The organism is Paraburkholderia sp. GAS41 (assembly GCF_050436545.1).
Classification (GTDB): domain Bacteria; phylum Pseudomonadota; class Gammaproteobacteria; order Burkholderiales; family Burkholderiaceae; genus Paraburkholderia.
The window spans coordinates 346,030-459,326 of sequence record NZ_JBNDMK010000001.1; the positions used below are offsets into that span (position 1 = coordinate 346,030).

Annotated in this window: 106 protein-coding genes and 2 pseudogenes (2 of these 108 only partly in view); 73 read left to right on the plus strand and 35 right to left on the minus strand. The window is 63.3% G+C overall.

The features are described 5' to 3' along the window. The 11 genes from P3T43_RS01585 to P3T43_RS01635 form a co-directional block, all read left to right on the plus strand. Nucleotides 1-484: the 3' portion of a LysR family transcriptional regulator gene (locus tag P3T43_RS01585; RefSeq protein WP_429279263.1), read on the plus strand. 479 nt of this gene lie to the left of the window's left edge; 484 of the gene's 963 nt are visible here — the last part of the coding sequence; its start codon lies off the left edge, out of view; it ends in the stop codon at nt 482-484. After that, the gene (locus P3T43_RS01590) at nt 481-1,053 is read left to right on the plus strand and encodes a DUF3280 domain-containing protein (protein WP_429279264.1); all 573 of its coding nucleotides are present in this window, start codon (nt 481-483) and stop codon (nt 1,051-1,053) included. The genes P3T43_RS01585 and P3T43_RS01590 overlap by 4 nt, the downstream gene beginning before the upstream one ends. Nucleotides 1,054-1,279: 226 nt before the next feature. Next, nucleotides 1,280-2,299 (plus strand): AAA family ATPase, encoded by a 1,020-nt coding sequence (locus P3T43_RS01595; protein ID WP_429279265.1) that lies wholly within the window; start codon nt 1,280-1,282, stop codon nt 2,297-2,299. A gap of 3 nt (nt 2,300-2,302) precedes the next feature. After that, nucleotides 2,303-3,166, plus strand: a complete 864-nt coding sequence (locus P3T43_RS01600; protein WP_429279266.1) for a DUF58 domain-containing protein — start codon at nt 2,303-2,305, stop codon at nt 3,164-3,166. Beyond that, complete coding sequence (locus P3T43_RS01605; RefSeq protein ID WP_429279267.1) at nt 3,163-4,146, plus strand: calcium incorporation protein MxaA; 984 nt, start codon at nt 3,163-3,165, stop codon at nt 4,144-4,146. Before P3T43_RS01600 ends, P3T43_RS01605 begins: the two co-directional genes overlap by 4 nt. Then, nucleotides 4,143-5,129: a vWA domain-containing protein gene (locus P3T43_RS01610; protein ID WP_429279268.1), complete on the plus strand. Its 987-nt coding sequence runs from the start codon at nt 4,143-4,145 to the stop codon at nt 5,127-5,129. The genes P3T43_RS01605 and P3T43_RS01610 overlap by 4 nt, the downstream gene beginning before the upstream one ends. After that, nucleotides 5,126-5,755, plus strand: a complete 630-nt coding sequence (locus tag P3T43_RS01615) for a tetratricopeptide repeat protein (protein ID WP_429279269.1) — start codon at nt 5,126-5,128, stop codon at nt 5,753-5,755. Before P3T43_RS01610 ends, P3T43_RS01615 begins: the two co-directional genes overlap by 4 nt. 8 nt (nt 5,756-5,763) lie before the next feature. Continuing rightward, on the plus strand, nt 5,764-6,720 hold the full coding sequence (locus P3T43_RS01620) for an MxaL protein (protein WP_429279585.1): 957 nt from the start codon (nt 5,764-5,766) through the stop codon (nt 6,718-6,720). 141 nt (nt 6,721-6,861) lie between these two features. Beyond that, nucleotides 6,862-8,595: a pyrroloquinoline quinone-dependent dehydrogenase gene (locus tag P3T43_RS01625; protein ID WP_429279270.1), complete on the plus strand. Its 1,734-nt coding sequence runs from the start codon at nt 6,862-6,864 to the stop codon at nt 8,593-8,595. A gap of 8 nt (nt 8,596-8,603) precedes the next feature. Beyond that, the gene (locus P3T43_RS01630) at nt 8,604-9,212 is read left to right on the plus strand and encodes a c-type cytochrome (RefSeq protein WP_429279271.1); all 609 of its coding nucleotides are present in this window, start codon (nt 8,604-8,606) and stop codon (nt 9,210-9,212) included. Between the two features lie 15 nt (nt 9,213-9,227). Then, nucleotides 9,228-9,905 (plus strand): ankyrin repeat domain-containing protein, encoded by a 678-nt coding sequence (locus P3T43_RS01635; protein WP_429279272.1) that lies wholly within the window; start codon nt 9,228-9,230, stop codon nt 9,903-9,905. A 36-nt stretch (nt 9,906-9,941) separates the two neighbouring features. Here the strand turns inward: P3T43_RS01635 and P3T43_RS01640 are convergent, their stop codons facing one another. Next, nucleotides 9,942-10,469: a hypothetical protein gene (locus tag P3T43_RS01640; RefSeq protein ID WP_429279273.1), complete on the minus strand. Its 528-nt coding sequence runs from the start codon at nt 10,467-10,469 to the stop codon at nt 9,942-9,944. A gap of 30 nt (nt 10,470-10,499) precedes the next feature. After that, the gene (locus P3T43_RS01645) at nt 10,500-10,985 is read right to left on the minus strand and encodes a hypothetical protein (RefSeq protein ID WP_429279274.1); all 486 of its coding nucleotides are present in this window, start codon (nt 10,983-10,985) and stop codon (nt 10,500-10,502) included. 58 nt (nt 10,986-11,043) lie between these two features. Here P3T43_RS01645 and P3T43_RS01650 point away from each other — a divergent pair, with 58 nt between their 5' ends. The 3 genes from P3T43_RS01650 (at nt 11,044) to P3T43_RS01660 (ending at nt 14,369) form a co-directional block, all read left to right on the plus strand. Next, nucleotides 11,044-11,373, plus strand: a complete 330-nt coding sequence (locus P3T43_RS01650) for an FAD-dependent oxidoreductase (RefSeq protein ID WP_429279275.1) — start codon at nt 11,044-11,046, stop codon at nt 11,371-11,373. Then, the gene (locus P3T43_RS01655) at nt 11,339-12,868 is read left to right on the plus strand and encodes an alpha/beta hydrolase fold domain-containing protein (RefSeq protein ID WP_429279276.1); all 1,530 of its coding nucleotides are present in this window, start codon (nt 11,339-11,341) and stop codon (nt 12,866-12,868) included. Before P3T43_RS01650 ends, P3T43_RS01655 begins: the two co-directional genes overlap by 35 nt. Before the next feature lie 415 nt (nt 12,869-13,283). Beyond that, nucleotides 13,284-14,369, plus strand: a complete 1,086-nt coding sequence (locus P3T43_RS01660) for a porin (RefSeq protein WP_429279586.1) — start codon at nt 13,284-13,286, stop codon at nt 14,367-14,369. A gap of 58 nt (nt 14,370-14,427) precedes the next feature. Here P3T43_RS01660 and P3T43_RS01665 read toward each other — a convergent pair whose 3' ends face one another. Further along, on the minus strand, nt 14,428-15,120 hold the full coding sequence (locus tag P3T43_RS01665; protein WP_429279277.1) for a Crp/Fnr family transcriptional regulator: 693 nt from the start codon (nt 15,118-15,120) through the stop codon (nt 14,428-14,430). A gap of 519 nt (nt 15,121-15,639) precedes the next feature. Here P3T43_RS01665 and P3T43_RS01670 point away from each other — a divergent pair. From P3T43_RS01670 to P3T43_RS01695, 6 genes are all read left to right on the plus strand, one after another. Beyond that, entirely contained in the window at nt 15,640-17,283 is a 1,644-nt protein-coding gene (locus tag P3T43_RS01670) for a fatty acid--CoA ligase (RefSeq protein WP_429279278.1), read from the plus strand. Nucleotides 17,284-17,313: 30 nt separating this feature from the next. Continuing rightward, complete coding sequence (locus P3T43_RS01675; protein WP_429279279.1) at nt 17,314-17,778, plus strand: MaoC family dehydratase; 465 nt, start codon at nt 17,314-17,316, stop codon at nt 17,776-17,778. A 167-nt stretch (nt 17,779-17,945) separates the two neighbouring features. Beyond that, the gene (locus P3T43_RS01680) at nt 17,946-19,580 is read left to right on the plus strand and encodes an alpha/beta fold hydrolase (RefSeq protein WP_429279587.1); all 1,635 of its coding nucleotides are present in this window, start codon (nt 17,946-17,948) and stop codon (nt 19,578-19,580) included. A 50-nt stretch (nt 19,581-19,630) separates the two neighbouring features. Beyond that, a complete protein-coding gene (locus P3T43_RS01685) occupies nt 19,631-20,053 on the plus strand; it encodes a phasin family protein (protein ID WP_429279280.1) in 423 nt (140 codons plus the stop codon). 113 nt (nt 20,054-20,166) lie between these two features. Continuing rightward, nucleotides 20,167-21,009, plus strand: a complete 843-nt coding sequence (gene phaZ, locus P3T43_RS01690) for a poly(3-hydroxyalkanoate) depolymerase (RefSeq protein WP_429279281.1) — start codon at nt 20,167-20,169, stop codon at nt 21,007-21,009. Nucleotides 21,010-21,062: 53 nt separating this feature from the next. Further along, nucleotides 21,063-22,295, plus strand: a complete 1,233-nt coding sequence (locus P3T43_RS01695) for a DUF445 domain-containing protein (protein ID WP_429279282.1) — start codon at nt 21,063-21,065, stop codon at nt 22,293-22,295. Nucleotides 22,296-22,341: 46 nt separating this feature from the next. On the opposite strand, the gene P3T43_RS01700 is transcribed toward P3T43_RS01695, so the two are convergent. Continuing rightward, entirely contained in the window at nt 22,342-25,077 is a 2,736-nt protein-coding gene (locus P3T43_RS01700; protein WP_429279283.1) for a LuxR C-terminal-related transcriptional regulator, read from the minus strand. 295 nt (nt 25,078-25,372) lie between these two features. Here P3T43_RS01700 and P3T43_RS01705 point away from each other — a divergent pair, with 295 nt between their 5' ends. The 5 genes from P3T43_RS01705 to P3T43_RS01725 all read left to right on the plus strand — a co-directional run bounded on the left by P3T43_RS01705 (nt 25,373) and on the right by P3T43_RS01725 (nt 32,304). Continuing rightward, nucleotides 25,373-27,163, plus strand: coding sequence for an acyl-CoA dehydrogenase C-terminal domain-containing protein (locus P3T43_RS01705; RefSeq protein ID WP_429279284.1), 1,791 nt, complete (start codon nt 25,373-25,375; stop codon nt 27,161-27,163). A gap of 78 nt (nt 27,164-27,241) precedes the next feature. Then, entirely contained in the window at nt 27,242-27,997 is a 756-nt protein-coding gene (locus tag P3T43_RS01710) for an OmpW/AlkL family protein (protein ID WP_429279285.1), read from the plus strand. A gap of 261 nt (nt 27,998-28,258) precedes the next feature. Continuing rightward, entirely contained in the window at nt 28,259-30,436 is a 2,178-nt protein-coding gene (locus tag P3T43_RS01715; RefSeq protein ID WP_429279588.1) for a TonB-dependent siderophore receptor, read from the plus strand. Between the two features lie 89 nt (nt 30,437-30,525). Next, nucleotides 30,526-31,743 (plus strand): PepSY-associated TM helix domain-containing protein, encoded by a 1,218-nt coding sequence (locus tag P3T43_RS01720; protein ID WP_429279286.1) that lies wholly within the window; start codon nt 30,526-30,528, stop codon nt 31,741-31,743. 99 nt (nt 31,744-31,842) lie between these two features. Continuing rightward, nucleotides 31,843-32,304, plus strand: a complete 462-nt coding sequence (locus P3T43_RS01725; RefSeq protein WP_429279287.1) for a hypothetical protein — start codon at nt 31,843-31,845, stop codon at nt 32,302-32,304. Nucleotides 32,305-32,320: 16 nt separating this feature from the next. On the opposite strand, the gene P3T43_RS01730 is transcribed toward P3T43_RS01725, so the two are convergent. The 3 genes from P3T43_RS01730 to P3T43_RS01740 all read right to left on the minus strand — a co-directional run bounded on the left by P3T43_RS01730 (nt 32,321) and on the right by P3T43_RS01740 (nt 34,263). Continuing rightward, a complete protein-coding gene (locus P3T43_RS01730) occupies nt 32,321-32,587 on the minus strand; it encodes a hypothetical protein (RefSeq protein WP_429279288.1) in 267 nt (88 codons plus the stop codon). Next, nucleotides 32,588-33,988 carry a hypothetical protein gene (locus P3T43_RS01735; protein ID WP_429279289.1) on the minus strand — a complete coding sequence of 467 codons (1,401 nt, stop codon included), beginning with the start codon at nt 33,986-33,988 and terminating at the stop codon, nt 32,588-32,590. Nucleotides 33,989-34,116: 128 nt separating this feature from the next. Further along, a complete protein-coding gene (locus tag P3T43_RS01740) occupies nt 34,117-34,263 on the minus strand; it encodes a hypothetical protein (protein WP_429279290.1) in 147 nt (48 codons plus the stop codon). A 347-nt stretch (nt 34,264-34,610) separates the two neighbouring features. Between P3T43_RS01740 and P3T43_RS01745 the strand changes: the two genes are divergently transcribed. The 10 genes from P3T43_RS01745 to P3T43_RS01790 all read left to right on the plus strand — a co-directional run bounded on the left by P3T43_RS01745 (nt 34,611) and on the right by P3T43_RS01790 (nt 43,663). Next, nucleotides 34,611-35,024 carry a DnaJ family domain-containing protein gene (locus P3T43_RS01745; RefSeq protein WP_429279291.1) on the plus strand — a complete coding sequence of 138 codons (414 nt, stop codon included), beginning with the start codon at nt 34,611-34,613 and terminating at the stop codon, nt 35,022-35,024. Further along, nucleotides 35,021-35,575 (plus strand): tRNA adenosine(34) deaminase TadA, encoded by a 555-nt coding sequence (gene tadA, locus P3T43_RS01750; protein ID WP_429279292.1) that lies wholly within the window; start codon nt 35,021-35,023, stop codon nt 35,573-35,575. Before P3T43_RS01745 ends, tadA begins: the two co-directional genes overlap by 4 nt. Nucleotides 35,576-35,602: 27 nt before the next feature. Then, the gene (gene ldcA, locus P3T43_RS01755) at nt 35,603-36,529 is read left to right on the plus strand and encodes a muramoyltetrapeptide carboxypeptidase (RefSeq protein WP_429279293.1); all 927 of its coding nucleotides are present in this window, start codon (nt 35,603-35,605) and stop codon (nt 36,527-36,529) included. 317 nt (nt 36,530-36,846) lie between these two features. Then, nucleotides 36,847-37,569 (plus strand): GntR family transcriptional regulator, encoded by a 723-nt coding sequence (locus P3T43_RS01760; RefSeq protein WP_429279294.1) that lies wholly within the window; start codon nt 36,847-36,849, stop codon nt 37,567-37,569. Between the two features lie 353 nt (nt 37,570-37,922). Continuing rightward, nucleotides 37,923-39,407, plus strand: coding sequence for an NCS1 family nucleobase:cation symporter-1 (locus tag P3T43_RS01765; RefSeq protein WP_429279295.1), 1,485 nt, complete (start codon nt 37,923-37,925; stop codon nt 39,405-39,407). Nucleotides 39,408-39,430: 23 nt separating this feature from the next. Beyond that, on the plus strand, nt 39,431-40,225 hold the full coding sequence (locus P3T43_RS01770; RefSeq protein WP_429279296.1) for an aspartate/glutamate racemase family protein: 795 nt from the start codon (nt 39,431-39,433) through the stop codon (nt 40,223-40,225). A 335-nt stretch (nt 40,226-40,560) separates the two neighbouring features. Next, nucleotides 40,561-41,511 carry an allantoinase PuuE gene (puuE, locus tag P3T43_RS01775; protein ID WP_429279297.1) on the plus strand — a complete coding sequence of 317 codons (951 nt, stop codon included), beginning with the start codon at nt 40,561-40,563 and terminating at the stop codon, nt 41,509-41,511. Beyond that, on the plus strand, nt 41,508-42,029 hold the full coding sequence (gene uraD, locus P3T43_RS01780; protein WP_429279298.1) for a 2-oxo-4-hydroxy-4-carboxy-5-ureidoimidazoline decarboxylase: 522 nt from the start codon (nt 41,508-41,510) through the stop codon (nt 42,027-42,029). The genes puuE and uraD overlap by 4 nt, the downstream gene beginning before the upstream one ends. A 111-nt stretch (nt 42,030-42,140) precedes the next feature. After that, nucleotides 42,141-43,154, plus strand: coding sequence for an allantoicase (alc, locus tag P3T43_RS01785; protein ID WP_429279299.1), 1,014 nt, complete (start codon nt 42,141-42,143; stop codon nt 43,152-43,154). Beyond that, complete coding sequence (locus P3T43_RS01790) at nt 43,151-43,663, plus strand: ureidoglycolate lyase (RefSeq protein WP_429279300.1); 513 nt, start codon at nt 43,151-43,153, stop codon at nt 43,661-43,663. Before alc ends, P3T43_RS01790 begins: the two co-directional genes overlap by 4 nt. 139 nt (nt 43,664-43,802) lie before the next feature. On the opposite strand, the pseudogene P3T43_RS01795 reads toward P3T43_RS01790, so the two are convergent. The 3 genes and pseudogenes from P3T43_RS01795 to uraH form a co-directional block, all read right to left on the minus strand. Further along, nucleotides 43,803-44,071, minus strand: a pseudogene (locus P3T43_RS01795) (helix-turn-helix transcriptional regulator). 208 nt (nt 44,072-44,279) lie between these two features. Beyond that, entirely contained in the window at nt 44,280-45,473 is a 1,194-nt protein-coding gene (locus P3T43_RS01800; protein ID WP_429279301.1) for a urate hydroxylase PuuD, read from the minus strand. A 357-nt stretch (nt 45,474-45,830) separates the two neighbouring features. Continuing rightward, nucleotides 45,831-46,184 carry a hydroxyisourate hydrolase gene (gene uraH / locus P3T43_RS01805; protein ID WP_429279302.1) on the minus strand — a complete coding sequence of 118 codons (354 nt, stop codon included), beginning with the start codon at nt 46,182-46,184 and terminating at the stop codon, nt 45,831-45,833. Between the two features lie 225 nt (nt 46,185-46,409). On the opposite strand from uraH, the gene P3T43_RS01810 reads away from it, so the two are divergent. Continuing rightward, on the plus strand, nt 46,410-46,700 hold the full coding sequence (locus P3T43_RS01810) for a hypothetical protein (RefSeq protein ID WP_429279303.1): 291 nt from the start codon (nt 46,410-46,412) through the stop codon (nt 46,698-46,700). 91 nt (nt 46,701-46,791) lie between these two features. After that, nucleotides 46,792-48,195, plus strand: coding sequence for an 8-oxoguanine deaminase (locus P3T43_RS01815; protein WP_429279304.1), 1,404 nt, complete (start codon nt 46,792-46,794; stop codon nt 48,193-48,195). Nucleotides 48,196-48,254: 59 nt separating this feature from the next. Here P3T43_RS01815 and P3T43_RS01820 read toward each other — a convergent pair whose 3' ends face one another. Then, nucleotides 48,255-49,187, minus strand: a complete 933-nt coding sequence (locus tag P3T43_RS01820; RefSeq protein ID WP_064269273.1) for a LysR substrate-binding domain-containing protein — start codon at nt 49,185-49,187, stop codon at nt 48,255-48,257. A 254-nt stretch (nt 49,188-49,441) separates the two neighbouring features. On the opposite strand from P3T43_RS01820, the gene P3T43_RS01825 reads away from it, so the two are divergent. From P3T43_RS01825 to P3T43_RS01840, 4 genes are all read left to right on the plus strand, one after another. After that, nucleotides 49,442-51,046: an ABC transporter ATP-binding protein gene (locus tag P3T43_RS01825; RefSeq protein WP_429279305.1), complete on the plus strand. Its 1,605-nt coding sequence runs from the start codon at nt 49,442-49,444 to the stop codon at nt 51,044-51,046. 96 nt (nt 51,047-51,142) lie between these two features. Then, a complete protein-coding gene (locus P3T43_RS01830) occupies nt 51,143-52,261 on the plus strand; it encodes an ABC transporter permease (protein WP_429279306.1) in 1,119 nt (372 codons plus the stop codon). Between the two features lie 18 nt (nt 52,262-52,279). After that, complete coding sequence (locus tag P3T43_RS01835; protein WP_429279307.1) at nt 52,280-53,209, plus strand: ABC transporter permease; 930 nt, start codon at nt 52,280-52,282, stop codon at nt 53,207-53,209. 80 nt (nt 53,210-53,289) lie between these two features. Next, on the plus strand, nt 53,290-54,384 hold the full coding sequence (locus tag P3T43_RS01840; RefSeq protein ID WP_429279308.1) for a BMP family ABC transporter substrate-binding protein: 1,095 nt from the start codon (nt 53,290-53,292) through the stop codon (nt 54,382-54,384). Nucleotides 54,385-54,596: 212 nt separating this feature from the next. Here the strand turns inward: P3T43_RS01840 and P3T43_RS01845 are convergent, their stop codons facing one another. Further along, nucleotides 54,597-54,803 carry a dodecin gene (locus tag P3T43_RS01845; RefSeq protein ID WP_429279309.1) on the minus strand — a complete coding sequence of 69 codons (207 nt, stop codon included), beginning with the start codon at nt 54,801-54,803 and terminating at the stop codon, nt 54,597-54,599. Nucleotides 54,804-54,981: 178 nt separating this feature from the next. Between P3T43_RS01845 and P3T43_RS01850 the strand changes: the two genes are divergently transcribed. Beyond that, a complete protein-coding gene (locus tag P3T43_RS01850) occupies nt 54,982-56,574 on the plus strand; it encodes an ABC-F family ATPase (protein ID WP_429279310.1) in 1,593 nt (530 codons plus the stop codon). Between the two features lie 140 nt (nt 56,575-56,714). Here P3T43_RS01850 and P3T43_RS01855 read toward each other — a convergent pair whose 3' ends face one another. Beyond that, nucleotides 56,715-56,918: a DUF1289 domain-containing protein gene (locus P3T43_RS01855; protein WP_429279311.1), complete on the minus strand. Its 204-nt coding sequence runs from the start codon at nt 56,916-56,918 to the stop codon at nt 56,715-56,717. A 612-nt stretch (nt 56,919-57,530) separates the two neighbouring features. Here P3T43_RS01855 and P3T43_RS01860 point away from each other — a divergent pair. From P3T43_RS01860 to P3T43_RS01880, 5 genes are all read left to right on the plus strand, one after another. Continuing rightward, a complete protein-coding gene (locus P3T43_RS01860) occupies nt 57,531-58,631 on the plus strand; it encodes a polyamine ABC transporter substrate-binding protein (protein WP_429279312.1) in 1,101 nt (366 codons plus the stop codon). Between the two features lie 99 nt (nt 58,632-58,730). Further along, entirely contained in the window at nt 58,731-59,897 is a 1,167-nt protein-coding gene (locus P3T43_RS01865) for an ABC transporter ATP-binding protein (protein ID WP_429279313.1), read from the plus strand. Continuing rightward, nucleotides 59,894-60,823, plus strand: a complete 930-nt coding sequence (locus tag P3T43_RS01870) for an ABC transporter permease subunit (RefSeq protein WP_429279314.1) — start codon at nt 59,894-59,896, stop codon at nt 60,821-60,823. The genes P3T43_RS01865 and P3T43_RS01870 overlap by 4 nt, the downstream gene beginning before the upstream one ends. After that, on the plus strand, nt 60,823-61,641 hold the full coding sequence (locus P3T43_RS01875; protein ID WP_429279589.1) for an ABC transporter permease subunit: 819 nt from the start codon (nt 60,823-60,825) through the stop codon (nt 61,639-61,641). Before P3T43_RS01870 ends, P3T43_RS01875 begins: the two co-directional genes overlap by 1 nt. A 26-nt stretch (nt 61,642-61,667) precedes the next feature. Then, on the plus strand, nt 61,668-61,829 hold the full coding sequence (locus P3T43_RS01880; RefSeq protein WP_429279315.1) for a hypothetical protein: 162 nt from the start codon (nt 61,668-61,670) through the stop codon (nt 61,827-61,829). 51 nt (nt 61,830-61,880) lie between these two features. Here the strand turns inward: P3T43_RS01880 and P3T43_RS01885 are convergent, their stop codons facing one another. Together P3T43_RS01885 and P3T43_RS01890 are read right to left on the minus strand one after the other, a co-directional pair. Further along, nucleotides 61,881-62,852, minus strand: coding sequence for an alpha/beta fold hydrolase (locus tag P3T43_RS01885; RefSeq protein WP_429279316.1), 972 nt, complete (start codon nt 62,850-62,852; stop codon nt 61,881-61,883). Nucleotides 62,853-62,906: 54 nt separating this feature from the next. After that, nucleotides 62,907-64,436: a flavin-containing monooxygenase gene (locus P3T43_RS01890; RefSeq protein WP_429279317.1), complete on the minus strand. Its 1,530-nt coding sequence runs from the start codon at nt 64,434-64,436 to the stop codon at nt 62,907-62,909. Nucleotides 64,437-64,612: 176 nt separating this feature from the next. On the opposite strand from P3T43_RS01890, the gene P3T43_RS01895 reads away from it, so the two are divergent. After that, nucleotides 64,613-65,260, plus strand: a complete 648-nt coding sequence (locus tag P3T43_RS01895) for a TetR family transcriptional regulator (RefSeq protein WP_429279318.1) — start codon at nt 64,613-64,615, stop codon at nt 65,258-65,260. A gap of 155 nt (nt 65,261-65,415) precedes the next feature. On the opposite strand, the gene P3T43_RS01900 is transcribed toward P3T43_RS01895, so the two are convergent. From P3T43_RS01900 to P3T43_RS01910, 3 genes are all read right to left on the minus strand, one after another. After that, nucleotides 65,416-66,591, minus strand: coding sequence for a tetratricopeptide repeat protein (locus P3T43_RS01900; RefSeq protein WP_429279319.1), 1,176 nt, complete (start codon nt 66,589-66,591; stop codon nt 65,416-65,418). 117 nt (nt 66,592-66,708) lie between these two features. Beyond that, on the minus strand, nt 66,709-67,389 hold the full coding sequence (locus tag P3T43_RS01905; RefSeq protein ID WP_429279320.1) for a PspA/IM30 family protein: 681 nt from the start codon (nt 67,387-67,389) through the stop codon (nt 66,709-66,711). Between the two features lie 367 nt (nt 67,390-67,756). Continuing rightward, entirely contained in the window at nt 67,757-68,341 is a 585-nt protein-coding gene (locus tag P3T43_RS01910; RefSeq protein WP_429279321.1) for a plasmid mobilization protein, read from the minus strand. Nucleotides 68,342-68,777: 436 nt separating this feature from the next. Here P3T43_RS01910 and P3T43_RS01915 point away from each other — a divergent pair, with 436 nt between their 5' ends. Then, on the plus strand, nt 68,778-71,255 hold the full coding sequence (locus tag P3T43_RS01915; RefSeq protein ID WP_429279322.1) for a penicillin-binding protein 1A: 2,478 nt from the start codon (nt 68,778-68,780) through the stop codon (nt 71,253-71,255). Between the two features lie 366 nt (nt 71,256-71,621). Next, a complete protein-coding gene (locus P3T43_RS01920; RefSeq protein ID WP_429279323.1) occupies nt 71,622-72,500 on the plus strand; it encodes a lipid A biosynthesis lauroyl acyltransferase in 879 nt (292 codons plus the stop codon). Here P3T43_RS01920 and P3T43_RS01925 read toward each other — a convergent pair. From P3T43_RS01925 to P3T43_RS01935, 3 genes are read right to left on the minus strand one after another with little or no spacing between them, the layout of a single operon-like run. Further along, nucleotides 72,463-73,944 carry an efflux transporter outer membrane subunit gene (locus P3T43_RS01925; RefSeq protein WP_429279590.1) on the minus strand — a complete coding sequence of 494 codons (1,482 nt, stop codon included), beginning with the start codon at nt 73,942-73,944 and terminating at the stop codon, nt 72,463-72,465. The genes P3T43_RS01920 and P3T43_RS01925 overlap by 38 nt on opposite strands. A 50-nt stretch (nt 73,945-73,994) precedes the next feature. Further along, nucleotides 73,995-77,126 carry an efflux RND transporter permease subunit gene (locus tag P3T43_RS01930; protein ID WP_429279324.1) on the minus strand — a complete coding sequence of 1,044 codons (3,132 nt, stop codon included), beginning with the start codon at nt 77,124-77,126 and terminating at the stop codon, nt 73,995-73,997. Continuing rightward, nucleotides 77,123-78,268, minus strand: a complete 1,146-nt coding sequence (locus P3T43_RS01935) for an efflux RND transporter periplasmic adaptor subunit (RefSeq protein ID WP_429279325.1) — start codon at nt 78,266-78,268, stop codon at nt 77,123-77,125. Before P3T43_RS01935 ends, P3T43_RS01930 begins: the two co-directional genes overlap by 4 nt. A gap of 214 nt (nt 78,269-78,482) precedes the next feature. On the opposite strand from P3T43_RS01935, the gene P3T43_RS01940 reads away from it, so the two are divergent. After that, nucleotides 78,483-79,106: a TetR/AcrR family transcriptional regulator gene (locus P3T43_RS01940; RefSeq protein WP_429279326.1), complete on the plus strand. Its 624-nt coding sequence runs from the start codon at nt 78,483-78,485 to the stop codon at nt 79,104-79,106. Nucleotides 79,107-79,131: 25 nt separating this feature from the next. Here P3T43_RS01940 and P3T43_RS01945 read toward each other — a convergent pair whose 3' ends face one another. Next, nucleotides 79,132-79,344 carry a hypothetical protein gene (locus P3T43_RS01945; protein WP_429279327.1) on the minus strand — a complete coding sequence of 71 codons (213 nt, stop codon included), beginning with the start codon at nt 79,342-79,344 and terminating at the stop codon, nt 79,132-79,134. Between the two features lie 429 nt (nt 79,345-79,773). Between P3T43_RS01945 and P3T43_RS01950 the strand changes: the two are divergent. Further along, nucleotides 79,774-80,748 (plus strand): annotated as a pseudogene (locus P3T43_RS01950) (LysR family transcriptional regulator); the annotation flags it as partial. A gap of 218 nt (nt 80,749-80,966) precedes the next feature. On the opposite strand, the gene P3T43_RS01955 reads toward P3T43_RS01950, so the two are convergent. From P3T43_RS01955 to P3T43_RS01965, 3 genes are all read right to left on the minus strand, one after another. Then, nucleotides 80,967-81,737, minus strand: coding sequence for an SDR family oxidoreductase (locus tag P3T43_RS01955; RefSeq protein ID WP_429279328.1), 771 nt, complete (start codon nt 81,735-81,737; stop codon nt 80,967-80,969). 82 nt (nt 81,738-81,819) lie between these two features. Next, entirely contained in the window at nt 81,820-82,674 is an 855-nt protein-coding gene (locus P3T43_RS01960) for an alpha/beta fold hydrolase (protein WP_429279329.1), read from the minus strand. Between the two features lie 126 nt (nt 82,675-82,800). Further along, nucleotides 82,801-83,520, minus strand: coding sequence for an alpha/beta fold hydrolase (locus P3T43_RS01965; protein ID WP_429279330.1), 720 nt, complete (start codon nt 83,518-83,520; stop codon nt 82,801-82,803). A 172-nt stretch (nt 83,521-83,692) separates the two neighbouring features. Between P3T43_RS01965 and P3T43_RS01970 the strand changes: the two genes are divergently transcribed. Beyond that, a complete protein-coding gene (locus P3T43_RS01970) occupies nt 83,693-84,325 on the plus strand; it encodes a CGNR zinc finger domain-containing protein (RefSeq protein ID WP_429279331.1) in 633 nt (210 codons plus the stop codon). Nucleotides 84,326-84,362: 37 nt separating this feature from the next. Here P3T43_RS01970 and P3T43_RS01975 read toward each other — a convergent pair whose 3' ends face one another. The 6 genes from P3T43_RS01975 to P3T43_RS02000 form a co-directional block, all read right to left on the minus strand. Next, nucleotides 84,363-84,593, minus strand: a complete 231-nt coding sequence (locus P3T43_RS01975) for a DUF2795 domain-containing protein (RefSeq protein ID WP_429279332.1) — start codon at nt 84,591-84,593, stop codon at nt 84,363-84,365. 70 nt (nt 84,594-84,663) lie between these two features. Next, nucleotides 84,664-84,915, minus strand: coding sequence for a hypothetical protein (locus P3T43_RS01980; protein WP_429279333.1), 252 nt, complete (start codon nt 84,913-84,915; stop codon nt 84,664-84,666). A 267-nt stretch (nt 84,916-85,182) separates the two neighbouring features. Then, a complete protein-coding gene (locus tag P3T43_RS01985) occupies nt 85,183-86,520 on the minus strand; it encodes a C45 family autoproteolytic acyltransferase/hydolase (RefSeq protein WP_429279334.1) in 1,338 nt (445 codons plus the stop codon). Between the two features lie 143 nt (nt 86,521-86,663). Next, entirely contained in the window at nt 86,664-88,397 is a 1,734-nt protein-coding gene (locus P3T43_RS01990; protein ID WP_429279335.1) for a ClcB-like voltage-gated chloride channel protein, read from the minus strand. 100 nt (nt 88,398-88,497) lie between these two features. Continuing rightward, nucleotides 88,498-89,235 (minus strand): glutathione S-transferase, encoded by a 738-nt coding sequence (locus P3T43_RS01995; RefSeq protein WP_429279336.1) that lies wholly within the window; start codon nt 89,233-89,235, stop codon nt 88,498-88,500. A gap of 156 nt (nt 89,236-89,391) precedes the next feature. After that, nucleotides 89,392-90,492 (minus strand): YeiH family protein, encoded by a 1,101-nt coding sequence (locus tag P3T43_RS02000; protein ID WP_429279337.1) that lies wholly within the window; start codon nt 90,490-90,492, stop codon nt 89,392-89,394. A 111-nt stretch (nt 90,493-90,603) separates the two neighbouring features. Between P3T43_RS02000 and P3T43_RS02005 the strand changes: the two genes are divergently transcribed. The 8 genes from P3T43_RS02005 (at nt 90,604) to P3T43_RS02040 (ending at nt 98,573) form a co-directional block, all read left to right on the plus strand. Continuing rightward, a complete protein-coding gene (locus tag P3T43_RS02005) occupies nt 90,604-91,539 on the plus strand; it encodes a LysR family transcriptional regulator (RefSeq protein ID WP_429279338.1) in 936 nt (311 codons plus the stop codon). Between the two features lie 176 nt (nt 91,540-91,715). Beyond that, nucleotides 91,716-92,489, plus strand: coding sequence for a sugar phosphate isomerase/epimerase family protein (locus P3T43_RS02010; protein ID WP_429279339.1), 774 nt, complete (start codon nt 91,716-91,718; stop codon nt 92,487-92,489). Nucleotides 92,490-92,616: 127 nt separating this feature from the next. Further along, a complete protein-coding gene (locus P3T43_RS02015; protein WP_429279340.1) occupies nt 92,617-93,615 on the plus strand; it encodes a sugar kinase in 999 nt (332 codons plus the stop codon). A gap of 72 nt (nt 93,616-93,687) precedes the next feature. After that, a complete protein-coding gene (locus tag P3T43_RS02020) occupies nt 93,688-94,971 on the plus strand; it encodes an MFS transporter (RefSeq protein WP_429279341.1) in 1,284 nt (427 codons plus the stop codon). 4 nt (nt 94,972-94,975) lie between these two features. Next, nucleotides 94,976-95,941 (plus strand): 2-hydroxyacid dehydrogenase, encoded by a 966-nt coding sequence (locus P3T43_RS02025; RefSeq protein ID WP_429279342.1) that lies wholly within the window; start codon nt 94,976-94,978, stop codon nt 95,939-95,941. Nucleotides 95,942-95,954: 13 nt separating this feature from the next. Beyond that, nucleotides 95,955-97,154 (plus strand): LacI family DNA-binding transcriptional regulator, encoded by a 1,200-nt coding sequence (locus tag P3T43_RS02030; RefSeq protein WP_429279343.1) that lies wholly within the window; start codon nt 95,955-95,957, stop codon nt 97,152-97,154. Between the two features lie 60 nt (nt 97,155-97,214). Continuing rightward, nucleotides 97,215-98,159, plus strand: coding sequence for a YhfC family intramembrane metalloprotease (locus tag P3T43_RS02035; RefSeq protein ID WP_429279344.1), 945 nt, complete (start codon nt 97,215-97,217; stop codon nt 98,157-98,159). A 48-nt stretch (nt 98,160-98,207) separates the two neighbouring features. Then, nucleotides 98,208-98,573, plus strand: a complete 366-nt coding sequence (locus P3T43_RS02040) for a DUF3022 domain-containing protein (protein WP_429279345.1) — start codon at nt 98,208-98,210, stop codon at nt 98,571-98,573. Nucleotides 98,574-98,622: 49 nt separating this feature from the next. Here P3T43_RS02040 and P3T43_RS02045 read toward each other — a convergent pair whose 3' ends face one another. Further along, entirely contained in the window at nt 98,623-99,060 is a 438-nt protein-coding gene (locus P3T43_RS02045) for a PGDYG domain-containing protein (RefSeq protein WP_429279346.1), read from the minus strand. A gap of 208 nt (nt 99,061-99,268) precedes the next feature. Next, nucleotides 99,269-99,727 carry a Spy/CpxP family protein refolding chaperone gene (locus P3T43_RS02050; RefSeq protein ID WP_429279347.1) on the minus strand — a complete coding sequence of 153 codons (459 nt, stop codon included), beginning with the start codon at nt 99,725-99,727 and terminating at the stop codon, nt 99,269-99,271. Between the two features lie 197 nt (nt 99,728-99,924). Here P3T43_RS02050 and P3T43_RS02055 point away from each other — a divergent pair, with 197 nt between their 5' ends. The 5 genes from P3T43_RS02055 to P3T43_RS02075 all read left to right on the plus strand — a co-directional run bounded on the left by P3T43_RS02055 (nt 99,925) and on the right by P3T43_RS02075 (nt 103,305). Beyond that, nucleotides 99,925-100,809: a LysR family transcriptional regulator gene (locus tag P3T43_RS02055; RefSeq protein WP_429279348.1), complete on the plus strand. Its 885-nt coding sequence runs from the start codon at nt 99,925-99,927 to the stop codon at nt 100,807-100,809. A 51-nt stretch (nt 100,810-100,860) separates the two neighbouring features. Then, nucleotides 100,861-101,325, plus strand: coding sequence for an Lrp/AsnC family transcriptional regulator (locus P3T43_RS02060; RefSeq protein ID WP_429279349.1), 465 nt, complete (start codon nt 100,861-100,863; stop codon nt 101,323-101,325). A gap of 88 nt (nt 101,326-101,413) precedes the next feature. Further along, nucleotides 101,414-101,611, plus strand: a complete 198-nt coding sequence (locus P3T43_RS02065; protein ID WP_429279350.1) for a type II toxin-antitoxin system VapB family antitoxin — start codon at nt 101,414-101,416, stop codon at nt 101,609-101,611. After that, nucleotides 101,608-101,979, plus strand: coding sequence for a type II toxin-antitoxin system VapC family toxin (locus tag P3T43_RS02070; RefSeq protein ID WP_429279351.1), 372 nt, complete (start codon nt 101,608-101,610; stop codon nt 101,977-101,979). Before P3T43_RS02065 ends, P3T43_RS02070 begins: the two co-directional genes overlap by 4 nt. Before the next feature lie 228 nt (nt 101,980-102,207). Then, nucleotides 102,208-103,305, plus strand: a complete 1,098-nt coding sequence (locus P3T43_RS02075; RefSeq protein ID WP_429279352.1) for a saccharopine dehydrogenase C-terminal domain-containing protein — start codon at nt 102,208-102,210, stop codon at nt 103,303-103,305. 19 nt (nt 103,306-103,324) lie between these two features. Here P3T43_RS02075 and P3T43_RS02080 read toward each other — a convergent pair whose 3' ends face one another. Beyond that, nucleotides 103,325-103,906: an AAA family ATPase gene (locus P3T43_RS02080; RefSeq protein WP_429279353.1), complete on the minus strand. Its 582-nt coding sequence runs from the start codon at nt 103,904-103,906 to the stop codon at nt 103,325-103,327. Then, nucleotides 103,903-104,067 carry a cytochrome bd-I oxidase subunit CydX gene (gene cydX / locus P3T43_RS02085; RefSeq protein ID WP_429279354.1) on the minus strand — a complete coding sequence of 55 codons (165 nt, stop codon included), beginning with the start codon at nt 104,065-104,067 and terminating at the stop codon, nt 103,903-103,905. Before cydX ends, P3T43_RS02080 begins: the two co-directional genes overlap by 4 nt. A 197-nt stretch (nt 104,068-104,264) precedes the next feature. Here cydX and P3T43_RS02090 point away from each other — a divergent pair, with 197 nt between their 5' ends. The 7 genes from P3T43_RS02090 to P3T43_RS02120 all read left to right on the plus strand — a co-directional run. Next, a complete protein-coding gene (locus tag P3T43_RS02090) occupies nt 104,265-104,762 on the plus strand; it encodes a hypothetical protein (protein ID WP_429279355.1) in 498 nt (165 codons plus the stop codon). 173 nt (nt 104,763-104,935) lie between these two features. Continuing rightward, entirely contained in the window at nt 104,936-105,913 is a 978-nt protein-coding gene (gene corA, locus P3T43_RS02095; RefSeq protein ID WP_429279356.1) for a magnesium/cobalt transporter CorA, read from the plus strand. 596 nt (nt 105,914-106,509) lie between these two features. Beyond that, entirely contained in the window at nt 106,510-108,105 is a 1,596-nt protein-coding gene (locus P3T43_RS02100) for a sugar ABC transporter ATP-binding protein (protein WP_429279357.1), read from the plus strand. Then, a complete protein-coding gene (locus tag P3T43_RS02105; RefSeq protein WP_429279358.1) occupies nt 108,102-109,139 on the plus strand; it encodes an ABC transporter permease in 1,038 nt (345 codons plus the stop codon). Before P3T43_RS02100 ends, P3T43_RS02105 begins: the two co-directional genes overlap by 4 nt. A 144-nt stretch (nt 109,140-109,283) precedes the next feature. Next, nucleotides 109,284-110,336, plus strand: coding sequence for a LacI family DNA-binding transcriptional regulator (locus P3T43_RS02110; RefSeq protein WP_429279359.1), 1,053 nt, complete (start codon nt 109,284-109,286; stop codon nt 110,334-110,336). Nucleotides 110,337-110,704: 368 nt separating this feature from the next. Continuing rightward, nucleotides 110,705-112,504, plus strand: a complete 1,800-nt coding sequence (locus P3T43_RS02115) for a methyl-accepting chemotaxis protein (RefSeq protein WP_429279360.1) — start codon at nt 110,705-110,707, stop codon at nt 112,502-112,504. A 259-nt stretch (nt 112,505-112,763) separates the two neighbouring features. Beyond that, nucleotides 112,764-113,297: the 5' portion of a 2-keto-4-pentenoate hydratase gene (locus P3T43_RS02120; protein ID WP_429279361.1), read on the plus strand. The gene runs 228 nt beyond the window's last position; only the first 534 of its 762 coding nucleotides appear in the window; the start codon lies at nt 112,764-112,766; its stop codon lies beyond the right edge, outside the window.

The following is a 113,297-nucleotide window of genomic DNA, read 5'->3' on the forward strand; positions in this document are numbered from 1 at the left end:
CACCACCGAGCCGCTGGCGTGGCATCCGCAAGTGGTGATCGCGCCGCTCAGCCACCCGCTGTGCGGCGCGCAGCGCTTCGATCTGCAGGAGTTGCGCGGCGACACATTCCTGTTGCGCGAGCCCGGTTCCGGCACGCGTATGGCCGCCGAGGACATGTTCCGACAGCATCTGTTCGCGCCCGCCAAGGTGGTCACGCTCGGCAGCAACGAAACCATCAAACAGGCGGTGATGGCGGGCATGGGCGTGAGCCTGATTTCGCTTCATACGTTGCTGCTGGAATTGCGCACTCAGGAAATCGCCTTGCTGGATGTGAACGGCACGCCGATCGAACGCACCTGGCAGATCGTGCATCTGCGGGCCAAGCACCTCTCACCGACCAGCACGGTGTTCAGGCAGTTTCTGCTCGAACAGGCCGCCGCGTATCTGGAGCGCGAGTACGCGCGGTTCGTCACCTTGCCCGCAAAATGGGGAGTGCTGAAATGAGCGGTGTCGCTCGGATAGGTGCGGTGCTCGCGCGCTACGTGAGGGTTGCCGGCTTGATCTGCGTGGCCGGTGCGGCTTCGCAGGCCTTCGCCGCACCGGCTTCGATAGCGCTGATGGATTGCGTGCTGATCGACGACAACGCGGCCTATAACGACGCCGAGACCAACCGCATCCAGCAGGCCCGCCTCGAGATGGTCAGTACTGCGTTGCGTGAGCAGTTGCGCGACAGCCGGCACTATGAGGTCGCCGACAACGCCCCCGCTGCCGGACTGATCGCCCGACTCGGCGCCGCGCAGGATCTGAACGAATGCGCCGACTGTGCACGGCAGGTGGGACGCACGCTGGGCGTCGAACAGGTTGCGCGCTGCTGGGTCCAGAAAGTCAGCAACCTGATCCTCAATATCAATCTGCATGTGGAAGATGTCGCCAGCGGCACGACGCTGTTCCAGCGCTCGGTCGACATTCGCGGCAATACCGACCTGTCGTGGCGGCGCGGCGCCACGGCGCTGGTGGGACTGATGGCCGACGGTGCGGCAGTGGCCACGCCTGGCAGCGGTGCTTCGCCCTGATGATGGGCGAGCCTTCGATGCGTGAGCTTTTGCATTAGCGGCACACTCTGTAATTGAAAGGCGTGACAGGGTGACAGAGTTGGTGATGCGAACGTACGTGCGGCATTCGCCGGCTTGCTGGCACAGAGTATGCATAGTTGTCCGGACTTTTCCGTGAGAAACACGCTCGTCTCGCGGCTCAGCCGAGAAGTCTGCTCCAGCACGACTGCTATAGGGGATTGCACCGATGGGTTCTGGCGAACTGCTTCAGGACTGGCGTCTGCATGCACTGCAAATCGAAGACGAGATCGCGAAAGTCGTGATCGGTCAGCCGCAGACGATCCGGCTCATCAACGTTGCCTTGTTCGCCCGGGGTCATGTGCTGCTCGAAGGCGGCGTCGGAGTTGGCAAGACCACCGTGTTGCGCGCCTTTGCGCGGGTCGTGGGCGGCGCATTCGAGCGGGTCGAGGGCACCATCGACCTGATGCCTGGCGACCTTGTCTATCACACGTACGTGGACGCCGACGGCAAGCCGCGTATCGATCCCGGTCCGCTGCTGCGGCACGGCGAGCAGTTGACCACCTTCTTCTTCAACGAAATCAACCGCGCCCGTCCGCAGGTTCAGTCACTGCTGCTGCGTGCGATGGCGGAACGCTCGGTATGGGCGTTCGACCGCGAATACCGCTTTCCGCATATGACGGTCTTCGCCGACCGCAACAAGGTCGAGAAGGAAGAGACCTTCGAGCTGGCCTCGGCCGCCCGCGATCGTTTCCTGTTCGAACTGTCCATGCCGACGCCGGCTGAGGCCGACGTGCGGCGCGCGCTGGTATTCGACGCGGCCTTTCACGATGTCGACAGGCTGCTTGCACGGCTCTCGCCCGGCATTGTTCCGTGGGAACAGTTGAACCAGGTGGGCGCGGCGATTCAGGAGAGCGTGCAGGCGAGTGCCACCATCGAACGCTACGTTCTGGACATCTGGCAGGCCACCGAAACGCCGCAGCGCTTCAGCATTGCGCTCGACGGCGTCGATATGGATCGCCTCATCCTGGCGGGCGCCAGTCCGCGTGGCATGAGCGCGCTGCTGCGGGCCGCGCGCGTGGTGGCGTGGCTCGCCAACCGTGCACATCTGGTGCCGGAGGACATCCATGCAGTGCTGATGCCCGCGCTCGGGCATCGCGTGTTTTTCACGCCCATCTACGAACTGCGCCGCCAGGAACTCGCCGAGGCGCTCACCACGCAAATCATGAACAGGCTCGCCGTCCCCTGAATCATGGATGCGACAGCGGAATTTACCTATCGTTTGCCGATGCGCGCCAGCGGCTTCCGGCCAGGCTCGCACCGTGGCTCGAGCTTCGGTGCGGGGCAGGAATTCGCCATGCACGGGCGTCTGTTCGACTACCCGGATCCGCGTCGTCTCGATCTGCGGGCCAGTTTGCGCGCGGCTCGCTCGGAATGGCTGGTGCGGGTTCATCTGCAGCGCGCTGCGGTGCCGGTGCAGGTGATCGTCGATGTATCCGCGTCGATGCAGTTCGGGAAGAATCGCACAAAGTTGCAGGTCGCCGCGGATTTCGTCGAGGCGTTGGGATACAGCGCGTTCCGTGTCGGCGATCAGTTAGGCATGCTGGCTTTCGACAGTGGCCCGCGCGACGATCTGTTCGTGCCGGCGCGTTATGGCCGGGGCGTTGGCAACGTGCTCGCGAAAAAGTTGCGCGAGAGCAGCAGCGAGGCGCTCGCCAGCACCAGTCTGGCGGGCCTCAAACGCGCGGCTGCGACGCTCGCTGGACGGCAGGCGCTGGTGTTCCTCGTTTCCGATTTTCACTGGCCGTTGGTGGAATTGCCCTCGGTACTCGATCTGCTGGTGCATGCCTGCGTGGTGCCGATGGTGGTGTGGGACAGCGCTGAAATCGCGCCCCCGCGCGGCGGCCCGCTGCTCGCGGTCAACGACGCCGAATCGGGCGCGCGGCGCACGTTGTGGCTGAGCGGCAGGGTGCGCGAGCGGTGGAGCGAGGCTGTCGTGCGGCGACGAGCGGAACTCTCGAAGACCTTCGGACTGCGCGGCATTCCGCCGTTCTATGTCGAGAACGCGTTTGATCCCGAGGCGATGTCGCGCTACTTCCTGGCGGCGATCGTATGAGACAGGGTGGCCGTGGCGTCGACCGGTTGGGTCGCTTGCAGGGCCGCGCATGGGCCGCCACGACGTGTGTCGTCGCACGGGCGCTGTCGCTTTCGTTTTCATTGACCATGGCGTGCATGCTGGTGCTCACGCTCGCACCGCAGACGAGCATGGCCGTGGTTCCGGGCAATCTCCTTCAGCCGACGGTTCAGGAGCCACGCGCGTTCGGCTATCTGCTTGGCGACGTCCTCACGCAACGCATTCTGCTGCCGGCTGGCGACAACGATGTGGGTGCCGTGACGCCGCCGTCCATCGGCCGCACCGGCGCGTGGCTCGAACGCCGGCCCGCGCGGATCGAAACCGATGCTGACGGCCGCCGCTGGCTGGCGATCGACTATCAGATCGTCAACGTCGCTCCCACGCTCACGCGGATTGCGTTGCCCGCGTTGCGCCTCGCCTCGGCGTCCGGTGCGACGTTGCAGGTTGCGGAATGGCCGTTGAGCATCGGTGCGATGACGTCCGCCGACGCCTTCGATGCCGGCGATCTGCAACTGATGCGGCCTGACCGGCCAGCCCCTGCGGTGCCGACCGCGCCGCTGCGGCGCGAGGTGTCTATCGCGCTCGCTCTGTTGCTGCTGACGGTGCTGTCGTGGCTGGCCTGGTGGCTGTGGCGCAATGGACGTGAGTCGGCCCGCTTGCCGTTTGCGCGTGCGTGGCGGCAGATGCAACGGCTCGGTGAACCCGGCGCCGATACCTCAGCGGATGCATGGCTCTGCCTGCACCACGCATTGAACGAAACGGCGGGCCATGTGGTTCACGCGGGGTCCTTGCCCAGCCTCTTTGCACGGGCGCCGTATCTGCAACCGCTGCGCACGCAACTCGAACAGTTCTATCAGCAATCCACGGAGCGATTCTTTACGCCTGCACCGGCGGTGGCGCCGTATCCGCTGCGCGGACTATGCCGCTCGCTTTACCGCGCCGAACAGCGCCATGAGCGATGAAGATGGCGTTCGATTTCGAGTATCCATGGCTGCTCGTCCTGTTGCCGCTGGCCGCGCTGCCGTGGTTGCCGAGGCGCGGCGATACGCTCGCGTTTTCGTGGCTCGCATGGCTGCCGGACGATCGCGTCGGCCAATGGATCGGAGTGATCGGACGGGGCAGTGCGGCGCTGACGATGGCGGCGATCGTGCTAGGTCTGGCCGGTCCAGGACGCTCGCATCGCGAGGTGCTGCGTACGGGCAGCGGGGCGCAGATTCTGATCCTGATGGATCGCAGCGCGAGCATGGACGAAACGATGAACAGCAAAGGCGTGGAGTCGCCCGGCGGCGAGTCGAAGAACAAGGTGGCGCGCGCTTCGTTGACGGAATTCATCGCGCAACGGCCGAACGACCGGCTCGCCTTCATGATGTTCGGCACGAGCCCGGTGCTGGCGATGCCGTTTACCTACGATCACCGGGTGATCGACGCGGCAATCGCAGCCACTGCAGTAGGACGGGGCATGCCGGACACAGAACTCGACTGTGGACTGCTGGCCGCGATCGGCGCGTTCGATGGCGCGGTGTCCTCAGGCCGCCGGGCGATCGTCCTCGTCTCGGACGGCGGCGCGAAACTCGAGGCGCCAGTACGGCGGCTCATCCAGGGTGGACTCTTGCGTCACCAGATCGTGCTGTACTTCATCTACTTGCGCAGCGGCGTCTACAGTCCCGATCTGAACGCCGCGCTGCCCGCAAGCGAGTCTTCGGCCGAGGCCGAACTGCATCGCTACTTCCTGTCGCTCAAGACGCCTTATCGGCTCTTTCAGGCGGGTAATGCGCAGGCGATGAAGGACGCCATGGCCGAGATCAACCGGCAGCAAAATGCCGTGACTTCGTTCGTCGAGCGGCTGCCGCGGCAGGATTTCAGCCCGTATTGTTTTGCGGTGGCGCTGGCAGGTTGCGCGTTGTTGCTGGCGTTGCGGCTGTTTCAGGTGCGGGCCTGGGCATGAAGCGCGCGTCGGTTCACCTCATTTTTTCAGCCGTCGCGCTGTGCTGCGCGGGGGGCGCGGCGTTTGACGGCGTGCGCTTGCTGCGCGCGCAGCGGGTCAACGAAGCGATCGCTGCGGCGGCAGGCGTTGCTGGCAAAGCAGACCTTGCTGGCAAAGCAGCGGGCAGCACAGGCAGTACGGGCAACACAGGCACGTCGGCTCCGGCAGACGCTCCGCGCGATGCACGCAACGACGGCGCAGCCCGCGAGGTCAGACTTGCACGTGCCATCGCGCTTTCAAAAGCAGGTGCCTACGATACCGCCGGCCCGCTCTTCGACGACCTGATCCGCGAAGAGCATCTCGACGAGGTAGGGCGTGCGGCGCTGTTCGATCTGGGCAACATGTACCTGCGCGAGGGCATGGGCCACAGTACGTCCGGCACGGTGCAGTCGGTCGCCATGGTCGAGGAGGCCAAGGCGCGCTACCGGACCTTGCTGCGTGCGACGCCCGACGATTGGGATGCCCGCTACAACCTGGAGCGCGCATTGTGGCTCGCGCCGGAAACGCATTCGTCGGCGGAAGCGGCAGAGATCAAGGAGCAGCACAACGTCCGTTTGCGCGGTGCGCAGAGCGAGGATCTGCCGTGAGCTTCGGCATGCCGACGCGTGGACTTTCCGGCGCACGTCACTGGCTGACGGGCGTGGCGCTGCTGTTGCTGATCGCGGCGGTCGCAATGCCGCCGGTGATACTGCGGCGCGATACGTTCAGCTACATCGTCACGTTCGATATCACGCAAAGCATGGATGTCGAGGATGTCGCGCTGAGTGGCGTACCGGTGAGCCGCCTCGTGTTCGCACGGGCGGCCATGCGCGAAGCGCTGGGGCAACTGCCGTGCGGCTCGAAAGTGGGCTGGAGTGTGTTTACGGGGCAACGTACCTTGCTGTTACTGCCTCCCGTCGAAGTCTGCAGCAACTTCGATGCATTGCTGTCGTCGCTCGAAGGGATCGATGGGCGCATGCGCTGGACCAACTGGAGCCGCATTGCCGAAGGCGGCATCTATTCCGCCACGCGTGTGGCGCAGGAGGTCGGCCAGGGCGCGGCCGTGCTGTTCGTCACCGATGGCCAGGAGGCGCCGCCCATCCTGCCGTCCGATGCCACGAGGCGCGACATCAATCCCGCCCAGGTGAAGGGCTGGCTGATCGGCGTGGGCGGCGATCAGGCCGCGCCGATTCCGCGCACCGGCGCCGATGGTCAGCGCGACGGCTACTGGCAGGCCGACGAGGTGATCCAGGTGCCACCCGTGCCGGGTTCCGCAAGCCAGGCCGAGAGCCACGAGGAGCTGTCCGAATTGCGCGGCCATTACCTCGCTGCGGTGGCAGCAGGGATCGGCTTCGGATATCGCCGCCTGTCAGGTGCGGGGTCTTTGCGCGATGTCATGACCGATGTGCGCTTCGCCCACCGCGAAGCGGTGCCGACCGATCTGCGCTGGTGTCCTGCGCTGCTCGCGTTGTTGCTGCTTACCTTGCGCTTTGCGCCGGAATTCAGCGGGGCCAGGTATCGCGCGACGGGCAAACGTGCGAACTCTTCATACGTAGGAGGTCGCGTGTCCTGAAACCTGTCGGGAGTCTGGAAAATCACGTGTGCATAGCCTACGCTTGATGGGGTCGGCGCTTTCGGGGACGGGGACATGTCGTCCATCCATCCTGCACCCCAGTGCTGAGATTCTGAACAAGAAAAAACCAAGGAGACGCTCATGCAATTCATTCGCATTCCCAATGTTCTAAGCCTTGCCCTGTTCGCCATCGCATTCGGCTTGCCAGCCGCTTACGCCGCGGACGAGGTGCAAAACACGTCGACCACGACGAGTTCACCGGTGCCGTCGACGCTGGAGTCCGTAAGCCAGGAACAGCTCGACCACGCCGCCACCACGCCGGGTAACTGGCTGCACTCGAACGGCTCGTACGCGCAGACACGCTACTACCGTGGCGCACAGATCAATAAGACGAATGTGTCGAAACTCAGGCCGGCTTTCATTTTCCAGACAGCGGTCAACGAGTCGATGGAAACGGCGCCAATCGTCTCGAACGGCGTCATGTTCATTACCACCTCGTTCAACCACGTGTATGCGCTCGACGCGGTGACGGGCAAGGAATTCTGGCATTACAAGCACAAGATGGGAGCGGTCACGACGTTTTGTTGCGGGCCGAATAATCGCGGCGTAGCGATCTCCGGCGACCGGCTCTATATGGGTACGCTCGACGCAAAACTGGTCGCGCTCGACGCCAGGACGGGCAACGTGTTGTGGCAAACGCAGATCGCCGATCCCGATGAGGGCTATTCGGAAACGATGGCGCCGGTGGTGGTCGACGGCAAGGTGCTGATTGGCACGAACGGCGGCGAATATGGCATTCGCGGCTTCCTCAAGGCGTTCGATGCCAACTCGGGTCAGTTGCTGTGGACCTTCTATACGATTCCGGAAACCGGTCAGGAAGGCGTGTGGGCCGTCAACGATGCAACCGGACGCAACGAGAAACGCGACATCGATTCGGAGAAAAAGCAGCTGGCCGATAAAGGCGGCGACTTCTACAAGACACTCGGCGGCGGGGTGTGGATGGCACCGGCCGTCGACCGGCAGACGCACACGGTGTTCTTCGTGGTCGGCAATCCGTCGCCCGACCTGTATGGCGCGATCCGGCCGGGAGACAACCTCTATACGGATTCACTGGTTGCGATCGATCTGGATACCGGCAAATACAAATGGCACTACCAGTACGTGCCGCATGACGTGTGGGACCTGGACGCCGTGAGCCCGCCGATGCTGGTCGACGTGCGCGACGAAGACGGCAAGATGATTCCGGGTGTGGTGCATGCGGGCAAGACCGGGCACGTGTACGTGCACGATCGCGCCACAGGACGGCTGATCCGTTTTTCGCAGGCGATGATTCCGCAGGAGAATATGTGGACGTTGCCGACTGCTGAAGGCGCGCGGATGCTGCCCGGCGCGAACGGCGGGGTCGAGTGGTCGCCGATGGCGTTCAATCCGAATACGCGTCTCGTGTATGCGGCCAATCTGCATCAGCCGATGACGTATCAGGTCGAGGACGCGGCTTACCCCGGCGGCAGCAAGCTCTGGCTGGGCGGCGCGTTCAAGACGATTCCGACCGAGCAGCAATGGGGCAAGCTGGTCGCGGTGAACATCGACACGGGCAAGATCGCCTGGGACTACAAGACCGAGCAGCCGTTGATTGGCGGCGTGCTGGCGACGGCCGGCGGTCTGGTATTCAACGGCGAAGGCAACGGCCTGTTCCGCGCATTCGATGCCGCCACCGGCAGGAAGCTGTGGGAGTTCCAGTGCGGCGCCGGCGTCAATGCGCCCGCGGTCTCGTACATGGTGCACGGTAAGCAGTACGTCGCAGTTGCGGCGGGTGGCAATACGCAGCTCGATTTCAAGCGCGGCAACACCGTGCTCGTCTTCGCGTTGCCATGACGGCGCGGATGCGGCGCTCAATCCCGGGTCCGGCTCGCCGCTTATGGACGGCATTGCTGTGCGGCTGGTTCGCCGTCGCATGGCTGCCGTCGGGCGCGCACGCCGACGCCGAAGCCGGCAAGGCAAAGGCGCAGGTGTGCGTGGCCTGTCATGGGCCGATGGGTAATTCGACCAGCCCGGACTATCCGATTCTTGCCGGTCAGAACGCACGCTATATCTACCTTGAGCTGAAAGACTTCAAGGAAGGACGGCGCAGCGATCCACGCATGTCGCCCATGGCGGCCAACCTGTCGAAGGAGGACATGCAGGATCTCGCCGATTACTTCGCCGCGCAAAAGCTGGTGCCGGTTCCGTACAAGTCGGACAGTGCCAGCATCGAGGCAGGGAGTAAAAAATCCGCCGAGGTGCTCTGCACGATGTGTCATCTGGGCGGATTTGCAGGGCAGAACGAGATTCCGCGCGTGGCGGGGCAGCAGTATCAGTACATCGTCAAGCAATTGCAGGATTTCCGCTCGCACACGCGGACCAACGATGCCGGCAATATGACCAGCGTGACGCGCAATCTGAGCGACGACGACATTCGCAATCTGGCGGCCTATATCAACAATCTTCAATAGCGGGGAGGGGAGAGCATGAAACAGACTGTCACGCGGTATATCGCAACGGTGGCTCTGCTGCTTGCCGGTGCGTTCGGTGGGTCTTTACCTGCGCAGGCGCAGGGCGAAGGCGCTGGCGCGGGAGAAATCAACCGGCAACTACTGGCGGCCGCGAAAGACGGCGACGAGACCTCGGTGGCCGCCGCGCTGCAGCGCGGGGCGGCCGTGGACGCCATGAATCGCATCGGCGACACCGCGTTGATCACCGCCTGCAAGAAAGGCGATATGGCGATGGCGCGCATGCTGATCGAACACGGCGCCAACGTCCAGCACGCGAATGCGCCGGGTGTCACGCCTTTGATGGCCGCAGCGTACGGCGGCTTCGATGAGATCGTTGCGCTGCTGCTGGCGCATGGCGCGGATCTCGCGGCGACGGATCGCATCGGCAAGACGGCCATGGAATATGCAGCGGGCCAGGGACAGACGAAGGTCGTGAGCCGGTTGCTCGATGCGGGCGTCGACGTGAATCGCACCTATAAGAACGACCTCACCGCGCTGATGTGGGCCGCCGGATACGATCGCGCGGATACGGCCCAATTACTGATTGCTCGCGGTGCGGACCGGGCATTGAAGGACAATCGCGGCATGACGGCAAAAGATATCGCCGTGCAGACCAAATCGGATCAGGTTGCGCGGCTGCTTTCGGCGGGATAAGGCGTACGAGGGGGCTGCCGCAATGGATGAGCCCCTTCAGCCCGGCGCATTGCGATTCGCCTGTGCGGGCACGGGTCCAAAGAATATTCTTCTGAATTTCTCGCGGCCCGTCACGCGCGCGAGTTCCTCGAGCACGCAGTAATTGGCGACGAGCGTGACCAGCAGGATCTGAATGGCCCAGAAATGCGCCCAGTTAAGCTCGCTGAACAACTGATGGTTCGCCGCAGCGAGCCCGGGCGCCTCTTTCCAGTAATCGTACAGACGCTCCAGGTAATGCAGGCATAACGCCACCAAAGCGTAAATCAGCGTCTTCCAGCCAATATTCCATATCAAGGGCTTGTCCGGAAAGCGATTGACGAACGGCAGCAGATTGGCGAGCAACACCGACTTGCCGAGTATCAGCGCGGCGATCGTCACAGAGAGCGAGTTTTGCAGAGGGATGCCGGTGCCGTGGGTCATCAGTGAACGGATGATGGCGACGATGTGAAGGATAACGAAGAAAAAGATCGTCGGCGGCAACAACTCCATGAATTCGTGCTTGATCGTGCGGGTCAGCTTGCTCATGTCCCTCTCCCGACGCGGTTGGAATCGTCATTATCCGGCGTCAGCGCCTCCTAGCAAGGACCGCGTCTCTTCTGACGGCTCTGCCGCGGGCACGCTTTCAAACGTATCCATCAGGTTGGACATGGCATAGGGCGGCGACCACAGGCTGCCCAGTTCGCCGCTATCCCGGGTGGCTTCCCACGCTGCCAGCGAGGCATTGCCGTAAATGCCGACAAGCGATAGCCGGTGATCGACGATGGCCGGCGGAATGTCCGAAAGCAGGTTGCGGAGCAGGGCATTGCAACGCTGATAACCCACGTTCCACCGGTTTTCGAGCGCCTCGCGCAAGAACGGGCGGTTGTTCAACTGCAGGTTGGCGATCATGCGGATGTAGGTCGCCTGCCCCGTGCGATCCGACAACTCGAGCATCGGAAAAAGCAGTGCGCCCAATACCGCACGCACGGTTATCCGTTCCTCCGCCTCGAGGGTGTCGAGCCGGGTCTGACGGTCTTCGTCGATCAGGCGCGCCCCGTCCACGACCAGCTCGCGTGCTAGTTCCAGTTTGTTGCCGAAGTAATAGCGCAGCGAGGCGCTGTTGCGCCACGATATCGAGCCGATTGTACTGGAGCGCGCCCCCCAGTTGACGGAGGTGGGGGCGGGTACCCAGATCGCTGCAAACGGCACGCTCGTGCTGCGGGAACTGGGGCTCGAGCCCGCCCTGGCGAGTATCGCGACCGTGCCGGCGGGCTTCGATTACCTGGAGTTGTCGACCGGACGCCAACTGTATTACGCGCCGCTCGGCAAGGAAGCGGAGGCACGTTATGGCGCGCTGCTCTACAACGTCCATCGCGCCGATCTGATCGGCCTGCTGGCGAAGGCCTTGCCGCCCGATGCGATCCGGCTGGGTGCGCAAGGACCTCTATAGCGTGCTCGCGTCGGTGCCCGCGACCGAAGTGAGCCGCGAATCGTGGACGCAGTCGGGCGACGTGGCACAACTGCGTCGCGCCTTCGAGGGGGCCGAGCCGACCGTGCAGAAGATGCTGGAAGCCGTGGACTCAACGTTCATCACGGGGATGTATCACCGTGACCCGATCGAACACTGGAGTGCCGGACGCATCGCTCTGCTGGGAGACGCCGCCCATGCGAGGGTGCCTTACCTGGCGCAAGGCGCGTGTCAGTCGATCGAAGACGCGTGGGTCCTCGCCACGTGTCTCAAGCAACACGGTCCGGCCGGCGTGCAGGATGCGCTGCTGGAATACCAGCAGCGCCGCCAGCCGCGTACCACGCGGATTCAGGCCGGCGCGCGCTTTGTCGTCGATTGGGCACACGAGCCGGATGAGGCGCGCGTCCGCCAGCGTAACGGGCGCCTGAAAGGGCTTTCACGTATCGATCCGCTGGCAGAGGCTTCGTGGTCGTTCGCCTGGGGCCACGACATCCTCGAGGCGGTCAAGCTGCCGCCGGGCGAGGTCGTGGGCCTGAGCGCGGCACGCGAGGGCAAGCGCATGGCGCGCCCCGAGAGCCAGCGCGCGTTCGATCTCTGGAAAGGCGTGTTCAAGCCCGATGACATCGCGGCCGGTGAGCGGGGGCAGCGTGCCGCGTATGAACGCTTCCTGCTGGAGCAGTTCCCGCCGCCCGCAAGCACCAAAGTGACCGAGGTCGATCTGCACGGCGTGAGTTCGCTGCGCGTGATGGCAGCAGGAGCAGGGCAGCGTGCAACGGTGTTGCACTTTCATGGCGGCGGCTACGTGCTGGGCTCGGCGAAGAGCTCGGTGGAATACGCAAGCCGCCTGTCGCGCGCCCTCGACGGTCCCTGCTACACGGTCGACTATCGCCTCGCGCCCGAGCATCCGTATCCGGCTGCCTTCGATGACGCATTCAGCACATATCGCGGCCTGCTCGCCGCGGGTGTCGATCCACGCACGGTGTTTCTGAGCGGCGAATCGTCCGGCGGCGGTCTCGCGCTTGCCGTGGCGGCTGCGTTGCGTCGCGCGGGTCTGCCGTTGCCAGCCGGTGTCATTGCGATCTGTCCGCTCACGGACCTCACGCTTGGCGGTCCATCGTTGAAGGCGAATTCGGGAGGCGATCCGGCCGCGAATCGCGAGACGCTGTCCAACCTTGTTGCGTCTTACTTCCAGGGTTACGAGCCGACCGATCCCATGGTCTCGCCGTTGTTCGCCGAGCTCGCCGAGCTTCCCCCGGTGTTCCTCTCGGCCGTCGAGGAAGAGGTCCTGGAAAGCGACACGACTCGTTTTGCGCAGCGGGCCAGGACTGCCGGCACAAACGTGATGTTGAAGATGGTGACCGATTCGGTGCACGTTTTCACGCTCTTCCCGTTCCTGCCGGAAACCGCCGCAACGCTCGTAGAAATCGCCCAGTGGAGCCGCCAGTTGCTGAATGTCGCATGTGCGGAGCCGACATGACGGCTGTCTCGACGCGGCGGCTGGTCATCCTGTTGCGTGTACGCCTCGCTTTACGACGCTGCAAGGGTTATCCCGCACGCCTCCTCAAGGCGATGAAATAAGGCGTGTGGCACGGGTCGGTGCGTTCGCGCGGCGGAATGTAAGTTTTCTGGCAGTTGTGCTCAAGGTTTCCGGGCAACGTGTGGTTGTGGGCACAACTTGTGGGCGCTGCTTGTAGGCACGAGTGGCGCACATGACGTTGCGCAACCGGAAACCAGTCTCTCGAAACGGAACGGGTAGTCCCGTGTCCGCAATCCGGAGACGCAGTTCATAGAATGTTTAGTGAACCATAATAATATTGGAGCTATTTATGAGGCAGGCAAGGAGATTGGCCGGAACAGAGTCGCATCGACGCAAGGCGGCCCTGTTGGCCGCGTTGGTATCGACCGCGACGCTGTATTCGGCATCGGCAACGGCACAATCGTCGGTGACGCTGTTCGGCGTCGTCGATGAGGGAATCCGCTACACGACGCACGCGGATCCGCAAGGCGATTCTCGCGTGCAGATGGCTAACGGCGCGAGCGAGAGTCTGTGGGGGTTCAAGGGTACGGAAGACATCGGCGGCGGAACCAAGGTCGTATTCGAACTGGAAAACCGCTTCTTTCCGAACACCGGAGCGACCGATCCCGCCTATCCCTTCTTCAATACGGCTTACGTCGGCGTGCAGTCGAACACGTATGGAAAACTGACGATGGGCCGCCAGATCAACCCGCTGGCGGACGCGGTGCTGAGCGCCTTCGTGACCAATCCGTGGCTGCCCACCTTTTACCAGTTCCGGCCGGAAGTCATGATGGCTCAGGGCGTGTGGACCAGCAACATGGTGAAATACGCGGCACGCTGGCAATACGTGACGACCGAAGTGTCGTATGCGTTTGGTGGCAATGCAGGGGCATTTGGTTCGGGAAGCCAGCTTGGCGCATCGATCATCTTTTTGCCTGGCATACCGTTGCGTCTGGCTGCCGCGTATCTGGACTCGCGCGACGCCGTGAACACATCCGCGCACCTCAAATCGTGGACGGCCGGCGGGTCCTATTCATTCGGCGATACGACGGTCATGGCCGGCTGGGCCGAGAATCGTGAAGACGACGGGTTCGTCGGCAATTTCCCCAACGGTCCATTCAGCCCGCCAGAGTTGACTGCGCTCAAATTCAATACGTTCAGCTCCCGGCAAATGTTCTACGGCGGTGTCTCGCAACTGCTAGGGAGTGCGACACACCTTTCCGCCAACGTCTGGCGCACGATCCAGACCGGCAAGACGCAAGCCGCCGACGGCAACGCAACGCAATTCCAGCTGCTGGCGGACTACAACCTGTCGAAACGCACGGACGTCTATCTGGAGGGGGACTACTCGCTGTATCGCGGTGGCATGGTGGGCGCGCAATTCCAGGGGATCAACGCGCTGAGCTCCTCGTACACCACGACGCAGCTCGGAGTCATGGCCGGCATACGGCATACGTTCTAGGCGCGCCGCAGGACCGGCGAGCGCGGTGCGCGGCTCGAAGGCGCACCGCAGGGAGCGATCACAAACAGTCCTGGAAGGAGTTAAGGATCTCTTTTGAACATATTTCGATTCGGCCATACCGCAAAGCGATCGCGCCTTTTTCGGCCAGGGCCTTGAGCTCCAGTGACAGCGTCTGGCGCGTGATGCCGAGCATCATCGCAAGGGTGTCCTGCGAGACGCTGACGTTCTGGCGGCTCTCGGGCCACGTGCTCACGTCGCCCGACGCGAGCAGCAGCAGACGCCGGGCGACGCGCGCACGTGTCGAATGCAGCGTGGCGTCCTCGACCAGGCGATAGAGCCAGTTGATATGAATGGACTGCAAATCGGCGATGGCACGGACGAACGCCTGACTGCGCATCAGTTCGTCGAACGCCGGTATCCGGACGACGAAAACGGTCGATCGCTCTATCGCGACGACATCACGTGCGCGTGGCTGGCGACTCGTCATGGAGGTCTGTCCAAACCAGTTGCCTGCTTCGAGGACGGCGAGGATGGCCTCCTTGCCGTCTTCGCGAAGCGTGAAAGCCTTGAGCCTGCCGTTTTTGATGCCACAGAAGCAGGTGGGCGCATCGCCGCGGTGGAACAGGTATTCGCCCGGCTGCAGCGTCATCAATTCGCTTCGCTGGATGAGCGCTTCCTGCTCGGCCGCAGGTAAGGAGCAGAACCAGTGATTGGTCCGCATTTCTTCGGACGTGTCCGCCATGAATGCCATTGTGGGGTTCGCCCTGCAGATCGAGAACATCAAGGCATTTTATATGTGCAGAAAATTGCAACGCAAGCCAGGGCAAAGCGGGAAGCGCTTGCCTGGGCCGCTTGATACATGAGTTATTTCCGCGATTTTCATGCTGAACCTGACGAGCGGATTGACCGCAAGGTTGCTGTATGGCACAGCGGTAAAACCCGTCGAATACCGCAGATTGACCTCACGACAAGCCTCAATACCGTGCGTTGACCGATCGATGAGCGCGAATACGCGCTCGACTTCGGCGCGCGCGTGACCCTTGCGATGAGATTGTCAGATCGAAAATCCGGGTCTTTTCAGCTGCGGTCTCCCCCGGTTGTCTTCACGGCTCTCCCCCATTCAGGGGGTACTTGCCGAGGCCCGACACTTGGATGATTCATCTAACGAGATTGATACAGCAGACCGAGAAAAACCAGCCGGTCTGCTGTGCCTTAAATCCACGCTTGCCACTTGCGCATGCCCCCCATTCAGGAACTGAAGGAGACATCGATGCACGACACACTCGACACGCCGCAATCCGAGGCTTACGCTTACCCGTTGCTCATCAAGCAGTTGCTGGTCACACCGTTCGTTCAGGCGCAGGACCAGGAGATCGTCTACCGCGACCAGTTCCGCATGACCTATGCGACGTTGCGCGAACGTATCGCCCGTCTCGCCAACGGTCTGGGCGAGCTTGACGTGAAGCACGGCACCACGGTCGCGGTGATGGACTGGGACAGCCACCGCTACCTCGAATGTTATTTCGCTGTGCCGATGATGGGCGCGGTCCTGCAGACCGTGAACGTGCGTCTGTCGCCGGCCGAAATCGCCTACACGATCGATCACTCGGGCGCGGAAGTCGTGCTGGTTCATACGGATTTTCTGCCGGTCGTCGAAGCGGTCAAGGACAAACTCACCACCGTGCGGACCTTCATCTGGATCGATGAGCCAGGTAGCGAAGTGACGGCGCACAGCATTCCTTTCGTGGCTGAATACGAAGCGATGCTTTCGAAGAGCAGCACGCACTGCGTGTTTCCGGACTTCGACGAAAACACTCGCGCCACGACCTTCTACACCACCGGCACCACTGGTCTTCCGAAGGGTGTCTACTTCACGCATCGGCAACTGGTTCTGCATACGCTCACGCTGATGGCGGCACTCGGCAGTCCCGTCTCGGGGCAGCGCTTCCATCGTGGCGACGTGTACATGCCGCTCACGCCGATGTTTCACGTGCACGCATGGGGCATGCCGTATATCGCTACGGTTCTGGGCGTGAAGCAGGTCTATCCGGGCCGTTATTTGCCGGACCGGCTGGCACGCCTCGTGCGCGAGGAAGGCGTCACGTTCTCGCATTGTGTGGGCACGATCCTGCACATGCTGCTCGGGTGCGAGGAGGGCAAGAAGACCGACATGAACGGCTGGAAGATCGTGATCGGCGGTGGCGCGTTGCCGCAAGGCCTCGCCAAGGCGGCGGTGGAGCGCGGTATCGACGTGTTCGTCGGTTACGGAATGTCGGAGACGTGCCCTGTACTCAGTCTCGCGCAACTTCCGCCGGGCGCGGAGAAACTCGACGCCGACGAACAGCTGCGTCTGCGCTGTAAAACGGGGCGGCCCGTTCCGCTCGTCGACCTGCGTGTCGTCGACGACAACATGGAAGAGCTCGCTCACGACGGCAAAGCCACCGGCGAGATCGTGGCGCGCGCGCCGTGGCTCACGCAGGGCTATCTGAACAATCCCGAGGCCTCGCAGCAACTGTGGGCCGGCGGTTATCTGCATACGCAGGACATCGCCAATATCGACCCGACCGGCAACATCCAGATCACCGACCGTCTCAAGGACGTAATCAAGTCCGGCGGCGAATGGGTGTCGTCGCTCGAGGTCGAGAACCTGATCTCGCGCTATGAAGGCGTGTCCGAAGTGGCGGTCATCGGCATCAAGGACGACAAGTGGGGCGAGCGACCGGTGGCGCTGGTGGTGCTCAAGGATGGCTTCGCGGTGACGGAGGACGACATCAAGCAGCACGTCCTGTCGTTTAGTTCATGCGGAAAAATTTCGAAGTATGCGGTACCGCAGGTCGTGAAGTTCGTCGACGGACTGGCAAAAACGAGTGTCGGCAAGATCAACAAGAAGTGGCTGCGCGAGCAGTTCGCCTGAGTGGCAAGCCAATTTCCAGGAGCAGAAGCGATGAGTTTGGAAAATTACAGCGTGGCCACGATCGGCGACTTCGTGGGGCGCGAGCTGGGTGTGTCGCAGTGGGTGGTGGTCGATCAGGCGCGCATCGACGCGTTCGCCGAATGTACGGGCGACAGGCAATGGATTCACGTGAACGAGGCGCGGGCGAAGCGCGAGAGTCCGTTCGGCGGCACGATTGCGCACGGCTATCTGACGCTGTCGTTGCTCGGGGCCATGGCAATCGAGATCGGGGTCGTTCCCGGGGACGCTGCGGCGGGCCTCAACTACGGTCTGGACAAGGTGCGTTTCATGACACCCGTGAAGGCCGGCGCGCGCGTGCGCAGTCGCATTACCCTCGTCTCGGCCGAGCAAAAGGGTGGCGGCCGCATTCTCATCAAGACCCTGAATGAGCTGCAGATCGACGGCGAAGACAAGCCGGCACTGATCGCAGAGACCCTCGCGATGCTGGTTGCGTGATCCATCACGTTCGACGCAGCGCAACCTATTCCTGAAGGAGCAGCATCATGGCGGTAACCCCTGAAAGCGCGCCGCAACGCAAGCGGCAGAGCGCGCAGCAAAAAGCCCAGCACAACGTGCAGCAGAACGACAAGGACGACGATCTCGCGGCGTCGGCTGCGGAAGGCATGCTGGGTCCGAATCCGTTCGTCGGTCTGCGGCCGTGCGACATTGTCGCCACGGCGCAGAAAATCGGCGCTCAGGCGTTGCGGCAACCGGCTCTCGTCGTGGAGCAGGAGGCGGCTTGGGTTCGCGAGCTGTTCGGGCTGTTCGCGGATGGTGCGGAATCGGCGCCGCCCAAAGGCGACAAGCGCTTCACCGACGCCGCATGGCAGAACAATTCGCTGTATCGCATGACGCTGCAAGGCTATCTGGCGTGGCAACGGGCGCTGGCGGGTTTCGTCGAGCGCTCCGGACTGGATCCGGCTAACAAGGAGCGCGCGCGCTTCGTGATGTCGCTGATTACGGATGCGGCGGCGCCGACGAACACGCTGCTGGGTAACCCTGCCGCGCTCAAGAAGGTCATCGAAACGGGCGGCGCCAGCCTGCTGGACGGCGCCAATAACATCATGATGGACCTGCTCAAGAATCAGGGCATGCCGGCGCAGGTCAACAAGACGGCTTTCGAGGTCGGCAAAAACCTTGGGACAGCTAAAGGTGCGGTCGTTTTCCGCAACGAAGTGCTGGAGCTGATCCAGTACGCGCCGACGACCCAGCAGGTTTACAGCCGGCCGCAACTGATCGTGCCGCCGCAGATCAACAAGTACTACATCTTCGATCTCTCCGAGGGCAAGAGCATCGTCGACTATCTGGTCAGTAACGAGCTGCAGGTGTTCGTCGTCAGCTGGCGTAATCCGACCGCGGCGCAAAGCCACTGGGATCTGGACACTTACGTCACTGCATTGATGGAAGCCATTGCAGCCATGCGCGAGATCACCGGCTCCGACGACGTCAATCTGCACGGCGCGTGTTCAGGTGCGATGACCATCTCGGCCTTGCTGGGACATCTCGCGAGCCAGGGCGACAAGACGGTCAACGCGACCACACTGATGGTCGCGGTACTCGACAATACCGCCGACTCGCAACTCGGTCTCTTTGCCACGCCGGAGGCGATTGCGGCGGCCAAGCAGCACAGCATTTCACGCGGCGTGCTGGCCGGCGAGGAAATGGGACGTGTGTTCGCGTGGATGAGGCCGAACGATCTGGTGTGGAACTACTGGGTCAACAACTATCTGCTCGGCAATGCGCCGCCCGCATTCGACGTGCTTTACTGGAACAACGACACGACCCGTTTGCCGGCGAAGATGCATGGGCAACTGCTCGATATCTTTACGCAGAATCTGTTCAGCAAGCCAGGCGCGTTGACGGTGCTCGGCACGCCGATCGACCTGTCTCAGGTCACCTGCGACAAATATGTGGTGGCGGGTGTGACGGATCACATCACACCGTGGAAGGGCGTGTACAACACCGCGATCACGTTCGGCGGCGACACCCGTTTCGTCTTGAGTTCGAGCGGCCATATCCAGAGCCTGATCAATCCTCCGGGTAATCCGAAGTCAAAGTACTACCTCAACGCCACCTTGCCGGCGAGTGCCGAAGCGTGGCTCGACGGCGCACAGGCTGAAGCGGCCACGTGGTGGGGCAACTGGACAGACTGGCTGAGCGCACGCTCTGGCGAAAAGCGCGCGGCGCCGGCGGCCCTCGGTAGCGAACGGCACCCGGCTGGTGTGAGCGCACCCGGGACTTATGTTTCGGAAGCCTGAACGGTTTCATCGACACAGATTTTTTTTGCAACTTCTCTCAGGAAATTATCATGACAGGAAGCAACCCCAGCAACATCTTTGGCGAATACACGAAGCTCATCACGCAGTTCAAGCTGCCGGGCGTGGATATCGCCGGTATTCTCGAATCGCGTCGCAAGGACATCGAAGCGCTGGCTGAGGCGAACATGACCGCGCTGGCGGGCGTGCAGCAGCTCGGTCAGAAGCAGGTGGAGATCGCGCGTTCGACGATGGTTGAATTGCAGGGGCTCGTGACGCGCTTGCGGTCCCCGGGCAGCGAGTCCGTTGCGTCGACGGGCGAGGGCGTTCAAAAGGCACTGCAAAAGGCCTTCGTGGACATGCAGGAACTCGCGGATGCCGCGTATCGCGCGCAGACCGACAGCATCGCTGTCGTCACGAAGCGCTTTGCGGAGCACGTCGAGGAACTGAAAGCGCTCGTGCAGCCCGGCAAGTAATCGGCCGGCGGCTCTTAGCCGCCGTCATGATGAAGCTGTCCACGCAACCCTGTTGCATGGGGCCGGAATCGGTGCTGAAGCCCGCCCTCCGGCCGATACATAGGATCACCCGGATGACCGAACTACAAACAAGCCCGGAGTCTGTCGACGCCATGCAGATCCAGACCATCGATCTGGACGGCCAGTTGCTGCGCGTCGGCGTGCGGCGCGGCAGCGACGCCTCGCCGCCGCTGCTGCTATTCAATGGCATCGGCGCGAATCTCGAACTGGTCGAGCCGTTCGTCGCGGCGCTGGACGACGTCACCGTCATCATTTTCGACGTCCCCGGCGTGGGCGGCTCGCCCGTGCCCCTGATCCCATACCGCTTTTCAACGCTCGCCGTGCTGGCCGACAAGCTGCTGACGCGGCTCGGTTACGCGGACCCCGTCGACGTGCTCGGCGTGTCGTGGGGTGGCGCGCTAGCCCAGCAGTTCGCTCATCTTTACCCGAGGCGCTGCCGCAGGCTGATTCTCGCGGCCACCTCCGCTGGCGTCATCATGGTGCCCGCGCGGCTCTCGGTACTTTCAAAGCTTATCGGGCCGCGCCGTTATACTGATCCTTCGTACCTGCGGCAAATCGGAGCGGAAATCTACGGCGGCGCGTACCGGCAGGATGCCTCGCTGCTCGAGGCGCACAGCCGCCATATCCAGCCGCCGCGCGGGCGTGGCTATCTTTATCAGTTGCTGGCTGCATCGGGCTGGACCAGCTTGCCGTGGCTCGGCGGACTGCGGCAAACCACGCTCGTCATGCATGGCAACGACGATCCGATCGTGCCGCTGTCGAATGCCAAGATCCTCGCGGCGCGGATCCGCAACGCGACCTTGCATGTGGTCGACGACGGCCATCTTTTTCTGATCACGCGGGCCGCTGAGGTTGCTCCGCTGGTGAAGCGGTTTCTTCTGGAGGAGGCAGGTTGAGCGTTGTGACCGGGACAGACAGACAAGGCGGGCGCACACAGGGTGATTCGACCATGGACGGGAAGCTCGTCCGGTTGAGGCGCATGCGCGCGACGGCGACCTGTCTGTTCGTCGCGATGATCGGGCTGCTGCTTGTCTGCGTAGTGGGGCAGACGGCGCATCCGTGGCTGGCGTGGCCGCGTGCGTTTGCCGAAGCGGGTACGGTCGGCGCGATTGCGGACTGGTATGCGGTGGTCGCCTTGTTCCGGCATCCATGCGGCATTCCGATTCCGCATACCGCCATCATTCCGAAGAACCAGCAACGCATTGCCGAAAGTCTCGGCAGTTTCATCGAACAGAACTTCCTGACCCCCGAAGTCATCACCGCGCGGCTCAGCGGCTTCAACGCGGCAGAAGCGCTGGCGGGATGGCTGGCAGTCCGAAAGAACAGTGCGATGCTCGCGGATGGCGTGGCGGACTCGCTGCCCCGTGTGTTAGAAGGTCTCGACGAGCAGGACGTCGAACGCATGTTCAACCAGCTGGTGATTCCGCGCCTGCGCACGCTCGACGTCGCGCGCGTCGCAAGCCAGATCCTGGATATCCTCACCGAAGGCAACCGTCACCAGCCGCTACTGGATCGCGGACTGCGCGCCGCGGAAGCCTGGTTGAGCGCCAACGTCGAGCGCATCAAGGCAAAGTTCAGCGAGGCCTCGAAATTCACGCCGGCGCCGCTCGATGCTTACATCGTCAACAAGTTTGTCGAAGGGATCGTCGCGCTGATGCATGAGGTCGTGGCGAATCCGGAGCACGAACTGCGGCGTCAGTTCGACGCGGCGGTGCAAGATCTGTCCGGCAACCTGCGCACGTCGGCGGTTTATCGCCGGTTTGGCCGACAGGTGCTGCGCGACTGCATCCGGCATGTGGAGGAAGGCGGCTACTACCGCGTCCTGCTCGAGCACATACGTGCGCACGTGCTGGCCGATCTCGGCAGCGGGCACTCCGCGCTGCGCGAGATGCTGGCCAGCACGTTTATCTCCATCGGCAAGGGCGTGGCGAGCGAGCCTTCGATTCAGCACAGGCTCAACGCATGGTGGCTGGATATTGCCGGTCTGCTCGTGTTGCGCCATCGTCATCAGTTGTCCGGACTGATCACCGATGTCGTGAAGGGCTGGGACGCTGAGGAAGTGAGCGCGAAGCTGGAGGCGGAGATCGGTCGGGATCTGCAGTACATCCGCATCAACGGCACCTTTGTCGGCGGCATGGCGGGCGTGTTGATCCACGCCTGTGTCCTGCTCGTCGCGCGCTAGACCAACGCGATCAAGCTGCCGCGCTCACGCGCAGCGCGAAAAAACGTTAGCTGTGTTTAACGAGGCCGAGCGCCTGTGCGCGCGCGACGGCCTGGGCGCGTTTGTCGACTTCCAGCTTGGTGAAGACGCTCTTGATATGGGACTTGACCGTTTCAGGCGTGATCCCGAGCGTGCGGGCAATTTCCTTGTTCGACTGTCCCTGGGCGATCAGCTCGACGATGCCGCGCTCGCGCGAACTGAGGCGCTCCCGTTCGGCCTCCTGACGGGGCTTGCTGTCGGGTTCGTGCTGGGCGCGCCAGCAATCGAGCAGACGATCGACCCAGTTCACGAGGTCCTGCGCGTTGCCTGCGGCGCGCAGGCTGTCGCGCGCGAGCTTCAGTAACGGGCCGATTTCCGGACCTTGATCGACAATCGACTGGCAGATCCCGGCCGGCGCTGCGACGCTCGCGACGGCGTGGAATATTTCGAGCGCGCGTTCGCGCTCGCCTGCGTTTAACCACGTTAGCGCGAGGAGGGTCCGCAGGCGCAGTGCGAGGTAGGTTCCGTGGATGCGCTCAAGACGCTGCAGCGCGCCATTCAGGATCTCGACCGCCTCTTGTGTCTGCAGCCGTCGCATGGCGAGACAGGCCGCCCCGAGGTCCCGATAATTCTCGATCTCCGGAGACACGGTAGCCGACGCGCCGCTACTCGAACTCGCCAACTGGCGCAGCTGCGCGACGCAGCCGCCGGCTTCGCCGAGTCTGTTTTCTGCCAGATTCAAGCGGGTTCGTTCGGCAAGCGCGGCGGCGATCAGCCGGTTCCATCCCCGTGTTTGCCCGAGCGCCTGCGCGGTGTCGAGCAACGCATACGCGTGCGCAAAATTGCCACGCGTCACAGCGATCCGCACGAGTATCCGATAGCTGATGAGCACACTGTCGAGCAGGACAGCGAGTTCAATCACGGGCATCAGTTCCACGAGCAACGCTTCGGCTTCGTCGAGGCGTCCCTGCTCGTAACGCAGTTGGGCGATCATCGGGGCGCACAGCGCGGCCGCGATCGATTGCGGACCGGCATGGCGCTCGGCAAGCTCCATCGCTTCATTGAAGCGGCGCTCGGCGAGCGGAAAGTGCAGTTGCTGCATTTCCACATGACCGAGCAGACACAGCCGGTAGACCGTGGAAAATACGCTGCGCTGGTCTTCCGCGATCGAATCGGGAATCCACGGTGTGGCGTGAAGGGCTTCGAGATTGCCCGCTTTCCAGTGGCCGAAGCGGGCCACGTTGGAGACCGCGTTGGTAGTCCAGGCATCGCGCGAGGGCCGGCTCAGATAGTCTTGCGCGAGCGTGAGCGCCCTTTGCGGGTCATCCTGCAAGCCCGCCAGCGCCGAGCGAATGGCGACGCACTCCCAACGGATGTGCTCGGCTTGCGCACCCTTGTCGTCGGCCTCGTGTTCGATCGATTCCAGCATCGACCGCGAGTCGTCAAAGCGCATGGCGAGTGCCGTGCCCCAGGTCGTTGCAAGCGCAACCGTCGTCTGGGCTCGCATCAGGTCGGCGGGGAATTGACGCTGCCAGCCCACCAGCGTGAGCAGATCGCCCGCTTTCAGAAGCGACATGGCGCAGTGCTGCATGAGGCGAATGGCGTCCTCGGTTGCGCCTGCGGCGATGGCGTGCTTTACCGCGTCGGTCCACTGGTGCTGCGCCGCGTACCATTGCCACGCACGCCGATGCAGTTCGGCGATTTCCTCGCGGTACCTCGCTTCCAGCCGTCGCCGCAGGTACTCGGCCATGAGCGGGTGATAGCGGAACCAGTGTCCCTCCAGATCCAGCGGCTCCAGAAGCAACTGGCGCGCAACGATCGCGTCCAGCATGAGTTGGCTCGTCTGCACGCCGGTGAGCGCTTCGCAGAGCGGTGCGCTCAGACGATCGGTTATCGCCGTGCGCAGCATGAACTCGATCATCCCAGTAGGTAAGGACTGCAGGATATCTTCGAGGTAATCGGCAAGCGGCCGCGAAGCGCCAGTGGGCGCGCTGGCCCGCCAGCCGTGCGGACGGTCGCTGCGGGCCAGCACCGCGGCCGAGATGCGCAGCGCGGCGGCCCAGCCTTCGGTGCTCGCGAACAGTGATTTCAGATCGGTCGCGTCGAGCTTGCCGGGGCATTCGTGCTCGACGAAGCGGCGCGTTTCGTCGAGGTCGAAGCGCAACGTCGACGCGTCGATTTCCAGCAGTTCGTTGCGCGCCCGCAGCCGCGCCGTAGGAAGCGGTGGATCGGTGCGCGTGCACAGGACCACGTGCACCTGCGAGGGCGCGTTGGCGATGAACAGCGACATCGCTTCGTGAATCGGCGGCGCGCTGATCAGGTGGTAGTCGTCGATGAACAGGTAGACCTCGTCGTCGACGTCGACCAGTTCGTTGATCAGCGTCGAGGCGAGCGCATTGGCCGGCACGAACGACGCTTCGGCGGTCAAGCCGATCACCGAGGTGCCGACGCTGCCGCACGCTTGCCGCAACGCATGGGCGAGGTGATTGAAGTAGCGGCCGGGTTCGTCGTCTTCGGCATCGAGCGATAACCACGCGAGCCGCGCATTGCCCGGCGCGAGCAGGTTGAGCCAGTTGAGCGCGAGTGAGGTCTTGCCGAATCCGGCGGGCGCCTTGATGACCGTCAGGCGCTTCGTTTCCGTCTGCACGGCGAGGCCTGCAAGACGCGGACGATCGATCAGGCCGGTGGGCAAGCGGGGTGGAAAGACCTTCGTGGCGAGGAACAGAAATGGCCTGTTCGTGGGCGGTGCTTCTGTCACGTGCATCAGCTGCTCCAGGCGTTCGGGTTGACCCTGGCTGCCATCCCCCGTCCATGCCAACGCGCTCCCCTTTACGGGGGATGTTGCGCGGTGCTGCGCTCGGACACTATGGCTTCCAGTGAGGCGATCGCAATTCCGCAAATGGACCACAGCGCTGAACGACCGCGCTGGATAACGGTGCGGGACGCCGGCCGGATAGAGGTGAACGGCCCCTCGGCGGGCGCTCCCTGAACCGGTGTTTTGTGCTTCAGATGATACGCCCAACGGACCCGCTGCAACCAAACCAACACTGGAGATAATGATGAGCAGGTACATGGCACCGCTGCGCGATATGCGCTTCGTGATGACGGAACTGGCCGGCCTGGGCGACCTGTCCGCATTGCCGGGCTTCGATGAAGTCACGCCCGAACTCGCCGAGGCGGTGCTCGACGAAGCCGCCAGGCTCGCGACCGAAGTGCTGGCACCGCTCAACAAATCCGGTGACGAGCAGGGCGCACGCCTGACGCAGGACGGCGTGGTGGCAGCGGACGGTTTTGCGAAAGCCTACCGGCAGTTCGTCGCCGGCGGCTGGAGCGGCCTGTCGGGCGATCCCGAGTTCGGCGGCCAGGGGCTGCCCGAGTTGCTGCAGGCGGCGACCGTCGAGATGTGGAATTCGTCCAACATGGCCTTTGCGCTGTGTCCCTTGTTGACGGCGGGCGCCACCGAGGCGTTGCGTCAGCATGGCTCGGCAGCGCTCAAGGAACGCTATCTGCCCAACCTCGTCAGCGGTGCATGGACGGGCACCATGAACCTGACCGAGCCGCAAGCGGGCTCGGATCTCGCCGCCGTGCGCACGAAGGCGGTGCCCGAAGGCGACCACTATCGTCTCTCCGGCCAGAAGATCTTCATCACGTGGGGCGATCACGATATGACCGACAACGTCATTCATCTGGTCCTCGCACGCACGCCGGACGCACCCGAGGGCGTGCGCGGCATTTCGCTCTTCGTCGTGCCCAAGTTCCTGCTGAATGCCGATGGCTCCATCGGGCCTCGCAACGACGTGCACTGTGCGTCGCTCGAACACAAGCTCGGCATTCACGCGAGCCCGACCTGCGTGATGAGCTTCGGCGATCAGGACGGCGCAATCGGTTATCTGGTTGGTCAGGAGAACAAAGGTCTCGCGCATATGTTCACGATGATGAACGAGGCGCGCCAGAAGGTCGGTATCCAGGGGCTCGCGATGGCGGAGCGCGCCTATCAGCAGGCCCGCGAATATGCGAAGGAGCGTGTGCAGGGACGGCTCGCAGCCGGCCGCTCGGCGGGCGCGGTCGCCATCATCCATCATCCGGATGTGCGGCGCATGTTGCTGACGATGAAGTCGCAGGTTGAAGCGATGCGCGCTTTCGCGTACGTGATGGCCGCCGACATGGACCGCGCGCACCGCGACGCCGATGCCGATGAGCGCGCCCGCCGCCAGGCGCGTGTCGATCTGCTGATCCCCGTGTTGAAGGGCTGGTGTACGGAACTGGGCGTCGAAGTGGCGTCGACGGGTGTGCAGGTGCACGGCGGCATGGGCTACATCGAAGAGACGGGCGCCTGCCAGTTCCTGCGCGATGCGCGCATTGCGCCGATCTACGAAGGCACGACCGGCATCCAGGCGGCCGATCTCGTGGGCCGCAAGCTTGCGGCCGATCAGGGTGCAGCGATGCGCGAACTGCTTGCCGGGATGCGTGAGTCCGAGCTGGAACTCGCGCGCAGCACCGATCCACAAGTGACGGCTATTGGCATGGCGTTCGCGGCCAGTATTGAGGCGCTCGACGCTGCCACCGCATGGATGCTGCAGGCGTTGGCGAGCCAGCCCGACGCAGCGCTTGCCAGTTCCGTGGACTACCTGATGCTCACCGGCTACGTGTGCGGCGGATGGCAGATGGGGCGCGCGGCGCTTGCTGCGGCCAGAGAGATTGCAGCGAATCAGGATCCGGACTTCCATCGCGCCAAGCTCGCCACCGCAGGTTTCTACGCCGACAAGGTGTTGCCCAAAGCCAATGCGCTTGTGGAGACGATTCGCAGCGGCGCATCGAGCGGCTCGGGTCTGGCCATCGAACAGTTCTAGGCCAGGCGGCGCGCGTCACGAGAAAGCGCCGCTGCATCGTAGGCGGTTTGGAATCCGAAATAAATTGCAGACGAAGTAATGAAACGACTTGCGTGCCTCGCGCTGATTCCGGGCGCGATATGCACCAGCGCGATGGGGCAGAGCGCGGGCAGTGTCATCACCAGCGTGGGTGGCGCCTGGCTCGACTTTGGCCCGTCGTCCGCCACCTCGTTGCAGAGCAGTTCGGCGTTGGGCACGTTCACGTCATCGGGAACGGGCGGTCAGATTCATAACACGTTCACGCTGAAGCTTTCGACCACCTATTTCGTGACGGACCATATTGCGCTGGATCTGGCAACCGGCGTGCCGCCCAAGCTCAAGCTCTACGCGCAGGGCAACGCGACACCGTTCGGCGCGGGCGGCCCGTCGCTCGATCTGGGAAATCTGGCGCCGCTCGCCACCACCCGCGCGTGGTCACCCGTGCTGTTCCTGAAGTATTTCTTCTTCGACGCGCAGACGAAACTGCGCCCGTTCGTGGGCGTCGGCGCGAACTATACGTGGTACTCGCATACTGAACTCAATCCCGGCTTCAGCGAGGCGTTGACGCAGGTCGTGGGACCGGGCGGCCAGGCCAAGGCGTCGCTCAGTCCGTCATGGAATCCCGCGTTCGAGGCGGGCGTCTCGTACAACATCAGCAAGAACTGGTACGCCACTGCGTCGGTGACGTATCTGTCGCTCAAGACCAATGCGACGGTCAGTGCCGTGGCCGCGAACGGTCAGACGGTGCTGTCCAGCAAGACGCACATCACTGCCGATCCGGTCATCACCTTTATCGGGATCGGCTACCGGTTCTAGTCGCCGCCGCCGGTACCCCGTATCCTGCGTGCCCCATCCCGCTTGACGCTGCGGCCCGCCCCGGGCCCCAACGCGCTGTCTCTCCCGCCTGCATTTCGGAAAGCTTTTTGCAAGAAATATCTTGCAGATGCGAATTACTCGCATTATCATTTGCATCTGGATTGACCTTTCCCTTAATAACCACCCGCTACGAGCGCTCCACGTCTCGTGCAGACTTTGCTGCACGAGCGCTTGCGTGCGCCTGCGCTCAATCAGAACACCATGCAGAAGCCGTTTTCCGTAAAACGTTTGGCGTTTGTCCGCGGCGCGAGCCGCACTCCCTCGCTTCTTAGTGCCGCGCTTCTGGCGAGCGCCGGGCTCTCGCTCTCCACGCTTTCCGCGCCTGCACGCGCGCAAACCGTCGCAGCGGATGCGGTGACGTTGCCCGCCGTCAGCGTGACCGCATCGGCTTCGGATGCGGCCACGCAAACCGACAAGGTCAGCGCCGGCGCGCTGGGTTCCCGCAAGCAGGTCGACACGCCTTTTTCGACACACGTGGTATCGAGCGAGGAGGCCGACGATCTGATGGCGTCGACCGCCAACGATCTGTTCCAGTACGATCCCGCCACCGCCGTCAGCAGCAGCAACCGGGTCAGCGAAAATTCGATGTTCACCGTGCGCGGGTTACCGGTCGACACGCTCCACGGCATCAAGGTGGACGGTCAGAGCTTCCCTTCGTGGGACACGGATCTGCCGCTCGAACCGTTCGAGCAGGTGCAGTTGCTCAAGGGGCTGTCGGGCTTCATGTACGGCTTCGGCTCGCCCGGCGGGATCGTCAATTACGTCCTGAAACGGCCTACCGACGAGCCGTACCGGAGCATTTCGGTGGGCTACGAGTCGGCCGGCGTGTTCAGCGAGAAGGTCGATCTGGGCGGCCGCTTCGGCACTGACAATCGTTTTGGCTACCGCCTGAACCTGGTGAACGAAGACGGCAACACCGCGGAGCCTAACGGTCACGTGCGCCGTCAGGTGGCGTCGCTGGCGTTCGACTTCCGCATTACGCCGGATCTGACCTGGAGCGCCGACGCGTTCTATCAGAAGCGCAAAACCAACGGCACGCTGTTTGGCCTGATGTTCGGTTCGGGCCTGGGAATTCCCGACGCGAGCTCGATCAATCGCGATCTTACCCAGCCGCAAAACTACTACGAAACGGAGATGGCTTCGTTCGGTACGGGTCTCGACTATCGTCTGTCCGAGAACTGGCACGCGAGCCTGAAGTACCGTTTTGCCAAGGAAAATCGCACCAACTCGGATAGCCTGATCTACGTGACGGACAGCGCGGGCGACTATTCGAACACGCTATACGCCGCGTTGACGCGCTACTTCTACCAGAACGTCGACGCGATGGTGCAGGGGCAGTTCAATACCGGCAGCATCAAGCATGACGTGGTGATCGGCGTGGGCTTCCAGTCGCAGACCAGCGAATACGACAACAGCGAAGGATGGAACGAAGGCTATAGCCTCGGCATGGGCAATCTGTATGGCAGCAGCTTGCTGACGAATGCCGAGGTCGGCATTGGCGAAAATCTGTACCGCCAGTCGCGCACCACGCAGGCCGCGTTGTACGCCAGCGATACCGTGCAATTCACCTCGCGTTTGTCGGCCCTGCTCGGCCTGCGCTACACGCAGTTTCGTCAGGACGTCTACGCACCGAGCAGCGCTGTGACCTCGCAATACAGCGCGAATCCGGTCACGCCGACGGTGGCGCTGATGTTCAAGACCGATCCGTACTCCACACTTTATGCGAGCTATGTGGAGTCGCTGGAGCAGGGCGGTTCCGCATCGAACACCAACCTCAACTATCCGGACACCTTCGGACCGTTGCGCAGTAAGCAGTACGAAGTCGGCTTCAAGACGGATCACAGGAAGTGGGGTGCCAATCTGGCGTTGTTCCGTGTCGACCAGGGCTACAACTACACCAACACCGAAAACGTCTTCGTGCAAAACGGCACCAAACGCTACACCGGTGTCGATGCAAGCGGCTGGCTCGCGCTCACCAACGAGTGGCGTGTACTCGGGGGCGTGATGTGGCTCGATACGAAGGCGGTGGATATCGACGACCCGAACATCGAAGGCAAACGCATCTACGGTGCGCCGCGCTTCACGGTGACGGGCCGCGTCGAATACAACCCGTCTTACCTGCGCCCGCTGACCCTGGCGTTTGGCGGCAAGTACGTCGGCAGCGAGGCGGTGGACGCGGCCAATACCCAGTTCGTGCCGTCGTATGTCACGTATGACCTGAGCGGCAAATACGAAACGCGGATCGCCGGTAAGGACGTGACCTTGCGTGCGGGGATCAACAACCTGTTCAACCGCCGCTACTGGACCACCGCGTGGGGCTACTACGTTTCGCCATCGCCGACGCGTACCGCCGTGGCGAGCGCGACGATGCAGTTCTGAATGCGGACCGTCAGCACGTTTCGACGCGCGGTCTTCGAGGCCCTATCGCAGCCGCTGCGATGGGGCCGCATACGTTCGACGCTACGCCTATGAGATCGATCTTTGTCCGCCTGCACCGCTGGTTCGGTATCGGCACGGCGCTTTTTCTGTTCGTCTCGGGCCTGACGGGCGCGATTATCGTGTGGCATCAGGAACTGGACGCGTTGTTAAATCCTGAGTTCTACTACGCGCATTCCACGGCGCCTGCGCTGCCGGCGCTCGAACTGGCCAATCGGGTCGAGGCGGCAGATCCGCGTTTGCGTGTGACCTATCTGCCGCTGGGCATCGTGCCGGGCCAGACGCTGCAAATGCGCGTGCGCGGCCAGCTCGATCCGGCAACCGGCAAACCGTATGTGCTGGATTTCGACCAGATCGCGGTGGATCCCGGCACGGGCCTCATCCAGGCCCGGCGCGAGTGGGGCGCGCTGTCACTCAGGCGGCTCAATCTGATGCCGTTCCTCTACGAGTTCCACTACACGCTCTATTTGCCCACTACCGGCAACGGTATCGCGATCGGCGTGTGGCTGCTGGGCATCGTCGGGATCGTCTGGTTGTTCGATAGTGTGATCGCGCTGGTCCTCGCCTTTCCGAGCCTCAAGGCGTGGCGCAAGTCGTTCGCGTTTCGCGTGCGGCGCGGCGGCTATACGCTCGCGTTCGACCTGCATCGCTCGGGCGGCGTCTGGGTGTGGGGACTGCTGTGCGTGATTGCGCTGACTTCGGTTTCGATGAACCTAGAGCGTCCGGTAGTGCGTCCCATCGTGGCGCTGTTTTCGAACCTGACGCCCGACCCGGAGAGTAACCCGGAGTTGCAGGCGACCCAGCCGAAAGGTGCCGCGAGTTTGAGCCGCGAGCGGATCGTCGAGTTGGCAACCGCTGCGGGACACAAGATGAACTTGCGTGCCGAGCCTGGGGCGACATTTGAATTCGCCTCGCTGCATCTCTACGCGGTGGGCTATTTCGAGCCGGGTGGTTTGTACGCCGACGGCCATCTCGGCAATGCCTGGACCTATTGGGACGCGAGAAACGGGCGCGAGGTGGGCGGCACGATACCCGGTCAGGGCACGGCGGGCGATATCTTCCTGCAGGCGCAGTTTCCGTTGCATTCGGGACGCCTTTTCGGGCTGCCGGGCCGCATCCTCGTCAGCTTCGTGGGTGTGATGGTGGCGCTGCTGAGTGCCACCGGCCTCGTCATCTGGTTCAGGAAGCAGAAGGCACGGCGTAGCACCGCGCAGCGGGTGAAGGCTGGCCAATCGGCACTCGTCCAATAGTCTGCATGCTCCACGCTGGATGTTCGACTGTAGGCAACTGCGAGCGGGTTTGGCACACGTCTATAATCTCCCACGAATTCGACTCGGGACATCCAACCAGTGAAAACGATTATCGCCGTCGCGCTTGCTGCGCTCGCCCTGACCGCCTGCGCGTCGTCCTACGAAAAAGAGACCCAACGAGACAACGACTTCGCCCGCTCCGAGCGCCTGCTCGAAACGGCACAGAGGAATGCCACGGTGAACTGTCAAAGCCAGGCGCAATGCGACCAGGCCTGGCAATGGACGAAGTCCTACGTGGCCCAGCATTCGGAAGAAACGATAATCCGCGCGGACGCGCTCGCGATCGAGTCCGACGTGCCGGGCAGTTCGGGCCACGCGGTGTATTCGGCCACGCGCACGGCGAAGGGTGCTGGCGCGACGCTCACCTTATACGCGCAGTGCAAGGGCATGTACGGCCCGGATCGTTCGATGGGCTCGGACTATGACGAGTGCGTCAAGAAGATCGTCACGACGCAGAACGGTTTTGCCGTGTTCCTTGAGCAGCACGTGAGCGCGCGTTGACGAGGGCTCGCCTCGTTCAACCCGCCTCCGTCTCGCTGTGCGGCTCGGGCAGTCTGCTGCCGCCCTGCATGAACAGCACGTGATAATGATCGGGAATGCCAGGCAATTCGCGCAGATTGCGCTCGGCTTCATCGAGGACGCCGTGGAAGCAGTTCGAGCGATGGCTCATGCCCAGCACCGACAGTCCGGTCTCAGGCAACGCTTCGATGGCATTGCGCGTCGTGCGCAACACGAAGGTCGGCAAGGCGTCCGGGCCGCCGGAAAAATTCAGGGGGCGGTTCATTCAGGCCGCGGTGCGACGCGTCATCAACCGTTCGAACGCATCGACGATCTGCTGGACAAAGGGATTTTTGTGCGCCAGGGTTCCTGAGCTGCGCTCGTAGTGGGCGAGCATCGTCGCGTTGGCCTCGAAGACGAACACCTGGCGGTCGGGCAGCACGGTGAAGTCGATCCCGCCGTAATCGAGATCGAGCCGGCGGCCGATGGCGGCAATCGCCTGCAAGGCCCGCTCGCCGAGCGCGGCGGCGGGATTCTCGAGGAAGCGTCGCTCCTCGTCGAGCTTCCACGCGTGGCCTTCCATCTCCGCGGAAAAGTAATGGACCATCCACTGGCGTGAAATGGCCAGGTGATAGGGAAACGGCTCGCGATCGACGAATATCATGCGGTACTTGCGGTAATAGCCGTCCGCGCCGCGAGTGTCGCGAAATGCGGTCAGGTATTGCCGGCCTTGACGTTCGTGTAGTGTCGTCGCGAGTGCCGCCAGGTTATCGCAGAGCACCAGTCCTTCGCCGCCGTGCGTGGCGGCGGGGCGTACTAGCACGGGTAGGGGGAGGGCGCTATCGGCGAGTAGGGTGGCAAGTGCTGCGGGAACTATGGGCGCTACGGAAGCCGCAGAAGCCGCAGATGAAAAACGCTCACTGTCGACACCAATGCACCGCGCAACCTGCACGTCGAGCAGATCGCCAAGCAACTGCGGAATCCGGTCGCGCGCCGTCCGTTCGATCCCGTCCGGCGGGTTGAGCAGCGGACGCGCTTCATGGCTGGCAAGGTGCGAGAGGAAGCGATCGAGCCGCCCGGCAAGCGGCGCAGCCACATCCGGTTCGCCAATGGCGTTGAACACGAGATCGAACGGCGGCAGTTGCGTGTCTTCTGTGTCGGCAGCGTAGTCAATGGCGTATTTGATGCGGCAGTTGACGGCGCCGGGCAGCAGCGCGTCGAACGGCACGTTGCCCGAGGCGCGCGCCGCGCACAGTACCAGCACCCGGCGCACCTGGCTGGGCGCCTGTTCGACGAACACGCGCTGGATGCGATAGGCGCGCTCGCGATACGCATTGGCTTCTGCGTGACGTCCCGCGCCGGCGTAAATCGCGGCGAGATTCTGGCAGGCAATCGCGACGTCCGGATCGAGCGTCAGCACGAGTTGGTACCAGTTGGCGGCGATCACGTGATCGCCCTTCATGAAGTAACCGGTGGCGACGTCGCAGAGGTTCGATACGCTGGCTTCGGCGGCGCGGCTCGCGTACGCGTCGAGCGTGTGGGCGGCAATCAGATGGGCGAGCGCGCCGAGTTCGTCGCCCGTTGCGCGTTTTGCCTCGGCGAGCGCGCGATGCTGCGCCGGGTCGAGCGGAAAGGCAGGGAGTGTGTCGGCTGGCGATGCGGCTGAGTGATGGGGATCTCGGGTCATATTCCTGCGGGAAGGGCGTCATGGCGAAGCGCCAGCGCGCGTCCGAAGAATAGGGCGCGCGCGAGAGATGCAGATTACAACCGATCGCGCGTCCGTTACAGGAATTTACGGGAGGCCAGGATGGAGGTTTAGAAGCGCAGCCCCGTCGAGCAGCCGCCTGCGAGCGCGCCACCGCTGCCGCCGGCGGCGCCGCAGAACACACCGCATCCCGAGAGTGCAACGGACAGCACGACGCCCGCAAACACAGCGCGAATCACAACGCGAGCGAGAGACAAGCTGCTCCGAGGGACTGCGGACCCACCGGCTGCGCAGTTGTATTTGCCTGATTGCGAAAGCTCGTGATGGCCGCAAGGCGAACGGATCACGCTGGACGGGTCGGACGGGAGATGAACGGGCATAAGAAAGCTCAACGCAGTAGCAAGGGGCAGGACGAGCGCCGCAATCGAAAGCCAGTCGTAAACTCTAAACTGCAGGCGTCCGAACGAGGCACGACCCTAACGCAGCACCCTGTGGCGCTCAAATACGCAAATTCCGAAAATCAGAGGGCATCGTCGACTTGCAGGTCGAGTCTTGCACCTGGCTCCCTGATAGAATGCGTGGGCCGCAACGTAGTGGACTGCAGATGAGATTGCTTGATGCGTTAGTTGAACAACGTATAGCCGCCGCGGCAGCGCGCGGCGAGTTCGACGATTTGCCCGGAGCACGCGCCGCGCACGCGCTGGAGGACGATGTCCAGGTTCCTCAGGAAGTGCACGCCGCGAACCGCATCCTGAAGAACGCAGGCTTCGTGCCGCCCGCTGTTGAACAGTTGCGCGCGCTGCGCGACCTGCATGACGAACTGAACGCGGTCAGCGATCGAAGCGCGCGTTGCCGTCTCCACGCCCGCATGCTTGCGCTCGACATGGCGCTCGAATCGCTGCGCGGCGGCCCCCTGGTTCTACCACGCGAATATTGCCGGCGGATTGCCGAGCGGCTTTCCGAACGGGCTGCGGGCAGTGCTGCCGGCGCGCTTGACGGTGAACCGGAGTCGCCGTGAGCGAGCCGCTCACGGAACCCGCGGCTCTCCCCGCCGCGTTCACGGAACGCGATCTTCGCTTCATGAAACTGGCCCAGGCCGCCGCTGACGAAGCGCGTGCGGCGGGTGAAGTGCCGGTCGGCGCCGTGCTGGTTCGCGGCGACGAGGTCATTGCGAAGGGTTTCAATCATCCCATCGGGGCGCACGACCCCTCCGCTCATGCCGAAATGGCCGCGTTGCGGTCCGCGGCGCTGGCCCTGGAAAACTACCGATTGCCCGGCTGCGAGTTGTACGTAACGCTTGAGCCTTGTTTGATGTGCGCCGGCGCGATCATGCATGCGCGCATCGCCCGGGTGGTGTTCGGCGCCCGCGATCCGAAGACGGGCGCGTGCGGGAGCGTGGTTGACGCGTTTGCCAATCCGCAACTCAACCATCACACCACGGTGTTGGGCGGTGCACTGGAAAGCGAATGCGCCGCGGCGCTCAAATCTTTCTTTGCGGACCGGCGCCGTGCCGTACGAGCCGCGCGCGATGCGGCCCGCGGCGAACCCGGTGCAGTCGAGCCACTCTAAAAGTTATCGCCTCCATCACTGTCGATCATGATCGCTCACCGCACTTTCGAACTGATCGCGCCCTCGGGTTATCCGCATGATGCGGATGCGATTCACCGCGCGCTGCATCGCTTGCATGCGCAGGGGCATCGTGTCGAGGGTGTCAACGCAACCGAGCGCCGCTATCAGCGCTTCGCCGGCACCGACGGCGAGCGCGCCGCCGAGTTGAACCGGCTGGCCGACCCGTCGCGCAAGCTGCCGGACATCGTGCTCGCCGTGCGCGGCGGCTATGGTGCGGTGCGCATTCTGCATGGCCTCGACTACGACGGCTTGCAACGGCGGCTGACCGATCAGCCGGTCGCGTTCGTCGGCCATAGCGATTTCACCGCCATCCAGTTGGCTTTACTGTCGCGCGCGGGGCTGAAAACCTTCGGCGGCCCGATGTTGATGGGCGACTTCGGCGCGGAGAATCTCAGCGAAGTCATGACGCAGCATTTCTGGTCGACCCTGACCGCACCAACTGTTACGCTGACCTGCACGGTCCCGCAAGTTCAGACGGTGGACGTCAGCGGCACGCTGTGGGGCGGCAATCTGGCCGTGCTGGCCTCGCTGGTCGGTACGCCTTATATGCCGCCGGTCGAGGGCGGCATTCTGTTTGTCGAAGACGTCAACGAACAGCCGTTCCGGCTCGAAAGGTCGCTCTATCAACTGCATCTCGCGGGGATTCTCGAGCGGCAGCAGGCGCTGGTGCTGGGCGATTTTTCGGGCGGCAAGCCTTTCGAGTACGACAACGGCTACGACCTGAACGCGATGATCGAGCACATCCGCTCGGTGATCGGTATTCCGGTGATTACGGGTCTGCAGTTCGGGCACATCCCAAACCTGGTGACGCTGCCGGTCGGCGCCGACGCGCGTCTCGTCGCCGACGCGCACGGTTTCAGGTTGACGGCATCGGGCTATCCGCACCTCGGTTGACGGGTGTGGGCGCAGGTGGAGCGAAGCGGGCAATGCCCGCTTTTTAATGTGCCAATAACGCAACTAACGGTCAGTGATTTCCCGCGCCCACAAATATGGTTGCGCGGCGACGCCCCTAGCTTTTGTTGACAAAATTAGCCTCCAGAACGTGGGGAAATTGTCTGCTGATTAGGCAGGCGCAAGGCAGGGCGGGCGGCCGGGCCAACCTGATCGACTTGAGCTATCGCCTCGGCTTTCGATTGTCGAAAATTCAATATAGAAATTGTTGACAATCTTTGTGTCCAACCTATGATGAGACACATAACGGAACGCACATTATGTCGACTCCCTCCTCAGCTACCTCGAATGGTTCGAAGCCCGAAGCGATCGCCGAGCGCATCCGCGCCGCGATCCTCGAACATCGGCTGGCGCCCGGCGCCAAGCTCACGGAAGCCCAGTTGTGCGAAGTATTCGGCGTCAAGCGCGGACCGATCCGCCAGGCGCTCGCATCGCTGGCGACTGACCGGCTCGTCGATCTCGAGCCGAACCGTGGCGCTTTCGTCGCGAGTCCGTCGCTGCAGGAAGTGCATGAGGTGTTCGAGATGCGCCGCATCATCGAACTGGCGGTGGTGGAGCGGATCTGCGCCGGACACGGTCCGCGTCGTTTGAAGAGTATCGGCAACATGATTGGCCGCGAGCGTAAAGCGTTCGAAACGCGCGATTTTTCCGCGTGGATTCGCCTCTCGGGTGAATTTCATACGGAGTTGGCATCGCTCACCGGCAATACGGTGTTGTGCGACTGTCTGAATGGACTGGTTGCACGCTCAACCTTGATTTCGGCTTTGTACGAGTCGCTCGGCCGCAGTCCGTGTTCGTTCGAAGACCATGAAGCCATTCTCGCCGCGCTCGACGCCGGCGATGCCGGCAAGGCAGCGGCCCTGATGTCGCGCCACCTGCAAAGCGTCGAACTGAAGATGCTCGACAGGCCGGCCAGCGGTGCAGCGGATCTGCACGAAGTGTTCGGCGCAAGGCCCGGAAAGAGCACGCAACCTGTGATGTGACCTGCCTGAGCGCGCCTGGCGGCGCGCGTAAAACGGGCATGGGTGCGCACCGCACCAGATAAGAACTGATGAATCATCGCGAACCGGCGGTGTGGCGAACTTCGCCCATACGGCCTGCACGCGGCCGTTCGCAAAAGACCGTGTAACACGAATAACGCGAAAAACGCTTCGCCGCGAGAGCGCGGCAAATGGCGAAGCGATAACTACAAGTACTTAGTTGTACAGATAAGTACGGAGACTGCCGCGGCACCGCCATGCGTGTGCTGTCCAACCCGATAGGGAAGGGCGCTGTGCGTGCCGGATGCATTGCCCGTCGATGCGTAATCGACGGTCCCTATATTCCAGGAGGAGCCATGGCTCAGTTCAGTGCAGCACCGCATAATCCCGCTATCCCTGCTTTCAACGACGAGAGTCCGGTCCCCGAACCCGGTGTGCCTGCCGGTTACAGCGAGCGCCTTTATAACGAAGATCTCGCACCGTTGCGCCATCAGACCTGGAGCGCGTACAACATCTTCGCCTTCTGGATGTCCGACGTGCACAGCGTGGGCGGCTATGTGTTTGCCGGCAGTCTGTTTGCACTGGGTCTCACTAGCTGGCAAGTGCTGATTGCGCTCTTGGTCGGCATTACCATCGTCAACCTGTTGTGCAACCTGATCGCCAAACCGAGCCAACAGAACGGCGTACCGTATCCGGTCGCGTGCCGCGCGACATTCGGTGTACTCGGCGCGAATCTGCCGGCGGTGATTCGGGGGCTGATCGCGGTGGCATGGTATGGCATTCAGACTTACCTCGCATCGAGCGCGCTCGTAATCGTGGTGCTGAAATTCTTCCCGCAGTTCCTGCCCTATGCGGACGTGCATCACCATGGCTTCATGGGACTTTCCACGGTCGGCTGGGGCGGCTTCATGCTGCTGTGGGTCCTGCAGGCGCTGGTGTTCTGGCACGGCATGGAAACGATCAAGAAGTTCATCGACTTCGCGGGACCGGCCGTGTACGTGGTGATGTTTATCCTCGCCGGCTATATGGTGTGGCGCGCGGGTTGGCAGAACATCGGCATCAACCTGGGTGGGGTCAAATATCACGGGCTCGAAGTGGTGCCGGTGATGATCACGGCCATCTCGCTGGTGGTGTCGTATTTCTCGGGTCCCATGCTGAATTTTGGTGACTTTTCGCGCTACGGCAAGAGCTTTCGCAGCGTAAAACGAGGCAATTTCTGGGGCTTGCCGGTCAACTTTCTGGCCTTCTCGCTGGTGACCGTGGTGACGACCGCTGCCACGCTGCCGGTGTTCGGACAATTGATCACGGACCCGGTGGAAACGGTCGGACGTATCGACTATCCGATCGCCGTGATTCTCGGTGCGCTGACCTTTACGATCGCGACCATCGGGATCAATATCGTGGCTAACTTCGTATCGCCTGCCTTCGATTTTTCGAATGTGGCGCCGCGCCTCATCAGTTGGCGCATGGGCGGGATGCTGGCTGCGGTGGCGTCGATCTTCATCACGCCGTGGAACCTGTTCAACAATCCTGCGGTGATTCACTACACACTCGACGTGCTTGGCAGTTTCATCGGTCCTTTGTATGGTGTCCTGATCGTTGACTTCTACCTCGTGAAGCGTCAGAAGATCGTGCTGGACGATCTCTACACCGTGTCTGAAACGGGCTCGTACTGGTATCGCAAGGGTGTGAATTACAAGGCCGTTGCCGCCTTGCTGCCCGCTGCGGTGATTGCGGTGATCTGCGTGATGGTGCCTTCGCTCAACGGCATGGCCAATTTCTCGTGGTTCATCGGCGCGGCGCTCGCTGCCGTGTTCTATCGTGCTTTGACTATCCGGTAAAGCGGCTGCAACAGGAGTTAGTGATGCGTATCAAACTGATCAACCCGAACACCACCCTGCGGATGACGGAGGCAATGGGACGTTGCGGCCGCGATGTCGTCGCGCCCGGTACCGAACTGATCGCGGTGAGTCCCACCATGGGCCCACCCTCGATCGAGGGCTATTACGACGAAGCGCTCGCCACCCCCGGCCTGCTGGCCGAGGTGGCAGCGGGCGAGCGCGAAGGCTTTGATGGTTACGTGATCGCGTGTTTCGGCGACCCCGGTCTGTATGCAGCGCGGGAACTGGCGCGCGGACCGGTGATCGGGATTGCCGAAGCCGCGATGCACGCGGCAAGTGTGCTGGCGCCGGGCTTTTCGGTCGTGACGACGCTCTCGCGCACCTGCGGCATGGCCTGGCATCTGGCCGAACGCTACGGCATGACGCGCTTTTGCCGCAACGTGCGCGCCACGGACGTGGCGGTGCTCGAACTGGACCAGCCAGGGTCGGCGGCGCGCCGCATCATTCTCGACGAATGCCGGCGCGCGCTGGAGGAGGACGGTTCCGATGCCATCGTGCTCGGCTGCGCGGGCATGGCAGAACTTTGCGCGGAAATCGAGGACGCGCTCGGCGCGCCGGTTGTCGAAGGCGTGACGGCGGCGGTGAAGTGGGTCGAGGCACTGGTGACGCTGCGTCTGGGCACAGCCAAACGCGGCGATTACGCGAGGCCGCTTGCCAAGCGTTACGACGGCGCATTGGCCTCCTTCAGTCCGACGCAGGCCAATCCCAACCCGAGGCCCGCGCGTGCGGAAAACGGTGCCATGGCCAAAAGCGCGTGACGAGGCGTGCCCGCACTGCGGGAAACGCGACTGCAGGCGAGCAAGCCGAGTCGAACGGAAGGAAAGTCCATGCGCCTACGAGCGCTAAGGCCCGGGTAAACGCTAGAGCCGCTGGCATTGAAGCGCCAGCGGCCGGGCCGGGCACATACATCGGCTCTGACAGGCACTATCTGCCCGTGTGTATGGGCGCACCCGGGTGTTTTCGCTACACTTGGTTTCACCAGGCGCTAAGGTATCGACGGGCAAGTTCGGCTGTTTCCGCCCACGCCGGCGCCAGTCTGCAGATGAGTTTCACGTTCCATCACCCAGATTTATCACCACGCATTCGTCAAACCATGCCACTCGATTCGAACTATCCACGCGATCTGATCGGCTACGGCCGCCATCCGGTGCAGGCGAACTGGCCCGGGCGGGCGCGCGTCGCGGTGCAATTCGTGCTGAATTACGAAGAGGGCGGCGAAAACTGCGTGCTGCATGGCGATCCGGGCTCGGAGCAGTTCCTGTCGGAGATCGTCGGCGCGGCGGCCTATCCGGCGCGCCACATGAGCATGGAGTCGATCTACGAATACGGCTCGCGGGCAGGTGTCTGGCGCATTTTGCGCGAATTCGAAAAACGCGGCTTGCCGCTGACCGTGTTCGGCGTCGGCATGGCCATCGAGCGTCATCCTGACCTCGGACGTGCGTTTGTCGAACTGGGGCACGAGATCGCGTGCCACGGTTACCGCTGGATTCACTACCAGGATATGTCGCCGGAGAAAGAGGCCGAACACATGCGGCTCGGCATGCAGGCTATCGAGCGCGTGACGGGCGAGCGGCCGCTCGGCTGGTACACCGGTCGCGACAGTCCCAATACGCACCGTCTGGTCGCCGAATACGGCGGCTTCCTGTACGACTCGGATTACTACGGCGACGATCTGCCATTCTGGATGGATGTCGAGGTCACGGGTGGTGCGAAGACTGCGCAACTGATCGTGCCGTACACGCTCGACACCAATGACATGCGCTTTGCGAGCCCGCAAGGCTTCAATACCGCCGATCACTTCTTCACGTATCTGCGCGATGCATTCGACGTGCTCTACGCCGAGGGCGACGAAGCGCCGAAAATGCTGTCGATCGGCATGCACTGCCGGCTGTTGGGCCGCCCGGGCCGGTTCCGCGCGCTGCAGCGCTTCCTCGATCATATCGAGCAGCACGATCGCGTGTGGGTCACGCGGCGCGTCGACATTGCGCGGCACTGGCGCGAACACCATCCTTACCAACCAGACAACCGCGGGGCTGCGGCATGAAGGCGATGCAATACACACTCGACCAACTGAATCGTATCTCGACCGACGCGTTCGTTGCAGCGCTGTCGGGCATTTTCGAGCATTCGCCGTGGGTCGCGGAAGTCGCGGCAGAACAGCGGCCATTTGCGAGCATCGGCGCATTGCATCACACCATGTCGAGCGCGGTCGAAGCGGCTGGCGAAGCAAAGCAGCTCGCACTCATCAACGCCCACCCGGAACTCGCGGGCAAGGCGGCCGTGCGCGGCGAGCTGACGGCCGAGTCGACCCGCGAGCAGAGCGGCGCCGGCCTCGACCAATGTACGCAGGAAGAATTCGACAAGCTGGTCGGACTAAACGCGGCGTACCGCGACAAATTCGGCTTTCCGTTCATTCTCGCGGTGCGCGGCTACGACCGCCACGGCATCATCGCCAACTTCGAAGCGCGGGTGAACCATAGCCGCGCCGACGAACTGCGCGCGAGCCTCGACCAGATCTACCGTATCGCACGCTTTCGGCTCGACGACCTGATCGACGCGTAATCACGCGTTGGCATCGCGTTGGCATCAGCCGGCACGCGCGGGCATCAGAGCGCGGCGCAGGTCTCGAAACGAAGCGTTTTTTCGCACTATCAGACAGGAAGGAAGACAACGATGGCACTCCCGATTCTCGACCCCAACGCACCGGATTTCACCCGCCGCTATGTGAACCTGGCGGACCCGCGTCTCGGCGCGCAGGCGCTCGAGGCTAGCGACGATTTCTTCGCGCCGAAGGAACGGATGCTGAATCCGGAGCCCGCTGTCTTCATTCCGGGCAAGTACGACGACAACGGCAAATGGATGGACGGCTGGGAGACGCGCCGCAAGCGCACGACCGGCTATGACTGGTGCGTCGTGAAGCTGGCGCGTCCGGGCGTGATCAAGGGGCTCGATCTCGATACGAGCCACTTCACCGGCAATTTCCCACCGGCGGCTTCGGTCGAAGCGGCGCGCGTGGTGGACGGCCAGCCGAACCAGTCGACCCAGTGGACCGAGATCGTCCCGTCGACGACGCTGCAAGGCAACAGCCATCACTATCACGAAGTCAGCGACGCTAACGCGTACACGCACCTGCGCGTGAACATCTACCCGGACGGCGGGATTGCACGTCTGCGTGTCTACGGCCAGCCGCAAGTGGACTGGGCCGGCGCGAGCCGCACCGAGCAGTTCGATCTGGCCGCGATGGAAAACGGCGCGTATCTGGTCGGAGCGAACAACCAGCACTTCGGCGCGGCGTCGACGATCCTGATGCCGGGCCGTGGCGTGAACATGGGCGACGGCTGGGAAACGCGCCGTCGTCGCGAACCCGGTAACGACTGGGCGATCATCGCGCTGGCGCAACCGGGCGTGATCAGGAAGATCGAAGTGGATACGGCGCACTTCAAGGGCAACTATCCGGACCGCTGCTCGATTCAGGCGGCGTATGTCACGGGTGGCACGGACAGCTCGCTGATCACGCAAGCCATGTTCTGGCCCGTTCTGTTAGGCGAGCAGAAGCTGAAAATGGACAACCAGCATTACTTCGAAAGTGAAGTGGCGGCGCTCGGCCCGGTGACGCACGTGCGCTTTAACATCATTCCGGACGGCGGTGTCTCGCGGTTGCGTCTGTGGGGGACGCTCGCATCATGAAAGCGCTTGCCATCGAACCGTTGACGAAGGATGCGTTCGCCCCGTTCGGCGACGTGATCGAACTCGAAGGCGCCAAGCAGATTCCGATCAATCTCGGCACCACGATCCGCTATCACGACCTCGCGAAAGTGGACGTGAGGGATGAGGGCGGCCGCACCCTGGTGAACCTGTTTCGCGGCCAGCCGCGCGTGCTGCCATTCGAGGTGAAGATGCTCGAACGTCATCCGCTTGGCAGTCAGGCGTTTGTGCCGCTGAATGACAAGCCTTACCTTGTGGTGGTGGCGCCATCCGGCGAACTTGATCCAACGCAAATTCGTGCGTTTGTCACGAGCGGCTGGCAAGGCGTGAACTATGCGAAGGGCGTTTGGCATCATCCGCTGATCGCGCTTGGTGAGGTAAGCGATTTCATCGTGGTGGATCGCGGCGGAGACGGGCTCAATCTCAACGAGCAGGATCTTGCCGAGTCGCTGTGGCTGGCTGAGGATGCGTTGAGTGCGGTGACGGTTTGATGGAGTAGTTTTGCGACGCGTTGGGTGCGAGTACCTTGCGCGTGGAAGGACAAAACGCCCGGGGTGGTTGCCCTGGGCGTTTTTTGTTTTTGTATCAACAGCGTGGCGAGCTTCCTGCCCTGGACCTGGACATCGAGCCTCATTGATTGGGTCCCGAAACTGCGCGTTGCTCGGCAAGGATGTCTTCAAGCGTCCGGCCTTGGCCATGAGCAACAACCTTGAGATCGTAGCCTGCTGCCACCAGCAAGCGCACGAGTTCGGATACGCTCATGTCGTTTTCGCGAGCGTTTCCATGCGTACGACGGTAGTGCGTGCCACCTCCGCGCGCCGCGCCAGCTGATCTTGCGACAGACTGGCTTCGCGACGAACTTCCTTCAACCTGTCTGAGACATCGGCGAGGGTGGTCATTTGTAGCCCCAAGGCATCAAAATGCCAAGAATAGGCGATTTTTGTAGCCCGAAGGCTACAATTTTGCGCAGACGATACTACGCCACCGGCAATCCGCATCGTCGCCCGCGCAAAGAAAAACGGGCTTTCCGCTCGCGCGAAAAGCCCGCTATCTGTCATCGCCAACCAGCCAGCCAAACCAGCCGCCGCAGCGGCCGGCTTCACTCCATCACTTCAAGGCCCCGCCCTGAAACCACGCCGCAAGCTTCTGGCGTTCGTCGTCCGTCATATGCGTCACGTTGCCGAGCGGCATCGCCTTCAGCGTGACCGCCTGCTGATACAGACGCTGTGCATTCTGCGAGATCTCATCCGGCGTATCGAACATGACGCCCGACGGCGCGCTGCCCATCAGGGTTGGATGCGCGGAGTGGCATGCGGCGCAGCGTTGTTGCAGGATCGGCGCGATGTCGGCGACCTTCAAGGTCGGCGCATTGGCGGCTTCGGCTTGCGGCACGACCGGACGCGGCATGGTCCAGAAGAGCGCGCCGAACATCAGCGCAATACCGACCAGCGGCAGGTACCACAGCACCTGGCCGCGGTGACGCATCACGAAGAACTGACGGATCAGCGCACCCGCCATCATGATCATGGCGAGAATGATCCAGTTGTACTGGTTCGTGTAAGTCATCGCGTAGTGATTCGACAGCATTGCGAACACCACCGGCAGCGTGAAATACGTGTTGTGCACCGAGCGCTGCTTGCCGCGCTTGCCGTAGATCGGGTTCGGCGTGTCACCTTTCAGCATCGCGTCGACCATCTTGCGCTGACCGGGAATGATCACGAAGAACACATTGGCCGACATGATCGTCGCGAGCATCGCACCGACGATCAGGTACGCCGCGCGCCCGGCAAAAATATGGCACGCAAGCCATGCTGCGATCAGCACGTAAAGGCCGACGCAAATGCCCAGTACCTTGTCCTTGTTGCCCAGCACGCGGCACAGCGAGTCGTAGACGATCCAGCCCGCGGCGAGGAAACCGAGCGCGGACGCGACGGCTACCACCGGACCCATATCCAGCACGCTCTTGTCGATCAGGTAAGTGCTGGGCGAAAACAGATACAGCACGGTGAACAGACTCGCACCCGAGAGCCACGTGGTGTACGACGGCCACTTCGACCAGTGCAGATCGTCCGGCATTTCGGGCGGTGCGACGGTGTACTTCTGCATGTTGTAGAAGCCGCCGCCGTGCACGTGCCACAGCTCGCCGAACACGCCGCGGCGGCGCTGGTTCGGGTCCGTTGGCGGTTTCAGGCTGTTGTCGAGTGCGACGAAATAGAACGATTCGCCGATCCAGGCGATTGCGGCGATGACGTGAAACCAGCGCAATGCGAGGTTCAGCCAGTCAGTGATAAAGCCTTCCATGAACTCCTCCACTTCTGATTCGTTGTCTGCGTTCCGGGCGCGGGTTCGATGCCGGGTCAATGGGGACCCTGTGATTCGGCCTGCTACGCGCCACGTGCGCAAACTGCTGTTAGGGGACGCGGTGCATTCCATCCGCACAGCGTCGTATTGCGGTTCCTGATTCGCCCCGGCGGGTCGCAGCGTTGGGTCCTGGGCTAAGCCGTTTGCCTTCGACTGCGCTTCGCAGGTGTCTCCAAGCATCTGCGAAATGCAGCGGCGGCGAGGTCGGTGAGGCGTCGATCAGACCCAGTCTCCATCCTGTGTCCCGTACGGTTCTGATTCCCCCTCGTGGCCCGTGAGTTGAGCCCTTGCTGCCGCTTAGCTGCCCCGATACGTGCTGTACGACCACGGCGACACCAGCAGCGGCACGTGATAGTGCGCACCGGCATCGGCCACGCCGAAGCGCAGCACGACGCGGTCGACAAAGCGCGGTTCCGGGACCTGGGTGCCGATCGAAGCGAAGTAGTCGCCGGCGCCGAACACGAGTTCGTATTCGCCCGCGACCAGTGCGTCGCCTTCGAGCAGCGGCTGGTCGCAACGGCCGTCGTCATTGGTTCGGGTGGTTTTCAGCGCGCGGCGCGTGTCGCCGGAGAGCGCGAAGAGTTCGACCTTGATGCCCGCGCCGGGACGGCCGTTGGCGGTGTCGAGCACATGGGTGGTGAGCTTTCCCATTCGCAATTTTCCTTATGTGGATGCGAGGTTTCGGCGGCGGCCCGATCCAGAATACGGTGCGGCGGATCGAGGCTCCACGTCAGTGGCTACATACCCGTCGGCGATTTGAAGCGAGCGCCGTGGTAACTATTTTAAGAAGGTTGTTCCCGTCCGCGCACGAGCGATAGGAAAGATAATAGCTGGCGCATGACAGCGCGCTGTAAGGCTTGTCGCGAGAACTCGACAATGTCGCGCAATCCGGTGCGGCGCGGGCGTGAATCGTGGATGACCGCTCGTCCCGATCCTACCGGCGCCAAAAAAGCCCACTATATCGGCGGCCTGAACCTGGGTATCGCAGTGGCGTATGTTGTCAGCGTTATTTTGGCCGTCGAAGGTTACGTCCATGCGCAGCAGCAATGCCGCGCATCCCGAAGACGGCGAAGCACGCTGGGTAACCGGGCCAACGGCGTTCGAATGGACGCGGCGGCGCGGCAGCGTGTCCATCGCATCGCGTTCGAACGACTTTGCACACGGTAGGGCACACCGGCACAGCCGGTATCAGCCTCGTCGTTGCGGCCGGCCTGCACGATGGCCCGCCGCAACGGCAGTAACAGAGCGGAGAAAACGAATGACGATGCAGCAGGCAAGTGCAGACACAGGCGAAGCGAAGCGCGGCAAGACCATGCTGGTCAGGAACGCGGACGTGCTGGTGACGATGGACGGCGCCCGGCGCGAGTTGCGCGACGGCGGCCTGTATATCGAGGACAACCGGATCGTTGCAGTCGGACCGACGGCGGAACTGCCGCAAACAGCCGACGAAGTGCTGGATATGCGTGGGCATCTGGTGATACCGGGGCTGATCAACACGCATCACCACATGTATCAAAGCCTGACGCGGGCGATTCCCGCTGCGCAGGATGCTGAATTGTTCGGGTGGCTGACGAATCTGTACAAGGTGTGGGCGAATCTCACGCCGGAGATGATCGAAGTTTCGACGCTGACTGCGATGGCCGAGTTGCTGCTGTCCGGCTGCACGACCTCGAGCGACCATCTGTATATCTACCCGAACGGCAGCCGGCTCGACGACAGCATTGCCGCCGCGCGGCGCATCGGCATGCGCTTTCATGCGGCCCGCGGCAGCATGAGCGTAGGGCAGAAGGACGGCGGTTTGCCGCCCGACTCGGTGGTGGAGCGCGAGCCGGAGATTCTCAAGGACACGCAGCGCCTGATCGAGACGTATCACGACGAAGGACGTTACGCGATGCTGCGCGTGGTGGTCGCGCCGTGTTCGCCGTTTTCGGTGAGCCGCGATCTGATGCGCGAATCGGCGGTGCTGGCACGGCAATACGGGGTGTCGCTGCACACCCACCTGGCGGAGAACGTTAATGATATTGCTTACAGCCGCGAAAAGTTCGGCATGACGCCGGCGGAGTATGCAGAAGACCTCGGCTGGGTGGGGCATGACGTGTGGCATGCGCACTGTGTGCAACTGGACGACGCGGGCATTGAACTCTTTGCGCGCACCGGCACAGGCGTGGCCCACTGCCCCTGTTCGAACATGCGGCTTGCGTCAGGCATTGCGCCGGTAAAGCGCATGCGGCTCGCCGGCGTGCCGGTCGGGCTGGGCGTGGACGGTTCGGCCTCGAACGACGGCGCGCAGATGGTTGCCGAAGTCCGCCAGGCGCTGTTGCTGCAACGCGTCGGCTTCGGCCCCGACGCGATGACCGCACGCGAGGCGCTGGAGATCGCGACGCTCGGCGGGGCGAAGGTGCTCAACCGCGACGATATCGGTGCGTTGGCGCCGGGTATGGCGGCGGATTTCGTCGCGTTCGATTTGCGTCAACCGTTGTTTGCCGGCGCCTTGCACGATCCGGTGGCCGCACTGGTGTTCTGTGCGCCGTCACAGGTGTCGACCAGCGTGATAGGCGGGAAGGTGGTGGTAAAGGACGGGCAACTGGCGACGCTCGAACTGGGCCCGGTGATCGAGCAGCACAATCGTCTGGCAAAGGCGTTGTATGAGGCCGCTGCCTGACGAAATGTCCCTTCGGGCAGAGCCTCGTGCCCGCGTCACGGGACGCGGGCATGCAAGCCTCAAGGCTTGTCGATCAGGGTCTTGGTCGCCTCGGCAACCAGGCTTCTCAGCCAGCGGACTTCGTCGGAGTAGTGAACCCGTTCGTGCCACAACTGGTAATACTGCATCGGCGGGAAATCCAGCGGTGCGGGAACCACGGTCAGCGGCAGGAACTTGGCGTAGTAGTCGGCAAAGAGCCGCGTCGTGGTGAAGATCAGGTCTGATTTGATCAGCACATACGGCGCGAGGTTGAAGTACGGCAGCGTCACGACGACATGACGCTTCAGGCGTTCGCGCGCGAGGTGCACGTCGATCGCGCCGCGTTGGCCCACCGAATAGGGAGTAGGCGCAAGATGCGGAGCATTCAGGTACTGGTCGAGCGTCAACCCGCCGCGTTTGGCGAACGGGTGCGTGTTGCTCATCAGGCAGACGATCTGGTCGACGAACAGGTTCGACAGATGCAGCTGCTCCGGCGGCTCCGGCCAGTTGCCGACCACGGTATCGAGCTTGCCGTCTTCGAGCGCTAGTTCATAGTCGAACGCAGGCCCGAGCGAATGAAATTCCAGCGTCGCATTGGGCGCGGCCTGGCGGAAGCGCTCGACCACCGTCGGCACGAACAGCACGTTCAGATAATCCGGGCAGCCGATCCGGTAACAGCGGATCGAAGTAGCCGGATCGAAGTTGTGTTGCTGGAACTTGATGCGTTCGATTTCCCGCAGCGCGTTCTGCACCGGTTCGAGCAGGCGCAGCCCGTACTCGGTCGGGACCATGCCGGACTTGCCGCGCACCAGCAGCGGGTCGCCCGTGATGTCGCGCAGACGCCGCAGCGCCGCGCTGATGGCAGGCTGCGACTGATTCAGTTTGACAGCCGCGCGCGTCACGCTGCGCTCCATCAGAAGAGTGTGCAAGACGCGTAATAAATATGTGTCGATCGCCTCGCGTTGCTGGCTCATGACTTCTCCGAAATATATGTTCTGGCTGATCGATCGTGCCGTGGGGTATATGAGTTTTAATATGAACACAAACATGCGTCAAGGGAGGCATACCCGCACAGGGCTTACTGGCGCGGCTTTGCGGAGAATTTTGGCGGCTCGACTGACAGGGGCGAATTAGGTATTGTCATTTCGATATAGCGAAGGAACGGCGCATTCGTCCGGGGCGCGCCGCCTCGTAGCAACAGACCGTCACAGGCGTATTACGGAAACTCATGGGCGATTCTTCTTCTTTTAACGGCGCTGCCGCCGCACCCTCCGCGGGCGGCCCGGCGGTCGTGCCGCGTCTGGTGCTGGCGGGCATCACCAAGCAATATCCGGCCGTGCGCGCCAATGACGACGTGACGCTGGTCGTCGCGCCCGGCGAAATCCACGCGGTGCTCGGCGAAAACGGCGCGGGCAAAAGCACGCTGATGAAGATCATCTACGGCGCGGTGCGTCCGGATGCCGGTGAAATTCGCTGGGAAGGGCAAACGGTCGACATCGCGAGTCCGGCGGCCGCGCGCAAGCTCGGCGTGGGCATGGTGTTCCAGCATTTCTCCCTGTTCGAGACGCTGACAGTAGGCGAGAACATTGCCCTCGCGCTCGACGAACCGTTCGACCTGAAGACGCTGGCGCGGCGCATTCGCGAAGTGTCGGCGGATTACGGCCTCGATATCGACCCGCAGCGGCACGTGCACAGCCTGACGGTGGGCGAGCGGCAACGCGTCGAGATTGTGCGTTGCCTGCTGCAGAATCCGCGTCTTCTGATCATGGACGAACCGACCTCGGTGCTCACGCCGCAAGCGGTCCGCAAGCTGTTCGAAACACTGCGCCGCCTCGCCGCCGAAGGCTGCAGCATTCTCTACATCAGCCACAAGCTCGACGAAATCCAGGCGCTGTGCGACACCGCCACGGTGATGCGCGGCGGCCGCGTGACCGGTCATGTGAAGCCGCGCGAGGAAACGCAGGCGTCGCTCGCGCAATTGATGGTGGGTCATTCGCTGCCGGACTACAACCGGCGCGCGCATACGCCGGGCGACGTGCTGCTCGACGTGAAGCATCTCTCGGCGGCCAGCGACGATCCGTTCGGCACCTCGCTCGACAAGGTCTCGTTCAGCGTGCATGCCGGCGAGATCTTCGGTATCGCGGGCGTATCGGGTAATGGCCAGGCGGAACTGCTCGCCGCGTTGTCCGGCGAACAACGCGGCGCGCGTGCCGATGCGATCACGATCTGCGGCAAGCCCGCGGGCCGGCTCGGTGCAGGCGGACGCCGCGCGCTGGGATACGGCTTCGTGCCGGAGGAGCGGCTGGGGCGCGGCGCGGTGCCGGCCATGACGCTCGCCGAAAACGGGCTCCTGACCGGCTACCGTCAGAAAATGGTGAACTCCGGCTGGATCAAGGCCGGTGCGATGCGCGCTTTCGCGAAGAAATGCATCGACTCTTTCGATGTGCGTTGCGGCGGCACCGAGGCGCTCGCGCAGAGCCTGTCGGGCGGCAATCTGCAGAAGTACATCGTCGGACGCGAGATTTTGCAGGCGCCGAAGGTGCTGGTGGTCGCGCAGCCGACCTGGGGCGTCGACGTCGGCGCGGCGGCGTTCATTCGTCAGCAGTTGCTGGATCTGTCGGCGCGCGGCGTTGCAATTCTGGTGATCTCGGAAGAACTCGAAGAACTGTTCGATATCTGCGACCGCATCGCGGTGCTCGCGGGCGGCCGGCTGTCGCCGGTGCGCGTGACCGGCGACACCAACGCCGAGGAGATCGGCCGATGGATGGCGGGCCTGTTCGGCGGCCGGGAAGAGGGCGCGGCGCCTTCGTCCGAAGAGCCGGCGCATGCCTGAGCCTGTCGCGCGGCTGAGCGGACAGGGTGACGCATTGCAAGAAATGCACGCAACATCCAAATCCTTACGCATAACCCTGGGGCAACACGCAGACTCATGATCTTTCCGTATCGACTCGAAGCCCGCACGGCGCCCTCGCGCACGATGCAGCTGGCCGTCCCGCTGGTCGCCGCGCTGCTCACGCTTGCGCTTGGCTTCCTGATTTTCGGCCTCGTGGGGCGCGACCCGCTCGCGGCGATGCATGCGTTCTTTATCGAACCGCTTTCGAACGTGAACGGCTGGTCCGAACTGCTGCTCAAAGCGTCGCCGTTGTGCCTGATCGGGCTCGGGCTCGCCATCGGCTATCGCGCCAACGTCTGGAACATCGGCGCGGAAGGGCAGATGCTGCTCGGCGGCATCGCGGCAAGCGGCGTCGCCATCTATTTCGACCAGGCAAGCGGCTGGTGGATCCTGCCCGCCATGATGCTGGCGGGCGTCGTCGGCGGGATGGTCTGGGCCGCGATTCCCGCCTTCCTGCGCAGCCGCTACAACACCAATGAAATTCTCACGAGCCTGATGCTCACCTACGTCGCCACCCAGTTGCTGATCTATCTGGTGAGCGGTCCGTGGCGCGACCCGCAGGGGATGAATTTTCCGCTCTCCGAAATGTTCAGCGGCGACGCGCTCTACCCGACGTTCTCCGGCGACTGGCACTGGAAATTCCTGCGCGGCACGCGGCTGAATGCGTCGATCTTCGTCACGTTCGTCGCGATCCCCCTGGTGTGGCTGTTCATACGCAAGAGCTTCGCGGGATTCCGCATGAACGTCGGCGGCCTCGCGCCGCTCGCCGCCCGCTACGCCGGTTTCTCGGACAAGAAGACCATCTGGACGTCGCTGCTCATCAGCGGCGGTCTCGCGGGTCTGGCCGGGATGGGCGAAATTGCCGGACCGATCGGTCAGTTGCAGGCGACGTGGTCGCCCGGCTACGGCTTCACGGCGATCATCGTGGTGTTCGTGGGCCGCCTGCATCCGGTCGGGATCGTGCTGGCGAGTCTGCTGATGGCATTGCTTTATCTCGGCGGCGAAGCGGTACAAACCTCGATGCAGTTGCCGCAGGCGCTCTCCGGCGTGTTCCAGGGCTTGCTGCTGTTCTGCCTGCTGGGTGCCGACCTGTTTGTGAATTACCGCGTGCGCCGACGCACGCCAGCGGCGCATGTTGCCACTGAGGCCCACTGATTTTCCCGACCCGATCCCATGGATATTCCACAAGCTAGCGCGCTCACCTCGAGCGCCGTCACCGCCGCGATTCCGCTGATGTTCGCGGGCGTGGGCGAACTCGTCACCGAGAAATCGGGGGTCCTCAATCTCGGCGTGGAGGGCATGATGCTGATGGGCGCGGTCAGCGGCTACGCGGTGACCGCCATCACCGGCGAGCCGTGGCTGGGCGTGCTTGCGTCGATCGTGGCCGGGCTCGCCATGTCGTTGCTGTTCGGCTTTCTCACGCTGACCATGCTGGCCAATCAGGTCGCCACGGGCCTTTCGCTGACGATCTTCGGCATCGGACTGTCGGCGTATGTCGGCAAGCCGTACACGTCGGCGGCGGTGCGGGCGTCGATCGATGTGTGGACGATTCCGCTGCTGTCGAAAATCCCGGTGCTGGGGCCGGCGTTCTTCAGTCTGACCCCGCTCGATTACCTCGCCTTCATCATGTTCGCCGTGGTGGGCTGGTTTCTCTATCGCACGCGTGCGGGTCTCGTGTTGCGCTCGGTCGGCGAGTCGCCGCAGGTGGCCCATTCGGTGGGTTTTCCGGTGATCGGTGTGCGCTACGGCGCGGTCGCGTTCGGCGGCGGCATGGCGGGTCTGGCTGGCGGCTACTACTCGATCGTCAACCTGCATCTGTGGCAGGAGCAACTCACGTCGGGACGCGGCTGGATCGCGCTGGCGCTGGTGGTGTTTTCCACGTGGCGGCCGGGGCGTCTGCTGATCGGCGCGCTGCTGTTCGGTGCCGTGACCGGTCTGCAGTTTTATGCGCAGGCGATCGGCGTACCGGTGCCCACGCAGTTCCTCGCGATGCTCCCGTATGTCGCGACGATCGTGGTGCTGGTGCTGATCTCGCGCAATCCGAACACGATCCGCCTGAACGCGCCGGCCTCGCTCGGCAAGCCTTTCTTTGCGGCGGGGTAGGCGCTCCGATTGGCCATGCCTAACCTGCACGAACTCGCTAAACGGTTTCAACGAATCACAATCACACGACAGGAGAGAACATGAAGAGAAGAAATCTGCTGACCGCCGCGGCGCTGGGGGCTGCTTCGCTTGGCCTCGGCGTCACGCTGTCGCCAGCCGCGCAGGCCGCGGATGTGCCGGGCGTCGCCTTCGTCTACCTCGGCAATCCAGGGGACGCCGGCTGGACTTTCGCGCACGACCAGGGCTCGAAGGATGTCGAGGCGAAGTTCGGCAACAAGATCAAGGTCACACGCATCGAAAACGTGCCGGAATCGGCCGACTCGGAGCGCGTCTTCCGCGATCTGGCGAACAAGGGCAACAAGATCATCATCGGTTCGAGCTTCGGCTATCAGGATTTCGAACTGAAGGTGGCGAAGGACTTCCCGGACACGGTGTTCCTGCACGCGACCGGCTACAAGAAGGCAGCGAACTTCGGCACCTATGACGTGCGGATGTATCAGGGCGCGTATCTGGCCGGCATCGCCGCGGGCTATGTGACGAAGACCAACACGCTCGGCTTCGTCGCTTCGGTACCGATTCCCGAGGTGGTCCGCAACATCAACGCGTACACGCTCGGCGCGCGTTCGGTGAATCCGAAGATCCATACCAAGGTCATCTGGATCAATAGCTGGTTCGATCCGGGCAAGGAAAAGCAGGCGGCGGAAACGCTGATCGGCCAGGGCGCCGACGTGCTGCTGCAGAACACCGATTCGAGCGCCACGCTGGCCACGGCTTCGGAAAAGCATGTGCATGCGTTCGGCTGGGATTCGGACATGAAGAAGTTCGGTCCTGACGCGCACCTGGGTTCGGTGGTGGGCAACTGGGGCGTGTATTACACCGCGGTGGTCCAGCAGGTGCTGGACGGCAAGTGGAAGAACGATCCGGTGTGGTGGGGCATTCCGCAGAATGCGGTCAGCCTGGACGACCTGAACACTTCGGCGATTCCGGCCAACGCGCTGAAGGACGTCGAGGCGAAGCGCGCACAGATCGCGAGCGGCAAGTGGGATGTGTTCGCCGGTCCGATCAAGGATCAGGCGGGCGAGGTGAAGGTGCCGGCCGGCAAGACGCTGACCGATCCCGAACTGCAGCGACTGAACTGGTACGTGGAGGGCGTCGACGGCAGCTTGCCGAAGTAGGCGCCGTGGACGTTGGCAGTCGGCGCCAGGAACGACTGCCAGCGCGGCGCGCCGGTTCGGCGCCGGTGGAGGATAGCGGGCGCCGCGCCACGTGAGGAATCGACCAGGCGGCGGTTTAGCAGCCGCTGCTTTTGAGGCTGCGTCCTTGTGGACGCAGCATTTTTTACGCGCACTTGTTTGCGCCTCTGCGCGTTTTTTGCGGTTATTGGCGTTTATTCGATCCGCAGACCGACCTTGATGGTCACCTGCCAGTGCACGACCTTGTCGTCTTCGATCTGGCCCCGCGTTTCAATGACTTCGAACCAATGCAGGTTGCGCAGCGTTTTGGACGCTTTTTCAATCGCGGTGCGGATGGCGTCGTCGCTCGACTTGGCCGACGAGCCGGTCAATTCAATCTGCTTGTAGACGTGATCTTTCATCCTCTCCTCCTTCTTCTTCAGGTTAGTGAAAAAAGTATAGGCAATCGTGCCCCATGTGCACTGCTGGATAACGGCGCACGGTGCGTGCCCGGCGCGTGCGCGAGAGGCGCGGGTCATCGTCTCGATAACCTGCTAAAATGATGGGTTGTTCGCCGTAAATTCATTGAAAGGACGCGCCGTGCTGTCTACCGCAAATATCACCATGCAATTCGGGCCTAAGCCCCTCTTCGAGAACATCTCGGTCAAATTCGGGGAAGGGAACCGCTACGGCCTGATTGGTGCGAATGGCTGCGGCAAGTCCACGTTCATGAAAATCCTCGGCAGCGATCTCGAGCCGAGCTCGGGCAATGTGATGCTCGAACCGAACGTGCGCCTCGGCAAGCTGCGCCAGGACCAGTTCGCGTATGAAGATGTGCGCGTGCTGGACGTCGTGATGATGGGGCACACCGAAATGTGGGCCGCCATGACCGAGCGCGACGCGATCTACGCGAACCCGGACGCCACCGACGACGACTACATGCACGCCGCCGACCTCGAAGCGAAATTCGCCGAGTACGACGGCTACACGGCTGAAGCCCGTGCCGGCGAACTGCTGCTGGGCATCGGCATTGCCATCGAAGACCACAACGGCCCGATGAGCAACGTGGCGCCGGGCTGGAAGCTGCGCGTGCTGCTCGCGCAGGCGCTGTTCTCGAAGCCCGACGTGCTGCTGCTCGACGAGCCGACCAACAACCTCGACATCAACTCGATCCGTTGGCTGGAAGACGTGCTCAACCAGTACAACTCGACGATGATCATCATCTCGCACGATCGACACTTCCTGAACCAGGTCTGCACGCACATGGCAGACATGGACTACGGCACGCTGAAGGTTTATCCGGGCAACTACGACGACTACATGCTGGCCAGCACGCAGGCGCGCGAGCGTCAGCAGAATGCCAACGCCAAGGCCAAGGAACGCGTGGCCGACCTGCAGGACTTCGTGCGCCGCTTCTCGGCGAACAAGTCGAAGGCCCGTCAGGCCACCAGCCGTCTGAAGATGATCGACAAGATCAAGATCGAGGAATTCAAGCCCTCGTCGCGGCAGAATCCGTTCATCCGCTTCGAATACGAGAAGAAGCTGCACAACATCGCGGTGGTCGCCGAGACCATCACGAAGAAGTACGACCGCACGATTTTCAGCAACTTCAGCATCAGCGTTCAGCCGGGCGAACGGATCGCCATCATTGGCCAGAACGGCGCAGGCAAGACCACGTTGCTGCGTTCGCTGCAAGGCAGCGTCAAGACGGACCACGGCACGGTGAAGTGGGCCGAGAACGCGAATATCGGCTACATGCCGCAGGACACGTACGAAGAGTTTCCGGACGACGTGACGTTGATGGACTGGATCGACGGCTACCGCAAGGAAGGCGACGACGAGCAGATGGTGCGCGGCACGCTGGGCCGCCTGCTGTTCAACGCGGACGACATCCGCAAGTCGGTGAAGGTGCTCTCCGGCGGCGAGAAGGGCCGGATGATCTGGGGCAAGCTGATGCTGGGCCGTCACAACATCCTGCTGATGGACGAACCCACCAATCACATGGACATGGAATCGATCGAGTCGCTGCAGATTGCGCTCGACAAGTACGACGGCACGCTGATTTTCGTGTCGCACGACCGCGAGTTCGTGAGCGGCCTGGCAAACCGGATCATCGAAGTGCGTACGGACGGCACGCTGTACGACTTCGGCGGTAACTACGAGGAATTCCTCGCGAGCCAGGGCGTGCAGTAAGCCGCGGTTGCCCGATTCATGATGTAACTGCGTTGCACGTCAACCCGATCTCAGGCTGGGGTGCAACGCAGGTTCCGCAGCAACGCGATTCGATCGCGCCTCGATGTCTCTCGCGGTTTTCCGCCGCAACAGCCGGCTCGTCAGAGCTTGTCGTTCCTGAAACGCATGGCCGTGCCGTCCTGTTCAATGCGCACCCACACCGCGCGCTTTTCCTCGTCGCTCAGAAAGACCCAGTTCGATACCTCGATTGCGGTGCGTCCGCAGCCCTTGCAGACCTCGTCGAAGAGTGTGGAGCAGACGCCAATACACGGGCTATCCGGAAGAGCGTGGAGATTCGAAGCCATTCAAAACCTTGGGACGGGACACAGGAAAGTGCCGCTATGTTAACCGATGCCGCGCATTCGCCCCGGGCGAGATGGCCCGATGCCTCGATATAAGATTGCTTACAGAATGACTGCAGTGCCTGTCACGGCCCGCCACGGACTAGCCCGTTGAGTGGAAGCCTCGGCTAACCGACGCCGCTCCGACGCCGGACATCATGCCGCAACGGGCCGTTGCTTCGGCAAACCGCTGAACCGGATGAAACGCATCTGAAAGCCGTTCGAAGGCTAACGCGTTATCTCGCCGTCAGCCTCATTCCGATCCTGTCTACGCGGCGCAGCCGGTAAAACCTTGGCGAATGCCGCCAATACGATTCAATCACGGCGCGCGGGTTTTTTTCAGGGTGGACACGCGGCAATAACCCGCTAAAATTGCGCGCAATTTTGTTTTGGCGCGTCAAGCTATGGCGGTCGCCCAAATCATTCACGCTGTACCCTTTGCGCGACAGCCTGGTATTTTTTTTGAAGCGCGCAATAATTAGTGGTAGTTTTCGGGTTTTTCAGGGGAGCCGCGGGCGATGCACCGCGGCACATGGAGTGGACGCTCGGCTGCGGCCGACGGGATCGGAGAACGGGATGAAAAAACTGGTAGTGCGCCAACTGGCGACGCTGATGCTGTGCGCCACGCCGTGGCTGACGGCGGCCGCAAAAGATACGCAATTGAACGTGTATAACTGGTCCGATTACATCGCCAAGGACACCATCCCCAACTTCACGAAGCAGACTGGCGTTCAGGTCAAATACGACAACTACGATAGCGACGATACACTGCAGGCTAAATTGCTGACCGGTAATTCGGGCTACGACATCGTGGTGCCGACCAGTAATTACGCGGGCAAGCAGATTGCCGCGGGCATTTTCGCGCCGCTGGACAAATCGAAGCTGCCGAACCTCAAATACCTCGATCCCTCGCTGATGGCGCTCGTCGCGGGCGCCGATCCGGGCAACAAGTACTCGGTGCCCTGGGCCTACGGCACGACGGGTCTCGGTTACAACGTCACCAAAGTCCAGCAGATTCTCGGCAAGGACGTCCCGCTCAACAACTGGGATATCCTCTTCAAGCCGGAATACATTTCGAAGCTGAAGACGTGCGGCGTCTCGGTGCTCGATGCGCCTGACCAGATGTTTGCAGCGGCGCTCCACTACATCGGCAAGGATCCGATGAGCACGAACCCGGCTGATTACCGCGCCGCGCTCGAGATGATGAAGAAAATCCGTCCGTACATCACGCAGTTCAACTCGTCGGGCTACATCAACGATCTGGTGGGCGGCGACGTCTGCTTCGCGTATGGCTGGTCGGGCGACGTGGTGATTGCGAAGCATCGCGCGGTCGAAGCGAAGAAACCGTATCAGATCGAGTACTACATTCCGAAGGGCGGTGCGCCGGTCTGGTTCGACGTGATGGCGATTCCGAAGGACGCGAAGAACAAGGAAGCCGCGCTCGAATGGATCAACTACATCGAGACGCCGCAGGTCCACGCCGCGATCACGAACGAGGTCTACTACCCGAGCGCGAATCTGGAAGCGCGCAAGTATGTCGACAAGGACGTGGCGAACGATCCGGCTGTCTATCCGCCGGCTGATGTCATCAAGACGCTGTTCCTGCTGAAGCCGCTGCCACCGGAAATCCAGCGGCTGCAGACCCGGCTGTGGACCGAATTCAAGTCCGGCCGCTAAAGTCCGCGGTTTGAATGGCCGATAGCAAGGCATCCTCATCAAGCCCCCGGCGTTCACCGGGGGCTTTGTTCGTCAAACGCGGGAGTGAAGTAGCACATCATGAGCAGTGACCAGTCGGGTGCGCTGGCAGGGGCCGGCACACCGCCCCCGGGCAGCTATGCCGTTGCGAACGAAGCAGCGGAAAACTTCGTGCAGATCGTCGACGTCGTCAAGAAGTTTGGCGAGACGTTCGCGGTCAAGCAGGTGAACCTGTCGGTGAAGAAGGGCGAACTGTTCGCTCTGCTCGGCAGTTCGGGCTGCGGCAAATCCACGCTTTTGCGCATGCTCGCGGGCCTCGAGAGTGTGACCTCGGGCAAGATCCTGATCGACGGCGAAGACCTCGCGCAGATGCCGCCGTATCGCCGGCCGGTCAATATGATGTTCCAGTCGTATGCGCTGTTTCCGCACATGACGGTCGAAGGGAACGTCGCTTTCGGACTGAAGCAGGAAGGCGTGTCGAAGGCGGAACTGAAGGAGCGCGTGCAGTCGGTGCTGGACCTCGTGCAGATGGGGCGCTTTGCGAAGCGCAAGCCGCATCAGCTTTCGGGTGGTCAGCAGCAGCGCGTGGCCCTCGCGCGCAGCCTGATCAAGCGGCCCAAGCTGTTGCTGCTCGACGAGCCCATGTCCGCGCTGGACAAGCAGATTCGTCAGCGCACGCAGATTGAACTCGTCAACATTCTCGACAAGGTCGGCGTCACCTGCATGATGGTGACCCACGATCAGGAAGAAGCGATGACGATGGCCGGCCGGCTCGCGGTGATGAGCGAAGGCGAGATCATCCAGCTCGGCACGCCGCATGAAGTGTACGAGTATCCGAACAGCCGGTTTTCGGCCGAGTTCATTGGTTCGACTAATCTTTTCGACGGCAATGTCGTCGAAGACGAACCGGATCACATCTTCGTCGAAACACCGGATTTGCCGGTGCGCTTGTATGTGAACCACGGCATTACCGGACCGCTCGGCATGCCGCTGACGATCTCCGTGCGGCCCGAGCGCATCGCACTCACGCGCAAACCGCCGGAGGGCGCTTACAACTGGGGTAAGGGCGTCGTCACGAATATTGCCTACATGGGCGGCTATTCGCTGTATCACGTGAAGCTCGACGGCGGCAAGATGGTGGTGGCGAACGTCACGAGTCTGGCGCTCTCCGAGATCGACCCGCCGACCTGGGGCGACGAAGTCTATGTGCGCTGGAGTGCGTCGGCGGGCGTGGTGTTGACGGCATGAAGAACGCGCTGAGTGCCTTCGCGTCCTGGCCTGTGCGGCGCTTTGGTCTGACGGGCCGAACGGCGGTGGTGGCCGGACCGTTCATCTGGCTGTTGCTGTTTTTCCTCGTGCCGTTCCTGCTGGTGGTGAAGATCAGCTTTGCCGACCTGCAGCTGGGCATTCCGCCGTATACGGAGTTGACCAGCGTCCAGGACGGCGTGGTTCACATCGTGCTCGACCTGTCGCACTATGCGTTCCTGCTGACCGACAGCCTGTACTTTGCGACCTATGTGAACTCGGTGGTGGTGGCGGCGGTGTCGACGCTGCTGTGCCTGCTGCTCGGCTATCCGATGGCGTATTACATCGCGCGTTCGAATCCGGCCACCCGCAACATTCTGATGATGGCCGTGATGCTGCCGTTCTGGACGTCGTTCCTGATTCGCGTCTATGCATGGATCGGAATCCTGAAGAATAACGGCTTGCTGAATAACTTCCTGATGTCGATTGGCCTGATTCATACGCCGATCGAGCTGTATCACACGAATACCGCCGTTTATATCGGCATGGTGTATTCGTACCTGCCGTTCCTCGTGATGCCGCTGTATGCGCACCTCGTGAAAATGGACATCACGTTGCTGGAAGCGGCCTACGACCTGGGCGCGAAGCCGTGGAAGGCGTTCTGGCAGATCACCTTGCCGCTGTCGAAAAACGGCATCATCGCGGGCTGCCTGCTGGTATTCATTCCGGCGGTGGGGGAGTACGTGATTCCGGAATTGCTGGGCGGGGCGAACACGCTGATGATTGGCCGCGTGATGTGGAATGAGTTCTTCGACAATGCCGACTGGCCGATGGCTTCCGCGGTGACGTGCGCGATGGTGTTGCTGCTGCTGGTGCCGATGGCGTTCTTCCAGTACGCGCAGGCGAAGGCGTTGGAGGAGCGGCGCTGATGAAACCGAATCGCATATTGCAGTTCATTGCGCTTGGCATTGGGTTTCTGTTTTTGTACATCCCGATTGTCAGCCTGGTGGTGTATTCGTTCAACGAATCGCAACTGGTGACGGTGTGGACGCATTTCTCGACGCGCTGGTACGCCGCACTGGGCAATGACGACGAGCTGATCGCGGCGGCGTGGCTGTCGTTGCGGATTGGCTTGATGACGGCGTTTGCATCGGTGTTCATCGGCACATGGGCGGGTTTTGTGCTGGCGCGGATGGGGCGGTTTCGTGGCTTTACCTTGTACACGGGGATGATCAATGCGCCGCTCGTGATTCCCGAGGTGATTCAGGGGATTTCGCTGCTGCTGCTGTTCATCGAAATGGCCAAATGGCTTGGCTGGCCGGCTGGACGTGGCGTGTTCACGATCTGGATCGGGCATGTAATGCTGTGTATTTCGTATGTGGCCATCATTGTGCAGTCGCGGGTGCGGGAATTGCATCCATCGCTGGAAGAGGCGGCCCTCGATCTCGGCGCGACGCCATTGCGGGTGTTTTTCTTTATTACGTTGCCATTGATTTCGCAGGCGCTTGTCGCGGGGTGGCTGCTGTCGTTTACGCTGTCTATCGACGATCTCGTACTGTCCGCGTTTTTGTCGGGGCCTGGGTCGACGACTTTGCCGCTCGTCGTTTTCTCGCGTGTTCGTTTAGGGTTGAATCCTGAGATGAATGCTTTGGCTACGCTGTTTATTGGTGTAGTGACCGTTGGCGTTATTGTTGGAAATCACTTTATGCAGCGTAGTGAGCGGAAGAGGATGGCGATGGCGGTTTGATTTAGGGTTGCCTGCGCGGCGCTGAGGTGCGTGCCCAACCATCACTCCCGTTCACCGCCTGGGTAACCATGATCGAAGCGTTTGCCTACGTTGCCGGCTGGCAACAGCTCTACCAGTTATGGGGGCTGATCGTCATGGCCTGCAAGTTTTTGTGGAATCTGTTGCTCCTGCTGGGCGGCGGGGGGTGAGCATGCACGTGCCGCTGGGCACATGCACGGTCCCGTCAGGGCAGAGGCGCGTCACAGCGCGAGCGTCTTTCCACTGGCCGTTTCCTGCGCGAGAAATGCTCGCAAATCCGCTAGCACGCGCTCCGGATCTTCCTCCATGGGGATGTGGCCAAGCCCCTCGTACATGACCGACTGCGCGCCCGGAATCCGCTGCGCGAACTGCGCTGCATGCGCGGGCGGAATCCAGCGGTCCTTCGCGCCCCACAGCACGAGCGAGGGGACGTCGATGGTTTTCAGCACATCGGTATCGAGGTCGGCGAAATCGAGCGTTGGCACCATTTTGCCGATCGCCGCGCGCGTGTGCTGACCATGAAAGAACTCGACATAGCGCCGCAGCACAGGTGCGGCGAGCCTGCGCGGGTCGCCATAGACATTACGCACCGCACTCCTGATGATGGGCTCGGGCAGCCACCACGGTGCGCTCATGCGCACCAGTGCGCTGTTGAAGAGGCCAATATAAATCGGCAGCTTCATCGGAAAACCCGCCGAGTCGATGAGCACTAATCGCTCCACCGCATCGCGATGGCGCACCGCGTAGTCCCACGAGATCAGACCGCCGAGCGAGTTGCCGATCAGGGTCGCGCGATCGATGCCGAGCGCCTGCATGAAGGTATCGATGAAGCGCCGGTAGGTGGGCATGTTCATCGTCTCGATCGCGCCGGACGCGCTGCATAGCGGCCCGGTGACGCCGAAGGGCGGCAGGTCGAGGCGGATCACCCGATAACTGCGTGCGAGTTCTTCAGCGACCCCGTCCCAGGTATGCAGCGAGGACGCGAAGCCGTGAATCATCACGAGCAGATCGCCGCTGCCTTCTTCGACGTAGTGAACCTCGGTACCCATGATGCTGACGAACTTCGAGCCCGGCTGTGTATAGCGTCGCCGCAGTGTTTCGCGCGGCACACTGGTGATACCGAGGCGCGCGGCAAGCGAGCGGCGCGGCAGCGGCGTGCCCTGCGCGCGGGGCACGGTTCCGAGGTTTACCATGCTTAGTCTCCCTGATTATTTGAGTTTGAACAACGCGATGCCTCGCGGCCAATCTCAGCGCGTGAAGCGGTACTCGTGCGCGCGCACTCGCCGGGTGCGCTTGCGGAAACTGAACGTGAAGCCGGGCCAGATGGCGGTGACCTTGCCGCTCTTCGTCTGATACCAGCTATGGCAACCGCTCGCCCACACCGAGCGTCGCATGTCCTTTTGCAGACGCGCGTTGAATGCCTGTTGCACGTCGGAACGCAGGTTCATGGTGCGCGCGCCGTGCCGGCGCAGTTCGCGCAAACAGTCGGCGATGTACTGCACTTGCGACTCGATCATGAAGATCATCGAATTGTGGCCCAGGCCCGTGTTGGGACCCGCCATCATGAAGAAATTCGGGAAGCCGGCGATGCTGGTGCCGAGGTAGGCCTCGGGGCCGTCGCGCAGCCATCGGGCGCCGAGATCCGCGCCGTCGATACCGGTGACGTCGAACGGCGCACGGACATCGTTGACCTGAAAGCCGGTGCCGCAGATGATCGCGTCGGCGGCGTGATGGATGCCGTCTTCGGTGACGATGCCGTCGGCGACGATCTCGCGGATTGCGTCCGTAATGACGCGCACATTGGGCTGCCCGAGCGCCGGATAGTAGTCGCTCGACATCAGCACGCGTTTGCAACCGAGCCGGTAGCCCGGTGTCAGTTTGGCGCGCAGCACGGGGTCTTGCACGCGCCGCTCCAGATAGCTCAAGGCAAACTTCATCGGAAACTGCATCAGCTTTGGATTGACGACGAAGCCGATGGCGCGCGATTCGAGTTGCCAGTAGATCGCGCTGCGCACGAAACGCTGCGTGAACGGCACATGCCGGAACCACCATTGCACGCGTTCGCCAACCGGCTTGTCGGGCTTCGGCATGATCCACGGTGCCGTGCGCTGGAACAGATCCAGCTTTCCGACGCGCGGCTGGATCTGCGGCACGAACTGGATCGCGCTGGCGCCGGTGCCGATCACCGCCACGCGCTTGCCGTCCAGCGGGTAGTCATGATCCCAGCGCGCCGAGTGGAACAGTTTGCCGGCAAAGCGTTCGAGACCCGCGATCCGTGGCATCGCCGGCCGCGACAAAGGTCCGCTTGCCGCGATCACGAGGTCGGCCTCGATCGTCTCGCGTGGGCCTGAGAAACCCACGGCAGCCGAGGCGGCCGGGTTCTCGCCGGACCTCTCGCCAGACTCGATCTCGAGCTGCCACAGTTGTCGCACTTCATCGAAACGAGCCGCCACCACGCGCGCATGGCAGCGCACGAACGGTGCGAGCCCGTACTTGCGTACACAGTGCTTCAGATAGGCGAGAATTTCGGCCTGCGGTCCGTACGCGCGCGTCCAGTCAGGATTGGGTTCGAAAGAAAACGAGTACAGATGCGAGGGCACGTCGCAGGCGGCGCCGGGATAGGTGTTGTCGCGCCACGTCCCGCCGATTTCGCCCGCGGCCTCGTAAATCGTGAACGACTCCAGTCCCATCTGCCTTAACCGGATCGCCATGCCAATGCCGGCGAAGCCGCTCCCGACAATGGCAATGCGTGGCGTAACGGGCGAGAGGGACGGCATCGGTGCGGGGCTCCGGGTCAATGACGCTGTGACGGTGCGTACGGGTGCATGAGGGGACAGCGGACGTCTACACTTGTCTACTCTGTAACGCGCAGAGTAGACAAGTGTGCGCCTCGCGTCAAGATCGTTTACAGTGCAGGCGTTGCATGCGCGTTGCGCGCTCTGGTTTCGACTCCATGGAATCCACTTCCGATCCCGATCTTGATCTCGCGCCTGGCAAACGCCGTCTCATTGAAGCGGCCTTGCGTTTGACCGCTGGCGGGCGCAGCTTTGCGACGCTGGGTCTGCGTGAACTGGCGCGTGAAGCCGGTTTGAATCCCAACACGTTTTATCGGCATTTCGACACGCTCGATGATCTCGCGCGCGAGGCGGTCGAGTGGGTCAGTCGACGTCTGCGGCCCATGCTGCGACGCGAACGCTGGCTCGCCGCGCACGATGAACCGCAGCGCATGCCGCGCCGCGCGTGTGCGGCGTTTTTCGCCTTCGCGCTGGATAACCGCGAAGCGTTTTTGAGCGCGCTCGCCGAGTATCACGGCACTTCGCCGGCCTTGCGCGAGGCCGTGCGGGCGAACCTGCACGAGGTGTCGGCGGAGATGGCCGACGACGTCGTTCAACTCAAACTGATGCCGGCACTGACCCGGGCGACGGTGGATGAAGTCTGCACGCAGATCGTGCTGCAACTGTTTCATCTGTCGCACGAGTACATCGGCAACGCGGCGCATCGCGAGGCACTGGTCGATTACGCGGAGCGTTTTATCGTGCGGCTGTTTGCCGGCGCTGTGGTGCTCGCCGAGCATCAGTCGCCGCTTTCCGCGAGCGCATGAGCCGCACAGCGCGCGGCGCCTATCCGGTTTGAATCGCCCATAAAAAAACAGGCTCCATGACGAATGGAGCCTGTTTTCAGGGGTATTTCGCACATCGCTGCGTCCGACGCACCGGCGCGTTGCGCCTCACGGCGCAGCGCCCATTGAGCGCTCGCTCAGGTATCGCTCCAGCCACCGGAGTCGTCGCTGCCCATGTCGACGCCGCCACCGCCGCTGCCGTCGTCCCAGTCGTTCGAACCCTGGCCGAAATCGAGGCCACCGCCGTTATTGCCATTGTCATTGTTGCCGCCACGACGGCGCGATTCGTCGTCTTCGACGATCACTTCGCGTTCACGGCCCGAATTCAGCGCTTCGCCCAGCAGCACGCCGGTCAACAGACCGCCCATGCCGCCGCCGAAACCGCCGCCGCCTTGCTGCACGATAACCTGCGGCGGTTGCTGCGGCGGGTAAGGATAGGGCGCTTGCGGCGGATTGCCGAAGCGCTCGGCCTCGCGCGCGTAGGCGGAGTCGCTCGAGCCGGCCGGCGCGGCCGCGTACGGGTCGGGGCGGCCTTCGGCGCGAGCCTTGAGGCTCGCGACACGCTGCTCGAGTTCGTCGAGCTGGTACGGCGGCACGGGATTCTTGCTGTTCGACAGTGCTTCAACGAGGCTGCGCAACTGGTCTTCCGTGCCTTCGACTTCCCTCGCCAGCGCCTCGTGTCCCACCGCGGTGGAAAGCTTCACGTCGAGCTTGAGCGAACGCACGGCGTTCAGCAGGTCGGTGGCACGTTTGAGCTGGACGCGACGATCGTCGTCGGCACGCGAGTCGTCCTGCGTGCGGGCGCGGCGCAACGTCCAACGCAGCACCAGCGCAATCGCAGCGATCAGCACGATGATGCCGATCCACATGCCCATGGACGGACCGTGCCGCTCAGGCGCCTGCGGCACCATGGCGGACTGCTGCTGTACCGAACCGGTGTTCTGCTGGGCGAACGGATTGCGGGTGTGGCCGGTTGCGGCGCCACCTTGTTCCGCGTCGCGCCGGATGCGCGCTTCGGTCTGGGCGAAACGCGTCGGGTCGGTGAAGCGGATTTGCGGATCGAGCGTCTTGGCCTGCTGGATCTGTGCGAGGGCGTCGCCGGAGCGGCCTTCGCGATCCAGCACCTGGGCGTAGAGATAGTGCGCATGCGCGTTGTTCGGATGCGCCTGCAGCACTTCGGTCAAGCCGGCGTCGGCCTGTTGCCAGTTGTCCTGAGCCATGGCGGATTCGATCTGCTGGGCAGTCGGCACGGCGAAGGCCGCACCTGACACCAGCATCAGCGACGCGAACATGGCTGCGAGAAATTTTTTCATGTGTCGGACCGGACGGCTTGACGCCCGTCTCCATGTCAATCGAAGCTCCAGGGTGACACGCAGCGCCGCACGGAGCGCCGGCGCTGCGTCACCTCCGGTGTACTGCTTGCCCGCGTATTACTGCGCCGGCGTGTTCAACTGCTTCTTCAACGCTTCCAGGCGGTCGTCGACGGAAGGGCCGCGATTCAGATCGGCGAGCTTGTCGTCGAGCGCCTTGCCGCTTTTGACGTCGGCGGAATTCAGACGGGCGTCCGAGCGTGCGTTCGACAGCGCCACCTTGTCTTCGAGCTTCTGGAAATCGTCGGAGAGATTGCGTCCGCCAATACCGCCAAGCGCCGTGGCCGCGACGTCCTTGGCCTGGGCGATCTGCTGCTTGGCCTGCAGGATGCTCGAGCGTGCGTTCAGGTCGTTGCGACGGCCGCGCATGTCTTCGATCTGGCTCTTCAACTGATCGACCGACGGCTCAAGCGACGCGAGTTCCTTGGCGAGCGCATCCCGTTCCGTTTCCGCCGTCGCTTGTGCTCCGAGCGCCTCACGGGCAAGCGCTTCGTCGCCTGATTGCAGCGCGCGCTTCGCGCCGTCTTCGTACTTCTTTGCCTTGTCGGCGGCAACGTCGCGCTTGCTTTGCTGGGTGGCGACCTGCGCCTGGATCTCGATCAGCGAGTTCTCCGCCTTCGCAATGCTTTCATCGAGCTCGCGCACGATCTGGCGCGAATCGCGCGACGGGTCCTGCACGGAATCGGCAGCGTCGTTCAGGAGACCTTTAAGCGTGCGCGAGATGCTGTCAAATAGCGACATGAATACCTCCGTAGAATGAAATCGGCGCTGAGTGCCTGGCGCGTTCAACCACTTGTGACAACTAGTTTACGCTGCTGCGCGCGGTATTGCGCGAGCAACCGGTGCGGAAGTCGGGGCTCGCGCGCCAAATGCAATAGCGGCATTGCAAATTGTTTGGCGAGCGCATTGCGCCTGCGTGTCAAGTCATGTCGAGCGCCAGCCAGACGGGCTCAGCAACTGGCGGCTATTACACCACGGGTTGCCTTAAAAGCGGCTTAAAGCGGCGTTTCTTGCGAGTTTCTCGCGTCGATTCGCGGTCTAAGCCAGCGGAATATTTCAAGGTTTGTAAACTTGCGACGCGAAATGCATCGCACGGGATGCGCAGGGCTCAGGCAAACCGCCCGTCTTCCGCGGCAGGATCGTTGCGCGGATCGTCTTCGTCGGGCGTCGGATCGAGGCGCACGCGCCGACGCAGCGTGAGCGGCGTAACCGGTGCGACGACCGGCGGCGTAGCGGTTGGAGTCTGCGGTGCTTGAGGCGCAGTCGCGGCCGCTTTCGCCGCGGCGACGCGCGCCACGGCCTGCGCATCCGCCATGGCCTGTTCTTCTTCGGGCGTGCGCACCAGCGCCGCGAGGACATCGGCGGGCAGCAGGGACTCGTGTGCCGCGTTCGGTTCGGCTGCCGTGGCGGCGGGCGCGCCCTTCTTCAGCACGGCGGGCAGGGCAGCATGAGCGTTGCCGGTGGCGCGCGCGACCCGCTGCAACGCCTCGTTGAGCGCGTCCGGTTCGCGCGGCGCGCGCATCCGGTCGACGATGCCAGCCGCCTTGACCTGTTCGCTGGTCGCGCCGAAACTCAGCACCGCGCGCCGCATCAACTCGCTGACGCTGATGCCGAGTTGCTCCGCGCTGGCGGCAATCGCGCGCTTCTGCGCGGGTGTCACGAATACGACGATGCGTTCGCTAGGCTTGTTCATAGTCTGCTCGCGTGCTTGTTGGCGTCGAACGGCTGATTTTTCGCGCGGCCGCGCTTTCCCCACGCGACGAGTCCATCATAAGGCGAGTTGCCCGGATGCGAAACGGGCGGTACATGAAAATCCCGTGACATCAATGGCTTGGATTGTTTCCAGGGGACTTGTCCACAGCCCTATGAACAATTTCTGTGTATAACCTGCAACGGCCCGCGTAGTAAGGCGGTAGCGGGTTTGGGCGAAACCTTGCCAAGGAATTCTTACAAAAAAATCGTCTTGGCCCTCTCTCGATTTCTTTAAAATGCGCTGTTACGTTGCGCCGGGACCCGTCTGGGCGGGGCCCTGTCCGGGCGCGCCGTGGGGCCAGCCGGGGGCGTCAGGCCGCGCGGTGGTATCAGCCGCCCGCAGAAAGGCGTGGAGTCAAGCGCCAACTATTCGAGTCATGCCAATCATCAAACGACCGCAATCCGCAAATTCTCCGGGTGGTGAAGACCGGGATCCCTACCACCGCAACTCAGGACGCAACGACGCTTCGCGCGACGAGCCGCACCGCCGTTCGCTGGGCGCGCGTATCGCGCTGAGCTTCGTCGGCCTGCTGGCGACCATCGCAGTGGTCGGCGCGTTGATTCTCGGCTATGCGCTCGTCGTGATGGGGCCGCAACTGCCGTCGCTCGACGCGCTGACCAACTATCAGCCGAAGGTGCCGCTGCGCGTCTATACGGCCGACCACGTGCTGATAGGCGAATTCGGCGAAGAGCGGCGCAATCTGGTGCGCTTCCAGGACATTCCGGACCAGATGAAGAAAGCGGTGCTCGCCATCGAGGACTACCGCTTCTACGAACATGGCGGCGTCGACTTCGTCGGTATCCTGCGCGCCGGTTCAGCCGACCTGCTGCACGGCGGCGCATCGCAGGGCGCGAGCACGATCACCATGCAGGTGGCGCGTAACTTCTTCCTCTCCAGCGAGAAGACCTACACGCGCAAGATCTACGAAATGCTGCTCGCCTACAAGATCGAGCGCGCCTTGACGAAGGACCAGATCCTCGAGCTATACATGAACCAGATTTATCTGGGCGAGCGGGCCTACGGTTTTTCGGCCGCCGCGCGCGTGTATTTCGGCAAGGATCTGAAAGATCTGTCGCTCGCCGAATGCGCGATGCTTGCAGGGCTGCCGAAGGCGCCGTCCGCGTATAACCCGGTGGTCAATCCGAAGCGCGCCAAGATCCGTCAGGAATACATCCTGAAGCGCATGCTCGAACTGAACTACATCACGCAGGACCAGTACGACACGGCGGTCAAGGAAGAGATCCGCACCAAGAACCCGGGCAACGAATACAGCGTCCACGCCGAGTATGTGGCGGAAATGGTCCGTCAGATGATGTACGCGCAGTACAAGGACGAGACCTACACGCGCGGTCTGAACGTGATTACTACGATCGACTCGGCGGACCAGGACGCCGCGTACCACGCGGTACGTAAAGGCGTGATGGATTACGAGCGCCGTCACGGATATCGCGGGCCGGAAGGCTATGTCGATTTGCCGTCGCCCGGCGACGATCGCGATCAGGACATCGACGATGCCCTGACCGATCACCCGGACAACGGCGAGATCGTCGCGGCCGTGGTGACGTCGGCCAACCCGAAGGAAGTGAAGGCGCAGTTTCTCGACGGCACCGAAGCGACCATCAACGGCGACGGCCTGCGCTTCGTGACCGCCGCGCTGAGCGCGCGCGCCGCCGCGGCGCAGCGTATCAAGCCGGGTTCGATTATTCGCCTCGTCGCGGACGACAAGGGCAACTGGCAGATCACCCAATTGCCGCAGGTGGAAGGCGCGCTGGTGTCGCTGACGCCGCAGGACGGGGCGATTCGCGCGCTGATCGGCGGTTTCGATTTCAACAAGAACAAGTTCAACCACGTGACCCAGGCATGGCGTCAACCGGGCTCGAGTTTCAAGCCGTTTATCTATTCGGCCTCGCTCGACAAGGGCCTGGCACCCGCGACGATCATCAACGACGCGCCGCTGTATTTCCCGCCGAGCACGCCTGGCGGCGACCCGTGGGAGCCGAAGGACGACGACCAGCCGGACGGTCCGATGACGATGCGTGTGGCGCTGGAGAAATCGAAGAACCTGGTGTCGATTCGCATTCTGTCGTTCATCGGCACGAAGTACGCGCAGGACTTCGTGACGCAGCGTTTCGGTTTCGACGCCGACAAGACGCCGCCCTATCTGCCGATGGCGCTCGGCGCGGGGCTCGTCACGCCGCTGCAGTCGGCGGGGGCGTACTCGGTGTTTGCCAACGGCGGCTACCGGATCAACCCGTACCTGATCGCCGAGGTGACCGATGCGCGCGGCGAGCCGATTTCGAAGGCGCAGCCGTTGACGGCGGGCCGCGACGCGCCGCGTACGATCGAAGCGCGTAACGCCTACATCATGAACAGCCTGCTGCACTCGGTGGCGACGGCGGGGACGGGCGCGGGCACCAACGTACTGAAGCGTTCGGACCTGCAGGGCAAGACCGGCACGACCAACGACGCCAAGGACGGCTGGTTCGCCGGTTATCAGCAGTCGCTGGTGGCGGTGGCCTGGATGGGCTACGACCAGCCGAAGAGCCTGGGCAGCCGCGAATTCGGCGCGCAACTCGCGTTGCCGATCTGGGTGGACTACATGGGCAAGGCGCTGCGCGGCGTGCCGCAAGCCGAGCCGGCCATGCCCGATACGGTGGCGAGCGTCGACGGCGAACTGTTCTATTCGGATATGACGCCGGGCAACGGTTTCGTCGCCAGCATCGGCCTCGATTCGGCCAATCCGCTGGCCGGTGCCAGCGATGCCGTGGGCGGCGTGGGTCCAGCGGGCATGACGCCGCCGGACGTCTCGTCGGGCGAGAAGCAGCAGATCATGGACATGTTCAGCAAACACTGACGCGGCGGGCGTGTCGGGGCTCAATATGAACCCGCGACACGTCATGTTTCGCGGCACGATGCGCCGCCAGCCGTGGCGGCCGCGCGAATGAACAGGGTGGCGCGACGTCAGTCGCCCACCGGCCCGGCGTCGAACCAATACGTTGTAATGTAACTTCTACCTGATAGTGCGCCGGACAGGGGCAATTCGGGCTACTATCTAATCCTCATACGTAATCTCCAGGCTCGCTGACCCGCGAGATCACCCGCTGTTCCACCAAAGCGCCGCGCGCTACCCGGTTTTGACGCGCGCGCATGCCACTTCGCGGCGCGTCCTGCTTGCCCAAAACGAAGTGTTTGCAACATCGCTCTCAACCGGGATCCTTTCGTGAAAAGCCGAATTCTCATCGTCCTGATGACAGGACTGTTGCGCGCGTTCGCGTTCCTGCCTTACGGCGTGCTCGCGCGCCTTGGCACCGGAATCGGCGCGCTGCTGTACCGCATTCCGAGCACGCGCCGCCGCGTCGTCCACACCAATCTGAAACTCTGCTTCCCCGACATGAGCGAGGGCGATCGCGAGCGCCTCGCGCGCGCGCATTTTTGCCACGTGATCCGCAGCTACGTCGAACGCGGGCCGCAGTGGTTCGGCAATGCGCAGGCCATTTCGCGGCTGGTGGAAGTGGAAAGCGCCATCGACCTGGCTGAAGCCCATGCGCGGCCGACGATTTTCGTCGGCTTTCACTTCGTCGGGATCGAGGCCGGTTGCATGATGTACTCGACACGTCATCCGGTCGCTTCGTTGTACACACCGATGTCGAACGTGGTGTTCGATGAAATGGCCAGGCGCCAGCGCGGCCGTTTCGGCACCGAGATGATTCCGCGCAGCGACAGTGTGCGGCGCGCGTTGCGCGTGCTGCGCGACGGCAAGCCGGTAATGCTGGCCGCGGACATGGACTTTGGTTTGCGTGACTCGGTGTTCGTGCCGTTCTTCGGCGTGCCGGCCTGCACGCTCACTTCCGTATCGCGTCTTGCCAAAGCGGGCAATGCGCGGGTCGTTCCGTTCGTCACGGAGGTCCTGCCGGATTACCGCGGCTACAAGCTGACTATCTTCGAAGAACTAAGCAATTTCCCGTCGGACGATACAACGGTCGATGCGCGCCGGATCACCGAATTTCTCGAGTCGCAGGTCCGGCGGATTCCGGCGCAATACTATTGGGTGCACAAGCGCTTCAAGCACCGGCCGGTGGGGGAGCCGGCGGTGTATTGAGCGGCTTCGAACCGGTCGCTGTATCCGTTGCCGCCGCCTCGACAGGCGGCGTCCCCATCGCCTGAAACAGCGCCGCTGTATCGGTCAGCCGCGCGCCCGTATAGCGGATCTCGTCGAGCCTGGCATTGCGGAACTGCTGCTCGCTCGAACGCGCCGCAGTGACCGGCACCGCTCCCAGCCGGTAGCGGGCGGCGGTCTCATCGGCGATGCCCTGTGCTGCACGGGCGGCCACGTTGGCGGCATCGAGCGCCTGCGCGTCGTGTTCGAGCGCGGCCAGTGTATCGGCGACGTTCTGGAACGCGGCCAGCACCGTTTGCTTGTACTGCTCGGTGGTGGCGTCGTACGTCGCCAGCGCCGCGCGCCGTTGCGCGAGCAGCGCGCCGCCGTGGAAGATCGGCTGCGACAGCGTGCCCGCCACGGCCCAGATCGCGCCGGCGCCGGACAGCGCCGCCGGCCAGCTAAAACCGCCTTGCCCCATCGAGGCCGTCAGCGAGAGGTTCGGATACATCTGTGCCGTGGCGACGCCCACATCCGCTGCGGCCGCCTTGAGCGCGGCGTCGGCAGCCTGTACATCCGGGCGCGCGCGCAGCAACTCCGACGGCACCACCACCGGCACCTGCTCCGGCACATGCAACTGCGTCAGATCGAGATCGGGCGGTGCGGCATCGGGCGTGCGGCCGATCAGCACCGCGAGCGCATGCCGCGTCGTGGTCCACTGTTGCTGCAGGCCCGGCAACGAGGCCGAGAGCGTCGCCGCACTCTGTTGCGCGTTCAACATGTCCGCATGCGAAATCGCACCGAGGGCGTAGCGCCGCGCCGCGTCGCGCGCGTCGTCATTGGCGAGCGAGACGAGCCGCTCGGTGGTGTCGATCTGCGCATGCAGCGCGGCGGCGGTAATTGTCGCGCTGACGATATTGGCCGCCAGCGCGCGCCGCGCCGATTCCAGCTGGTAGACCTGCACGTTCACGCGCGACGCGAGCGCGGCATTGGCGAGCCGCGAGGCGCCGAACAGGTCGATCGTGTAATGCGCCTGCAACTGACCAACGAAGGTGTTGTACAGGAACGTATTCGGTCCTAGCTCGGGAACCGCCAACGCGCGTTGCCGGGCGCCTTGCGCCACGGCATCGATGGTGGGCAGCATCGACGCGCCGATCTGGCCGCGCAATTGTTCGCGCGCAGCCGTCAGGCTCTTGTCCGTGGCCGCCAGCGTCGGGCTGTTGCGTAGACCTTCGTCGACCAGCGCGTTCAGGTCGTCGGACTGGTAGAGACGCCACCACGTGGGCACGGGCCTCGCGCCCACTACGAACTGCTGCGTGACGCCTTGCGCGGCGACGGTTTCACTCACCTGTGGCGCGCTGCCGTAATGCGCCGGTTGCGGCATCGCGGGCGCGTCGCCGTTCGGGCCGAACGAGCAGGCCGCGAGCGCGAGGATGCCGCCGCTCATCACGAGGGCGCGGAACGGCCCGGCAGGATTGCAGAAAGAAGTCGCCATGATCAGTTTCCCGAATGCGATGCTTGTGTCGCGGCAGCCGGCGGTTCGCGTTCGTCGCCGCGCACCCGGAACCAGGCCGCGTAAAGCGCGGGCAGATAGAACAGCGTGAGCACCGTGGCGCTGGTGATGCCGCCCATCAGCGCGGTGGCCATCGGTCCGAAGAAGTTCGAGCGCAACAGCGGAATCAGCGCCAGCACGGCCGCCGCCGCGGTCAGCGTAATCGGCCGGAAACGCCGGACCGTGGCGCCGACGATGGCATCGAAGCGTTGGTGTCCGGCGGCGATGTCCTGCTCGATCTGATCGACCAGAATCACCGAGTTGCGCATGATGATGCCGAACATGGCAATCACGCCGAGCATCGCCACGAAGCCGAATGGCTGGCCGAACAGCAGCAGCGTGGCGACCACGCCGATCAGGCCGAGCGGGGCGGTCAGCACCACCATCAGCACGCGCGCGAAACTCTGCAACTGCACCATCAGAAGCACCAGCACGGCGATGACCATGATCGGCATCTGCGCATTGATCGAGGTTTGCCCCTTGCCGCTTTCTTCCACCGAGCCGCCCACTTCGATGCGGTAACCGACCGGCAACGTCGCACGGATCTGGGCCAGCGCATGGTCGACGCTATGTGTCACGTCGATGCCTTGCGCGTTGCCGGTGACGTCCGATTGCACCGTGATGGTCGGTTGCCGGTCGCGTTCCCAGATCACGCCATATTCGAGGTCGTAGCGGATATGACCGAGCGTGCCGAGCGGCACCGGACCATTCGGCGTGGGCATGGCCAGCGTGACGAGTTGCGCGGGATCGACGCGTTCGGTCTTCGGTGCGCGCAGGTCCACGCTGATCAGCTTGTCGCGTTCGCGGTATTGCGTGACCGTATAACCGGACAGCGTCATGGCAAGGAAGCTCGACACGTCGTCTGAACTCACGCCCAGCTCGCGCGCCTTTTTCTGATCGATCTCGAAGCGCACCGAGCGCTCGGCGGGCTCGTCCCAGTCGAACTGGACGTTGGTGGTGCGCTGATCCGCGCGCATCGTCGCGGCGACGCGTTCGGCGATCGAGCGTACGGTGGCGATGTCGTCGCCACTGACGCGGAACTGCACCGGATAGCCCACCGGCGGCCCATTTTCGAGCCGTGACAGGCGTGTGCGGATAGCCGGGAACTGGTTGCGCAATTCCGGTTCGAGCCATTGCGCGAGCTTCTCGCGGTCCTTGACCGATTTCGCCGTGATGACGAACTGCGCGAAATTCGGCTGTTGCAGTTGCTGGTCGAGCGGCAGATAGAAGCGCGGCGCGCCCTGGCCCACGAAGTCCACCGTGTGATCGATTTCCGGGCGGCCCACCAGCGCCTTTTCGAGCCGCTCTGCCTGGCGCAAGGTTGCCTCGAACGATGCGCCTTCAGGCAGCCGGACGTCGACCAGCAATTCGGGCCGGTCCGAACTCGGGAAGAACTGCTGCGGCACCAGCGTGAAGCCCAGCAGCGAAACCACGAACAGCGCGACCGTGATGATCAGCACCACGAAGCGCCGTTCGATACACCAGGTAATCCAGCCACGCAGCCGCTTGTAGAAACGCGTGTCGTAGATGTCGTGTTCGTAGTCGTGTGCTTCGTGTTGCTGGCGCTGGCGCTCCGGCAACAGGTGATAGCCCAGCAACGGAATCAGCACCACGGCGGCGAGCCACGACGCGATCAGCGCTATCGCCGAGACCTCGAAAATAGAGCGCGTGTATTCGCCGGTGCTGGACTTCGCGAGCGCGATTGGCAGAAAGCCCGAGACCGTGACGAGCGTGCCGGTCAGCATTGGAAAGGCGGTGCTGGTGTACGCGAACGCGGCGGCGCGGGTCCGGTTCCAGCCCTGTTCGAGCTTCACCGACATCATCTCGACCGCGATGATCGCATCGTCCACCAGCAGCCCGAGCGCGAGCACGAGCGTGCCGAGCGACACCTTGTGCAAGCCGATATCGAACAGATACATGCACAGCGCGGTCACCGCGAGCACGATCGGAATGGAGATGACGACGACCATGCCGGTGCGCACGCCCAGTGAGACGAGACTCACCACCAGCACGATCGCAATCGCCTCGGCCACCGCCTCCAGAAAGTCGTCCACCGACTTCGCGACCGCATGCGGCATGCTCGACACTTCGACGAGTTTGAGACCAGCGGGAAGATAGGCGCGCAGGGTCGTAGACTCCTTGTCGAGCGCCTTCCCGAGCTGGATCACGTCGCCGCCCGGCTGCATCGTCACGCCGATGCCGAGCACGGCCTTGCCGCCATAACGCATCTGCGTCGATACCGGATCGTCATAGCCGCGTTTGATGGTGGCAATATCGCCGAGGCGAAACGAGCGGTTGTTGATGCGGATCAGCGTGTCGGCGAGCGCGTTGACGTCTTTGAACTGGCCGGTCGGGCGCACGAACACGCGGTCGTCGAAGGTGGTCAAGGTGCCGGCCGGCGACACGCTGTTCTGCGAATTGATCGCCTGCGCAATCTGCTGCGGCGAGACGTTCAGACGCGTGAGTTGCGTGTTGGCGATCTCGATGTAGATATGCTGGTCAGGATCGCCGAAGTAATCGACCTTGGCCACACCCGGCACACGCAACAGCACTGTGCGCAATTCGTCCGCATAGTCGTGCAGTTGTGCGGCGGAAAAGCCGTCACCTTCGAGCGTATAGATGTTGGTGTAGACATCGCCGAATTCGTCATTGAAGAACGGACCCTGGATGCCCTGCGGCAGCGTGGCGGCGATATCGCCGACCTTCTTGCGCACCTGGTACCAGGTCTGCGGCACTTCCTTGACGGGCGCGGAATCCTTCATCGAGAAGAACATCAGCGATTCGCCGGGGCGCGAATAGCTGCGCGCGAAGTCGATATACGGCGTTTCCTGCAGCTTGCGGCCGATGCGGTCGGTCACCTCTTCCTGCACCTGGCGCGCGGTGGCGCCGGGCCAGAAGGTGCGGATCACCATCACGCGGAACGTGAACGGCGGGTCTTCCGACTGCGCGAGTTTCGTATAAGCGAGGATTCCGAAGGCGGTGGCGAGCGCGATCAGAAATACCACCAGCGCCTGATGACGCAGCGCCCACGCGGACAGGTTGAAGCGTCCCTCTTCGTATTCATGCGGTGTGCTCATGAAGCGAAGTCCTCGGGATGCAGCGGGGCGATCGGGTGAACGGTCTCGCCGGCCGTCACCGTATGCACGCCCTGCAGCACGACGCGTTCGCCGTCTTTCAGGCCACCGGAGATGGCGACGGTGCGTTCGTCATAGCGCGTGACCTGCACATGGCGTAGCTCCAGCACGTTGTTGCCGTTATGCACGACCCAGACCGCGACGTCGGTGCCGTCGTGAAACAGCGCGGTGGCGGGCAGCGTGAACGAGGCGGCGGGTTGTGCCGCGGTGTGGCCGGCGTTGAGCGCGACGTCGGCCGTCATGCCGAGCCGCACGTCCGCGCTGGGTTCGAGCAGCGTGAGGTTCGCGCGATAGGTGCGGCTTTGCGGATCGGCCGCCGGCGAGAGTTCGCGCACGCGGGCGTTGAAGCTGCGCCCCGGCAGCGCCGCCAGCGTGACCTTCGCGGTCTGGCCGACGGCGAGCGCGCCGAGCGTGCTTTCGGGCACATCGACGACGACATCGATATCGCCGCTCCACGCGAGGTTATAGACGGCTTGTCCCGACGAGACGTTTTGCCCGGTCTGCGCGTTTTCGGCCGTAATCACGCCAGCGTGATCCGCGAGCAGGTCGGTGTACTGCAACTGGTTTTTCTGCAGCGCGGCTTGCTGGGCCGCCTGATCGCGCTGGGCCAGCGCGGAGGCATAGGCGTTGGTGGTCTGTTCGAGTTGCGCGGCCGAAATCAGGTTTTCGCGCGCCTGCGCCTGGTCGCGATCGAGTTGCTGCTTCGCAAACACCAGGCCATGCTGCGCGGCGTCGAGTTGCGCCAGGGCGCTGGCGGCGCTCTTTTGCGCGTCAGCGGGGTCGAGGCGGGCCACGACTTCGCCGAGCTTCACGGTGTCGCCGAGGCGCACATGCCGCTCGACGATCTTGCCGGCGATCCGGAACGACAGCGGTGTCGAGTAACGTGCCTGCACTTCGCCGGGCAACGACGCCGCGAGTGGGCTGCCGTCGGCATGGGCGGCGGCCACCACCACCGGGCGCGGCGCGGGCGCAGCGGCCTGTTCCTGGTGACAGGCGCCCAGCATGACGAGCCCGGCCAGCATGAGCGCGTAGCCGAGGCTGCGAGCGGGGGTGGAACGGGAATGCGGATGAGTGTGCGCGCGCATCACAGGCAATGCGCTACAACCGGGACGATTCACAATTACCCCAATCAGGAGACAGCGAACGAACACGGCAAGCCACAGCGGCTCACCAGGAGAGCACGTCTGAAACGGTGCGTGCAAGACACCATTGCTTCAAATGATGACTTGCATTCTAATACACACCTGTATCTGAGTGTATAGCCGTATCTGAAATCTTTCCGGTGCTAAACTCTCCAGCATGAAACGCCAACGACTCACACGCGAACAGAGCAAAGATCAGACGCGCCTGCGGCTGCTCGATGCCGCGCAAGCCATCTTTATGAAGAAAGGGTTCGTTGCCGCGAGTGTCGAAGACATCGCGGCGGCGGCGGGTTATACGCGCGGCGCGTTCTATTCGAACTTCCGCAGCAAACCGGAATTGTTCCTGGAATTGCTCAGGCGCGACCATGAGGAGATGCAGGCCGCGCTGGAAAGCATCTTCGAGGAAGGGGCCACGCGCGAATCGATGGAGGCGCAGGTGCTGGCGTATTACAGCAATCTGCCGCGTGACGACAAATGCTTCCTGCTATGGATGGAGGCGAAGCTGCTGGCCGCGCGCGACGGGCGCTTCCGGGTGAAATTCAACGCGTTCCTGCACGAGAAGCTGGAACAGATGAGCGAATATATCCGCGCGTTTTCGGCGCGCGCCGGCACGCCGCTGCTGCTACCAGCGGACACACTGGCGATGGGCTTGATGGGACTGTGCGAAGGCGTGCAGTTCCTGCACACCATCGATCCGCAAAACGTCTCCAGCGATACCGCTGAGGCGGTGCTGGCGGGATTTTTCGCGCGTGTGGTGTTTGGGCGCGACGTGGGGCGCTAAGGGGGCGCTCATGGGGCGCCAAGGCTCAGTCGACCGGCAGATTCGCGCAGGCGTCGGCCACGGGCGCCGAGCAGGCGAACGAATACTGGCTGCTCCATTGCAGGGCGCTCTTGCCCGCATACAGCGTCTCGCGGACGCTCGGGCTGGTTTCGTAGGCGATGAAGGCCGAGCAGGCGAGTGCGGACAACACGACCAGCGAAAATGCGATTTTTTCGAAAACCTGAAAACGATGTGGCATGGCGATATCTTCCTTTCGCCCGCCATGATACCGAAACTTAGGGTTTTTACCTAGTTGATTATCCGGATTGGGCGGATTGGCCGCGAAGCGCGTGCGTCCGGCAGGCGGTTTCCAGTTGCCCAAACATGGTGCGTCCTGCCCGCTTCGCACGCTGAACGGCGTCCAACGTCATCCAATCGTCCTCGCAGTGCCAACCTGACCGTTTTGCCATCTTCAGGTCAGGGTTGGGCCATGAGCGATCGATACAATCAAAGCCGTTGGGCAAGCCTTATTGCGAGCGACTGGCGGCGTGGTTCACACGCACACAGTCCGTCGTCGAGGTGCGATGTCATCCGCTTGTAGTCATCGGCTTGCGTAGTCGCCGACGCTCCGCTTTCGCGCCGCGTCGGTGTTCGTTGGCTTGGCTTGAATAGCGGCAGGAGTGGCCTCATGAATCATCTGCAGTCGATGCGAGTTTTCGTCAAAGTGGCCGAACTCGGGAGCTTTGCCCGGACTGCCAGCACCATGGGTATCTCTACCGCTGTCGTGACCCGCCATGTGGCCGACCTCGAAGAGCGTCTCGGCACGCGGCTGCTCAACCGCACCACCCGCAGCCAGTCGCTGACCGAGTCGGGCCGGGTCTATCTCGAACGCGTGCGTCCCATCCTCGACGATCTGGAAGGCGTCGAGCAGATGGTGGTCGCGCGTAATCACGAGCCGGTCGGCACCTTGCGGATCGTCGCGCCGGTGGTGTTCGGCCTGCATAATTTCGCGCCGGTGCTGCAGTCCTATGCCGAGCGCTATCCAAACGTCATTCCCGATGTCACGCTGGTGGACCGCCATGTCGATCTGGTCGAAGAAGGGTTCGACGTCGGCGTGCTGATCGCGCGGCAGATGCGTAGTGCGAGTATCGTCACGCGGCGCCTGACTACGGGCCACATGACCGTGTGCGCGACGCCCGCGTATTTGCAGAAACACGGCGCGCCGAGCCGTCCTGAGCAGTTGCAGGATCATCCGAGCCTGTCGCTGCCGTCCGAATACGGCGGCGATGAACGCGTGTTCACGCATAGCGACGGCAGCGGCGAAGTGCGGGTGCGGCCAACCAATGCGATCGTGGCCAACAATACGGAAATGCTGCGGCAGTTTGCGCTGCTCGGCATGGGCATCGCCATTCTTCCGAGTTACCTGATTGGCCGCGACCTCGAGCGCGGCCGGTTGGTACGTTTGCTGGGCGCTTATCGCTTGCCGCAGGTCGAGGTGACGATTGCTTATCCGAGCCGCCATCATCTGCCGGCCAAGGTGCGGACCTTCATCGACCATCTGGTTGAGCATTTCAGCCGGATGTCGAGCAACCTGCCGGGCGAACCGGCCAGTGTGCAGGACGCCGCACCGCGCGTCGCGCAAGCGAAACGACCGGTAGCCGACGCGCAGGTCGCGGAGCTGGACTTCGACGATCGCGATGAAGAAGCGTCAAGGGCGCGCGGCAATACGACTGCCGCAGTCTCGCGCAGCACCCTGCGGCCGACACGCATGAGCGGGCAGGCGTCGCCGGTGTGAGCGGTACGCATCGGCGATGACGTGACGTGACGTGACGTGTACCGTCTGACCGCGCCGTCCGTCTGACAGACAGCGCGGTCTCCCGCTCAGATCGACTTCACTTCTCCGCCGTCCATGCGCAGGGTCGAACCTGTCATCCAGCGCGCCGCGGGCGACACGATGAACGCCATCAGGTCGGCAATCTCTTCCGGCGTGCCGTAACGCGTAATCCCCGCTTCAGCCGGAAACCTCGCGGTCGCCTCTTCGACGCTCATGTTGTGCAGCGGTGCCCAATGTTCCAGGTATGAGCGTCGGCGGCCGGTCATCACGGCTCCCGGCAGCACGCTGTTGACCTGTACGCCATCGCCGATGCCGCGATCCGAGAACGCTTTGGCGAGCGCGACGATCGCCGCGTTGATCGTGCCCACGGCTGCGTAGGGCGCTTTGGGAAACAGCGCCGAATTGCCCGACATCAGCACGACCGATCCCGAACTCGCCTTCAACGCCGGCCATGCCGCGATAGTCAGCCGACGCGCGCCGTGCAGCTTGAGTGCGAGGCCGCGGTCCCATTGTTCGTCCGTCATCTCGAGCACGTCGATCTGCGCCACCGCGCCCGCGATATTCAGCACGGCGTCGATCTGCCCGAATCTTGCCAACGTCTGATCGACGACCTGCTGCGCGGCCTCGGGCTCCGACAGATCGAGGTCGAGAACCAGAAACTCGGCGCCTGCTTTCTTCACCTCGATGGCGGTCTCTTCTAGGTTGGCGCGGTTGCGCGCAACCAGCACGACGGCGCCGAAATCCCGTGCCAGCCGGATAGCGGTCGCGCGGCCGATTCCCTGGCTTGCACCCGTGACAATTGCAACTTTGCCGGACATCTTGGTTCTCCTGATTGAGTGAACGAAACCGCGGTTCTGTCAGCGGCGACGCCGCTGACCTGCGGATGCATCAGTGAACGTCTCAGCGATCGAGGAATGCCGAAATGGCAGCGGCAATTTCCGTCGCGTGTGTCTCCAGCGCGAAGTGGCCGGTGTCGAAGAAACGCACCACGGCGCCCGGAATGTCGCGCTTGAATGCCTCGGCGCCGGGAGGCAAGAAGAACGGATCGTTTTTCCCCCATACGGCGAGCAAAGGCGGCTGATGGGTACGGAAATACTGCTGGAACTCGGGGTACAGCGCGACGTTGTTTCGATAGTCGCGGAACAGGTCGAGCTGTACCTCATCCGCGCCGGGCCGGCTCAGATAGAAGTCGTCGAGCGAGTAGCCGTCCGGCGAAACCGAGGCCGGATCGGCGACGCCGTGCGTGTATTGCCACACGGTCGTTTCATGCGTGAGCATCGCCCGCAGCGCTTGCCGGTTCGCCGGCGAAGCGTCCTGCCAATAAGCGCGGATCGGATTCCAGCCGTCGCTCAAACCTTCTTCATACGCGTTGCCGTTCTGCGAAATGATGGCGGTGATGCGTTCGGGGTGTCTGACTGCCAGCCGGAATCCGGTTGGCGCGCCGTAGTCGAATACATAGACTGCAAAGCGATCGAAGCCCACCACTTCGGTGAAACGCTCGATGACCTTGGCAATATTGTCGAACGTATACGCAAAACTGTCGCGGCTCGGCATGTCGGACTGCCCAAAGCCGGGCAGATCCGGCGCAATGATATGAAAGCGGTCCGCGAGCTGCGGGATCAGGTCCCGGAACATATGGCTAGAACTCGGGAAGCCATGCAGAAGCAGCAGCTTCGGGGCGCCGGCGCGGCCGGCTTCACGATAGAACACCTTGAAGCCGTCGACATCGGCATGGCGATAAGTCGTTGCAGTCATGATCTTTCTCCACAGGGGAAGGGGCCAGGCGGGTGATGAAAGGCGTCTTGGCGAGTTTCGCCATCGCGGGTCGCACGCCGTTCGCGGAACATCGCGCGGAAAAACCGCGCAAAAAATCAGTAAGCCTTAACGATCTGTGATGCCGGCTGACCCACGGGCAGAAACCGACCGGACCGCTTCGACGATAACCTCGGTCACCACGTCAGGTGCGGTGACACTCGGCGTGTGATCGACCGGGTGCGAGCGCACCTGAGCATTCATACGGTCTGCCATGAAATGCTGCGTAGCGGGGTTGATCATGCGGTCTTGCTCCGCGATCAGGAACCAGCTCGGACGGTCTTTCCACAACGGGCGTCCAACCGCTTCGCCGATGCACGCCACCGCAATGGGACGTTGCACCGCTGCCAGCACGGCTACCTCCTGCGCGGTCGCGTTCTGGGCAAACGCCTGTCCGAAGGCTTCGTGCGGCAGCCAGATCAACCCGTGAGCGTCCGGCGCAAGCTGCGGTGCCTGCGGATGCGATTCGCCACGATGAAACACCTCGCCCACGGTTTCGCCTTCGTCGGGCGCGAGTGCGGCGACGTACACCAGGGCCGCGACGTTCGCCGCGCGGGTCGCGCCGATCACGCCGCCTGCATACGCATGGCCGGCCAACACCACGGGAGCGTCGATCCGTTCGAGTACGCGGTCGAGCGCAGCCACGTCGTCGCTCAACGAAGTGAGCGGCAGCGACGCCGCGACGCTATGAATACCTTGTTCGCCGAGACGCTCGATCACCTTGCTCCAGCTCGATCCGTCCGCCCATGCACCGTGGACCAGCACGACGCTCACCTCGTTAAACGACATGTTCCGCTCCTATCAAGATAGTGGATGCAGCGTGTGACAGACGGCTGACTACGTTGCGTTTGGTAACCCGTCTATCGATGTTTTAAAGGTTACTTATGATTGATGTAACTTGTCAACGACATTTTTAAAGGTTACAATTTCTCTATCAACACTGCAGATTTGTCACAAGAAAATGGACTACCGTCAGATTCCCGCGATCTTCATCGCCGATGCGCCCGGCCTCGATTTCCTGAATTCGGTTGCGACGCCGATGGATCAGGAAATCGACTGGATCAGCGACGGAGAAGGGCTGCTGGGCTGGCTGCAACAGGCCGGCATGGTGCCGCCCGCCGTGCTCGCGGCCATGCGCGCGCAGTCCACGTCGGCGGAATTCGACGCCGTAGCAGAGCAGGCGCGCGAGCTACGCGAGTGGTTCCGGGTATTTGTGCGGCAGAGGAAAGGGCGGCCACTGGCCGCCGCGGATGTGGATGAGCTTGTGCCGCTCAATCGGCTGCTCGAGCGCGACGAGCGCTATGCAGAGATCGTCAGCAATGAGACGCAAGGGCTCGCAAGATTCGAATTGCGTGCGAAGCGGCGCTGGAAGTCGCCGGAGTCATTGCTGCTGCCCATTGCGGAGGCGTTGGCAAGCCTCGTGTGCGACGAGGATTTCACGCTGGTGAAGGCGTGTGAAGGTGTCCGCTGCACCTTGCTGTTTGCGGATCACACGCGCGGTCATGCGCGTCGCTGGTGCAGCATGGCGATGTGCGGCAACCGTGCCAAGGTCGCGGCGCACCGTCAGCGGCAGAAGGAAAAGGGACGCGTTTGAGTTCGAGGCAGCACCGGCAAGCTGGCAGCGTTGCCGCTCAGCTACTGAGGCCGGGACCGAAATTACCGGCGAGGAATGGTGTTATCGCGGAGAGATCCGCGTAGTCCTGTTCGGGCAGGCCGTCGAGCATCGACAGCACTTCATTGCTGGCGCCGGCATCGCGGGCGATGTCGACGAGGCCGTCCTTGTTGATGGGAAACTTCACTTCACGCAATACGTCGGCGATCTGCAGATCAATGGATTCGCCGGGGATAGCCGGATCGGCCATGCATGCACTCCTCAATGGGGTGAAGATGCGGCTGCGAGGCCGGATGGCCTCGCGCAGGGGCAAGCCGCGCTCAGGTTTGCAGGTGTTCGTTCTGCGCCGTGAAGCCGCGGTCCAGATGACGCGATCGGGGTAGAGCGATGTGTTCCCACTTTTGCGGACGATTCTCGTCCGTCACGGCGACACCCGGCGCCGGCGGAGCAACCGGCGCGGCGTTGGCGCGTTCGGCGGCCACATTGGCGGTGCTATCGAGCGCGGTATGAACCGGCGCCGCGAAGCACGAAGCCGACAGCGTCACCATCACCATCAGTGTCGAGGTTTTCATCGCCCGACCTCCTTGATTCATGCAGCGCAGAGACTGCAGCAAGCACTGTGCCATTCCTGCGGTCGCAGCGGAGGCGCATGCCCAGTGCAGCCACGCTCGCGGCGCGCCGCACTTCTTTCATCTTAGACGGCAAATCTTGCGACTGCCGCACAAAACCGCGCACGACCGTGAAAGACTGCGAGAGCGAAACCGTCCGTGGACCATCATGGCAGAAAAAGGGCGGTTGCGCTCGAATCGAGCGCACGAGGCGCAGCGACCGGACGGGCGTCAGCGGACCGCCTCGAAGCGCGTCCATGGCCACGACGGCCGGTCGTGCATATAGCCGTTGAGCCAGTTCCACTGCGGATGCCGCTTCATGAACGCCTGTGCGTCGAACGGCCGGCCGCACGGATGGCCCCAGCGCGCGCTGAAGGCCATATCACGCGCCATGTCGCTATCCACGACCTTGCCGTCGTTGGCGCCCCACGGGTTGAACGGACCCTGATCGGAGCCGCCGAAGCGTGCGTCGTCCAGTTCGAGGTGGCCGCAGATGGTGCGCGAACAGGGGTTGTCGCTACGATCCAGATAGACGTCGTGGTGGTCGGCAATCATTTCTCTCGCCAACTCCACGTCGATCTTACCGCGATGCAACTCCGCGAGTTGCATGAAGCGCAGGCGCCGCGCGCCGTTCTTGCGCACGTCCGTGTAGTCCTCGCCTTCGCCAACGCATTCCTGGTTGCGGATCTTCAGGTCGGTCGCGGTGTTGTAGCCGCTGTAGAACCCGTCTTTCGTGCTTTCGAAGCCGGAGTAATGCAGCCCGAGTTCGTAGCGGGCAATCTCGCCGGTTTTTGCATCGCCGAGCAGCCAGCTGTTCGCATAGCCGCCGTTGTTGGCAATCGCAAACATTTCGCACCATTCGCCGATGCTGTTCGCATACTGCGTGGCGCGCCGGGAGCGATAGAACTCCGGCGCGCCGGCCGGGGCATAGCCGGCGAAGTTGGAGATGGTGGTTTCGGTCACCATCAGGCCGGCGGCGGTGATCCAGAAATCGGTGAGGCTGGAAATGCAGCCCGGCAGCCCTTGCATGAGGATGCGATGGCCGGACTCGGGCACGATGTCGAAGATGACGTTGAAGGCGTCTCCCGCGGCGTAGCGGTCCCATGAGTTGTGCGCCATCACGATCCGGCCGTCGCGTGTGGCGTTGCCGGTGGCGATAAAGGCGCTGCAATGATGTCCGCGCCGGCCGCGCCACGGTTTGACGCCCAGCCGCGGTTGCTGCGCGGCCACGTGGCTCGGCCACCAGCTTTGCAGCAGATCCATGTAACCGTTCCACGCCAGCACCTCGGCAAACGGCAGCTTCGCGCCGTCGGCGATGCCCTGGATTTCGTCGGCGAATTCAGTGTCGAGTTTGGGTGCGAACTGGGCCACCGCCGCGTTGACGAAGGTGTCGAAGTCTTCTCCGGTGTCCCATTTGGCGAGATACCGCGCAGTGCGAATGGCGTTCTGGATTTCGCCGGCCAGCAACTGGCCGTGCTGTTCGCCGCGGTCGTACGGTTCACCCTCGATATGCACGAAAATCCAGCCCGCCTGGTCGCGGCGTACCGCATCGAAGGAGGGATCGCTCATCTTCGCTCCGGGTCGAGGGCGCGGGGCTCGCCGGCGCCTCGCGGCGTTGCGCGCGCGCCGCGCGAGGCGGCGCGCTACCTGATTCATTGTAGAGGGTATGCCGCGCTTTGCCACGGCGGGTTCAGCGCGCGTTTTCGGCGAACCTAGCGGGTAGGGTTCATGCGGAAATAGGCGTCGAGCAGTGAGGTTTTGTAGACCACTCCGGCCAGTTTCGGATCCGTCGCGCTTTCCACCACCGGCAGCCGTTCGCCCTGGAAGGCCATGAAGTGCTGCAGCGCGACGCCGAGGGACATATCCGGCGTCAGGACGTCGAAGTGCGGCTGCAGATAATCGGCTGCGGTCTTGCTCCCGGTGTCGCGCTTTTCCAGCAAATCGGAGGTGATGTCCTTCAACGCGACGACGCCGAGGAACGCGCCGGTTTCGTTGGCGACATACAGATACTTCACCGGATATTCGAGGAATACCCGCGTCATTTCCTGCACGGTCGCGTTCGGCTGCACGACCGTCTCGGCGGGGCGAATCAGTTCGCGCATCTGGGTGGCGCGCAGCCGCACGCGTTCCTGCTCCTCGCGGTTACGGTGCAGGGTGACTTCGTACATCGAGGTCTTACCGATGGCGCGCGCCACGAAATACGCCACTACGCACGACAGCATCAGCGGCAGCACGACCTGATAGCTGAGCGTCATTTCGAAGATCATCAGGATCGCCATCAGCGGCGCCTGGGTGGCGCCGGCGAGGAAGGCGCCCATGCCGACCATCGCGTACGCGAACGCCCCTGAGGTGGCATGCGGCCACAGCATATGCATGCCGTGGCCGAACAGCGAACCCACCGCCGCGCCGACGAACAGGGTGGGCGTAAAAATCCCGCCCACCGCACCCGAGCCCGCGGTCGCGGCCGTTGCGATCAGCTTGAACACCAGCACGAGGACGAGCGCGGTCCACGTCCACGGCGAATGAAGAATGGAGTTGACGACGCTGTAGCCGTTGCCCCATACCTCGGGCCACCAGACCGAAATGATGCCGACCACGAGGCCGCCCAGCGCGAGCCGCACGGGCAACGGCAAAGGCAGCTTGCGAAAGGCCGCCTTCGAAAGGTCGAGCATGCGCAGGAACTGCGGCGCCGCCGCGCCGCACAGCAGGCCCAGCGCGACGAACAGCAGCACTTCGAGACCGGCCACGGGTGGGAACGCCGGCATCTCGTAAGGCGGCTGGTAATGCGTGAACTCGCGCATGGTGATGTTCGCGACCACCGCGGCGACCACCACCGGGCCGAAGCTTTCCATGGCGATCGAGCCGAGCACGATCTCGGTCACGAAGAACGCACCGGCAATCGGCGCGCTATATGCCGAGGTGATACCGGCCGCCGCGCCGCACGCTACCAGCAGACGCAGACGCGCCGGATCGAAATGCACGAAGCGGCCGATCAGCGACGCGGCGAGCGCCGCCAGTTGCACCATCGGGCCTTCGCGGCCGATCGAGCCGCCGCTCGCAATCGTGAATAGCGACGACACGCTGCGCCAGAAGGACAAACGCACCGGCACGACACCATCGCCGATCGTGACTGCCTCCATGTAATCGGTGTGAGCGTTCTTGTCGGCATGACGCCGGGCGATCAGCAGCAGGAACCCGGCGGCCAGCCCACCGGCGGCCGGTAGCCAGATCCGCACCGTCCAGGGCATGCGCCGCGCCATTTCGACGAAGCTGCCCGAATCGCCGGAAATCGCCAGTTGCACGAGCGAGATGGCCGCGCGGAAGGCTATGGTCGCAAGCGCCCCCGCGACCCCGACCACCACCGACCACACCAGCATCGTATGGGCTTCCGAGAGTCGAAACAGTTCGCGCGCGCGGGTGCGCAGCTTCAGCAGGAATGAAAGCACGACGGCAGCGGATCAGGTAAGGATTGAATGGAGAGCGCGCGCAAGAATAGCATTGCGCCGCGCGCGTGGGCGAGCCCGGCAGGGCGGCGCGTGGGCATGGTCAGCGCGCGGCCTTGTCGAGTTCCGGGTAGTGTCGAAAGATGCCCGTTTCGTTGTAGGCCAGACGTCGCTCCGATGCCAGATACGCGGCGATGTTCGGACGCGCGGCGACGGCGTCGTGCAGCGCGGCGAGCAGGGGATAGTGCTCGCCGAAATGCTTCGTCGCACGCGGAAACGCGTAATGCAGACCGTCGATCAACTGGAACATCGACAGGTCCACATAGGTCAGCCTGTCGCCCACCAGATGCGCGTCGCTCTGATAATTCTGCGTGATCACGCGCTCGAAGTAGTGCATGAACTTCGGAATCCGGTTGTCGATGAAGTCGTGCGCGCGGATCTTCGCGGCGTCGGCCTGGTCTTCGTAGTAGAGGCCCGAGGCGAGCGGGTGATGGGTGTCGTGGACTTCGGTCACGACATCGGCGATGGTCAGCTGCAGGCCGTTCGCGACGTAGCGCAGGTCGTCGTCGGCGGGCGCGAGGCCGAGCTTCGGGCCGAGGTAGAAGAGGATATTGGCGGTTTGCGAGATCAGCAGATTGCCGTCGCGCAGGAATGGCGGCGCGAACGGCGGGCAGGATTCGCGCTTGCTGTTCAGCACGGCCAGCATCGCGCCGGTGCCGTGCCCCGACGCTTCGTTGCCGCGCGCCACTTCGATGTAGTCAGCGCGCGCTTCCTCCAGTGCGAGCCGCACGAATTCCCCACGCCCCTGCAAACCGTCCCAATAGTAGAGTTCAAAGCTCATCGATCGATCCTCTGTTGGTTGATTCCGCCGATTTCTGCCGATCCAGGCTGACTGCACGGCCAGTATGCCGTGCGGGCGCGCTGCGTTGTGCGCTGAAATGCGTAAAGCCCCGCACCTGGCGGGGCTTGTTGCAAGCGGCGCACCTGGGCAAACGCATCAACCGAACAGCCGCTGCACCGCCCAGGTGATCACCAGACCGCCGCCAATCAGCCACACATACAGGATCAGCCCGGTCGTCAGTGCGCGCGGACCGGCCTCGCGGATCTGCGAAATGCGGGTTTCGATACCGAGCGCGGTCATGGCCATGGTCAGCGCGAACGTGTCGAGGGTGTTGAGGGTCTGCGTGGCCGCGGCGGGCAAAACGTGCAGCGAATTCACCACCACGAAGCCGAGGAAGCCGAGCGCGAACCAGGGAATCGCCAGCTTGCGCGGCGTATGCGGCGCGGCGGTTTGCCCGGCGCCGGCTTGCGAACCGGCTGCGGCGGGGCGCGGCGTGCGGTTGATCCACATGCCGATCGCGAGCAGCACCGGCACCAGCAGCATTACGCGTGTCATCTTGACGATGGTGGCGATGTGCTCGGCTTGCGGACTGACATTGCTGGCGGCACCTACGACCTGGGCCACTTCGTGAATCGTGCCGCCAAAAAACAGACCCGCGCCGATGGTGTCCAGATGCAGCCAGCCGGCCTTGAACAGGATCGGATAGAGGAACATGGACAGGGTGCCGAACAGCACCACGCTGCCGACCGCCATGGCGCTCTTGTGCGGCTTCGATTGCAGCGTCGATTCGAAGGCGAGCACGGCTGCCGCGCCGCAGATCGCGCTGCCGGCGGCGGTGAGCAAGGCCGTATCGCGGTCGAGCTTCATCAGCTTCATGCCGGCCCAGGTGCCGATGACGAGCGTACTCACCACCACCAGCACTGATTCGGCCAGGCCGGGCAAACCGACCTGGGCGATTTCCTGCAGGCTGACGCGCAGGCCGAAGAACGCGACGGCGATGCGCAACAGTTTGCGCGCCGAAAAGTTGACACCGGCCGCCCAGCTCGCGGGCATGCCGTCGCGCAGCGCATTGCCATACAGCGCACCGGCGACGATGCCGACGATCAAAGGACTCAGGCCGAAGCCGGCAATCGCGGGTATCGCTGCGATGCGGGTCACGGCGGCGGCGAACAGGGCAACGAACAGGATGCCGTTGAGCTGTCCGCGGGTGGTGGAGGCGGCGTGGTGAGGCGCGGCGTGAAGTTGAGCGGTGGTCATGGGCTTTGTCAGGCGGTTCTGATTGGATGGCCTAATCCTAATTTGAATATATCAATATGAAAAATCGTCATTTGTGACATAAACTATCCGCTACACCGATATTTTCCCGCCATGACCCCCGACCAGCTTATAACTTTCGCCGCCGTCGCCGAGCATCGCAATATCAGCCGGGCGGCGGTTGCGCTGCATCTGTCGCAGCCCGCGGTGTCGGGGCAATTGCGCCAGTTGCAGGACGAGTTCGGCGAGCCGCTTTACCAGCGCGACGGCCGCGGCGTGCGGCTGACGCCTGCAGGCGAGCAGCTCGCCAGCTACGCGGCGCGTCTGCGCGACACCTGGCGGCAAGCCCATGCGTATCGCGATGCGCTGCGTGGGCTCGAGAGCGGCACGCTGCGGGTCGGTGCGAGCACCACGCCCGCGAGTTATCTGCTGCCGTATCTGATCGCGGGGTTTCACCGCCTTTATCCCGAGGTGGCGCTGCATACCACCGACGGCAATACGGCGGATATCGTCGGCGCGCTGGCGTCGCTCGATATCGCCATGGTCGAAGGGCCGGTGGGTGTCGAGCTGCCGCCGGATACGGCGGTGCAGCCGTGGCGGGAGGATGAGATCGTGGCGATCATGCCGCGCAGTCATCCGCTCGGGCAGACGCTCGGCCAGGCGCTCGGCCAGACGGCGGAGGCGGCAGGGTCTGGCGCCGCGGTCGGGCGGATCGAGCTGGCGGCGCTGGGCGCGTTTCCGTTGGTGCTGCGCGAGGCGGGCTCGGGCGTGCGGCAGATGGTCGAGCGGGCCTTTGCACGCGCCGGCGTGCCGATGCGGGTCGCGCTCGAGATCGCCGGTGTCGAAGGGGTGAAGGAAGCGGTGCGCGCAGGCATGGGGATCGGCTTCGTGTCGGCCATGTCGATGCGTCACGAAGGCGCCGCGCTCTGCATGTTCTCGCTGAGTCCGGAGCCGTTGACGCGGCGTTTCTCGATCCTGATTCCACACGCAAGCGCGCCGTCACGGGTGGTCGAGCGGTTTCTCGCCTTGACCGCCGGTGAGGCGAACTGAAGACGTCGCACCCACGCACCCACGTCCCAGAACCGCGCCAGGGATTTCCACTATGGCCCGGCGGCGTCCTTAAGGCGCACTATTCGGTCAACAAAGCGCGTTGGCGCTTTTTTTCAACACTCAAATGGAACCGGTTCCATCTGTAAAGAACCTGAGAGAAACAAGGTAGTTTCGACATGTCCAAGGTCGTAATCGTCGCGAGTGCTTTTGGTGCCGGCGTCATTCGGCGCGATGGCCACGAAGCGTGGGCCGAGGTAGCGGCGCGCGCTGGCGCGGCAGCATTCGAGGTGCGGCGCGAACTGTTTGCGTCGGAGGCGCAGGCCGGTTTGCCGGCCTTACACGCATTGGGTGAAGCCATGGGCGCGTATGGCATGGAGTCGGTGTTCTCGACGCCTGCCGGGCTCTATGGGTCATCGGGCGCACTCGACGAAGCCGCCTTGCAGCAGGCGCTCGACGAAGCGGACGCGCTCGGCGCCCGGCTGGTGAAGCTTCAGCTGGGCGGCTTTGGACAAGACGCTCGCGCCAGCGGCGCTGCGAAAATCGCCGCGCGCCTGCGCGGTTGTAGCGCTCGCCTCGTGGTCGAAAACGGGCAGTTGCGCGAAGGCGGTCTGGTCGCGCAGTTCGCAGCCCTGTTCGAGGCTTTGAAACGCGAGGGCTATGCGGACGTACTCGGCATGACCTTCGACATGGGCAACTGGCAGTGGCCGGGCGAGGCGCCGCTCGATGCGGCCCGTCAACTTGCCGGCTATGTCGACTACATCCATTGCAAGGCCGTGACGGGCGAGGGCGCACGGCGGTTCGCCGTGGCGCCGGCGGCGGACGATCCGCTCTGCGCCGAAGTCCTGCGCTGCCTGCCGCGTGAGGTCCCGCGTGGCATCGAATTTCCCTTCGACCCGAGTCGCCTCGCAGCAGACGCCGCGCACTATGTCGCGTGGCTGGCCGCGGCATAGCCACTTCAATGAACGGCCAAGGCAGCGGTTAGGCAGTGGCAGCCAGTGGCAGCCAGTGGCGGGCGAGCGAAGCACCGCGAACCGGACGCATCGGCAACGGCATGAATCAGTTTGATCAGGAGAGCGCATGAATTCCACACTCGATGTCATCACCTACGGCGAGGCGATGGCGATGTTCGTCGCCGCGGAAACGGGACCGCTCGCCGGCGTCGGGCAGTTCACGAAGCGCGTCGCGGGCGCCGACCTGAACGTGGCGATCGGTCTCGCGCGCCTCAATTTCAAGGTGGGCTGGATGAGCCGGGTGGGCAACGATTCGTTTGGCCAGTTCGTGCGCGACACCTTGAGCCGCGAGGGCATCGACCAGCAACGCGTGATCACCGACGAGCGCTATCCCACCGGTTTTCAGCTCAAGTCGAAGAACGACGACGGCAGTGATCCGGCCATCGAATATTTCCGCAAAGGCTCCGCGGCGAGCCATCTGTCGCCGGATGACTACGCGTCGTCGTATGTGCTGCCGGCCCGCCACCTGCACCTGACGGGTGTTGCACCGGCGATTTCAGCATCGTCGCGGGAACTGGCCTTCCTGCTGGCGCGGGAAATGCGCGCGGCGGGCAAGACGATCTCGTTCGACCCGAACCTGCGCCCGAGCCTCTGGCCCTCGCGCGCCGCGATGGTCGAAGGCCTGAACGCACTGGCGGAACTGGCTGACTGGGTACTGCCGGGCATCGGCGAAGGCGAGATTCTCACCGGCCATACGAAGCCGGAAGAGATCGCGCGGTTTTATCTGGAGCGGGGCGCGCGCGGCGTCATCATCAAGCTTGGCGCGCGGGGCGCGTATTTTCGCACCGCCGACGATGCCGGCGTGGTGGCCGCGCAACCGGTCGCGAAAGTGGTCGATACGGTGGGAGCGGGCGATGGTTTTGCGGTCGGCGTCGTCAGTGCGTTGCTTGAAGGGCGGCCGCTGGCGGAGGCGGTCGCGCGGGGCAACCGCATCGGGGCGTTGGCGATTCAGGTGATCGGCGACTCCGAAGGTTTGCCGACCCGCGCCGAACTCGACGCGCTGGAACACGCTGACGCCAGAGCACCCCTGCCAAAACCGCAAGCCTCTTGCATGCGACCAGCGTAAGCAATCGAGCGCCCATTCAGGCGGATTTCCAGCCGATTTCCGGCAGAGTTCAGGCCGACAGGAGACAAACCCATGACCTCATCGCTTGCCATGCGCCGCTGGTGGACGATCATGCCGATCGTGTTCATCACGTACAGCCTCGCGTATCTCGACCGCGCGAACTTCGGCTTCGCGTCCGCGGCCGGGATCAATCAGGATCTGGGCATCAGCAAAGGATTGGCGTCGCTGATCGGGGCGCTGTTTTTCCTCGGCTACTTCTTCTTCCAGATTCCAGGTGCGATCTACGCGGAACGACGCAGCGTGAAAAAGCTGGTGTTCTGGAGTCTGATCCTGTGGGGCGGCTGCGCGTCGCTGACGGGCATGGTCAGCAACATTCCGTCGCTGATGGTGATCCGCTTCGTGCTCGGTGTGGTCGAAGCGGCCGTGATGCCTGCCATGCTGATTTTCATCAGCAACTGGTTCACCCGAAGCGAGCGCTCCCGCGCCAATACCTTTCTGATTCTCGGCAACCCGGTGACGGTGTTGTGGATGTCGGTGGTGTCCGGTTATCTGGTGCATTCGTTCGGCTGGCGGCATATGTTTATTGCCGAAGGTGCGCCGGCCGTCATCTGGGCGGTGTGCTGGTGGTTCATCGTGCAGGACACGCCGGCTCAGGTGGCGTGGCTCACGCAGCAGCAAAAAGACGACCTTGCCGCCACGCTGCGCGCCGAACAGGCCGCCATCAAACCGGTGCGTAACTATGGCGAGGCGTTCCGCTCGCCCGCGGTCATCAAACTGTGCGCGCAGTATTTCTGCTGGAGCATCGGCGTGTACGGCTTCGTGCTCTGGCTGCCGTCCATCCTGAAGAACGGTTCCTCGCTTGGCATGGTGGAAACCGGCTGGCTCTCGGCGCTGCCGTATCTTGCCGCGACCATTGCCATGCTGGCGGCGTCGTGGGCATCGGATAAACTGAATCGTCGCAAGCTGTTCGTCTGGCCGTTCCTGTTGATCGGCGCCATGGCTTTTGCGGCCTCGTACGCGATCGGTTCGACGCATTTCTGGATCTCGTATGCGCTGCTGATCGTCGCCGGTGCGGCGATGTACGCGCCGTACGGGCCGTTCTTCGCGATCGTGCCGGAACTGCTGCCGAAGAATGTCGCGGGTGGCGCAATGGCGCTGATCAACAGCATGGGCGCGCTCGGTTCGTTCGTCGGCTCGTATGTGGTCGGCTATCTGAACGGCGCGACCGACTCGCCGGCGGCATCGTATGGTTTCATGAGCGTGGCGCTCGTCGCCGCGGTGATTCTGACACTCGCCGTGAAGCCTCAAGCGCCGGCTGCCGACAGGCTCGTCGCCCATCCATTGCAAGGAAAATAAGCTGATGAACAAGATAGTCGCCTACAAGCCGCTGCCCGACGATGTCCTCGCGTATTTGCGCGTGCATGCCGAGGTGGTGCAGGTCGACGCCGCGCAGCACGATGCATTCGTGGCGGCGCTCAGGGACGCGGACGGCGCGATCGGCGCGAGCGTGAAGATCACTCCGGCCATGCTGGCAGGCGCGACCCGGCTCAAGGCGCTGTCCACCATCTCGGTGGGCTTCGACAACTTCGATGTGCCGGATCTCACGCAGCGCGGCATCGTGCTCGCCCACACGCCGGACGTGCTGACCGAATCGACAGCCGACACGGTGTTTGCGCTGATCCTCGCCGCGGCTCGCCGGGTGGTCGAACTGGCTGACTGGGTGAAGGCCGGGCAGTGGCAAGCGAACGTCGGTCCGGCGCAATTCGGTGTCGAGGTGCAGGGCAAGATGCTGGGCATCGTCGGACTCGGCAGGATTGGCGGCGCGGTGGCGCGGCGTGCGGCGCTCGGCTTCAACATGCCGGTGCTCTACACCAACCGCAGTGCAAATCCGCAGGCGGAACAGCTCTACGGGGCACGCCGCGTCGAACTCGCCGAGTTGCTTGCGAGCGCCGATTTCGTGTGCCTGCAGGTGCCGCTCACGCCCGAGACGCAGCAGCTGATCGGCGCGGCCGAACTGCGCGCCATGAAGAAGAGCGCGATCCTGATCAACGCTTCGCGCGGCGCAACGGTCGACGAAGCGGCGCTGATCGACGCGCTTCGGAGCGGCACGATTCACGCGGCGGGACTCGACGTGTTCGAAGCCGAACCGCTTGCCGCCGACTCGCCGCTGCTGTCGCTGCCCAACGTGGTGGCGTTGCCGCACATCGGTTCGGCGACTCACGAGACGCGTCATGCCATGGCGTTGAACGCGGCGCAGAATCTGGTTGCCGCGCTCGACGGCACGCTGACGCGTAACGTCGTGAATCGCGACGTCCTGCGCAAGTGACGGTGAGCACGCCGTGAGCCACCCGCACTCCGCCGTTCCGCGCCGCGCCACCATCACCGATGTGGCGCGCGAAGCCGGCACCGGCAAGACCAGTGTTTCGCGCTACCTGAACGGCGAGCTGAACGTGCTGTCGCCGGAGTTGCGCGCACGGATCGAAGCCGCCATCGAGCGGCTCGATTATCAGCCGAACCAGATGGCGCGCGGCCTGAAGCGCGGCCGCAACCGGCTGATCGGGATGCTGGTGGCCGACCTGACGAATCCGTATTCGGTCGAAGTGCTGCAAGGCGTGGAAGCGGCCTGTCACGCACTCGGCTACATGCCGCTCATTTGCCACGCCGCCAACGAAGTGGAGATGGAACGCCGCTATCTGCAACTGCTGACCACCTACCGGGTGGAAGGCGTGATCGTCAACGCGCTCGGCGTGCGCGAAGAAACCCTGCGGCCGGTCGGCGAGGGCGGCATTCCGGCGGTCCTGGTGGACCGTATGGTCGACGGTCTGGAGGCGGACATGGTCGGGCTCGACAATACCGCGGCGGTCGAACTGGCCACCCGGCATCTGCTGGAGCGCGGCTTCGACGACATCTGGTTCGTCGTGCAGCCGTTCGAGCGTGTCAGTTCGCGCCGCCTGCGCGAAGCCGCGTTTCGCGCGGCGATCGACGGCCAGACGCGTGCGCGGGGTCACACGATCGTGCTGGATCTGGGCGATGCTGCCGCACTCGAACAGACGCTCGCCGAACTCGATCGCGCGGTGGATGCCGCCATGCAGGCTCATCTTGGCGTCTCCCTGCACCTGGCATCGGGCGCGGCGCCTGACGTGTCGCCGGGTGTCATGGTCGACCTCGTAGCCGCTACCCGAACTGACGCGACATCAACCGCTGTGGCGCCTCCGATGCACGATACCGGCGCCGTGCCTGTGCCTTTGCCCGTGCGCCGGGTGGCGTGGTTCGCGGCCAATGCGCCGGTCGCGCTCTGTCTCGCCCGGCATCTGAATGCGCGTCACGGCGCACGCTGGCAGGAGCGCATTGCGCTGTTGTCCGTCGACGACCCGGAATGGGCCGAATTCGCGGGCATCACGACGATCCGCCAGCCGACCTATCAGATCGGCTACCGCGCGGTGGAGTTTCTCCATGAGCGCATCGATGGGATCGAGGCCGCCGCTCGCGACTGCCTGCTGCCCGGCGAATTGATCGTGCGCGCCTCAACTTCGCGCTGATCTGCGATCATTCGGGCTGCGGCGCGCAGCGGGTGTGCGCCGGTCATCGTAAGGAACCCCATGGTTGTTGCACCCTTCACGCTTACGTGTCTCGTGCTGGCGACGCTGTTCGTCGCCGTTTTACCGATTATGCTTTTCCGGCGCCTGCGCCGTCCGCTTGGGTTGAACGGCCGCGATGCGATCGCGGGTATCGCCGTGTTTGCTTTGTGTGCGATGGTGATCGAGCGCGCGGTGAATGGCTTCGTGCTGCATTGGCAAGCCACCGCGACCTGGCTGTCGAACCCGCTTACCTTCGTCATTTACGGCGCGCTGGTTGCCGGCGTTTGCCAGGAAGGGGGGCGTTTCGTTGCGATGCGGTTGATGTGGCGGCGCGCGATGGCGGGCAAGGCCGACATGCAAGCGCCGGGCGCGGCAAGTCATGCAAGCGCTGCAACCGCTGCAACCGCTGCAACCGCTGCGACGCCCATGACAAACGCTCAAAGCGCGACGGCCAAAAAACTGGCGCGCGCCGCCCGGCCGCGCAAGGCGCCTGCTACCTCCACCGGCGATAGCACCGCACTCGGCTATGGCATCGGCCATGGCGGCGCCGAGGCCTGGTTTGTGGGCGTGCTGGTCGAGATTCAGTGGATCGTGTTCGCCGTGGTCGAAAACCGCGGCCAGCTCGATACTTATCTGGTCAACGTCCCGGTCGATTCGATGATGCGTATCCACCTGATCCTCGCCAGCCTGTCGCCACAGACAGCGGGCATTTTCGTGGTGGAGCGCGCGGCGTCGCTGGTGATCCAGATTGGCCTGTCGGTGCTGATGTGGCGCGGCGTGCGAGCCGGCTGGCGCGGCATTCTGCTGCTCGCCATCGTCGCGCACGCGCTGGTCGAAGTACCCGCTGCGCTGTTCCAGGCGAGGCTGTTGCCGCTCGCCGCGGTGGATGGCCTGTATGCCTTGCTGGCGCTGATCGTGGCCGGCGTGCTGATCAGGATTTTCAGCCGCACGGCGCAAACGGCCTGAGTACCCGGCGCAACCCTCTGGCGATTTTCCAACCTTCGGTCCGTAAAAATGGAAGCCTACCAATACGACTGCGCGAGCCCTGACTTTGAAGAGCTGGCGCGAGTCATCAGCGACCTGTTTCCCGAACAGACGCAATTCATCCAGCGCGCCGCCGAAGACGGCACGCCAACCCTGGCGGTGCACTGGGTGGCGATGCGCTTCGGCGCCGCGGCACGCCGCATCACGGTGACGGTGGTCATGACGCCGGCCGTGCTGGCGCGTTACCGGGCGATGCCTTCGCGGCAACGCGGCCGCAGTTTTGCGGTGCTGCGAGCGTACGTCGAAGCGACGATCGGCTCGCTGGAAGAGCAGTATGCGAACGGCGAGGCGGTGCCGCGCGAAGTGACGATCGAACTCGACGCGCAGTTCGCCTGAATCCGCGGTCGATAGCGGGGCGGCGGCTTGCCGCGCGGGTGCGCGGCCCTCAATCGACCGTGCGATACACCTTGGCAAAGCGTGCCGCCTGCACGACGCCATAGTCGCCCGGTGCGTATTGCATGACCCAGTCGCCGGCCGTGCCGTGCAGCACATCGCCGCCGGTCGCGGAGCGTGCCAGCGCGAACGGCTCGTTCATCTGCCGCGCCAGCACGACTGCCGGACGATTGCGGTATGGGCCCGGCTCGCCGTGGGCGAGGGTCGCTTCAGCAGGGACGTATTTCGCGTCGAAGCGGTCGCGCGATACCACCCAGCGGTCGCCGGTCGAGCCCGTCACCAGGGCGTCGCCCGACGCATAACGGTTCGGGCCTTCGAGGCTCATCAATTCACCCGCGCCGGAGGCAAATTCCACCTGGACGGTTTCATCCTTGACGACGCGTTGAGCGGTTGCGTCGGAGCGTAGGTCGAGATTCTTGAGTTCGATCATGAAACAGTGTGCCGGAAAGGTAAGAACCGAATAATGCCAGAAGCATAAAGCACAACGCCTGCCGGTGAGGGCAGGCGTTGTTGGGAGCGGAGCTGAAACGCCCGGCCAATGTGGACCTGATAGCGGGCCTTACGATGAGGCCTTGCTGCGGTGCCTAAATGCGAGGCCTTACTACGAGGTCCGACTACAAGGCCCGACTACAAGGCGCTTACTGCGGCGCCTTACCGTGTTTCTTGCCACCGTTGTGCGGACCCTGGTGGAAGGTCTGATCGGCCAGCTTCTTCTGGTCCGGCGAGAGGCTGCTGTACAGCGGTTCGAACGCGTCGACCAGCTTCTTCATGCCATCAGCATGCGCTTGTGCAATAGCCGCGTACTGCTTCATGTCGTCGGGTGCCGACTGGGGGCCTGCGTCCTGGCGTTGTTTGAACAGCGTGCCCATGGTATCGGCGTTGCTGCGCATCACGTCTGCGAAGGCATTCCACTGTGTTTCCTGCGCCGAGGTGATCTTGAGCTGCGAGTGCAGATAGGCAATGCGGTCTTCGACGTTGCGTTCGTGCTTGCCCGCCGGTGCGGACGCTGCGGCGGGAGCCGAAGCCGGTGCGGCGGTCTGTGCGAAGGCGCCGCTCATGGCGAGCGTGGAAGCCAGGATTACCAGTGCTTTTTTCATCGAAACTCCTGATGTTCGTTCGTATTCAGATACAGCGCGGTAGCGCGCGGACAAGGCGCGGGTCATGCAGATGGCGTCTTGTCGATGAAGCCTGTCGGAATGCCCGCTTTGCCAAGCTCGCTATTAGTATCACGATATCCCTACAATGCGACCAGGTTGCGACAAACGCTTACAACCGAAACGAACAGGAAACGCGGGTGGATAAATTTGTCAGCATGGAAATCTTCGTGGCGGTAGTCGAGGCGGGCAGTCTGACGGCGGCGGCCGAAAAATTTGATATTTCTTCTGCAATGGTTGGTAAACATATTCGCGCGCTGGAGACGCGACTTGCCACCCGGCTTCTGACACGGACGACGCGTCGGCAAAGTTTGACGGAGATCGGTCGTCAGTACTACGAGCAGTGTCGGGGCATTCTGGCCGATGTGAAGAAGGCCGAGTCGCTTGCAGAGACCATGACCGCGACGCCACGTGGCGTGCTGAAAGTGACCGTGCCGTTGACTTATGGCGTCGAAGTATTCGCGCCGGCCATGACCGACTATCTGAATGCCTGGCCCGACGTGAGCCTCGAACTCGATCTGTCGAACCGCATGATCGATCTGGTCGAAGAGGGCTTCGATGCCGCCGTGCGGATCGGCCAGTTGCCGGATTCCAGTTTTGTCGGACGGCCGCTGAAGCCTTACCGGATGCGCGCGTGTGCGTCGCCCGACTATCTGGCGCGCGTCGGTACGCCGCGCACGCCGGCCGATCTGGCGCAGCACGAGTGTCTTGGGTTTCTGCATTGGGGCCGCGAGGGCATCTGGCGGCTGAATGGCGACGCGGACGGCGAGAGCGCGCTGCGGGCCGGACGGTTTCGGGCCAACAACGGGCAGGCGCTCAAGGTGGCGGCATTGCGCGGCTTCGGCCTCGTGTTGCAGCCGGAAGCGCTGCTGGCCCGCGAGATTGCCAGCGGGCAACTGGTGTCGGTGCTGGAAGACTATTTGCCGCCCGGCGCGCCGGTTCATCTGATCTACCCGCGCGACCATCGCGCCACGCCGAAGCTGACGAGCTTCGTCGACTTCGTGATCGAACGCTTCGGCGCGTGATGTGATAATCCGCAGCACGTCGTTCAACTTTTCCAGACCACACTGCCATCGATGAGACCCCCGCGCCTCGATCAACTCGACGACCTCGACCGTAACCTCGTTGCGCTCTTGCAAGCCAATGCGCGCGAAAGCGTCGCAGACCTCGCGCGCCAGCTCGGCGTCGCGCGCACGACCGTGATCGCGCGCATTGCACGGCTCGAACGGACCAACGTCATTGCAGGCTACAGCGTGCGGCTTGGCCAGGATGTGCTCGATGCCAGCATCTACGCTTATGTGGGCATCATCCTCGCGCCCCGGCACGGGCCGGACGTACAGAAGCGGCTCGGCAAGATGCCCGAGGTGCAACTCCTGTGCGCGGTGAGCGGCGAGTTCGACTACGTCGCGTGGCTGCGCGCGGACTCGCCGGACCGGCTCAATGACCTGCTCGATCAGATCGGCGCACTGGAAGGTGTCGAGCGTACGACGACGTCGATCATTCTGGCGCGCAAGATCGACCGGGGAATGATTGGGGGGTGAGGAAGCAGGCACATGGTTGCCATGTATAGGCATTGAAGGTGACATCAATTGATGCGATGATCGATGCCTGCTATGTGGAGAAATGATCATGCGGACAACCCTTGCACTCGACGACGACTTACTCGCCAAGGCTCAAGCCTTTACTGGTCTTCAGGAGAAATCGGCGCTCATCCGTGAAGCGCTCAAGGCATTGATCGAGCGGGAAAGCGCGCGGCGGCTAGCGAAGCTAGGTGGCAGCGAGCCCGATCTCAAGCCAGTTAGGCGCCGTCAGTCGGACGCCGCATGATCCTGGTCGATACGTCTATCTGGATCGACCACTTGCGCAACGGCGACGCAACGTTGACAGAACTGCTTGAACAGCGTCGGGTTGTGGCTCATCCGTTCGTCACGGGTGAATTGTCGCTAGGTAGTTTGCGGCAGCGGGAAATCGTTTTGAGCAGCCTTCAGGAGTTGCCGCAGGCAGAAGTTGCACGCGACGACGAGGTGTTGCATTTCATTGCACACAAAGCTCTGTTCGGCCTTCGTATTGGCTATATCGACGCACACCTGCTTGCCTCCGTACAGCTTACGCCGGGCACGTCAATCTGGACGCGCGACAAACGTTTACTCGCGGCAGCCGAACGACTTTCGCTCGCTGCCACGATCATTCATTGAGTCGGGAGCGCGTCGGGTCGTTTACGCTTTTTTGATGCATTTTCGTCAAATCGACGCATCGCTTCGTCATATCGTCGAAATAGCTGGTCATAGCGCAGCATTTTGCGTCTATAAATTGTTTTTGCTTCTCCCTAAACTGTGTTGCAAGGGTTCAGCCCGCCGGGCGCAGCGCCAGACGCTGCGCACTTTCGAAGCTGGAGACAGCGTACAGATAACAAGGAGAAGCATATGAAAGTTGCCATCGTTGGCGCAGGTCTGATCGGTCACACCATTGCTCATATGCTGCGGGAAACCGGCGACTACGAAGTCGTCGCGTTCGACCGCGATCAGCAGGCGCTCGACAAACTCGCCGAGCAAGGCATTCCGACCCGCCGCGTGGACTCGGCCGACGCCGCCGCTTTGCGCGCCGCCGTGCAAGGCTTCGACGCACTGATCAACGCGCTGCCGTACTACCTCGCCGTGAACGTCGCGACCGCGGCCAAGGGTGCCGGCGTTCATTACTTCGACCTGACCGAAGACGTCCGTGCTACCACCGCGATTCGCGCAATCGCCGACGAGTCCGAGCATGCCTTCATGCCGCAATGTGGCCTGGCGCCGGGTTTTATCGGCATCGCCGCGCATGAACTGGCGAACCGTTTCACGGAGATCCGCGACGTCAAGATGCGGGTCGGCGCGCTGCCGGAATTCCCGACCAATGCGTTGAAATACAACCTGACCTGGAGCGTCGACGGTCTGATCAACGAGTACTGTCAGCCGTGCGAAGCAATCCGCGACAGCCGCACGCAATGGGTGCAGCCGCTCGAAGGTCTGGAGCATTTCTCGCTCGACGGTACCGAATACGAAGCCTTCAACACCTCCGGCGGCCTCGGCACGCTGTGCGAAACGCTGTCGGGCCGTGTCGAAACGCTCGACTATAAATCGGTCCGCTATCCGGGGCATCGCGAACTGATGAAGTTCCTGCTCGAAGACCTGCGCCTCGCGAGCGATCGCGACAACCTGAAGGCGATCATGCGCCGTTCGGTGCCGTCGACGGCACAAGACGTCGTGCTGGTCTTCATCACGGTGACGGGAATGCGCGACGGTCAACTGGTGGAAGAAGTATTCACGCGCAAGATCTTCGCGAAGACCGTCTGTGGTGTGCCGATGAGCGCGATCCAGATCACCACGGCCGGCGCCATGTGCGCGGTGCTGGATCTGTTCCGCGAGAAGAAGCTGCCGCAACGCGGGTTCGTGCGTCAGGAACAGGTGTCGTTGCGCGATTTCCTGGCAAACCGTTTCGGTCAACTGTATGAAGGGCAGTCGCTCGAGGCAATGGCGACGGTTTAAGTTGCGCCTTCACGCGCTGCTACGTGGCCATGATGCCCGCTAGCAGCGCGTCGTACTCCTGTGGATCCGGCGCGGTGCTGTCGAACCTCAGCAGATCCACACTGCTTTCAGCACTCGGCACGAAACGGCGTTGCCGGTATTCGTCCCAATGCGCGAGTTTGTAGGCGTCGTTCGGATCGCCCCGGGCGAGGATTCGCTGACGCGCGGTCTCTTCCGCGACGCTCACCCAGACCACGCGGATCTCGACGTCATCACCCACACCCAGCCACGCCCGATCGAACAGTTTGCGCTCGCGCACTTCGCGCGACAGCGGCGCGACCACCAGCGCACCGATACCCAGTTCGAGATTGTCCCGCGCAGTATCGATCAGGCCGCGGTACTCCGGGTCGCGCAGATGCTGCAGAAAGAGCGGGCTGTCACGATCGTTGGGGTCGTTCGTTAGCAGTCCCATCGCAGCGGCGCTGTAACCGCCATAGAGTGTGTCTTTGTCCAGCAGGCAGAAGGCGCGGCCGGTTGCGGTCATCAACGGACCGATCAGCCGCCTCGCGAGTGTGGTCTTGCCCGTGCCCGCGTGTCCGCAGATAAAAATCAGGTATGTCACAAACGGTTGTCCGCGTCCGCGTCTGCACTCGCCGGGCCGGGGGGCGCATCGTTCGGCGTCGCGTCACGGCTGAACGTGCCGTTGGCTTCGAGCCACATCACGTTGATGATCCCAAAGCCGAGCGCCACGCCGATCCCGAGAATCCAGCTGAAGTACCACATGGCAGTCTCCTTGATGGACATCCGGGGATATCCGATGCGTGGCGCAGCGCGCTCGCCGGTACAGCGAAGCCAACGTCGGTGGCGCGGCAGGGCGTGGCGCCGCCGTGACACGATCATGAACAAGTTGCGGACCCCGCGCAAGAGGTGGTGAGGCTGGCCGTTCGGCCAGGCTGGCGGATTGGCGGTGCGTTGCTATCATGGCAAAAACACCAGCAGCCGCCGCACGTCACATCAAGAAGAAGGGGAGACGCACCATGCCGAAGCATCTGCTGGCCACATGGAGAGCCGCCGTCCTGGCCGTGGTGCTCGCCTGCCTCGCGGCCTGCGCCTCGGAACCGACCGGCCCGGTGGCCTTCAAACCGGTCCCGCCGGAGCGCATCGTCAAGGCGGGCTACACCCAGCCGGGCGACGGGCTGGTCGCTGTCGACGTGCGGCGCGAACGTTCGCGCGACCTGGTCGTCCGCTTTCGCGATGCGCTCGTGTATGTGGACGGCGCGCAGGTCACGGACCTCTTCAACGGCGAGCATGTCGTGTTCTACCTGAGTCCGGGTGTCCACCGGATCGGGGTCTCGACGCAGTTCGATCCGGTTGTCGAAATGCGTTTCGTGGTCACCGCCGACACCCGTTACACCAATCGTGCGTCGGCCACCTTCAATGCGGATCACCGTATCGAACTGCACCGGGTTGCCCATTAGCGCGCACTGCATGTTGCAGCGCGTCCGGTCATCGTGACAATCCGCAGACGTCGCTGACACATAAAGCCGCTAACATGGCGGCTGCCCTATGTTCAAACGCGCAGGCACGCCGTGTGCGGTCCAGCACCGCGACGGCGCCCACATCCAGCGCCGCTTTCAAGGTAACCCACACCATGCTGATCAATTGCGCGGCCTACCAGGATGGCCGCAAGCTCGCCGATATCCCGATCGAAGACATCAGCGAATACGTTGCGCGGCCCGAGTGCTTTGTCTGGGTCGCACTCAAGGACCCGAGTCCCGACGAACTCGCCGTGATGAAGGACGAGTTCAACCTGCACGAGCTGGCCGTCGAGGACGCGCTGGTGGGCCACCAGCGGCCGAAGATCGAGGAATACGGCGACTCGCTGTTCGCGATCATCCACACGGTGGAAATGGACGACGACAACGAGCTGCTGATCGGCGAGGTCGACGTGTTCGTCGGATCGAACTACGTGCTTTCCGTGCGTCATCGGACACGCTTCGGATTTGCCGACGTGCGCGCGCGCTGCGAGCGCGAGCCGACCTTGCTCAAGGAGGGCGCGGGCTTTGTGCTGTATGCGCTGGCAGACCATATCGTCGATCGTTACTTTCCGATTCTCGAGGCCCTCGGCGCGGAAATCGAGGAAGTGGAAGACCGGATTTTCCAGAAGAACAGCCTGAGCGTGTCGCGCGCGATCATCGAAGACCTGTATTCGCTCAAGCGCCGGCTCGTGAGTCTGCAGCATCACGTGGCGCCGTTGCAGGAAGCGATCAGCAAGCTGAGCGGCGGCCGCGTGCCACAGGTGTGTTCCGGCATGGAAGCGTATTTCCGCGACATCTACGACCATCTCGAACGCATCGTGCGCACCATCGACGGCCGCCGGGAAATGATCGTGACGGCGATCCAGGTCGACCTCGGCATGATCTCGCTGGCCGAGAGCGAGGTGACGAAACGCCTCGGTTCCTTCGCCGCCCTGTTTGCCGTCCCGACGATGTTTGCCGGCATCTACGGCATGAACTTTCAGAACATCCCGGAGCTGCATTACAAGTACGGCTATCCAATCTGCATCGCCGTGATGATCACGCTCGACGTGTTTCTATGGTGGCGTTTTCGCAAGGCCGGCTGGCTCTAGTCGTGCGTCCGCGTGGCGCTTTCCTTGCATTTTTGCGCAACCTCGGTCCAGCATGAGCGGGCCCGCCGCCGACAAAGCTTGCAAGCGGTGACAATGTTGGGCGCAACAACAACTCGTTGACACTCGCCACTGGCTGCATTGAGAATGTGCGTCGCAAACGTTTGCATGACGTGCGGTACCGCCTGGTTCGAGGTCGCTTCGGTCATGTCCAACGGGTCTCCAAAACAGCGGATGCCGCTGTGCGGCAACCGCAGCATGGCTTGCGGGGCGCTCTGCTCTGTGCGCGCGGGCGCAAAGCGGCGTAAGGTTTATAGGGTCGGCCGTGACGCCAGCAGCGCTATCAAACGGATGATGAAACACGGCCCGGCCCTATGAGCCGCGCCGCAGCAATTCAATAAACGCTCAAGAAAACCGTGCAGCCGCCGTTATTCCAGAGATAAGCGTCATGTCGGCGGACGCGGCGGGACGGGGTGCGTTGGAAAGTCCAGCGCATAACCTGCCTTGGGCCGGCATGACACGTGGTTGCCCGAGTGGGGTTCAAGGCGGTTGCCGTCCGTCTGAAACCCGCGTGAGGCGGCCCCGGAACCAGGATCGCGATGGAACTGACTGCTCACCCGGCAACGCCCGCCGTATTGTCCGTGACGGGAATCGGCAAGACTTACGCCGAACCCGTGCTCGCCGACGTCGCGTTTTCGCTCGTCGCCGGCGAGGCATTGGCGCTGACCGGCGAAAACGGCGCGGGTAAGAGTACGTTGTCGAAGATCATCGGCGGGCTCGTCGTACCGACTGCCGGCACGATGCGGCTGGCCGGCGCGCCGTATGCTCCGGCGAGCCGTACCGAGGCCGAGGCGCTCGGCGTGCGCATGGTGATGCAGGAACTGAACCTGCTGCCGACCTTGTCGGTGGCGGAAAACCTGTTCCTCAACCGCTTGCCGCAAGCGGGTCCGCTGCGTTTCGGCTGGATCGACCGGCGGCGCCTGCGCGAAGACGCACGCGCCGCGATGGCGCAGGTCGGGCTCGAAGCGATCGACCCGGACACGCTGGTGGGCGAGCTGGGTATCGGCCATCAGCAGATGGTGGAAATTGCCCGCAACCTGATCGGCGACTGCCGGGTGCTGATTCTCGACGAGCCGACCGCGATGCTGACCGCGCGCGAAGTCGATCTGCTGTTCGAGCAGATCGAGCGGCTCAAATCGCGCGGTGTCGCGCTCGTATATATCTCGCACCGGCTCGAAGAGTTGGCCAAGGTAGCCGAGCGGATCGCGGTGCTGCGCGACGGCCGGCTGGTCAAGGTCGAGGCCATGAGCGCGCTGACCAGCGACCAGATCGTCACGCTGATGGTAGGGCGCGAGCTGGGCGAGCGGATCGATCTGGGCGTGCGCAACATCGGCGCGCCGCTTCTGAAGGTCGACGGTCTCACGCGCGGCAAGGTCGTGAACGATGTCTCCTTCGAGGTGCGCGCGGGCGAGATTTTCGGCGTGAGCGGCCTGATCGGCGCAGGCCGCACCGAGCTGATGCGGCTCATTTTCGGCGCCGACCAGAAAGACGGCGGAACAGTGTCGCTAGCGGACACGCCCGGCGCGGCGCCCACGCCGGTGCAGATTACGTCGCCGACGGACGCCGTAAACCACGGCATCGCGCTCATCACCGAGGACCGCAAGGGCGAAGGATTGTTGCTGCCGCAACCGATCGCGGCGAACGTTTCGCTGGGCAATATCGGCAGTGTGGCGCGTCATGGCGTGGTCGACGCGAAGCGCGAAAACGCGCTCGCGCAAAAGCAGATCGAAGCCATGCGTATCCGTAGCTCCGGGCCGGGGCAGGTTGTCGGCGAGCTGTCGGGCGGCAACCAGCAGAAGGTCGTGATCGGCCGCTGGCTGGCGCGCGATTGCCGCGTGCTGTTATTCGATGAACCTACGCGCGGCATCGACGTCGGCGCGAAGTTCGATATCTATGGCCTGATGGGCGCGCTGGCTCGCGAGGGACGCGCGCTGGTCGTGGTGTCGAGCGACCTGCGCGAACTGATGCTGATCTGCGACCGGATCGGCGTGATGTCGGCCGGGCGCATGACGGGGATGTTCGAGCGCGCGAACTGGACTCAGGACGCGTTGCTGGCCGCTGCGTTCGCCGGTTACCGCGCCCGCGAATCGCTGCTGAGCGCCGCCGGCACCAATGAATCAGGGAGTCTGTCATGACCAAGCAACCGGTACCTCCGGGCGGCAACCCGGGCGCGGCGAGCGTGACGCCGGTGGCCGATCCGTCCGCGCCGCTCGCGAGCGGCAAGCCGGCCGGCCCGCGCTTCGGCTTTTCGAACTATCTGGGGCTGGCAGGCGCCTTGCTGGCGATGATCGCGCTGTTTTCAGTGCTCAGCTCGCACTTTCTGACCTACGACACGTTCAGCACGATCGCCAACCAGATTCCCGATCTGGTCGTGATGGCGGTGGGCATGACCTTCGTGCTGATCATCGCGGGGATCGATCTGTCGGTGGGCTCGGTGCTGGCATTGGGCGCGTCGGTGGTCAGCGTGGCCGCGCTGAAGTGGCACTGGGGGCCGCTGCCGGCAGCGCTGCTCGGCATGGCCGCGGCCGGGTTGACCGGCACGGTGACGGGCGGCATCACGGTGGGCTGGCGGATTCCGTCGTTCATCGTCTCGCTCGGCGTGCTGGAGGCGGCGCGTGGCCTCGCTTACCAGATGACGAACTCGCGTACCGCGTATATCGGCGACGCCTTCGACGTGCTGTCCAATCCGATCGCCTTCGGCATTTCGCCAGCCTTCGTGATCGCGGTGGCTGTCATGCTGATCGCGCATCTGGTGCTCACGCGCACGGTGTTCGGCCGTTACCTGATCGGCATTGGCACGAACGAGGAAGCGGTGCGGCTGGCGGGTGTCAATCCACGCCCTTACAAGGTGATCGTGTTTGCGCTGATGGGGGCGCTCTCCGGACTCGCGGCGTTGTTCCAGATTTCACGTCTCGAAGCGGCCGACCCGAACGCGGGCGACGGCATCGAGCTGCAGGTGATCGCGGCGGTCGTGATTGGCGGCACGAGCCTGATGGGCGGCCGGGGTTCGGTGATCAGCACGTTCTTCGGGGTGTTGATCATCTCGGTGCTGGCGGCGGGACTCGCGCAGATCGGCGCGAACGAGCCCACCAAACGCATCATCACCGGCGCGGTGATCGTGGTGGCGGTGGTGCTGGATACGTATCGGAGCCGGCGCAAGCGTGTCTAGAAGATTGTGCCGGCCGTGCGGCGGGCCAGCAGGGCGACAGGCAGTGCGTGAATAGAGCGGGTTGGATCTGTCATTGATGCAAACGCCCGGTACGGTGCAAGTCGCACCAGCCGGCGGAAAAAACAGGCAGGAGAGCAACAGGTTATGGCGACCATCAAGGATGTAGCGGCCGTAGCAGGCGTGTCGTTCACGACGGTTTCGCACGTCGTGAACAACTCGCGGCCGGTGTCGGCCGATGTGCGCGCAAAAGTCGAACATGCGATCCGGCAGCTTCACTATGTGCCGTCGGCGGTCGCCCGGTCGCTGAAGGCGCGTGCGACCGCGACGATCGGACTGGTGGTGCCCAACAGCACGAACCCGTACTTTGCGGAGCTGGCGCGCGGAATCGAGGACGGTTGCGCACGCAACGGTTACTGCGTGTTCTTCTGCAATTCGGACGACGATCCCGCCAAGCAGCGCAATTACTTGCGGGTGCTGCAGGAAAAGCGCATCGACGGACTGATCGTGGCCTCGGCCGGCGACGACGCCGTGCTGGCGCAGGCGCTGGCCGACGCGCGCGAACCGCTGGTGGTGGTCGATCGCAATATCGAGGGGCTCTCGGCGGATCTGGTGCAGATCGACCATGAAAAGGGCGCGTATCTGGCCACGCGGCATCTGCTCGAACTCGGCCATGTGAAGATCGGCTGCATTACGGGGCCGGTTGCCACGGCGGTCAGCGCGATGCGGGTACACGGCTTTATCCGCGGCATGGCGGAGCGCGGCATCGAGATTGCGCCGGGTGCGATCGTCGAAAGCGATTTCTCGGGCACCGGCGGTTATCGTGCGGCGAGCCAACTGTTCGACACCGTGAAGCCGTCGGCGATCTTCGCCGGCAACGACATGATGGGCATCGGCGCCTTGCGGGCGGCGGCGGAGCGCGGCATCAGCGTGCCGCGCGACTGCTCGGTGATCGGTTTCGACGATATCGAATTGGGGCGCTTCACCTATCCGGCCTTGTCGACGGTGGGGCAGTCGGTACGCGCGCTCGGCGAGATGGCGGCGCAGACGCTGATCGAGCGGATCACCGGAACCGCCGCCGGCACGGCTGGCGCACCGGCGCGCCGGCGCGTGGTGGCGCCACGGCTGATCCTGCGCGAATCCACTGCTGCGTGGGCAGGCGCCGGGGCGGGGGCGGACCGGCAAGGCGTGACGGCATAAACGGCGTTGCTGCGCCTTTCTCACTAGCTGTATGAAACCGGGGGCCGTCGCAAGTCGTTCTTGCGCGGCTGAATCGCGGAGTGGCGGCGCCCAGCCGCCCAAAAATCAAGCAAAGAGTCGCGCTCAACGACTCTTCCTTCGCCCGGCAAATCTTCTCCGCAACGCCCAATCTCCCCTCTGACGGTTTGTAATTTATACAAACTCGGCCGGCCATATTCTTCAGACCATATAAAAACTTTAAGTATGGATTCTGAATGCCGTAAACGCCTGTTAGAGCGCCGACGCCAGAACGCGCCGGGCCAGGGTGGGACGACCCGCGCCGCACGCCCTCTACGAGCACTCACATTCGATACGTCACAGGAACAAGCATGTTGAACAAGGGCATCACCATCAAGGCTCGGATCGGCCTGACCATGGGTTTTCTCGCCGCATTGCTGCTGATTGTCGGCGTGCTCGGTCTGACGGGCATGAGCCACGCGAACGACGCCTATCACGAGACGTTCACCAATGAGATGCCGAGCGCCGTCGATATCGGCAACGCCGAGCTCTACGCGGCGCGCGAACGCCTTGCGCTGGATCGCGCGGCTTTCCTGTTTGGAACCCCGGAAGTGGCGGCGACGGTGGAGCGCGCACGGCTCATGCGCACCACCTCCGACGCCTGGTGGAAGAAATATTCCGATCTGACACGCGGCGCGGAGGAAGACCGGCTTGCCCAGGATGTCGCGGCGAAGCGCGACGTGCTGCATCAGGCGCTGGATGCGTTCAGCGCGCTGGTGGCCGGAACCGACCAGTCGAAGATCCCGGAGGCCGCGAAGGACCTGCAGGTCAAATTCAACGATCTGGCGTCCGCCGACGATGCCTTGCGCAAGCTCCAGTTCAGCCAGGGGCAGACGGGCTTCGAGAGCGCCCAGAACAGCTTCGCGACCTTCCAGCTCATCTGCATCGTCGCGGTGATCGGCGGTCTGGTGGCGGCGCTTTTTTCGTATCTGACGCTCAGCCGTGCGATCGGCCGGCCGCTCGCCGAGGCGCTCGGTCATTTCGACGCGATCGCCGCCGGCGATCTGCGCCGCCCCGTGGCGGTGGTCTCGCGCGACGAAATGGGCCAACTGCTCGACGGCATCGCGAAGATGCAGCGCAGCCTCACCGAGACGGTGCGTTCGGTGCGTGGCGGCAGCGAATCGATCGCTACCGCGACGCGCCAGATCGCCGCGGGCAACGCCGATCTGTCCTCGCGCACGGAAGAGCAGGCGTCGGCGCTACAGGAGACCGCCTCGAGCATGGAACAGTTGACCGGCACCGTGAAGCAGAACGCCGACAACGCCCGCCAGGCGAGTTCGCTCGCTGCGAATGCGTCGGAAATCGCCAACAAGGGCAGCGCGGTGGTCGGGCAGGTGGTCGGCACCATGGGCGATATCAACCAGAGTTCGGCCAAAATCGCCGACATTATTTCGATTATTGAAGGTATTGCCTTCCAGACCAACATTCTGGCGCTCAACGCCGCGGTCGAAGCGGCGCGCGCCGGCGAAGAGGGTCGCGGCTTCGCGGTGGTGGCCGGTGAAGTGCGCAGCCTCGCGCAACGCTCGTCGGCTGCCGCGAAGGAAATCAAGGAACTGATCGACACCTCGGTGGAGCGCGTGCAATCCGGTTCGGCGCTGGTCGATGAGGCGGGCCGGACCATGACCGAAATCATCGGTGCGGTGCAGCGCGTCACGGACATCATGGGTGAAATCGCCGCCGCTTCCGAGGAGCAGAGCAGCGGCATCGAGCAGGTGGCGCGCGCGGTCACCCAGATGGACGAGGTGACCCAGCAGAACGCGGCGCTGGTGGAAGAGGCGGCTGCGGCGGCGCACTCGCTCGAGGATCAGGCCGGCAGGCTGCGCACCGCCGTGGCGGTGTTCCAGCTCGAAGAAGGCGCATTCAGGGCGCCTGCCGCCCCGATAGCACACCGTCCGGCCGCCAAAGCCGCGACTGCTGTGCGCAAGGCAACGGTGGCGCCGCGAGGCCGCGTAGCGACGGCATCGGCGGTCGTCACGGCGGTTCCGGCGGCGGCTGCAACCACTGCGGCTGCACCCGCCGCGTCCGTCTCCGCTGCGGCCAGAAGCCCGGCGCCGGCCAAGGCCCCTGCGCCCGCGGCAGCGGGCAGCGAGCAGGACTGGGAAACGTTCTGACGGGCTTAGGGTGGGGCAGCGACAGACTGCCGCCGCAGCGTCGGCTGCTGCGGGCGAAGCCCGTCGCGCCGCGCTGCAGCAGAATCGATTACCTACATGGACCACGGTTGCGCATACAACCGTGGTCTTTTTTCGTTGTCAGCGTACTAAGCGTCCCCGTTCGACGCGTGATCCGGTACATTGACGGGCGCGACTACGGTTGTATGCCGGTAAGCCTGCCATTCCCACCCATTCGATGCGCCAGCCTGAAAGGACCGACATGACGCCACACGACCTCGCGCAACGCCTCGTTGACGCGCGCAGGCAGCATCGCCTGATCGACGCCCCGCCGTCGGACAGCCTGCCGCCCGACGCGGCCACCGCCTACGCGATCCAGCAGGCGGTGATCGCCGGACTCGGCCAGCGGACCGGCGCCTGGAAAATTGGCGCAAAGGCGCCGGGCGGGGCGGCTTCGGGCGCGCCCATTCCGGCCTCGCTCGTGTTCGCGTCGCCCGCGCGCGTTGCTCATGACGGTTTTTTCCGCGTCCTGCTCGAACTGGAAATTGCGTTTCGCTTCAACGAGGCGATCGAGCCGCGCGTCGAAGCCTATGCGCGCGACGAAGTGCTGGCGCGGGTCGGTGTGGTGCTGCCGGCCATCGAGATCGTCGATAGCCGCTTTGGCGAATGGCCCAATATCGCGCCGCTCGCGCAACTGGCCGACGCGCAGAACAACGGCGCGCTCGTCACCGGACATCCGGTGGCCTACGCGGGATTCGCGCGCACGTTCGATTTCGTGTCGCCGGCGCTGGAATTG

What these genes read in the sequence shown, in the direction of transcription:
- P3T43_RS01700 (WP_429279283.1), bottom strand. Translation starts at nt 25,077, where the DNA reads ATGCACGTGACAGAAGCACCGCCCACGAACAGGCCATTTCTGTTCCTC.
- P3T43_RS01905 (WP_429279320.1), bottom strand. Translation starts at nt 67,389, where the DNA reads ATGTCGCTATTTGACAGCATCTCGCGCACGCTTAAAGGTCTCCTGAAC.
- P3T43_RS02060 (WP_429279349.1), top strand. Translation starts at nt 100,861, where the DNA reads ATGAGACCCCCGCGCCTCGATCAACTCGACGACCTCGACCGTAACCTC.
- P3T43_RS01900 (WP_429279319.1), bottom strand. Translation starts at nt 66,591, where the DNA reads ATGAAAAAATTTCTCGCAGCCATGTTCGCGTCGCTGATGCTGGTGTCA.
- P3T43_RS01640 (WP_429279273.1), bottom strand. Translation starts at nt 10,469, where the DNA reads ATGAGCAAGCTGACCCGCACGATCAAGCACGAATTCATGGAGTTGTTG.
- P3T43_RS01970 (WP_429279331.1), top strand. Translation starts at nt 83,693, where the DNA reads ATGGACTACCGTCAGATTCCCGCGATCTTCATCGCCGATGCGCCCGGC.
- P3T43_RS01965 (WP_429279330.1), bottom strand. Translation starts at nt 83,520, where the DNA reads ATGTCGTTTAACGAGGTGAGCGTCGTGCTGGTCCACGGTGCATGGGCG.
- P3T43_RS02075 (WP_429279352.1), top strand. Translation starts at nt 102,208, where the DNA reads ATGAAAGTTGCCATCGTTGGCGCAGGTCTGATCGGTCACACCATTGCT.
- P3T43_RS01940 (WP_429279326.1), top strand. Translation starts at nt 78,483, where the DNA reads ATGAAACGCCAACGACTCACACGCGAACAGAGCAAAGATCAGACGCGC.
- P3T43_RS01655 (WP_429279276.1), top strand. Translation starts at nt 11,339, where the DNA reads ATGCGATCCGGCTGGGTGCGCAAGGACCTCTATAGCGTGCTCGCGTCG.
- phaZ (WP_429279281.1), top strand. Translation starts at nt 20,167, where the DNA reads ATGACCGAACTACAAACAAGCCCGGAGTCTGTCGACGCCATGCAGATC.
- P3T43_RS01760 (WP_429279294.1), top strand. Translation starts at nt 36,847, where the DNA reads ATGTCGACTCCCTCCTCAGCTACCTCGAATGGTTCGAAGCCCGAAGCG.
- P3T43_RS02015 (WP_429279340.1), top strand. Translation starts at nt 92,617, where the DNA reads ATGAATTCCACACTCGATGTCATCACCTACGGCGAGGCGATGGCGATG.
- P3T43_RS01735 (WP_429279289.1), bottom strand. Translation starts at nt 33,988, where the DNA reads ATGACCCGAGATCCCCATCACTCAGCCGCATCGCCAGCCGACACACTC.
- P3T43_RS02110 (WP_429279359.1), top strand. Translation starts at nt 109,284, where the DNA reads ATGGCGACCATCAAGGATGTAGCGGCCGTAGCAGGCGTGTCGTTCACG.
- P3T43_RS02040 (WP_429279345.1), top strand. Translation starts at nt 98,208, where the DNA reads ATGGAAGCCTACCAATACGACTGCGCGAGCCCTGACTTTGAAGAGCTG.
- puuE (WP_429279297.1), top strand. Translation starts at nt 40,561, where the DNA reads ATGCCACTCGATTCGAACTATCCACGCGATCTGATCGGCTACGGCCGC.
- P3T43_RS02100 (WP_429279357.1), top strand. Translation starts at nt 106,510, where the DNA reads ATGGAACTGACTGCTCACCCGGCAACGCCCGCCGTATTGTCCGTGACG.
- P3T43_RS01800 (WP_429279301.1), bottom strand. Translation starts at nt 45,473, where the DNA reads ATGGAAGGCTTTATCACTGACTGGCTGAACCTCGCATTGCGCTGGTTT.
- P3T43_RS01605 (WP_429279267.1), top strand. Translation starts at nt 3,163, where the DNA reads ATGAGACAGGGTGGCCGTGGCGTCGACCGGTTGGGTCGCTTGCAGGGC.
- P3T43_RS02035 (WP_429279344.1), top strand. Translation starts at nt 97,215, where the DNA reads ATGGTTGTTGCACCCTTCACGCTTACGTGTCTCGTGCTGGCGACGCTG.
- P3T43_RS01705 (WP_429279284.1), top strand. Translation starts at nt 25,373, where the DNA reads ATGAGCAGGTACATGGCACCGCTGCGCGATATGCGCTTCGTGATGACG.
- P3T43_RS01765 (WP_429279295.1), top strand. Translation starts at nt 37,923, where the DNA reads ATGGCTCAGTTCAGTGCAGCACCGCATAATCCCGCTATCCCTGCTTTC.
- P3T43_RS01790 (WP_429279300.1), top strand. Translation starts at nt 43,151, where the DNA reads ATGAAAGCGCTTGCCATCGAACCGTTGACGAAGGATGCGTTCGCCCCG.
- P3T43_RS01715 (WP_429279588.1), top strand. Translation starts at nt 28,259, where the DNA reads ATGCAGAAGCCGTTTTCCGTAAAACGTTTGGCGTTTGTCCGCGGCGCG.
- P3T43_RS02045 (WP_429279346.1), bottom strand. Translation starts at nt 99,060, where the DNA reads ATGATCGAACTCAAGAATCTCGACCTACGCTCCGACGCAACCGCTCAA.
- P3T43_RS01835 (WP_429279307.1), top strand. Translation starts at nt 52,280, where the DNA reads ATGGATATTCCACAAGCTAGCGCGCTCACCTCGAGCGCCGTCACCGCC.
- P3T43_RS02065 (WP_429279350.1), top strand. Translation starts at nt 101,414, where the DNA reads ATGCGGACAACCCTTGCACTCGACGACGACTTACTCGCCAAGGCTCAA.
- P3T43_RS01980 (WP_429279333.1), bottom strand. Translation starts at nt 84,915, where the DNA reads ATGAAAACCTCGACACTGATGGTGATGGTGACGCTGTCGGCTTCGTGC.
- P3T43_RS01720 (WP_429279286.1), top strand. Translation starts at nt 30,526, where the DNA reads ATGAGATCGATCTTTGTCCGCCTGCACCGCTGGTTCGGTATCGGCACG.
- P3T43_RS01995 (WP_429279336.1), bottom strand. Translation starts at nt 89,235, where the DNA reads ATGAGCTTTGAACTCTACTATTGGGACGGTTTGCAGGGGCGTGGGGAA.
- P3T43_RS01820 (WP_064269273.1), bottom strand. Translation starts at nt 49,187, where the DNA reads ATGAGCCAGCAACGCGAGGCGATCGACACATATTTATTACGCGTCTTG.
- P3T43_RS01955 (WP_429279328.1), bottom strand. Translation starts at nt 81,737, where the DNA reads ATGTCCGGCAAAGTTGCAATTGTCACGGGTGCAAGCCAGGGAATCGGC.
- P3T43_RS01600 (WP_429279266.1), top strand. Translation starts at nt 2,303, where the DNA reads ATGGATGCGACAGCGGAATTTACCTATCGTTTGCCGATGCGCGCCAGC.
- P3T43_RS01615 (WP_429279269.1), top strand. Translation starts at nt 5,126, where the DNA reads ATGAAGCGCGCGTCGGTTCACCTCATTTTTTCAGCCGTCGCGCTGTGC.
- P3T43_RS01620 (WP_429279585.1), top strand. Translation starts at nt 5,764, where the DNA reads ATGCCGACGCGTGGACTTTCCGGCGCACGTCACTGGCTGACGGGCGTG.
- P3T43_RS01855 (WP_429279311.1), bottom strand. Translation starts at nt 56,918, where the DNA reads ATGGCTTCGAATCTCCACGCTCTTCCGGATAGCCCGTGTATTGGCGTC.
- P3T43_RS01665 (WP_429279277.1), bottom strand. Translation starts at nt 15,120, where the DNA reads ATGGCATTCATGGCGGACACGTCCGAAGAAATGCGGACCAATCACTGG.
- P3T43_RS01625 (WP_429279270.1), top strand. Translation starts at nt 6,862, where the DNA reads ATGCAATTCATTCGCATTCCCAATGTTCTAAGCCTTGCCCTGTTCGCC.
- P3T43_RS02050 (WP_429279347.1), bottom strand. Translation starts at nt 99,727, where the DNA reads ATGAAAAAAGCACTGGTAATCCTGGCTTCCACGCTCGCCATGAGCGGC.
- P3T43_RS01985 (WP_429279334.1), bottom strand. Translation starts at nt 86,520, where the DNA reads ATGAGCGATCCCTCCTTCGATGCGGTACGCCGCGACCAGGCGGGCTGG.
- P3T43_RS01925 (WP_429279590.1), bottom strand. Translation starts at nt 73,944, where the DNA reads ATGAGCGGCGGCATCCTCGCGCTCGCGGCCTGCTCGTTCGGCCCGAAC.
- P3T43_RS02115 (WP_429279360.1), top strand. Translation starts at nt 110,705, where the DNA reads ATGTTGAACAAGGGCATCACCATCAAGGCTCGGATCGGCCTGACCATG.
- P3T43_RS01830 (WP_429279306.1), top strand. Translation starts at nt 51,143, where the DNA reads ATGATCTTTCCGTATCGACTCGAAGCCCGCACGGCGCCCTCGCGCACG.
- P3T43_RS01825 (WP_429279305.1), top strand. Translation starts at nt 49,442, where the DNA reads ATGGGCGATTCTTCTTCTTTTAACGGCGCTGCCGCCGCACCCTCCGCG.
- P3T43_RS01685 (WP_429279280.1), top strand. Translation starts at nt 19,631, where the DNA reads ATGACAGGAAGCAACCCCAGCAACATCTTTGGCGAATACACGAAGCTC.
- P3T43_RS01895 (WP_429279318.1), top strand. Translation starts at nt 64,613, where the DNA reads ATGGAATCCACTTCCGATCCCGATCTTGATCTCGCGCCTGGCAAACGC.
- P3T43_RS02090 (WP_429279355.1), top strand. Translation starts at nt 104,265, where the DNA reads ATGGCAAAAACACCAGCAGCCGCCGCACGTCACATCAAGAAGAAGGGG.
- P3T43_RS01590 (WP_429279264.1), top strand. Translation starts at nt 481, where the DNA reads ATGAGCGGTGTCGCTCGGATAGGTGCGGTGCTCGCGCGCTACGTGAGG.
- P3T43_RS01610 (WP_429279268.1), top strand. Translation starts at nt 4,143, where the DNA reads ATGAAGATGGCGTTCGATTTCGAGTATCCATGGCTGCTCGTCCTGTTG.
- P3T43_RS02010 (WP_429279339.1), top strand. Translation starts at nt 91,716, where the DNA reads ATGTCCAAGGTCGTAATCGTCGCGAGTGCTTTTGGTGCCGGCGTCATT.
- P3T43_RS01810 (WP_429279303.1), top strand. Translation starts at nt 46,410, where the DNA reads ATGTCGCGCAATCCGGTGCGGCGCGGGCGTGAATCGTGGATGACCGCT.
- P3T43_RS01890 (WP_429279317.1), bottom strand. Translation starts at nt 64,436, where the DNA reads ATGCCGTCCCTCTCGCCCGTTACGCCACGCATTGCCATTGTCGGGAGC.
- P3T43_RS01745 (WP_429279291.1), top strand. Translation starts at nt 34,611, where the DNA reads ATGAGATTGCTTGATGCGTTAGTTGAACAACGTATAGCCGCCGCGGCA.
- P3T43_RS01875 (WP_429279589.1), top strand. Translation starts at nt 60,823, where the DNA reads ATGAAACCGAATCGCATATTGCAGTTCATTGCGCTTGGCATTGGGTTT.
- P3T43_RS01945 (WP_429279327.1), bottom strand. Translation starts at nt 79,344, where the DNA reads ATGCCACATCGTTTTCAGGTTTTCGAAAAAATCGCATTTTCGCTGGTC.
- P3T43_RS02070 (WP_429279351.1), top strand. Translation starts at nt 101,608, where the DNA reads ATGATCCTGGTCGATACGTCTATCTGGATCGACCACTTGCGCAACGGC.
- ldcA (WP_429279293.1), top strand. Translation starts at nt 35,603, where the DNA reads ATGATCGCTCACCGCACTTTCGAACTGATCGCGCCCTCGGGTTATCCG.
- P3T43_RS01910 (WP_429279321.1), bottom strand. Translation starts at nt 68,341, where the DNA reads ATGAACAAGCCTAGCGAACGCATCGTCGTATTCGTGACACCCGCGCAG.
- P3T43_RS01730 (WP_429279288.1), bottom strand. Translation starts at nt 32,587, where the DNA reads ATGAACCGCCCCCTGAATTTTTCCGGCGGCCCGGACGCCTTGCCGACC.
- P3T43_RS01695 (WP_429279282.1), top strand. Translation starts at nt 21,063, where the DNA reads ATGGACGGGAAGCTCGTCCGGTTGAGGCGCATGCGCGCGACGGCGACC.
- P3T43_RS01885 (WP_429279316.1), bottom strand. Translation starts at nt 62,852, where the DNA reads ATGGTAAACCTCGGAACCGTGCCCCGCGCGCAGGGCACGCCGCTGCCG.
- P3T43_RS01975 (WP_429279332.1), bottom strand. Translation starts at nt 84,593, where the DNA reads ATGGCCGATCCGGCTATCCCCGGCGAATCCATTGATCTGCAGATCGCC.
- uraH (WP_429279302.1), bottom strand. Translation starts at nt 46,184, where the DNA reads ATGGGAAAGCTCACCACCCATGTGCTCGACACCGCCAACGGCCGTCCC.
- corA (WP_429279356.1), top strand. Translation starts at nt 104,936, where the DNA reads ATGCTGATCAATTGCGCGGCCTACCAGGATGGCCGCAAGCTCGCCGAT.
- P3T43_RS01635 (WP_429279272.1), top strand. Translation starts at nt 9,228, where the DNA reads ATGAAACAGACTGTCACGCGGTATATCGCAACGGTGGCTCTGCTGCTT.
- P3T43_RS01595 (WP_429279265.1), top strand. Translation starts at nt 1,280, where the DNA reads ATGGGTTCTGGCGAACTGCTTCAGGACTGGCGTCTGCATGCACTGCAA.
- P3T43_RS01930 (WP_429279324.1), bottom strand. Translation starts at nt 77,126, where the DNA reads ATGAGCACACCGCATGAATACGAAGAGGGACGCTTCAACCTGTCCGCG.
- P3T43_RS01630 (WP_429279271.1), top strand. Translation starts at nt 8,604, where the DNA reads ATGCGGCGCTCAATCCCGGGTCCGGCTCGCCGCTTATGGACGGCATTG.
- P3T43_RS02005 (WP_429279338.1), top strand. Translation starts at nt 90,604, where the DNA reads ATGACCCCCGACCAGCTTATAACTTTCGCCGCCGTCGCCGAGCATCGC.
- P3T43_RS01770 (WP_429279296.1), top strand. Translation starts at nt 39,431, where the DNA reads ATGCGTATCAAACTGATCAACCCGAACACCACCCTGCGGATGACGGAG.
- P3T43_RS01680 (WP_429279587.1), top strand. Translation starts at nt 17,946, where the DNA reads ATGCTGGGTCCGAATCCGTTCGTCGGTCTGCGGCCGTGCGACATTGTC.
- P3T43_RS01865 (WP_429279313.1), top strand. Translation starts at nt 58,731, where the DNA reads ATGAGCAGTGACCAGTCGGGTGCGCTGGCAGGGGCCGGCACACCGCCC.
- uraD (WP_429279298.1), top strand. Translation starts at nt 41,508, where the DNA reads ATGAAGGCGATGCAATACACACTCGACCAACTGAATCGTATCTCGACC.
- P3T43_RS01960 (WP_429279329.1), bottom strand. Translation starts at nt 82,674, where the DNA reads ATGACTGCAACGACTTATCGCCATGCCGATGTCGACGGCTTCAAGGTG.
- P3T43_RS01670 (WP_429279278.1), top strand. Translation starts at nt 15,640, where the DNA reads ATGCACGACACACTCGACACGCCGCAATCCGAGGCTTACGCTTACCCG.
- P3T43_RS02000 (WP_429279337.1), bottom strand. Translation starts at nt 90,492, where the DNA reads ATGACCACCGCTCAACTTCACGCCGCGCCTCACCACGCCGCCTCCACC.
- P3T43_RS01710 (WP_429279285.1), top strand. Translation starts at nt 27,242, where the DNA reads ATGAAACGACTTGCGTGCCTCGCGCTGATTCCGGGCGCGATATGCACC.
- P3T43_RS01860 (WP_429279312.1), top strand. Translation starts at nt 57,531, where the DNA reads ATGAAAAAACTGGTAGTGCGCCAACTGGCGACGCTGATGCTGTGCGCC.
- P3T43_RS02105 (WP_429279358.1), top strand. Translation starts at nt 108,102, where the DNA reads ATGACCAAGCAACCGGTACCTCCGGGCGGCAACCCGGGCGCGGCGAGC.
- P3T43_RS01935 (WP_429279325.1), bottom strand. Translation starts at nt 78,268, where the DNA reads ATGCGCGCGCACACTCATCCGCATTCCCGTTCCACCCCCGCTCGCAGC.
- P3T43_RS01815 (WP_429279304.1), top strand. Translation starts at nt 46,792, where the DNA reads ATGACGATGCAGCAGGCAAGTGCAGACACAGGCGAAGCGAAGCGCGGC.
- P3T43_RS02025 (WP_429279342.1), top strand. Translation starts at nt 94,976, where the DNA reads ATGAACAAGATAGTCGCCTACAAGCCGCTGCCCGACGATGTCCTCGCG.
- P3T43_RS01675 (WP_429279279.1), top strand. Translation starts at nt 17,314, where the DNA reads ATGAGTTTGGAAAATTACAGCGTGGCCACGATCGGCGACTTCGTGGGG.
- P3T43_RS01870 (WP_429279314.1), top strand. Translation starts at nt 59,894, where the DNA reads ATGAAGAACGCGCTGAGTGCCTTCGCGTCCTGGCCTGTGCGGCGCTTT.
- alc (WP_429279299.1), top strand. Translation starts at nt 42,141, where the DNA reads ATGGCACTCCCGATTCTCGACCCCAACGCACCGGATTTCACCCGCCGC.
- P3T43_RS01840 (WP_429279308.1), top strand. Translation starts at nt 53,290, where the DNA reads ATGAAGAGAAGAAATCTGCTGACCGCCGCGGCGCTGGGGGCTGCTTCG.
- P3T43_RS02020 (WP_429279341.1), top strand. Translation starts at nt 93,688, where the DNA reads ATGACCTCATCGCTTGCCATGCGCCGCTGGTGGACGATCATGCCGATC.
- P3T43_RS01915 (WP_429279322.1), top strand. Translation starts at nt 68,778, where the DNA reads ATGCCAATCATCAAACGACCGCAATCCGCAAATTCTCCGGGTGGTGAA.
- cydX (WP_429279354.1), bottom strand. Translation starts at nt 104,067, where the DNA reads ATGTGGTACTTCAGCTGGATTCTCGGGATCGGCGTGGCGCTCGGCTTT.
- P3T43_RS01845 (WP_429279309.1), bottom strand. Translation starts at nt 54,803, where the DNA reads ATGAAAGATCACGTCTACAAGCAGATTGAATTGACCGGCTCGTCGGCC.